This window comes from Sinomonas atrocyanea, from assembly GCF_030812675.1.
In the GTDB taxonomy this organism is placed as follows: domain Bacteria; phylum Actinomycetota; class Actinomycetes; order Actinomycetales; family Micrococcaceae; genus Sinomonas; species Sinomonas atrocyanea_B.
In genome coordinates this window covers 57,224-170,887 of record NZ_JAUSTE010000005.1, presented here as the reverse complement: position 1 = coordinate 170,887, position 113,664 = coordinate 57,224, and the positions used below count along the sequence as shown (strand labels likewise).

General features: G+C 72.8%; 100 protein-coding genes, 7 tRNA genes and 1 riboswitch (2 of these 108 only partly in view). Of the genes, 69 read left to right on the top strand and 38 right to left on the bottom strand.

Going from position 1 to position 113,664, the window contains the following annotated elements; all coding sequences use genetic code 11:
* Positions 1-494: the end of a cytochrome d ubiquinol oxidase subunit II gene (cydB, locus tag J2W20_RS09545; protein ID WP_307006304.1), read on the top strand. 559 nt of this gene lie to the left of the window's left edge; 494 of the gene's 1,053 nt are visible here — the last part of the coding sequence; the start codon falls outside the window, past its left edge; the stop codon is at positions 492-494.
* 15 nt (positions 495-509) lie between these two features.
* Positions 510-3,920 (top strand): thiol reductant ABC exporter subunit CydD, encoded by a 3,411-nt coding sequence (gene cydD / locus J2W20_RS09540; RefSeq protein WP_307006302.1) that lies wholly within the window; start codon positions 510-512, stop codon positions 3,918-3,920.
* Between the two features lie 92 nt (positions 3,921-4,012).
* On the opposite strand, the gene J2W20_RS09535 is transcribed toward cydD, so the two are convergent.
* The 3 genes from J2W20_RS09535 to J2W20_RS09525 all read right to left on the bottom strand — a co-directional run bounded on the left by J2W20_RS09535 (position 4,013) and on the right by J2W20_RS09525 (position 7,723).
* Positions 4,013-4,528 (bottom strand): DinB family protein, encoded by a 516-nt coding sequence (locus tag J2W20_RS09535; protein ID WP_307006381.1) that lies wholly within the window; start codon positions 4,526-4,528, stop codon positions 4,013-4,015.
* Between the two features lie 13 nt (positions 4,529-4,541).
* The gene (locus tag J2W20_RS09530) at positions 4,542-5,060 is read right to left on the bottom strand and encodes a DinB family protein (RefSeq protein WP_307006301.1); all 519 of its coding nucleotides are present in this window, start codon (positions 5,058-5,060) and stop codon (positions 4,542-4,544) included.
* Between the two features lie 137 nt (positions 5,061-5,197).
* Positions 5,198-7,723 (bottom strand): DNA gyrase/topoisomerase IV subunit A, encoded by a 2,526-nt coding sequence (locus J2W20_RS09525; RefSeq protein ID WP_307006300.1) that lies wholly within the window; start codon positions 7,721-7,723, stop codon positions 5,198-5,200.
* Between the two features lie 52 nt (positions 7,724-7,775).
* Here J2W20_RS09525 and J2W20_RS09520 point away from each other — a divergent pair, with 52 nt between their 5' ends.
* Genes J2W20_RS09520 through J2W20_RS09505 form a run of 4 tightly spaced genes read left to right on the top strand, consistent with a single transcriptional unit; the run spans position 7,776 to position 13,163 of the window.
* The gene (locus J2W20_RS09520; protein WP_307006299.1) at positions 7,776-10,517 is read left to right on the top strand and encodes a bifunctional acetate--CoA ligase family protein/GNAT family N-acetyltransferase; all 2,742 of its coding nucleotides are present in this window, start codon (positions 7,776-7,778) and stop codon (positions 10,515-10,517) included.
* Positions 10,518-10,570: 53 nt separating this feature from the next.
* The gene (locus J2W20_RS09515) at positions 10,571-11,260 is read left to right on the top strand and encodes a DUF5998 family protein (RefSeq protein ID WP_307006298.1); all 690 of its coding nucleotides are present in this window, start codon (positions 10,571-10,573) and stop codon (positions 11,258-11,260) included.
* Positions 11,261-12,499 carry an alkaline phosphatase family protein gene (locus tag J2W20_RS09510; protein ID WP_307006296.1) on the top strand — a complete coding sequence of 413 codons (1,239 nt, stop codon included), beginning with the start codon at positions 11,261-11,263 and terminating at the stop codon, positions 12,497-12,499. It begins immediately after the preceding gene.
* Complete coding sequence (locus J2W20_RS09505) at positions 12,492-13,163, top strand: thymidine kinase (protein ID WP_307006295.1); 672 nt, start codon at positions 12,492-12,494, stop codon at positions 13,161-13,163. Before J2W20_RS09510 ends, J2W20_RS09505 begins: the two co-directional genes overlap by 8 nt.
* A 21-nt stretch (positions 13,164-13,184) precedes the next feature.
* Here J2W20_RS09505 and sepH read toward each other — a convergent pair whose 3' ends face one another.
* On the bottom strand, positions 13,185-14,708 hold the full coding sequence (gene sepH / locus J2W20_RS09500; RefSeq protein WP_307006294.1) for a septation protein SepH: 1,524 nt from the start codon (positions 14,706-14,708) through the stop codon (positions 13,185-13,187).
* A 295-nt stretch (positions 14,709-15,003) separates the two neighbouring features.
* Between sepH and J2W20_RS09495 the strand changes: the two genes are divergently transcribed.
* Positions 15,004-15,303, top strand: a complete 300-nt coding sequence (locus J2W20_RS09495; RefSeq protein WP_066497506.1) for a DUF4193 domain-containing protein — start codon at positions 15,004-15,006, stop codon at positions 15,301-15,303.
* 67 nt (positions 15,304-15,370) lie between these two features.
* On the opposite strand, the gene J2W20_RS09490 is transcribed toward J2W20_RS09495, so the two are convergent.
* On the bottom strand, positions 15,371-15,859 hold the full coding sequence (locus tag J2W20_RS09490; protein ID WP_307006292.1) for a DUF3093 domain-containing protein: 489 nt from the start codon (positions 15,857-15,859) through the stop codon (positions 15,371-15,373).
* Between the two features lie 93 nt (positions 15,860-15,952).
* On the opposite strand from J2W20_RS09490, the gene dut reads away from it, so the two are divergent.
* The 5 genes from dut to J2W20_RS09465 all read left to right on the top strand — a co-directional run bounded on the left by dut (position 15,953) and on the right by J2W20_RS09465 (position 19,677).
* Positions 15,953-16,462 (top strand): dUTP diphosphatase, encoded by a 510-nt coding sequence (gene dut / locus J2W20_RS09485; protein ID WP_307006291.1) that lies wholly within the window; start codon positions 15,953-15,955, stop codon positions 16,460-16,462.
* Between the two features lie 68 nt (positions 16,463-16,530).
* Positions 16,531-17,256, top strand: coding sequence for a DUF3710 domain-containing protein (locus J2W20_RS09480; protein ID WP_307006290.1), 726 nt, complete (start codon positions 16,531-16,533; stop codon positions 17,254-17,256).
* The gene (locus tag J2W20_RS09475) at positions 17,249-17,566 is read left to right on the top strand and encodes a hypothetical protein (RefSeq protein ID WP_307006289.1); all 318 of its coding nucleotides are present in this window, start codon (positions 17,249-17,251) and stop codon (positions 17,564-17,566) included. The genes J2W20_RS09480 and J2W20_RS09475 overlap by 8 nt, the downstream gene beginning before the upstream one ends.
* Before the next feature lies 1 nt (position 17,567).
* The gene (locus J2W20_RS09470; RefSeq protein WP_307006287.1) at positions 17,568-18,308 is read left to right on the top strand and encodes a DUF3159 domain-containing protein; all 741 of its coding nucleotides are present in this window, start codon (positions 17,568-17,570) and stop codon (positions 18,306-18,308) included.
* Positions 18,309-18,360: 52 nt separating this feature from the next.
* Positions 18,361-19,677 (top strand): hypothetical protein, encoded by a 1,317-nt coding sequence (locus J2W20_RS09465; protein WP_307006286.1) that lies wholly within the window; start codon positions 18,361-18,363, stop codon positions 19,675-19,677.
* A 9-nt stretch (positions 19,678-19,686) separates the two neighbouring features.
* Here J2W20_RS09465 and J2W20_RS09460 read toward each other — a convergent pair whose 3' ends face one another.
* Together J2W20_RS09460 and J2W20_RS09455 are read right to left on the bottom strand one after the other, a co-directional pair.
* Positions 19,687-20,418, bottom strand: a complete 732-nt coding sequence (locus J2W20_RS09460) for a potassium channel family protein (RefSeq protein WP_307006285.1) — start codon at positions 20,416-20,418, stop codon at positions 19,687-19,689.
* A complete protein-coding gene (locus J2W20_RS09455; protein WP_307006284.1) occupies positions 20,415-21,089 on the bottom strand; it encodes a potassium channel family protein in 675 nt (224 codons plus the stop codon). Before J2W20_RS09455 ends, J2W20_RS09460 begins: the two co-directional genes overlap by 4 nt.
* Before the next feature lie 56 nt (positions 21,090-21,145).
* Here J2W20_RS09455 and J2W20_RS09450 point away from each other — a divergent pair, with 56 nt between their 5' ends.
* From J2W20_RS09450 to J2W20_RS09395, 12 genes are all read left to right on the top strand, one after another.
* Positions 21,146-23,119, top strand: a complete 1,974-nt coding sequence (locus J2W20_RS09450; protein ID WP_307006283.1) for an APC family permease — start codon at positions 21,146-21,148, stop codon at positions 23,117-23,119.
* Positions 23,116-24,486 carry a class I SAM-dependent RNA methyltransferase gene (locus J2W20_RS09445; RefSeq protein ID WP_307006282.1) on the top strand — a complete coding sequence of 457 codons (1,371 nt, stop codon included), beginning with the start codon at positions 23,116-23,118 and terminating at the stop codon, positions 24,484-24,486. Before J2W20_RS09450 ends, J2W20_RS09445 begins: the two co-directional genes overlap by 4 nt.
* Positions 24,487-24,651: 165 nt before the next feature.
* The gene (locus J2W20_RS09440) at positions 24,652-27,477 is read left to right on the top strand and encodes an aconitate hydratase (protein ID WP_307006281.1); all 2,826 of its coding nucleotides are present in this window, start codon (positions 24,652-24,654) and stop codon (positions 27,475-27,477) included.
* Between the two features lie 178 nt (positions 27,478-27,655).
* Positions 27,656-29,644: a 1-deoxy-D-xylulose-5-phosphate synthase gene (gene dxs, locus J2W20_RS09435; protein WP_307006280.1), complete on the top strand. Its 1,989-nt coding sequence runs from the start codon at positions 27,656-27,658 to the stop codon at positions 29,642-29,644.
* Positions 29,641-30,267 carry a DUF402 domain-containing protein gene (locus tag J2W20_RS09430; RefSeq protein WP_373457993.1) on the top strand — a complete coding sequence of 209 codons (627 nt, stop codon included), beginning with the start codon at positions 29,641-29,643 and terminating at the stop codon, positions 30,265-30,267. The genes dxs and J2W20_RS09430 overlap by 4 nt, the downstream gene beginning before the upstream one ends.
* Positions 30,264-30,821, top strand: coding sequence for a hypothetical protein (locus J2W20_RS09425; protein ID WP_307006279.1), 558 nt, complete (start codon positions 30,264-30,266; stop codon positions 30,819-30,821). The genes J2W20_RS09430 and J2W20_RS09425 overlap by 4 nt, the downstream gene beginning before the upstream one ends.
* Positions 30,822-30,919: 98 nt before the next feature.
* Positions 30,920-31,897 (top strand): aldo/keto reductase, encoded by a 978-nt coding sequence (locus J2W20_RS09420; RefSeq protein WP_307006278.1) that lies wholly within the window; start codon positions 30,920-30,922, stop codon positions 31,895-31,897.
* A 14-nt stretch (positions 31,898-31,911) separates the two neighbouring features.
* Positions 31,912-32,982, top strand: coding sequence for a nucleoside hydrolase (locus tag J2W20_RS09415; RefSeq protein ID WP_307006277.1), 1,071 nt, complete (start codon positions 31,912-31,914; stop codon positions 32,980-32,982).
* Between the two features lie 104 nt (positions 32,983-33,086).
* A complete protein-coding gene (locus J2W20_RS09410) occupies positions 33,087-33,905 on the top strand; it encodes an ECF transporter S component (RefSeq protein WP_307006276.1) in 819 nt (272 codons plus the stop codon).
* A complete protein-coding gene (locus J2W20_RS09405) occupies positions 33,898-34,698 on the top strand; it encodes an energy-coupling factor transporter transmembrane component T (RefSeq protein ID WP_307006379.1) in 801 nt (266 codons plus the stop codon). The genes J2W20_RS09410 and J2W20_RS09405 overlap by 8 nt, the downstream gene beginning before the upstream one ends.
* Entirely contained in the window at positions 34,695-36,296 is a 1,602-nt protein-coding gene (locus J2W20_RS09400) for an ABC transporter ATP-binding protein (RefSeq protein WP_307006275.1), read from the top strand. Before J2W20_RS09405 ends, J2W20_RS09400 begins: the two co-directional genes overlap by 4 nt.
* A gap of 73 nt (positions 36,297-36,369) precedes the next feature.
* Positions 36,370-36,984 carry a hypothetical protein gene (locus J2W20_RS09395; RefSeq protein ID WP_307006274.1) on the top strand — a complete coding sequence of 205 codons (615 nt, stop codon included), beginning with the start codon at positions 36,370-36,372 and terminating at the stop codon, positions 36,982-36,984.
* A gap of 127 nt (positions 36,985-37,111) precedes the next feature.
* Here J2W20_RS09395 and J2W20_RS09390 read toward each other — a convergent pair whose 3' ends face one another.
* The 10 genes from J2W20_RS09390 to J2W20_RS09345 form a co-directional block, all read right to left on the bottom strand.
* Entirely contained in the window at positions 37,112-39,259 is a 2,148-nt protein-coding gene (locus J2W20_RS09390) for a 3-hydroxyacyl-CoA dehydrogenase NAD-binding domain-containing protein (protein WP_307006273.1), read from the bottom strand.
* 8 nt (positions 39,260-39,267) lie between these two features.
* Entirely contained in the window at positions 39,268-40,482 is a 1,215-nt protein-coding gene (locus J2W20_RS09385; RefSeq protein ID WP_307006271.1) for a thiolase family protein, read from the bottom strand.
* A 108-nt stretch (positions 40,483-40,590) separates the two neighbouring features.
* Entirely contained in the window at positions 40,591-41,976 is a 1,386-nt protein-coding gene (locus J2W20_RS09380) for a ribonuclease D (RefSeq protein WP_307006269.1), read from the bottom strand.
* Positions 41,977-42,031: 55 nt separating this feature from the next.
* Positions 42,032-42,622: a DUF3000 domain-containing protein gene (locus tag J2W20_RS09375; protein WP_307006268.1), complete on the bottom strand. Its 591-nt coding sequence runs from the start codon at positions 42,620-42,622 to the stop codon at positions 42,032-42,034.
* 64 nt (positions 42,623-42,686) lie between these two features.
* The gene (locus J2W20_RS09370) at positions 42,687-43,901 is read right to left on the bottom strand and encodes a zinc-dependent alcohol dehydrogenase (RefSeq protein WP_307006266.1); all 1,215 of its coding nucleotides are present in this window, start codon (positions 43,899-43,901) and stop codon (positions 42,687-42,689) included.
* 66 nt (positions 43,902-43,967) lie between these two features.
* On the bottom strand, positions 43,968-45,068 hold the full coding sequence (locus J2W20_RS09365) for a threonine aldolase family protein (protein ID WP_373457992.1): 1,101 nt from the start codon (positions 45,066-45,068) through the stop codon (positions 43,968-43,970).
* Positions 45,069-45,120: 52 nt separating this feature from the next.
* Positions 45,121-45,888 (bottom strand): SDR family NAD(P)-dependent oxidoreductase, encoded by a 768-nt coding sequence (locus J2W20_RS09360; protein WP_307006264.1) that lies wholly within the window; start codon positions 45,886-45,888, stop codon positions 45,121-45,123.
* Positions 45,885-47,291, bottom strand: a complete 1,407-nt coding sequence (locus tag J2W20_RS09355) for a DUF6421 family protein (protein ID WP_307006263.1) — start codon at positions 47,289-47,291, stop codon at positions 45,885-45,887. Before J2W20_RS09355 ends, J2W20_RS09360 begins: the two co-directional genes overlap by 4 nt.
* A gap of 184 nt (positions 47,292-47,475) precedes the next feature.
* Positions 47,476-47,916 (bottom strand): peptide-methionine (R)-S-oxide reductase MsrB, encoded by a 441-nt coding sequence (gene msrB / locus J2W20_RS09350; RefSeq protein WP_307006262.1) that lies wholly within the window; start codon positions 47,914-47,916, stop codon positions 47,476-47,478.
* Positions 47,917-47,930: 14 nt separating this feature from the next.
* Positions 47,931-48,422, bottom strand: coding sequence for a hypothetical protein (locus J2W20_RS09345; RefSeq protein ID WP_307006261.1), 492 nt, complete (start codon positions 48,420-48,422; stop codon positions 47,931-47,933).
* A 139-nt stretch (positions 48,423-48,561) separates the two neighbouring features.
* On the opposite strand from J2W20_RS09345, the gene J2W20_RS09340 reads away from it, so the two are divergent.
* Positions 48,562-49,800, top strand: a complete 1,239-nt coding sequence (locus tag J2W20_RS09340) for an alpha/beta hydrolase family protein (protein WP_307006260.1) — start codon at positions 48,562-48,564, stop codon at positions 49,798-49,800.
* Between the two features lie 85 nt (positions 49,801-49,885).
* Here J2W20_RS09340 and ybaK read toward each other — a convergent pair whose 3' ends face one another.
* The 3 genes from ybaK to J2W20_RS09325 all read right to left on the bottom strand — a co-directional run bounded on the left by ybaK (position 49,886) and on the right by J2W20_RS09325 (position 51,889).
* Positions 49,886-50,401 (bottom strand): Cys-tRNA(Pro) deacylase, encoded by a 516-nt coding sequence (gene ybaK, locus J2W20_RS09335; RefSeq protein WP_307006259.1) that lies wholly within the window; start codon positions 50,399-50,401, stop codon positions 49,886-49,888.
* 1 nt (position 50,402) lies between these two features.
* Positions 50,403-50,876, bottom strand: coding sequence for a SufE family protein (locus J2W20_RS09330; RefSeq protein WP_307006258.1), 474 nt, complete (start codon positions 50,874-50,876; stop codon positions 50,403-50,405).
* 98 nt (positions 50,877-50,974) lie between these two features.
* Positions 50,975-51,889 carry a sulfurtransferase gene (locus J2W20_RS09325; protein ID WP_307006257.1) on the bottom strand — a complete coding sequence of 305 codons (915 nt, stop codon included), beginning with the start codon at positions 51,887-51,889 and terminating at the stop codon, positions 50,975-50,977.
* A 273-nt stretch (positions 51,890-52,162) separates the two neighbouring features.
* Here J2W20_RS09325 and zapE point away from each other — a divergent pair, with 273 nt between their 5' ends.
* Entirely contained in the window at positions 52,163-53,197 is a 1,035-nt protein-coding gene (gene zapE / locus J2W20_RS09320; RefSeq protein ID WP_307006255.1) for a cell division protein ZapE, read from the top strand.
* 172 nt (positions 53,198-53,369) lie between these two features.
* Here zapE and J2W20_RS09315 read toward each other — a convergent pair whose 3' ends face one another.
* The 6 genes from J2W20_RS09315 to J2W20_RS09290 all read right to left on the bottom strand — a co-directional run bounded on the left by J2W20_RS09315 (position 53,370) and on the right by J2W20_RS09290 (position 54,133).
* Entirely contained in the window at positions 53,370-53,525 is a 156-nt protein-coding gene (locus J2W20_RS09315) for a hypothetical protein (RefSeq protein WP_307006253.1), read from the bottom strand.
* A 116-nt stretch (positions 53,526-53,641) separates the two neighbouring features.
* Positions 53,642-53,716, bottom strand: a tRNA-Val gene (locus tag J2W20_RS09310).
* A gap of 34 nt (positions 53,717-53,750) precedes the next feature.
* A tRNA-Gly gene (locus J2W20_RS09305) sits at positions 53,751-53,823 on the bottom strand.
* Between the two features lie 23 nt (positions 53,824-53,846).
* Positions 53,847-53,918: transfer RNA gene (locus J2W20_RS09300), tRNA-Val, on the bottom strand.
* Between the two features lie 33 nt (positions 53,919-53,951).
* Positions 53,952-54,022 (bottom strand) — tRNA-Cys (locus J2W20_RS09295).
* 38 nt (positions 54,023-54,060) lie between these two features.
* Positions 54,061-54,133: transfer RNA gene (locus tag J2W20_RS09290), tRNA-Gly, on the bottom strand.
* Positions 54,134-54,373: 240 nt separating this feature from the next.
* Here J2W20_RS09290 and J2W20_RS09285 point away from each other — a divergent pair.
* The 15 genes from J2W20_RS09285 to hisF all read left to right on the top strand — a co-directional run bounded on the left by J2W20_RS09285 (position 54,374) and on the right by hisF (position 66,199).
* Positions 54,374-54,448 (top strand) — tRNA-Val (locus J2W20_RS09285).
* A 103-nt stretch (positions 54,449-54,551) separates the two neighbouring features.
* On the top strand, positions 54,552-55,538 hold the full coding sequence (locus J2W20_RS09280; protein WP_307006252.1) for a cytochrome: 987 nt from the start codon (positions 54,552-54,554) through the stop codon (positions 55,536-55,538).
* Positions 55,539-55,612: 74 nt separating this feature from the next.
* Positions 55,613-56,209, top strand: coding sequence for a peptide deformylase (gene def, locus J2W20_RS09275; RefSeq protein ID WP_307006251.1), 597 nt, complete (start codon positions 55,613-55,615; stop codon positions 56,207-56,209).
* On the top strand, positions 56,206-57,126 hold the full coding sequence (gene fmt / locus J2W20_RS09270) for a methionyl-tRNA formyltransferase (protein WP_307006249.1): 921 nt from the start codon (positions 56,206-56,208) through the stop codon (positions 57,124-57,126). Before def ends, fmt begins: the two co-directional genes overlap by 4 nt.
* On the top strand, positions 57,123-58,748 hold the full coding sequence (locus tag J2W20_RS09265) for an RsmB/NOP family class I SAM-dependent RNA methyltransferase (RefSeq protein WP_307006247.1): 1,626 nt from the start codon (positions 57,123-57,125) through the stop codon (positions 58,746-58,748). Before fmt ends, J2W20_RS09265 begins: the two co-directional genes overlap by 4 nt.
* Positions 58,749-59,414: a ribulose-phosphate 3-epimerase gene (gene rpe, locus J2W20_RS09260; RefSeq protein WP_307006246.1), complete on the top strand. Its 666-nt coding sequence runs from the start codon at positions 58,749-58,751 to the stop codon at positions 59,412-59,414.
* A gap of 145 nt (positions 59,415-59,559) precedes the next feature.
* Positions 59,560-59,702, top strand: a riboswitch (FMN riboswitch).
* Between the two features lie 74 nt (positions 59,703-59,776).
* The gene (locus J2W20_RS09255) at positions 59,777-60,502 is read left to right on the top strand and encodes a nicotinamide mononucleotide transporter family protein (protein ID WP_307006245.1); all 726 of its coding nucleotides are present in this window, start codon (positions 59,777-59,779) and stop codon (positions 60,500-60,502) included.
* 47 nt (positions 60,503-60,549) lie between these two features.
* On the top strand, positions 60,550-61,587 hold the full coding sequence (ribD, locus tag J2W20_RS09250) for a bifunctional diaminohydroxyphosphoribosylaminopyrimidine deaminase/5-amino-6-(5-phosphoribosylamino)uracil reductase RibD (protein ID WP_307006378.1): 1,038 nt from the start codon (positions 60,550-60,552) through the stop codon (positions 61,585-61,587).
* The gene (locus J2W20_RS09245) at positions 61,587-62,240 is read left to right on the top strand and encodes a riboflavin synthase (RefSeq protein ID WP_307006243.1); all 654 of its coding nucleotides are present in this window, start codon (positions 61,587-61,589) and stop codon (positions 62,238-62,240) included. Before ribD ends, J2W20_RS09245 begins: the two co-directional genes overlap by 1 nt.
* Complete coding sequence (ribB, locus tag J2W20_RS09240) at positions 62,237-62,890, top strand: 3,4-dihydroxy-2-butanone-4-phosphate synthase (RefSeq protein WP_307006240.1); 654 nt, start codon at positions 62,237-62,239, stop codon at positions 62,888-62,890. Before J2W20_RS09245 ends, ribB begins: the two co-directional genes overlap by 4 nt.
* Positions 62,887-63,573, top strand: coding sequence for a GTP cyclohydrolase II (ribA, locus tag J2W20_RS09235; protein ID WP_307006239.1), 687 nt, complete (start codon positions 62,887-62,889; stop codon positions 63,571-63,573). Before ribB ends, ribA begins: the two co-directional genes overlap by 4 nt.
* Positions 63,574-63,649: 76 nt before the next feature.
* Entirely contained in the window at positions 63,650-64,123 is a 474-nt protein-coding gene (gene ribH / locus J2W20_RS09230) for a 6,7-dimethyl-8-ribityllumazine synthase (RefSeq protein ID WP_307006237.1), read from the top strand.
* A gap of 99 nt (positions 64,124-64,222) precedes the next feature.
* Positions 64,223-64,486 carry a phosphoribosyl-ATP diphosphatase gene (locus J2W20_RS09225; protein WP_307006235.1) on the top strand — a complete coding sequence of 88 codons (264 nt, stop codon included), beginning with the start codon at positions 64,223-64,225 and terminating at the stop codon, positions 64,484-64,486.
* An 80-nt stretch (positions 64,487-64,566) separates the two neighbouring features.
* Positions 64,567-65,412, top strand: a complete 846-nt coding sequence (hisG, locus tag J2W20_RS09220; RefSeq protein ID WP_307006234.1) for an ATP phosphoribosyltransferase — start codon at positions 64,567-64,569, stop codon at positions 65,410-65,412.
* Positions 65,413-65,425: 13 nt separating this feature from the next.
* A complete protein-coding gene (gene hisF / locus J2W20_RS09215) occupies positions 65,426-66,199 on the top strand; it encodes an imidazole glycerol phosphate synthase subunit HisF (protein WP_307006232.1) in 774 nt (257 codons plus the stop codon).
* On the opposite strand, the gene J2W20_RS09210 is transcribed toward hisF, so the two are convergent.
* Positions 66,196-66,657 carry a hypothetical protein gene (locus J2W20_RS09210; RefSeq protein ID WP_307006231.1) on the bottom strand — a complete coding sequence of 154 codons (462 nt, stop codon included), beginning with the start codon at positions 66,655-66,657 and terminating at the stop codon, positions 66,196-66,198. The two genes, hisF and J2W20_RS09210, sit on opposite strands and share 4 nt — an antisense overlap.
* Before the next feature lie 46 nt (positions 66,658-66,703).
* Entirely contained in the window at positions 66,704-67,348 is a 645-nt protein-coding gene (locus tag J2W20_RS09205; RefSeq protein WP_307006230.1) for a TIGR03085 family metal-binding protein, read from the bottom strand.
* A 101-nt stretch (positions 67,349-67,449) separates the two neighbouring features.
* On the opposite strand from J2W20_RS09205, the gene hisI reads away from it, so the two are divergent.
* The 10 genes from hisI (at position 67,450) to pyk (ending at position 81,780) form a co-directional block, all read left to right on the top strand.
* Positions 67,450-67,842 (top strand): phosphoribosyl-AMP cyclohydrolase, encoded by a 393-nt coding sequence (gene hisI / locus J2W20_RS09200; RefSeq protein ID WP_307006229.1) that lies wholly within the window; start codon positions 67,450-67,452, stop codon positions 67,840-67,842.
* 88 nt (positions 67,843-67,930) lie between these two features.
* Positions 67,931-69,505, top strand: a complete 1,575-nt coding sequence (locus J2W20_RS09195) for an anthranilate synthase component I (protein WP_307006228.1) — start codon at positions 67,931-67,933, stop codon at positions 69,503-69,505.
* Positions 69,498-70,127: a Trp biosynthesis-associated membrane protein gene (locus J2W20_RS09190; protein ID WP_307006227.1), complete on the top strand. Its 630-nt coding sequence runs from the start codon at positions 69,498-69,500 to the stop codon at positions 70,125-70,127. Before J2W20_RS09195 ends, J2W20_RS09190 begins: the two co-directional genes overlap by 8 nt.
* Positions 70,128-70,197: 70 nt before the next feature.
* Positions 70,198-70,461: an HGxxPAAW family protein gene (locus J2W20_RS09185; RefSeq protein ID WP_307006226.1), complete on the top strand. Its 264-nt coding sequence runs from the start codon at positions 70,198-70,200 to the stop codon at positions 70,459-70,461.
* Positions 70,461-71,303, top strand: a complete 843-nt coding sequence (gene trpC, locus J2W20_RS09180; protein WP_307006225.1) for an indole-3-glycerol phosphate synthase TrpC — start codon at positions 70,461-70,463, stop codon at positions 71,301-71,303. The genes J2W20_RS09185 and trpC overlap by 1 nt, the downstream gene beginning before the upstream one ends.
* Before the next feature lie 82 nt (positions 71,304-71,385).
* On the top strand, positions 71,386-72,801 hold the full coding sequence (trpB, locus tag J2W20_RS09175) for a tryptophan synthase subunit beta (protein ID WP_307006377.1): 1,416 nt from the start codon (positions 71,386-71,388) through the stop codon (positions 72,799-72,801).
* Positions 72,798-73,604: a tryptophan synthase subunit alpha gene (gene trpA / locus J2W20_RS09170; RefSeq protein WP_307006224.1), complete on the top strand. Its 807-nt coding sequence runs from the start codon at positions 72,798-72,800 to the stop codon at positions 73,602-73,604. Before trpB ends, trpA begins: the two co-directional genes overlap by 4 nt.
* 495 nt (positions 73,605-74,099) lie before the next feature.
* Positions 74,100-78,719: a glutamate synthase large subunit gene (gene gltB / locus J2W20_RS09165; protein ID WP_307006223.1), complete on the top strand. Its 4,620-nt coding sequence runs from the start codon at positions 74,100-74,102 to the stop codon at positions 78,717-78,719.
* Positions 78,712-80,172: a glutamate synthase subunit beta gene (locus tag J2W20_RS09160; RefSeq protein WP_307006222.1), complete on the top strand. Its 1,461-nt coding sequence runs from the start codon at positions 78,712-78,714 to the stop codon at positions 80,170-80,172. Before gltB ends, J2W20_RS09160 begins: the two co-directional genes overlap by 8 nt.
* A 99-nt stretch (positions 80,173-80,271) precedes the next feature.
* Positions 80,272-81,780: a pyruvate kinase gene (pyk, locus tag J2W20_RS09155; protein WP_307006221.1), complete on the top strand. Its 1,509-nt coding sequence runs from the start codon at positions 80,272-80,274 to the stop codon at positions 81,778-81,780.
* Between the two features lie 95 nt (positions 81,781-81,875).
* Here pyk and J2W20_RS09150 read toward each other — a convergent pair whose 3' ends face one another.
* On the bottom strand, positions 81,876-82,502 hold the full coding sequence (locus J2W20_RS09150) for an ANTAR domain-containing response regulator (RefSeq protein WP_307006220.1): 627 nt from the start codon (positions 82,500-82,502) through the stop codon (positions 81,876-81,878).
* Positions 82,503-82,584: 82 nt separating this feature from the next.
* On the opposite strand from J2W20_RS09150, the gene J2W20_RS09145 reads away from it, so the two are divergent.
* The 3 genes from J2W20_RS09145 to J2W20_RS09135 all read left to right on the top strand — a co-directional run bounded on the left by J2W20_RS09145 (position 82,585) and on the right by J2W20_RS09135 (position 84,242).
* A tRNA-Leu gene (locus J2W20_RS09145) sits at positions 82,585-82,666 on the top strand.
* A 161-nt stretch (positions 82,667-82,827) separates the two neighbouring features.
* Complete coding sequence (locus J2W20_RS09140; protein WP_307006219.1) at positions 82,828-84,021, top strand: inorganic phosphate transporter; 1,194 nt, start codon at positions 82,828-82,830, stop codon at positions 84,019-84,021.
* Entirely contained in the window at positions 84,018-84,242 is a 225-nt protein-coding gene (locus J2W20_RS09135) for a hypothetical protein (protein ID WP_307006217.1), read from the top strand. The genes J2W20_RS09140 and J2W20_RS09135 overlap by 4 nt, the downstream gene beginning before the upstream one ends.
* Positions 84,243-84,303: 61 nt before the next feature.
* Here J2W20_RS09135 and J2W20_RS09130 read toward each other — a convergent pair whose 3' ends face one another.
* Complete coding sequence (locus J2W20_RS09130) at positions 84,304-84,666, bottom strand: hypothetical protein (RefSeq protein ID WP_307006215.1); 363 nt, start codon at positions 84,664-84,666, stop codon at positions 84,304-84,306.
* Positions 84,667-84,755: 89 nt separating this feature from the next.
* Between J2W20_RS09130 and J2W20_RS09125 the strand changes: the two genes are divergently transcribed.
* On the top strand, positions 84,756-85,295 hold the full coding sequence (locus J2W20_RS09125; RefSeq protein ID WP_307006213.1) for a dihydrofolate reductase family protein: 540 nt from the start codon (positions 84,756-84,758) through the stop codon (positions 85,293-85,295).
* On the opposite strand, the gene J2W20_RS09120 is transcribed toward J2W20_RS09125, so the two are convergent.
* On the bottom strand, positions 85,280-85,840 hold the full coding sequence (locus tag J2W20_RS09120) for a hotdog fold thioesterase (protein ID WP_307006211.1): 561 nt from the start codon (positions 85,838-85,840) through the stop codon (positions 85,280-85,282). The two genes, J2W20_RS09125 and J2W20_RS09120, sit on opposite strands and share 16 nt — an antisense overlap.
* A gap of 133 nt (positions 85,841-85,973) precedes the next feature.
* Between J2W20_RS09120 and polA the strand changes: the two genes are divergently transcribed.
* The 4 genes from polA to rpsA all read left to right on the top strand — a co-directional run bounded on the left by polA (position 85,974) and on the right by rpsA (position 92,764).
* Positions 85,974-88,622, top strand: coding sequence for a DNA polymerase I (gene polA, locus J2W20_RS09115; RefSeq protein ID WP_307006375.1), 2,649 nt, complete (start codon positions 85,974-85,976; stop codon positions 88,620-88,622).
* Between the two features lie 101 nt (positions 88,623-88,723).
* Complete coding sequence (locus J2W20_RS09110) at positions 88,724-90,040, top strand: GNAT family N-acetyltransferase (RefSeq protein ID WP_307006209.1); 1,317 nt, start codon at positions 88,724-88,726, stop codon at positions 90,038-90,040.
* 163 nt (positions 90,041-90,203) lie between these two features.
* Positions 90,204-91,100, top strand: coding sequence for a polysaccharide deacetylase family protein (locus tag J2W20_RS09105; protein WP_307006208.1), 897 nt, complete (start codon positions 90,204-90,206; stop codon positions 91,098-91,100).
* Positions 91,101-91,300: 200 nt separating this feature from the next.
* Positions 91,301-92,764: a 30S ribosomal protein S1 gene (rpsA, locus tag J2W20_RS09100; protein ID WP_307006207.1), complete on the top strand. Its 1,464-nt coding sequence runs from the start codon at positions 91,301-91,303 to the stop codon at positions 92,762-92,764.
* A gap of 227 nt (positions 92,765-92,991) precedes the next feature.
* On the opposite strand, the gene J2W20_RS09095 is transcribed toward rpsA, so the two are convergent.
* The gene (locus tag J2W20_RS09095) at positions 92,992-93,669 is read right to left on the bottom strand and encodes an IMPACT family protein (protein ID WP_307006206.1); all 678 of its coding nucleotides are present in this window, start codon (positions 93,667-93,669) and stop codon (positions 92,992-92,994) included.
* 60 nt (positions 93,670-93,729) lie between these two features.
* Here J2W20_RS09095 and coaE point away from each other — a divergent pair, with 60 nt between their 5' ends.
* The 3 genes from coaE (at position 93,730) to J2W20_RS09080 (ending at position 97,946) form a co-directional block, all read left to right on the top strand.
* Positions 93,730-94,347 carry a dephospho-CoA kinase gene (gene coaE, locus J2W20_RS09090; protein ID WP_307006205.1) on the top strand — a complete coding sequence of 206 codons (618 nt, stop codon included), beginning with the start codon at positions 93,730-93,732 and terminating at the stop codon, positions 94,345-94,347.
* A 91-nt stretch (positions 94,348-94,438) separates the two neighbouring features.
* Positions 94,439-96,547, top strand: a complete 2,109-nt coding sequence (gene uvrB / locus J2W20_RS09085; protein WP_307006204.1) for an excinuclease ABC subunit UvrB — start codon at positions 94,439-94,441, stop codon at positions 96,545-96,547.
* Positions 96,540-97,946 carry an MFS transporter gene (locus tag J2W20_RS09080; RefSeq protein WP_307006203.1) on the top strand — a complete coding sequence of 469 codons (1,407 nt, stop codon included), beginning with the start codon at positions 96,540-96,542 and terminating at the stop codon, positions 97,944-97,946. Before uvrB ends, J2W20_RS09080 begins: the two co-directional genes overlap by 8 nt.
* 14 nt (positions 97,947-97,960) lie before the next feature.
* Here J2W20_RS09080 and J2W20_RS19210 read toward each other — a convergent pair whose 3' ends face one another.
* The 4 genes from J2W20_RS19210 to J2W20_RS09065 form a co-directional block, all read right to left on the bottom strand.
* Positions 97,961-98,380 carry an HNH endonuclease signature motif containing protein gene (locus J2W20_RS19210; protein ID WP_373457991.1) on the bottom strand — a complete coding sequence of 140 codons (420 nt, stop codon included), beginning with the start codon at positions 98,378-98,380 and terminating at the stop codon, positions 97,961-97,963.
* A gap of 1,011 nt (positions 98,381-99,391) precedes the next feature.
* Positions 99,392-100,666 carry an alpha/beta fold hydrolase gene (locus J2W20_RS09075; RefSeq protein WP_307006374.1) on the bottom strand — a complete coding sequence of 425 codons (1,275 nt, stop codon included), beginning with the start codon at positions 100,664-100,666 and terminating at the stop codon, positions 99,392-99,394.
* Between the two features lie 86 nt (positions 100,667-100,752).
* The gene (locus tag J2W20_RS09070; protein WP_307006202.1) at positions 100,753-101,277 is read right to left on the bottom strand and encodes a GNAT family N-acetyltransferase; all 525 of its coding nucleotides are present in this window, start codon (positions 101,275-101,277) and stop codon (positions 100,753-100,755) included.
* A 10-nt stretch (positions 101,278-101,287) separates the two neighbouring features.
* Complete coding sequence (locus tag J2W20_RS09065; RefSeq protein WP_307006201.1) at positions 101,288-103,849, bottom strand: DEAD/DEAH box helicase; 2,562 nt, start codon at positions 103,847-103,849, stop codon at positions 101,288-101,290.
* A gap of 34 nt (positions 103,850-103,883) precedes the next feature.
* Between J2W20_RS09065 and J2W20_RS09060 the strand changes: the two genes are divergently transcribed.
* On the top strand, positions 103,884-104,690 hold the full coding sequence (locus J2W20_RS09060) for a trans-aconitate 2-methyltransferase (protein WP_307006200.1): 807 nt from the start codon (positions 103,884-103,886) through the stop codon (positions 104,688-104,690).
* Here the strand turns inward: J2W20_RS09060 and J2W20_RS09055 are convergent.
* Entirely contained in the window at positions 104,629-105,594 is a 966-nt protein-coding gene (locus J2W20_RS09055; protein WP_307006199.1) for an amidohydrolase family protein, read from the bottom strand. The genes J2W20_RS09060 and J2W20_RS09055 overlap by 62 nt on opposite strands.
* Before the next feature lie 5 nt (positions 105,595-105,599).
* Positions 105,600-106,250: an MBL fold metallo-hydrolase gene (locus J2W20_RS09050; protein WP_307006198.1), complete on the bottom strand. Its 651-nt coding sequence runs from the start codon at positions 106,248-106,250 to the stop codon at positions 105,600-105,602.
* A gap of 36 nt (positions 106,251-106,286) precedes the next feature.
* Between J2W20_RS09050 and J2W20_RS09045 the strand changes: the two genes are divergently transcribed.
* The 6 genes from J2W20_RS09045 to rapZ form a co-directional block, all read left to right on the top strand.
* Positions 106,287-106,682: a GntR family transcriptional regulator gene (locus J2W20_RS09045; protein WP_307006197.1), complete on the top strand. Its 396-nt coding sequence runs from the start codon at positions 106,287-106,289 to the stop codon at positions 106,680-106,682.
* Between the two features lie 148 nt (positions 106,683-106,830).
* The gene (gene uvrA / locus J2W20_RS09040) at positions 106,831-109,710 is read left to right on the top strand and encodes an excinuclease ABC subunit UvrA (RefSeq protein ID WP_307006373.1); all 2,880 of its coding nucleotides are present in this window, start codon (positions 106,831-106,833) and stop codon (positions 109,708-109,710) included.
* A 115-nt stretch (positions 109,711-109,825) separates the two neighbouring features.
* Positions 109,826-110,524: an HAD hydrolase-like protein gene (locus J2W20_RS09035; RefSeq protein WP_307006196.1), complete on the top strand. Its 699-nt coding sequence runs from the start codon at positions 109,826-109,828 to the stop codon at positions 110,522-110,524.
* A gap of 8 nt (positions 110,525-110,532) precedes the next feature.
* Entirely contained in the window at positions 110,533-111,183 is a 651-nt protein-coding gene (locus tag J2W20_RS09030) for a lysophospholipid acyltransferase family protein (RefSeq protein WP_307006372.1), read from the top strand.
* Positions 111,184-111,263: 80 nt separating this feature from the next.
* Positions 111,264-113,192 carry an excinuclease ABC subunit UvrC gene (gene uvrC / locus J2W20_RS09025; protein ID WP_307006195.1) on the top strand — a complete coding sequence of 643 codons (1,929 nt, stop codon included), beginning with the start codon at positions 111,264-111,266 and terminating at the stop codon, positions 113,190-113,192.
* 13 nt (positions 113,193-113,205) lie between these two features.
* Positions 113,206-113,664 carry the 5' end (the start) of an RNase adapter RapZ gene (gene rapZ / locus J2W20_RS09020; protein ID WP_307006194.1) on the top strand. It continues 465 nt past the right edge of the window, so the window shows 459 of its 924 coding nt (coding positions 1-459); the start codon lies at positions 113,206-113,208; its stop codon lies beyond the right edge, outside the window.

The window sequence follows — 113,664 nt, the reverse complement described above, 5'->3', positions numbered from 1 at the left end:
GCGGCATCCGCTCCCGCGCCCACGGTGCCTTCGTCCGCTGGCTCCCGCTCGCGATCCTCCCGCTCGTGGCGTGGGTCGTCGCGGTCCAGCTGCGGACGGGCGCCTGGTGGAGCTGGCTCCTCACGCTCGCCGCCGCCGCGGCCGCGCTCGCGGCCTGGACGCTGGCCCGCCGCGGCTCCGAGGGCCGGGCCTTCATCGGCCTCGCCCTGACGCTCGCCGCGGGTGCCGCCGCCATCTTCTCCGCCGTCTACCCCGTAGTGCTGCCTTCGACGCTCGACCCGGCCAACAGCCTGACGGTGTCCAGCGCGTCGTCGTCCGACTACACGCTCGGGCTCATGAGCGTCGTCGCGCTCATCGGTCTCCCGCTCGTCCTCGCCTACCAGACCTGGACGTACTGGGTCTTCCGCCGCCGCCTGAGCGTGGACAGCATCCCCACCGCGCATTCCGTGGTGCCCGCGATCGTGGTCCGCCTGGTCGGCGGCAAGCAGGCCTAGGGAAGGGGCGCCAGCATGAGGCCGGACATCCCGCTGGGACCGACCAGCCGCCGCGCGCTCGTCCTCCTGGGCGTGCTCGCCGCGGCGAAGGCCGTGGGCCTTGCCCTTCTCGCCCAGGGGGTCGCCTCCGGCCTCGCGGCGCTCGCCGCCGGGGCCCCGCAGCCCGGGACGCTCTCCGCGTCCACGCTCGCCGCGGCCGCCGGCGTCCTGATCCGGGCCGCCGCGGAGTGGGGCACCTCGGCGGTGGGGCGCTGGGCGGCCGTGGGGGTCAAGGAGGAGCTGCGCTCGCAGCTGCTCGAAGCGGGCCTCGGAGGCGGCCCGGCCTCCGTCTCCCCGGGGGATCCCGCGGACGACGGCGCGGCCCGGGTCGCGTCCTCGCCCGCGGCGACCGCCGTGCTCGCCGGCCGGGGGCTCGACGGCCTCGACGCGCTCTACACGCAGTACCTCCCCGCCCTCGTCCAGACCGCGGTCCTGCCCCTCCTCGTCGGCGCCCGCATCCTCGGGGCAGACTGGGTCAGCGCGCTCATCCTCGTGCTCACCCTCCCGCTCGTTCCGGTGTTCATGGTCCTCATCGGACGCCACACGCTCGAGGCCGTTGCCGAGGCCCAGCAGTCCCTCCTGCGGCTCGGCGCGCACCTCGTCGAACTCGCCCAGGGGCTGCCCGTGCTCGTCGGCCTCGGCCGCGCCGCCGAGCAGCGACGCGCGCTGGGCGAGCTCTCCCGCGCCTACAGGTCCCGGACGATGGCCACCCTCAGGGTCGCCTTCCTCTCGGCCCTCGCGCTCGAGCTCATCTCGACCATCTCGGTGGCGGTCGTCGCCGTCTTCATCGGCATCCGCCTCGTCCACGGGGACATGACGCTCGAGGCGGGGCTCCTCGCGCTCATCCTCGCCCCCGAGTGCTTCCAGCCCCTGCGCGACCTGGGGACCGCCCACCACGCGAGCGAGGACGGGGCGGAGGCCCTGCGGCGCGCCCGCGCCCGCATCGGCGCCCCACGGGGCGCCGCGCTCCTGTCCACGGGGCGCCGCGACGGCGACGATGCGCCGGGGACACCCGAGGCGGCCGGCCCGTCCGAGGTCCGCGTCACCGCGCTCGCCGTGCAGTACGACGGCGCGGCCGGGGCCGTCGGACCGGTGGACTTCACCGCTCCGGCCGGTCGCGTGACCGTGCTCGCTGGGCCGAGCGGCTCGGGGAAGACCACCGTCCTGGCCGCCATCGCCGGCCTCGTCCGGGACGGCGCCGGGGCTGCGGTGCACGGCTCGGTGCACGGGCCCGACCCACGCCGGGTGGCCTGGGTGCCGCAGCACCCGCAGTTCACCGAGCGCACCGTGGCCGCGGAGCTCCTGCTCTATGCGGGGGCGGCGGGGGAGGACGCCGCGCCCGGGGAGCACGGCCCGCTCGTCGGGGAACTCCTCGCGCGGCTCGGCCTCGGGGGGCTCGGCGCCGCGGACCCGGCGGAGCTGAGCCCCGGCCAGCAGCGGCGCGTCGCCGTCGCCCGCGGGCTCGCCCGCGTCGCCGACGGGGCCGACCTTCTCCTGCTCGACGAGCCGACGGCGCACCTCGACGACGCGTCCGCGGCCCTCGTCGAGCGCGCCGTCTCCGCGCTCGCCGGACGGGTCACGGTCCTGCTCGTCTCGCACGAGCCCCGCACGGCGGCCCTCGCGGACCGCACCGTCGAGCTCGCCCCGTCGTCCTCCGCGGCCTCGGCCCGCTTCCGCGCCGAGGTGCCGGATGCGCCCGCCCGCCGCGTGCCCCCGGCCCCGGCGGCGGTCCGGCCCGGGGCCTGGCTGCGCACCCTGGCCTCGCTGCTGCGCCCTGACGCGGGCACCTACGCCCGGGCGGCGCTCGCCGGGCTGGGCGCGGCCGCCGCCGCCGTCGCCCTCTCCACCCTCTCCGGGTGGCTGATCGTGCGGGCAAGCGAGCAGCCGCCCATCCTCTACCTGCTCACCGCAATCACCGGCGTGCGGTTCTTCGGGATCGCCCGGGCCGTGCTGCGCTACCGCGAGCGGCTCGCGCTCCACTCGGCCGTCCTGTCGACGCTCACCGTGCTGCGCGAGCGGCTGTGGACCCTCCTGTCGGCACGGGGGCTCTCCGCGCGCAGGCTCCTCGTGCCCGGGGCAGCCCTGGAGGCGCTCGTCGGAGACGCCGAGGCGGTGCGCGACCAGCTGCCCCGCGTGCTGGCGCCGATCACCACGGCCGTCCTGGTCGCGGCCGGGGCACTGGCGGCCGTCGGGATCCTCCTGCCCGCCCAGACGCCCGTCCTGGCTGCCGCGGTGGCCGTCGCGCTGCTCGTTGCGCCCGCGGTCGCGAGGGCCGCCGACCGGCGGGCGGCCGCCCGGGTCCAGACCGGTCGGGCAGGCCTGCTCGCGCGGATGGGCCAGGCGCTCGCCGCCGGGGCAGACCTGAGGGCGAACGCCCGCGACGGGGCGGTGCTGCGGTCGATCCGCTCCGCGGACGCCGCGCTCACCCGCCTCGAGCGGCGGGGCGCGGCGGCGGAGGGGCTCGCGCGGGCGGTCGTCGTGGCCGCGACGGGTACCGCCGCCGCCCTGACCCTGGGGGCCGCGCAGGGCGCCGGCGCCCCCGCCGCCACCGCCGCGGCAGTCCTCCTGCTCCAGCTCGCCCTCGGAGAGCCGCTCGCTGCCGCCAGCACGGCGGTCCAGCAGCTCCCGGCCCTCCGTGCCGCCCTCGTCCGCGTTGCGGCCGAGGAGCGGGCCGTGCAGGACGCCGTCGAGCGACGTGCCGCATCCTCCGGGACCCCCGAGCCGGGCGCCCCTGCACGGGGCGCGGGCCTCGGCCTCCGCGGCGTCACCGCGGGCTGGGGCGGCGGCCCCGACGTCCTCACACACCTGGACCTCACGGCGCGGCCGGGGGACTGGGTCGTCGTCGCCGGGCCCTCGGGGAGCGGCAAGTCGACTCTGCTCGCACTGCTCACCGGGTTCCTCGCCCCGCGGGAGGGCACGGCCGAGGTCGCCGGTCCCGTCGCGTGGTGCCCGCAGGAGTCACACCTGTTCGACTCGACCGTACGCGGGAACCTCGCCGTCGCCCGCGACCGGGACCACGCGCCGTCGGACGCCGAGCTCGAAGCGGTCCTCGCCAAGGTCGGGCTCCTCGAGCACGTGCGCTCGCTCCCGGGGGGCCTCGACGCGCGGATCGGCAGCCGCGGGGCGTTCCTCTCCGGGGGACAGCGACAGCGTCTCGCAGTCGCGCGGACGCTCCTCGCCGGCGCGGAGGTGGTGCTCCTCGACGAGCCGACCGCGCACCTGGACCCCGAATCCGGCCTCGCGCTCGTGGCCGCCCTGCACGAGGCGCTCGTGGACAGGACCGTCGTCATGGTCACCCACCACGCCACGGAGCTGATGCCCGGGGACGTCCTCGTGCGGCTCGCCGCCCCGCAGGCCGCGGTGCGCGCCGCCGTGCCGGTGGGCTGATCCCGCCGGTGGGCTGGTTCGGCGTGTTTGCGCTGATCCGGCGCACGCGGGCTGGACCGGCGGGTGTGCGCTGATCCAGTCGAGCGGCCGATTCAGCGGCTGGGCGGACCCGGGGCGGCGGGGCTGCCGGGGCGGGCGGCAAGGACCTGCTCGCGCAGGATGTCCGCGTGCCCGCAGTGCTGGGCGAGCTCGCGCAGCATGTGGAGGTACACCCAGCGCAGGGGCAGCGGTCCGCGGCGGTTCCCGGAGACGACGTCGTCGAGTCCGAGCGGCGCAGTGGCCCGCCGCGCGTCCCGGCACGCCGCACGGTACTCCGCGCGGACGGTGTCGATCGTGTCCGACGGGGCGAGGACGAAGGATTCGTCCGGGGTGGCCGGGATGCCGATCTCGGCGCGCGTCCGGCCGGTGACGGCCTCGTCGAACCAGACCCGCTCGACGAACGCCCCGTGCTTGACGAGGCCCAGGAGCGTGGTGCGCGAGGGCACGAGGGCCGCCCGTGCCTCGGCCTCCGTCAGCCCGTCGAGGCTCGCGGCGAGGCCGGCACGGTGTTCGTCGAGGAAGGCCTCGAACTGGGACTTCAGCGGCGCGGCGAACAGGGCCGGCTCCATCGTCTCCACGCGGTCAGCCCGCCACGTCGTGGAGGTGGTGCTCGACATCGTGCAGGAAGTAGCGGGACAGGGTCACCACGGTGAACGCGCTGCCGTTGCTGCGCAGGCCCCGCCGGCCGAACGCCTCCGCGGGAACAGCGGCGAACGCGTCGCGGGCCCGGGCGCCCTGCTCCGCGAGCTGGGGCCGCACCACCTCGGGGTCCGCGCGCGCGTAGTCCTTCTCAAGCGCCGTGGCGTTCTGGTCCCAGTCGTCGAAGCGCGCCCCGTCCTCGGCGAGCATGAGGCCCAGCCTGGCGCGGAAGAGTTCGAACACGTCCCGCACGTGGCAGGCGTACTCGAGCGGGGACCACGTGGACTCGTCCGGACGCGCACGCACGTCGGCGCGGCCGAGCACGGCGTCCCAGCGCGGCAGCGCCGCGTCGATCCGCGCCGCAACCTCGTGCGGCGTGAGGTCGTCCGCGTCGAACCCGCATTCGGGGCAGGGCCGTTCGAGGACCCAGGTCCAGTCCTTCAGGTCGGGGGTGATCGCCATGGCCGCAGTCTAGCGGCGCACCCCGACCCCCGGCGTGTACCCGGAAGGCCACGAGGGCGACGAGATGCGTACCCGGAACCGCGAAGAGGCGACGAGATGCGTACCCGAAACGGGGAGGGGGCGGGGAGGGGCGACAGCTAGGCGAAGCTGGGGCCGACCTCGTCCACCGACTGGGCGAGCGTGACCCCCGAGCCGTCCCGGCGGCCGAACTCCGAGGGCAGCGAGCGGGCCACCCCGGCCGAGGACGAGGCGCGCGCCGGGCCGCGGCCTACCCAGGCGAGCATGAGCCGGTCCTCGCCCCTGAGGAAGCGGTGGGCGCGGACGCCGGCCGTCGCCCGGCCCTTGGCTGGGTACTCGGCGAACGGGGTCACCTTGGCGCTGCCCGCCGAGGTGCCGGGGAGCGCATCGGAGCCGGCCGCGATCGTCACGACTACGGCCTTCTCCTCGGCGTCGTCGGCGGCGACCACGCCGAAGAACACGGCCGCGTCGCCCGCCGCGAGCTTGATCCCGGCCATGCCGCCCGCGGTGCGGCCCTGCGGGCGCACGGTGGACGCGTCGTAGCGCAGGAGCTGGGCCTGGCCGGTCACGAAGACCAGCACGTCGCCGTCGGCCGCCGGCGCCGCCCCGATGACCGCGTCGCCGGGCTTGAGCGCAATCGCGTCCCAGTCCTCGCGATTGAGCGGGTAGTCCGGGGAGACCCGCTTGACCACGCCCTGGGCGGTGCCCATCGCGACCACCGCGTCCAGCGGCACGAGGGCCACGAGCGCCTCGCCCTTGGCGAGCGTGAGGAAGTCCTTCGCGGCCACACCGCCGGCCATGTTGGGCAGGCCGGACGCGGGCGGGAGCTGGGGGAGGTCCACGACCTGCAGGCGCAGCATCCGCCCGGCCGAGGTCAGGGCACCGACCTCGCCGCGCGCCGTCGTGCGCACCACAGAGCGGAAGACGTCGTGCCGCACCCGCGGGCCCCCCTCGGTGAGCGGCTCGGCGTGCACGGTCCGGGCCACGAGGCCGGTCGCGGAGAGGAGGGCCCAGCAGGGCTCGTCGGCGATCTCGAGCTGGAGCGGGGCGGCCTTGCCCTTCGCCGCGCCCGACGCGCCGGCGACCGCGGCGGAGGCCTTGCTCCCGAGGGCGGGCGCGTCGTCGCGCTCCAGGAGCACCGTGCGGCGCGGAGTGCCGTACTTCTTGGCCACCTCGGCGAGCTCGCCCGAGACGAGCTGGCGCAGGAGCGAGTCCGAGCCGAGGATGGCCTCGAGCTCGGCGATCTCGCGGCGCAGCTCGTCCTGCTCCTTCTCGAGCTCGAGCCTGGAGTACTTGGTGAGCTGGCGCAGGCGCAGCTCGAGGATGTAGTTCGCCTGGATCTCGGTCAGGTCGTAGATCGACATGAGCCGCTCGCGCGCCGCGGCGGCCTCGTCCGAGGTCCGGATGATCTGGATGACCTCGTCGATGTCCATGATCGCGACCAGGAGCCCCTCGACGAGGTGCAGCCGGTCCTTTCGCTTGCCGAGCCGGAACGCGGTGCGGCGGCGCACCACGTCGATCCGGTGGCCCACGTAGACGCGCAGGAGCTCGAGCAGCCCGAGGGTCTGCGGCTGCCCGTCCACGAGCGTGACGTTGTTGATGCCGAAGGAGTCCTCGAGCGGTGTGTACCGGTAGAGCTGGGCGAGGACGGCCTGCGGGTTGAAGCCGTTCTTGACCTCGACCACGAGCCGCAGCCCGTGTTGGCGGTCGGTGAGGTCGGTGACGTCGGAGATGCCCGCGAGCTTCTTCGCGTTGACTGCATCCTTGATCTTCTCGATGACCTTCTCCGGGCCCACCATGTAGGGCAGCTCGGTCACCACGATGCCCGTCCGCCGCGCGGAGATCTGCTCGATGGAGACCTTCGCGCGGGTCTTGAAGGAGCCGCGCCCCGTGCGGTACGCGTCGCGGATCCCCTCGAGTCCCACGATCCGGCCGCCCGAGGGCAGGTCCGGGCCCGGCACGAGCTCCATGACCTCCTCGAGCGTGGCCTCGGGGTTGGCGATCACCAGCTGGGCCGCCGCGATGACCTCCACGAGGTTGTGCGGGGCCATGTTGGTGGCCATGCCCACCGCGATGCCGGTGGTGCCGTTGACCAGCAGGTTGGGGAACGCGGCCGGGAGCACCTCGGGCTGGGTGAGCTGGCCGTCGTAGTTGGGGATGAAGTCGACGACGTCCTCGTCCAGGTCGCCGGTGAGCGCGAGGGAGGCCGCCGCCATGCGGGCCTCCGTGTACCGGGCGGCGGCCGGCCCGTCGTCGAGCGAGCCGAAGTTGCCGTGCCCGTCGATGAGCGGCAGGCGCAGCGCGAAGCCCTGGGCCATGCGCACCATCGCGTCGTAGATGGCGGCGTCGCCGTGCGGGTGCAGCTTGCCCATGACCTCGCCCACCACACGGGCGCTCTTGACGTGGGCGCGCTCCGGCCGCAGCCCCATGTCGCTCATCATGTACAGGATGCGGCGCTGGACTGGCTTGAGGCCGTCGCGGGCGTCCGGGAGCGCGCGCGAGTAGATGACCGAGTAGGCGTACTCGAGGAAGGAGGTCTCCATCTCCTCGGCCACGTCGATGTCGGTGATGTTCTCCGCGAAGTCGTCGGTGCCCGGGAGGATGTCCGCCCCCGAGGAGGAGCGCGGGTTCTGTCGACGTGCCAAGAGAGCGTGGGTCCTTCGTGTGGTGGTGCGGGGGCTGAACTAGGCTAACCCTATGGTGGAATCGGCCTCGGACGGCGCACCCTCGACCCGCGCATCCACCACTGGCGCGTCCTACCCGCACGGCTGGGAGGCCGACGTGGTCCTGCGCGACGGCGGCACCGCCCACCTGCGCCCGATCCGCCCCGAGGACGCCCAGGCGCTGCAGGACTTCCACACCCACCAGTCCGAGGGGTCCATCTACCTGCGCTTCTTCAGCTACAAGGCGCGCCTCACGCCCGGCGAGCTCAAGCGGTTCACCGAGGTGGACCACCACGACCGGGTCGCGCTCGTCATCACCATCGGCGACGAGATCATCGGCGTGGGCCGCTACGACCGCCTCACGGACCCGGCCGAGGCGGAGGTCGCCTTCAACATCGCCGACAGGCACCAGGGCCGCGGGATCGGCTCGATCCTGCTCGAGCACCTCGCCGCCGCCGCCCGCGAAAACCACATCCGCCGGTTCACGGCGGAGGTCCTGCCCGAGAACCGCAAGATGCTCACGGTCTTCGCCGAGGCCGGCTACGCCGTCACGCGTCACTTCGACGACGGAGTCGTCTCCGTCGCCTTCGAGATCGACCCGACGGAGAAGTCGCGCGCCGTCATGGAGTCACGCGAGCACCGCGCCGAGGCGCGCAGCATCATGGGGCTCCTGGCCCCCTCCTCGGTCGCCGTCGTCGGCGCCAGCCGCACCTGGGGGACCCTCGGCTACCAGCTGCTCGAGCACATCGTCGAAGGCGGCTTCGCGGGCAGCGTCTACGCCGTGAACCCCGAGGCGCTCGAGCTCGGCGGCATGATGGCCTACGGGCGGATCGGGGAGGTCCCGGAGCCTGTCGACCTCGCCGTGGTGGCCGTGCCGTACGCCGAGGTCCAGGGCGTCGTCGCCGAGTGTGCGGCGGCGGGCGTGAAGGGCGTGGTCATCGCCTCCGGCGGCTTCGCCGAACGCGGCGAGGAGGGCCTCGCGCTCCAGCGGCAGATCGTCCGCCACGCCCGGGCCCACGGCATGCGGGTAGTCGGGCCCGAGTCCCTCGGCATCGCCAACACGGACCCGGACATCCGGCTCAACGCCTCCCTCGCCCCCGGCCTGCCACGGCAGGGCAGCCTCGGCCTGTTCAGCCAGTCCGCCTCCATCGGGGTGGCGCTCTATGCCGCCGCCGAGCGGCGCTACCTCGGCTTCTCCTCCGTGCTGTCGGCGGGCAACCGGGCCGACGTCTCCGGCAACGACCTCATGCAGTATTGGGAGGACGATGTCGCCACGAGCGCCGTGGGCCTGTACTTCGAGTCGTTCGGGAACCCGCGCAAGTTCTCCCGCATCGCCCGCCGCCTCGCCCGCAGCAAGCCGGTCATCGTCGCCAAGAGCGAGGTCACCGGGCTGCGGCTCCCGCCGGGCCACTCCGTGCGCACGACCCAGGCCCCCCAGGGGGCGCTCGACGCCGTGCTGCGCCAGTCCGGGGTCATCCGGGTCGGGACGGTCGAGCAGCTCGTCGACGTCGCCCAGATCGCCGTCGGGACCCTGCCGGCCGGCCCGAGGGTCGCCGTCCTGAGCAACTCCCTCGCCCTGGCCCGCGTCGTGGCGGACAGCGCGGAAGGGGAGGGGCTGACCGTGACCGCCGCCGAAGGTGACCTCGACCTCGCCCTGGGGCAGTCGCTGGCGCTCCCCGAGCTGGCCCGGCGCCTGCGCGAGGCCGCAGCCCGCGACGACGTGGATGCCGTCGTCGTCGCCCTCCTGCCCTCGGCAGGCGTGCGGGTGCCGGCGCTCGCCCGGACCCTCGCCGAGACCGCGGAGCCGCTCGGGAAGGCCGTCATCGCGGCGTTCCCGGGGGTGCTGGACCGGCAGACGGACACCGAGGGACTCCTTCCCGCCCCCCGCGCCGGCGACCGGCCGGAGGAGTGGCCGGCGGCCGTGCCGTGCTACACGAGCGCGGGCGACGCCGTGGCGGCGCTCGCCGCCGTCACCCGCTACAGCGAGTGGCTCGCCCGGGACCAGGGCGCCCTGTTCGAGGCCGACGCGGACGACGGCGCCGCCGCGGCCCTGATCGGCGCCCGGCTCGCCGGCGTGCAGGGCACGGAGCTCGTGCAGCTCTCGGGCGACGACGCCGCGCGGCTGCTGGACTGCTACGGCATCCCGGTCCTCGCGTCCCGGCCGGTCGGGACCGCCGACGAGGCCGTCGCGGCCGCGGATGCCCTCGGGTGGCCGGTGGCGATCAAGTCCGCCGCGGACAACCTCCGCTCCCGCCTCGACCTCGGCGCCGTCCGCCTGGACATCCGGGACGCCGCCGACCTTCGCGCCGAGTTCGAGCAGATGGGGCGCGCGCTCGCCCCCTACGGCGGCGGCCACTTCGAGGTGCAGCGCATGGCCCCGCTCGGGCAGGCGTGCGTGGTGAGGGCGATCGAGGACCCCCTGCTCGGACCCGTCCTCTCCTTCGGGCTCGCGGGCGACGCCGTCTCCCTCCTCGACGACTGGGCGCACCGGATCACCCCGCTCACCACGGGCGACGTGCACGACATCGTCCGCTCGCCGCGCACCTCCGTGAAGCTGTTCGGGCACGAGGGCCTGCCTGCCCTCGATGTGCCCGCGCTCGAGGACCTCATCGGGCGGGTCTCGCTGCTGAAGGACCGCCACCCCGAGGTGTCGCTGCTCGAGCTCAAGCCCGTGGTGGTGAGCTCCACGGGCCTGACCGTGCTCTCGGCGCAGGTCTGGATCGGCAACGCCGCCCAGCGCATGGACAGCGCCCGGCGCGCCCTCATCGCCCAGTGAGCGCGGCCTCCCGGTTTTGGGACGCCGGGTGCCGGTCTGGGAGAATGGCGCCCATGAGCCACAACGCGTCCGGGGCACCTGCAGGCGAGCACCGGGTCCCAGGCCCGGGGGAATCGCTGACCGCGGCGCTCCAGCGGACGGGGTTCTACCCGCTGCTCGTCGGCGACGTGGTGGCCGATGCCCTCGACGGCCGGACCGCGATCGCGCACCTGACGCACCTGGAGACCCACTTCGAGCGGGCCGAGGTCCGCCGGCACGTGACCGTGCTCGTCCTGACCGAGGACATGCTCGTGATCACGCACGTGGACGAGGCCCCGCTCGACGACAGCGGCAGCCAGATGGGGGCCCAGGTGTCCACCGAGTCCGTGCCCGTCGACCAGATCGCCACGGTCGTGCTCTCCTACGTCTACGCCCAGCCCGCGGACTACGCCCCGGGCGACCCCGTCCGGGAGGTCACCCTCGCCATCTCGTGGAGCGGCGGCCAGCGGCTGGACATCGTGCCGGCCGGGTGCGGCGACCCCCAGTGCGAGGCCGACCACGGCTACACCGGCACGATGGCGCAGGAGGACATCGTGCTCAGGATCAGCGCCGACGCCGACGGCCCCCGCGCGGTCGACGCCGCCAAGCAGTTCGCGCGGCTCCTGCGCGCGGTGAACACCGGATCGCGCCCCTTCCAGGCGGCCCAGCGGCCCCGGCTCTCGGCCTTCTCGTCGCGGACGCTGCGCGGCCACGGCAGCCGCTAGATGACGGCCGCCCCCGGCGCCGCGGCCGGCGCTCCGCCCCTTCCGCCCCCGCCCGCGTTCGGCTCGCGCTCCGTGGCGGACGTGCTGCCCTCCTGCGCCGCGGCCCTCGGGGCCGAGGGGTTCGAGAACACCCTCGGGCTCCCCGAGGCCGTGCGCATCTGCCTCGTCATGGTGGACGGCCTGGGCCGCACCCTCCTGTCCAAGCGCACCGCGCACACGCCCTTCCTGCGCGAGAAGCTCGCCCAGGGCCAGGGGGCAGTCCCGGGAATGCTCGACGCCGCGTTCCCCAGCACCACCGCCGCCTCGCTCGCGAGCCTCGGCACCGGCGTGCCGCCGGGGCAGCACGGCATGGTCGGCTACGACGTCTATGCCCCGCACCTCGACCGGGTGGTCAACCAGCTCAACGGCTGGGACCCCGATGTCGACCCGCAGCGGTGGCAGCCCTGCCCGACCGTCTTCGAGCGCCTCCATCCCGCGATCCCGGTGGCCACCGTGAGCCTTCCCCAGTTCGAGGGCTCCGCGATGACGCGCGCCGCGCTCCGGGGCGGAGAGTTCATCGGCGCCGTGAGCCTGCACGCGCGCACCACAGCCGCCGCCGAGGCCATGGCCACGCACCCGCGCATGCTCGCCTACTTCTACCTCAACGAGCTCGACAAGGCCGGCCACCAGTTCGGCGTCGCCTCCGCCGCATGGGAGGAGGCGCTCGAGGAGGTCGACGCGTGCCTGCGCCGCCTCGACGGCCAGCTCCCACCGGGGACGCTCGTCCTCGTCGTCGGGGACCACGGGATGGTCGACGTCGCCGCGGCCCGCCGCATCGACATCTCGGCGGATCCCCAGCTGACGGAGGGGGTGCGGCACACCGCCGGCGAGCCGCGCATGGTGCACCTCCACCTCGAGGGCACCGACGGCGAAGGGGCCCCGGACGCGTCCGCGGTGGCGGCCGTCGCCGCGCGATGGCGCGAGCGCTTCGGCAGCCAGGCCTGGATCCTCACGCGGGCCGAGGCCGTGGGGCACGGCCTGTTCGGCCCGGTCGTCTCCGAGAGGGTGCATCCCCGGATCGGCGACCTCATCGTCGCGGTCCACGGCGACCTGGCCCTCTACGACGGGCGCCGGGCCCGGCCGCAGGCGTTCGAGATGGTGGGCCAGCACGGCTCGTGGACCAAGGCCGAGCGGCAGGTCCCGCTCGTGGCCTTCACCGCGCGCGGACGCGTCCGCGGGAAGCGGCAGCGGCGTGGCTGAGCTCGTCTTCTTCACCGGCACCATGGACAGTGGCAAGTCCACGCTCGCGCTGCAGATGGACTACAACCACCGCGCTGGCGGCCGTAAGGGGCTCCTCTTCACGAGCCACGACAGGTCCGGGCGCGCCGTCATCACGAGCCGCCTGGGCCTGAGCACCCCGGCGATCGAGGTCACGGCGGAGTCGAGCTTCTGGAACGAGGTCGTGTCCCGGCGGACCCGTGCCGAGGAGGTCGACTACCTCATCTGCGACGAGGCCCAGTTCTACCGCCACGAGCAGGTGGACGAGCTCGCCAGGGTCGTCGACGAGCTCGAGGTCGACGTGTACGCGTTCGGGATCGGCACGGACTTCCGCGCACGCCTCTTCGAGGGCTCGCGCCGCCTCGTGGAGCTCGCCGACCGGATCGAGACGCTCCAGGTCCCGACGCTGTGCTGGTGCGGGCGCCGCGCGACGCACAACGCCCGCACCGTGGGCGGCGAGATGGTCCTGACAGGGGAGCAGGTGGTCGTGGCGGACGTCTCCGGCCGTGGTACGCCCGACGACGAGGGCCCCTGGACCGAGGTGGAGTACGAGACCCTGTGCAGGCGCCACTACATGGCCGGGAAGACGGCCGCGTCCGTGCCCGTGATGGGGGAGGGGGAGCAGCTGCTCCCGTTCGGCGACTAGGGCCCGCCCGCGGGAGCCCGGTCAGTCGCCCTTCGTGCCGAAGACGATCTCGTCCCAGCTGGGGACCGAGGACCGCTTGGGCCGCGAGGACCTGCGCGCGGGCTCGCCCTGGCCCGCGGTCTCCGCACGCGGCGGCTCCCGGTCCTCGGGCGAGGCCTGCCGGGCCGGGGTTCCCGCTCCGTGCAGGCCTTCCGGCCGGTGCGGGCGTTCCTCTCCGTGCTGGCGTTCCACGTCCTGCCGGCTGTCCGGTGCGTGCGGCCCTTCCGCCTCCTGCGGGGCCTCGGGCTGGCCCGGGCCCTCCTCCTGCCGGGGCGTGTCCCGCTGCTGGGGGCCGGTGTGCGCCGTGCCGCCGTCCGGGCCGTCCTGGCGCCGCGCCGTGCCGTCGGCGGGACCATCGTGCGAACCGTCGCCCGAGGGCCGCGCCGCTGGGACGACCGTCATCTCCGTAGTGGCAGTGCTCACGCCGGGCCGCAGGTCGAGCCGCGAATCGGCCTCCGGGACCGTGCGGACGTTGAGGCGGGAGAGCAGCGAGGTGATGCCGCCGCGCGGAGCCGGGTCGCCGTCGTCGTCCTCGGTCTCCTCGTCCCGTTCCGCGGGCCGCCACGCACCGCGTTCCCACTCGCCGGCCCTGCGGTGCTCGGCCGGGGCGGCCTCGGGCTCCGGCTCCTCGGCCTCGGGCGACCGCGGATGCGCCGCGGGGATGCCGTGCGTGAGGAGCAGCGCGAGGGCGTCGTCGCCGTCCTCGTCCACACCCAGCCGCTGGCCGCGGCGCGCGCGCAGCATGTCCAGCAGTTCCCCCTCGCGGTCCAGCTCGCCGCCGGAGTGCTCCTCGGCGGCCTCGACGTCGAACGGGCGGTCCGAGACGGCTGCGAGCCGGCGGCGGGGAGCGGGCCCGTCGAGCGGCTCGAGCTCGCTGAGCTGCTGCGCCCACCGGTTGGCATTGGCCACCGTCCGGTGGCCGGGATGGAAGGTCCACACGGCAGGCGGCTCCTCGCCGATGGACGACGGCGCGCCCTCCGGGAGGGCGAACCGCGCCACCACGGTCCACTGGCCGTCGGGCCGGCGCCAGGAGTCCCATTCGACGGCCCCCGCCGGAACGCCGTGGAGCGAGAGCCGGTAGGCGGCCATCTCGCCGAGCGTCACCGCGCGGTCGGCCGCGGGTCCGCGCAGCGCCTCCTGGGTGGGCAGCCGCCCGGGGACCTCCACCGCCTGCGCGCGGCGCGCCATGTGCTCGCGCTCGGCCAGGACGGGACCCTCGAAGCGCTGCACCCGGGCCAGCGGGACGCCGGAGGACGCCGCGACCTCCTCCGCGGTTGCGCCCGCGCGGATCTCGGCCTGGATCTGGCGCGGGGTCATGCCGGCGCCGTCGGCGCCGGAGGGCGCAGGACGCTGGGGCGCCGGGCGGGCCACGGCGCGGCGCAGCGCCTCGTCGAGGGGCAGCCGGAACATGTCCCCGTTCGCGGCGCTCACGATGAGGTGTGCACCGTCCTCGTGGACCCCGACGAGGCGCAGCTCTTCCGCCTGATCGTGCGCTCGCTCCCGCATGGACGCCCTCCAGCTTGCTCTAGGTCTGAGTAGAACTGTGCCATCCGCGGGCGCAGAAGGCCTGCAGGCTCCCGGTGTGCCGCGAAAAAGGGCGCCCGGGCGCGGCGCGGGCCGCGGGCCGGGGTGCGGGGGTAGCGGCACATGTCGGGAATGTTCCGGGACCGAATGGCGTTTTGCCTGCTCATCGGGAACAATCTCCCCGTCACTGGGCACAAAATGGGGGCCGAGTGCGTTGGAGTGGACTACGTGGGATGCCACGTGACATGGCTAGCTACCGGAGCGTGAACGAAGAATTATGGCGACCGATTACGATGCGCCGCGCAAGAACGAGGAAGAGCTCAACGAGGACTCGATCGAGGAGCTGAAGTCCCGCCGTACCGACAAGCAGTCTGCTGCGGTGGACGAGGACGAGGCGGAGGCGGCGGACAGCTACGAGCTCCCCGGAGCCGACCTCTCCGGCGAGGAGCTCCTGGTGCGGGTGCTCCCCGCGCAGGCCGACGAATTCACGTGCGCCTCGTGCTTCCTCGTCCGTCACCGCTCCCAGATCGCCCGGGAGAAGAACGGCCTGCTCTACTGCAAGGAGTGCGAAGGCTGACGCCTCCGGCTCCAGGCGGCCACGCTCGAGGCGGCCCCGACGCGACGGCGTCGGGGCCGCCTCCGTTTCAGCGGCGGGGCACTTCGGTGAGCGCGGCGACCAGGCGGTCCGGGTGTCGGCTCGAGACGAGCCAGTACGGCGTGCGGTCCTCCGGATCGGTGAGCTCGACGCGGACCACTGGGCGGATCCAGCCCCGGATGCACAGGTAGGCCAGCCCGTTCAGGCGCGGGCCCCGCTCAGCGGTGGCCTCGTCGCCGTCGAACGCCTCCACAGTGCCCGTGAAGGTCCGCGGGAGGACGGCCCGGCCTGCGCGGAAGGAGGTCCGCGTGACCACGACGGCGGGCGTGGAGGCCACGAGGATTCCGGCGAGGATGACGAGCAGCACGGCCGCGCCCGTGTATCCGGCCGCCATGCTGATCGGGGCGAAGACCAGGATGCCCGCGCCCGAGACGCCCAGGACCACGATCCACACCCACCAGGCCGGCCAGAGCTTCTCGGAGTAGACGATGGGGTCGGCGGTGCTCGGCCCGGAGGCGGGCGTCGTGGCGTCAGGCATGGGTCAAGCTTTCCACCCCGGCGCCCGCGAGGACAAAAGCGCCGGCCGTCCGCGGGCGCCGGGGAGCCGCCGCAGGCCCGCTAGAGTTGACGGGTGAGCGCGCAGCAGACAGCCCCCGACCACGCGGCCCCGGACCAGTCCACGGCCTGGGCACCGACCCTCGACGTCCAGCTCAAGATGCTCGACGACGGCCTCGAGCCGCCCGCGTACGCCCACCCCGGCGACGCCGGAGCCGACCTGCGGGCGCGCGTGGACGTGACGCTCCGCCCGGGCGAGCGCGCGCTCGTGCCCACGGGCGTGAGCATCGCGCTCCCGTTCGGCTACGTCGCCCTCATCCATCCGCGCTCGGGCCTCGCCACGCGGCACGGCCTCACGGTCGTCAACGCCCCGGGCACGGTGGACGCCGGCTACCGCGGCGAGATCGCGGTGACCCTGCTCAACACGGACGCGTCCGAACCGATCGCCCTCCGCCGCGGCGATAGAATCGCTCAGATGGTGATCCAGCGCGTCGAACATGCGCGCTTCGTGCCCGTCGCGGACCTGTCCGACTCCGTGCGCGGCTCGGGGGGCTTCGGCTCGACGGGCGGATTCACCGCCCCCTAGCGCCCCGCCCGACCGGGCGTTCGGCGGAAGCGGGCTGCCGGGACAGCCGGCAAGACAAAGGAGTGTGTGTGGCACTGTTCGGACGCGGCAAGAACGCCAAGCTGACCTCCGAGGACCCCTCCGTCCTCGGGCAGTCGACGAAGAAGCGTCCCGAGCCCGACAAGAGCGGCTACGGGCGCGCCCAGAAGGGGCCGTTCGATGCGAGCGAGGCGAGCACCGAGAGCGGCTACGTGGACCTCGGCTCGATCCTCGTGCGGCCCACCGAGGGCCTCCAGCTGCGCCTCGAGCTCGAGGAGGCCACCCAGCGCGTCGTCGCCGTGACGATGGACCTCGCCGGCTCCAGCCTGCAGCTCCAGGCCTTCGCCGCGCCCCGCTCGGAGGGCCTCTGGGGCGAGATCCGCGCCCAGATCGCCCAGTCGGTCGCGAGCCAGGGCGGCACGGTGGAGGAGGTCGAGGGCAGCTTCGGCCCGGAGCTGCTCGCGCGGCTTCCTGCCGATGCCTCCGGCGAGCGCCGCAGCTACCGCGCGGCCCGGTTCATGGGCGTGGACGGTCCGCGGTGGTTCCTGCGCGGAGTGATCGGCGGCCAGGCCGCGGAGAGCCACGAGGCCTCTGCCGCCCTCGAGGACCTCTTCCGCCACGTCGTCGTGGACCGCGGCGAGTCCCCGCTGCCCCCGCGCGAGCTCCTCCCGCTGCGCATCCCCATCGAGGCCGCGCCGCACGAGAACGGCGCAGGCCACGGACAGCACGCCCCGCACACGCCGGAACGTGGACCGGAGACCACCCATCTTGGCTGAGGCCACCGCGCCCGTGAGGCTCGAGGGCTTCGGCGGGCTCCCCGAACGCGGCCTCGTCTCCGGCGAAGGCCTCGTACGGTCCCTCACGTTCGTCCCCGTCGACGAGGCGCCCCGGCTCACCGCGGTCATCGAGGACGAACGCGAACGGCCCGGCAGCGGGCCGGCCCTGTGCCTCGTGTGGCTCGGGCGCCGGCGGATCAGCGGGGTCAACGCCGGGACGCGCCTGCGCTTCTCCGGCATGCTGGCCCACTTCCACGGCGTCCCCACCATCTACAACCCGCGCTACGAGATCCTGGCCCAGGAGGACTGACGTGAACTCCGCACCCGGCCCCGCCGCACCCCGCGACGACGAGGGCCCCGGCCCGCGTCCCGGCCGCCTGCCCACCGGCGCCGACCTCGCGGGCGCCTACGCCGCGAGGGCCGGCCTCCACCGCCACGAGGACGGCCGCATCGACGTGCTCCGCAGCGCCGGCGGCGTCCGCGGGCTCCTCGAGAGCATCCTGCCGGGGCTGGTCTTCCTCGTCTGCTTCACCCTCGTCCAGGACCTCATCCTCGCCGCCGTGCTCTCCCTCGCGGTGGCAGCCGTCTTCGTCGTGGTCCGCCTCGTGGGGCGCACGCCGCCCACACAGGCCTTCGCGGGGATCATCGGGGTGGCCGTCTCGGCCGCGCTCGCGGTGTTCTCCGGCCGCGCCGAGAACTTCTACCTCTCCGGCTTCCTCACCAACGCCGGCTACATCGTGGCGCTCGTGGCCTCGATCCTCGTGAAGTGGCCGCTCATGGGCGTCATCTTCGGCTTCCTCCGCAACGAGGGCGTGCACTGGCGCAAGGAGCCCGTGCGGGCGCGGCAGTACCGGCTCGGCACGTGGATCATGGTCGCCGTCCTGGGGCTGCGGCTGCTCGTCCAGGTTCCCCTCTACCTGATGGGCGACGGCGGCCTCGTCGCCCTCGGGGCCACACGCCTCATCATGGGCGTCCCGCTGTACGCCCTCGGCCTGTGGGTCGCGTGGCTCATCACGCGCCCGGTGGCCGCCGAGCCGGCCGCCTCGGACTGAGGCGGGACACAAGCCCCTAGGGCAGGTCCCGCTGCCGGCGTAACGTCGGAGCGTGGAGAACAAGGCGCTGCGCATCGTCTTCCCCGTCTTCCTGGGCGTGCTGCTGGCACTCCTCTTGGGGTTCGGCCTCCAGGCCGCCTACCCGCAGCCCGAGTCGCCCTCCGCGGGCTACGAGGCCCCGTACGAGGCGTACATCGCCTCGCTCCAGGCCTACGAGCGGGTCGCGGCCGCGATCCTGTCCGTCCTCGCAGCCGTCCTGCTCGCGGCCGGCTCGCTCCTCCCTGCGCGCGCCGCGGCACTGGCAGACGGCCTCCTGCTGGGCGGGGTCTTCACGCTCCTCTATGCCGCAGCGCGGGGCTCGGGGGCCGGGCCCGGCCTGGCCTCCGCGCCCGCCTTCGCGGCGGTGGGCGCCGGCCTGGTCCTCGCGCTCGCGGCCCTGGCCCTGCGCCAGTCCGGCCTGCTGCCCGTCCGCCGCGCGGGGGAGTACCGCGAGGGGGCCGCGGACGAGCCCGCGCTCGCGGTCGTGTTCCCGCTCGCGGCCGCCCCCCTTGCGGCCTCGGTGGTCTCGCTCGGCCTGCAGGCCTTCTACCCGCCGCCGCTGGTGCCCGGCTACACCGGTCCGGGCTACCCGGACGTGCTGGCCGCCTATGGGCGGGACTCGGGGCTCATCGCCACGGCAGCGGCGGCGGCGCTGGTCGCCTGCGGCTTCGCGCTGCTGCGCCGGGCGTCCATCCCGGCCGACGCCCTGATCCTCGGCGGGATCGTCACCTCGGTCGTGGCCTCGGCGGGTGCGATCAGCCCGAAGACCTCGATGGCCTCGGTCGCGGCCGGCGTCCTCGGCTTCCTCGGCGCCCTCGCGGCGGGCCACGTCCGGCTCGCCGGCAGGCGGCCGTCCCCGGCAGCCGTCCCAGCGGGCGGCTCGCGGGCGGGGTCGAAGGTGTTCGCGGTGCTGCATCCGGTCGCCGTCGGCGCGCTCAGCGTCGTGGTCTTCTTCGTCGGCTTCTTCGCGTTCTACCCCGCCCCCGAGAACGCCGGGCCGTCCGCAGACTGGCTCCGTACGGTGAGCCTGAGCGCCACGGTCGTCGCCGTCGTGCTCCTCCTGGCGAGCCTCGTGCTCGAGCGCCGCACGCCCGCGGTGGGCAACGCCCTCCTCGTCAGCGGCCTCCTCACCCTCGTCGCCGGGGTGGCGCCGGCCGCGGTCGCGGGGGAGCAGGGGGTCGTGTTCGTCGCGCTCGCCGTGGCGGTCGCCGTCGTGCTCTTCGTGGGGTACCGGCGCTTCGTCCGCGGGGGGCCCAGGGCGCCCAGGGGCACCCGGCCGCCGAGGACTCCGCCCGCGGTCCCGCCCGTGCCGCCGGCGCCCGCCGGGTAGCTGCGCGACTCAGCCGTCGAACGCGTCGTCCTCGTCCTCGCCCGTTTCGGCCGGGCGCATCTGGCCCTCGCCGGCCGACTCCGTCTGCGGGGCGAGCAGGCGGCGCAGCTCGTCTTCCGCGGCGATCGTGGAGATGAAGAACAGCTCGTCGCGGTGGTCTACGACGTCGTCGCGGCTCGGGGCCAGCGGCTTCTGGTCGCGCAGGATCGCCACGAGCGTGCAGTCCTCGGGCCAGTCGATCTGCCCCACGGTCCGGCCCACCACATGGGAGTCCGCGGGAACGGTGAACTCGACGAGGGAGGAGACGCCGGTCTGCAGTGTCAGCAGGCGCACCACGTCGCCGATCTCCACGGCCTCCTCCACGAGGGCCGTCATGAGGCGCGGGGTGTTGACCGCGACGTCGACCCCCCAGGAGCCGTCGAACATCCAGTCGTTCTTCGGGTTGTTGACCCGCCCCACGGTGCGGCCCACACCGAACTCGGTCTTGGCGAGCAGCGAGACCACGAGGTTGACCTTGTCATCGCCTGTGGCGGAGACCACGACGTCGGCCTCGTCGACCCGGGCCTCCTTGAGCGTCGAGAGCTCGCACGCGTCGCCGATGAGCCACTTCGCCCCCCGCAGGCCGCTGCGGCCGATCACCTCGGGCTTGGGGTCGACGAGGAGGACCTCGTGGCGGTGCGCCAGCAGTTCGCGGGCGATCGAGCTGCCCACGCTCCCGGCCCCTGCGATGATGACCTTCACTCGGACTCCTTCGCGGGCGGAGCGGACAGGATGCGGGAGACCTCGGCGGCGTCGGAGATGTCCATCATGGCGTGCACGGTGTCGCCCTCCTGGAACGCCGTCGCCGGCGTGGGCAGCACGCCCTCGCCGAAGCGCGTGATGTAGGCCACCCGCACCCCCGCCGCGCGCTCGATCGAGGCCAGCGGGCGCCCGAGCCACGAGGGGTCCAGGGTGACTTCCGAGAGGACAAGCCGGCCCGAGGGTTCGCGGAAGTCGCCGGCCACGCCCGACTCGGGCAGGATCCGGCGCAGCACCTGGTCCGCGCTCCAGCGGACGGCGGCGACGGTCGGGATGCCCAGGCGCTGGTAGATCTCGGCGCGGCCCGGGTCGTAGATGCGGGCCACGACGTGCTGGACGTGGAACGTCTCCCTGGCGACGCGGGTGGCGAGGATGTTCGAGTTGTCCCCGCTCGAGACGGCGGCGAAGGCGTAGGCCTCCTCGATGCCGGCCTGCCTCATCGTGTCCCGGTCGAAGCCGATGCCCGTGACCTTGCGTCCGGAGAACGTCCGGCGGAGGCGCCGGAAGGCGCGGTCGTCCTGGTCGATGATCGCGACCGAGTGGCCGGAGTCCTCGAGGGTGTGGGCCAGTGTCACGCCGACACGCCCGCAGCCCATGATCACGTAGTGCGCCATGGCCCCCAATCTACCGCGCGATGACACCGCCCGCGGTTGTCGCATAACGTGTCAGGGTGCTGACGATTCTCAATGCGGTCAAGCGCGTGATTGTGGGCCGCGCTCTGCGCAACGATCGGCTCACGCACACGCTGCTGCCCAAGCGCATCGCGCTTCCGATCTTCGCCTCGGACGCGCTCTCGTCCGTCGCCTACGCGCCGGACGAGATCCTCCTGACCCTCGCGCTCGCCGGAGTCTCGGCCGTGTCCTTCTCGCCCTGGGTCGGGATCGCCGTCATGCTCGTGCTCGTGACGGTGGTGGCCTCCTACCGGCAGAACGTGCACGCGTACCCGTCGGGCGGCGGCGACTACGAGATCGCCACGGAGAACCTCGGCCGCTTCGCGGGCCTCACCGTCGCCAGCGCACTCCTCGTGGACTACGTCCTCACCGTCGCGGTGTCCATCTCCTCCGCCGCGTCCTACCTGACCACCGCCGTGCCCTCGCTCCACGGGACGCAGGCGGTCATCGCGGTCGCCGCCGTCGTGGTCCTCGCCCTCGTGAACCTGAGGGGCATCCGGGAGGCCGGGACGGTCTTCGCTGTGCCGACCTACCTGTTCATGCTCTCCATCCTCGGGATGACGGCGGTCGGCTTCGTGCAGTGGCTCACGGGCACGCTGCGCCCCTCCCAGAGCGCCGACTTCACCATCGTGGCCTCGCCGGAGTTCGACCAGGGGCTCGTGGGGATCGCGGGCGCCTTCCTGCTCCTGCGGGCCTTCTCCTCCGGCGCCGCCGCCCTCACCGGCGTCGAGGCGATCAGCAACGGCGTGCCGAACTTCCGCCCGCCCAAGAGCAGGAACGCCGCCACGACTCTCCTGCTGCTCGGGGCCGTCGCCGCGTCGATGCTCGCAGGCATCATCTTCCTCGCCAACGCGACCCACGTGCATCTCGTGCAGGATCCCGCGAGCGAGCTCCTCCTCGACGGCAGGCCGCTCTCCGGCAGCTACATCCAGACGCCGGTCATCGGGCAGATTGCCGACTCGGTCTTCGGCGGCGGCAGCATCCCCTTCTATATCGTCGTGGCGGCCACCGGCGTGATCCTCGTCTTCGCGTCCAACACCGCCTTCAACGGCTTCCCCGTGCTCGGCTCGATCCTGGCCCAGGATGGCTACCTGCCGCGCCAGCTGCGCACCCGCGGCGACCGGCTCGCGTTCAGCAACGGCGTCCTCGCCCTCGCCGCGGGCGCGATCGTCCTCATCGTCGCGTTCGACGCCGACGTCACCCGGCTCATCCAGCTGTACATCGTCGGGGTGTTCGTCTCGTTCACCCTCAGCCAGCTGGGCATGATCCGGCACTGGACGCGCGAGCTCAAGCGGGTCAAGGACCGCGGCGTGCGCGTGCGCATGCAGCGCTCCCGCATCATCAACGGCATCGGTTTCGCCATGACGGCCACCGTGCTCGTCATCGTCCTCATCACCAAGTTCGAACACGGCGCCTGGATCGCGCTGCTGGCGATGTTCGTGATCTTCCTCATCATGTGGAGCATCCACGCCCACTACACGAACGTCGCGCGCGAGCTCGCAGTGGGCGACGATGCCTCGGCCCGCGCGCTGCCCAGCCGGGTCCACGCCGTCCTGCTCGTCTCCCACATCCGCAAGCCCGTGCTGCGGGCGCTCGCGTACGCCCGCGCCTCGAGGCCGTCGAGGCTCGACGCCGTGACGGTGGACATCAGCCCGGAGGAGACCGCCCAGACCGTCGCGGACTGGGAGAAGCTCGAGATCCCCGTGCCCCTCACCGTGCTCGCGAGCCCCTACCGTGAGACGATCACCCCGCTCATGGACTACATCCACGGCATGCGCCGGGACTCCCCGCGCGACCTGATCGTCGTGTACATCCCGGAGTACGTGGTGGGCAAGTGGTGGGAACAGCTCGTGCACAACCAGACCGCCCTGCGGATCAAGGCCCGGCTCCACTTCGAGCCGGGCGTCATGGTGGCGTCAGTCCCGTGGCAGCTGAAGTCGAGTGAAGAGGCCAGGAGGCTGCAGGAGCTGTGACCACGTCCCCCGGAACCGCGCAGGAGAACGCCGCCGGCCGCACCCTCGAGCTGCGCCTCGGGCCGGTGGCGCACGGCGGCCACATGGTGGCCCGGCACGAGGGCCGGGTCGTGTTCGTCCGCCACGGCCTGCCAGGCGAACTCGTGCGCGCCGAACTGACCGACGCCGCACCCGAGGCGACCTTCTGGCGCGCCGACGTCGTCGACGTCCTCGAACCCTCGCCGCACCGGCGCGAGCATGTGTGGGACCTCGCCGACTCGCTCCTGGCCCACCGCGCCGGGCGCCCCCCGGTCGGCGGCGCCGAGTTCGGCCACATCGCCCTCGACGAGCAGCGGCGGCTCAAGGCCGCGGTCATCCGGGAGCAGCTCCAACGGCTCGCCGGCCTCGAGCTGGACGTCGAGGTCGAGCCGGTCCCGCTCCGCGAGGGCTCGGACGACGACGGCGGCGGCCTCGCGTGGCGCACGCGCTGCAGCTTCTCGGTCACCGCCGAAGGCCGGCTCGCGATGCACGCCCACCGCTCCGAGACGCTCGTCCCCGTCGGCCCCATGCCGCTCGCGACCGAGGAGATCAACCGGCTGCGCCTGTGGGAGCTCGACCTCGACGGCGTCGAGCGGCTCGAGATCGCGGCCCCCGCCTGCGGCTCCGCGCCGCTGGCCGTCTTCACCCTCGCCGACGGGGTGGCCCCCTCGCGGCTCACCGACGTCCTCGCCCGCCTGGCGCCCGAGGTCTCGGCCAGCGCGGTGGGGCAGGACGCCGGCAAGGCGCCCCTCACCGTGAGGGGCCGCGGCGCCGTCTCCGAGCGCGTCCTCGGCCGCCACTACACCGTGACGGGGGAGGGGTTCTGGCAGATCCACCGCTACGCCCCGGAGACCCTCGTCACCGCGGCGGTCGAGGCGCTGGACGGCGCGCTCGCCCCGGGCGGGCAGGCCGCCGACCTCTACGCGGGGGCAGGCCTCTTCACCGCGCCCCTCGCGGACGCCGTCGGGCCCTCGGGGCACGTCCTCTCGGTCGAGGGCGCCCCCGGCACGAGCCGCGACGCGCGCCGCACCTTCAAGCGCCGGCCCGAGGTCGTCGTCGTGCAGGGGCGGGTGGAGCGGGTGCTGCGCCGGCACGGCGGCGCGGGGGCGTTCGACGCCGTCGTCCTCGACCCGCCGAGGGCCGGCGCGGGGCGGGAGGCGGTGCAGCAGCTCGTCGAGGCGGCGCCCCGGGCCATCGCCTACGTGGCCTGCGACCCGGCGTCGTTCGCGCGCGACCTCGGCTGGTTCCGGAAGGCGGGGTGGCAGCTCGAGGGCCTCCGGGCGTTCGACCTCTACCCGATGACGCACCACGTCGAGACCGTCGCCCGGCTCACGCCTCCACGCGCCTAGGGCCGCGGCATCGCTCCGCGGGCAACCGTCGCCCGCCGGGCCTGCGCGAACTAGGATGGGCGGCGATGGCCCCGGTGTGCGGAGGGCCCTGCGGTTAGGCATGCCTAACTAGCACCGCCCGCGAGGCCGGGACAAAGATGGCAGTGTTGCGAGAGGAGTCCTGCATTGAGCACTGTGGACAGCTTCGGAGCCAAAGGCGTCCTGAACGTCGGCGGAACCGAGTACGAAATTTTCCGGCTGAATTCTGTGGAAGGCGCCGAAAGCCTCCCGTTCAGCCTCAAGGTCCTCCTGGAGAACCTTCTCCGCACCGAAGACGGTGCGAACATCACGGCGGACCACATCCGCGCCCTGGCTGGCTGGGACGAGAACGCCCAGCCGAGCACCGAGATCCAGTTCACCCCCGCCCGCGTCATCATGCAGGACTTCACGGGCGTGCCCTGCGTCGTCGACCTCGCCACGATGCGCGAGGCTGTCAAGGAGCTCGGCGGCGACCCGACGCGGGTCAACCCGCTGGCCCCGGCCGAGCTCGTGATCGACCACTCGGTCCAGATCGACGTGTTCGGCAACGCCGGCGCGATCGAGCGCAACATGGAGATCGAGTACCAGCGCAACGGCGAGCGGTACCAGTTCCTGCGCTGGGGCCAGAGCGCCTTCGAGGACTTCAAGGTCGTCCCCCCGGGCATGGGCATCGTGCACCAGGTCAACATCGAGTACCTGGCCCGCACCGTCATGACCCGCGAGGTCGAGGGCAAGCTGCGCGCCTACCCCGACACCCTCGTCGGCACCGACTCCCACACCACGATGGTCAACGGCCTCGGCGTGCTCGGCTGGGGCGTCGGCGGCATCGAGGCCGAGGCCGCGATGCTCGGCCAGCCGGTCTCCATGCTCATCCCGCGCGTGGTCGGCTTCAAGCTCTCCGGCGAGATCCCCGCCGGGGCGACCGCGACCGACGTCGTGCTCACGATCACCGAGATGCTGCGCAAGCACGGCGTGGTGGGCAAGTTCGTCGAGTTCTACGGCGAGGGCGTCGCGGCCGTGCCGCTCGCCAACCGCGCGACGATCGGCAACATGAGCCCCGAGTTCGGCTCCACGGCGGCGATCTTCCCGATCGACGGCGTCACGCTCGACTACCTCCGCCTGACCGGCCGCTCCGAGGAGAACGTCGCCCTCGTCGAGGCCTACGCCAAGGAGCAGGGCCTCTGGCACGACGCGTCCCGCGAGCCGCGCTTCTCCGAGTACCTCGAGCTCGACCTCTCCACCGTGGTCCCCTCGATCTCCGGCCCGAAGCGCCCGCAGGACCGCATCGTGCTCAGCGAGGCGAAGGACGAGTTCCGCCACGACCTGCTGAACTACGTCGCCCACGAGGCCGACGCCGGTTCCCTCGACGAGTCGCTCGAGGAGACCTTCCCGGCGTCCGACGCGCCCTCCTTCACCACGGGCGCCTCGCACGTGACGGACTCGGACCGCGAGCCGCCGGTGTACTCCGCGGCCCATGGTGCGGCCGGCCGGACGTCCAAGCCGGTCTCCGTGTCGATGGAGGACGGCCGCAGGTTCGACCTCGACCACGGTGCTGTCACGATCGCTTCGATCACCTCGTGCACCAACACGTCGAACCCCTCGGTCATGCTCGCGGCCGCCGTGCTCGCCCGCAACGCCGTGGACAAGGGCCTCGCGTCGAAGCCGTGGGTCAAGACCTCCGTCGCCCCGGGCTCGAAGGTCGTCACGGACTACTACGAGAAGTCGGGCCTGGTGCCGTACCTCGAGAAGCTCGGCTTCTACACGGTCGGCTACGGGTGCACCACGTGCATCGGCAACTCCGGCCCGCTCGAGGCCGAGATCTCCGAGGCGATCCAGTCCAACGACCTCGCCGTGACCGCGGTGCTCTCGGGCAACCGCAACTTCGAGGGCCGGATCAACCCGGACGTGAAGATGAACTACCTCGCGTCCCCGCCGCTCGTGATCGCCTACGCCCTGGCCGGGAGCATGGACTTCGACTTCGAATCCGACCCGCTCGGGAAGGACCAGGACGGCAACGACGTCTTCCTCAAGGACATCTGGCCGAACCCGGCCGAGGTCCAGGAGGTCATGGACGCCTCGATCGACCAGGACATGTTCACCAAGTCCTACGCGACGATCTTCGACGGCGACGAGCGCTGGCAGTCCCTGCCCACGCCCACCGGCGACACCTTCGAGTGGGCGGAGGACTCCACCTACGTCCGCAAGCCCCCGTACTTCGAGGGCATGAAGGCGCAGCCGGAGCCCGTCACGGACATCGACGGCGCCCGGGTGCTGCTCAAGCTCGGCGACTCGGTCACGACCGACCACATCTCCCCGGCCGGCTCCTTCAAGTCGGACACCCCGGCGGGCCAGTACCTCCTGGCCCACGGCGTGGAGCGCAAGGACTTCAACTCCTACGGCTCGCGCCGCGGAAACCACGAGGTCATGATCCGCGGGACCTTCGCGAACATCCGCATCAAGAACCAGCTCCTCGACGGCGTCGAGGGCGGCTTCACGAAGGACTTCACGCAGGACGGCGCCCCGCAGGCCTACGTCTACGACGCTGCCATGAACTACCAGAAGGCCGGCACGCCGCTCGTGGTCATCGCTGGCAAGGAGTACGGCTCCGGCTCCTCGCGTGACTGGGCCGCGAAGGGCACCGCCCTGCTGGGCGTCAAGGCCGTCATCGCCGAGAGCTACGAGCGCATCCACCGCTCGAACCTCATCGGCATGGGCGTCCTGCCGCTGCAGTTCCCCGAGGGCGAGTCCGCCGCGACCGTTGGCCTGACCGGCAACGAGGTGTTCTCGATCCAGGGCATCACGGCCCTCAACGACGGCACGACCCCGTCCACGGTGAAGGTGACCGCCACGGCGGAGGACGGTTCCGAGAAGTCGTTCGACGCCGTCGTGCGCATCGACACCCCCGGCGAGGCGGACTACTACCGCAACGGCGGCATCCTGCAGTACGTGCTGCGCCAGATCTCGGCGCGCTGACGCCCCACGGCGACAGCACCGGCGCAGGCCGGCAGCAAGGAGGGCCCCACCATCCGGTGGGGCCCTCCGCCGTGTCCGGCCCTGCACCCCTCCGGCCTACGCGCGGGTAGGGAGGGAAACACTCCCGTGCCCGGAGGCGTTACAGTGGTTCGTGCACGTTTCGAGCAAGGAGTCGCCCTTGGGCATCTTGGATTCCATCGAGGGGCCGAAGGACCTCGCCCGCCTCGGCCCCGCCGAGCTCGAGGACCTCGCCGGGGAGATCCGGCAGTTCCTGATCCGCAATGTCGCCCAGACCGGCGGGCACCTCGGGCCGAACCTCGGCGTGGTCGAGCTCACGCTCGCGATCCACCGCACCTTCCGGTCCCCGTACGACAGCGTCATCTTCGACACCGGGCACCAGTCCTACGTCCACAAGCTGCTGACCGGCCGCAAGGACTTCTCCACCCTCCGGCAGGAGGGCGGCCTGTCCGGCTACCCCTCCCGCGCCGAGAGCGAGCACGACATCGTCGAGTCCTCGCACGCCTCCTCCTCCCTGTCCTGGGCGGACGGCATCTCCCGCGCCCGCAGGCTCACGGGCGAGGGCGACCGCTACACCGTGGTCGTGGTCGGCGACGGAGCCCTCACCGGCGGCATGGCCTGGGAAGCACTGAACAACATCGCCTCCGACAAGGACCGCCGCGTGGTGATCGTGGTCAACGACAACGGCCGCTCGTACGCCCCGACGGTGGGCGGCCTCGCGGACTACCTCGCGTCCCTGCGCACGGCGATCGACAAGGTCCGCACCGCGCCGGCCTACGAGGGCATGCTCGAGGTCGCCAAGAAGCGGCTGCAGAACGGCGGTCCCGTCGGCCAGTTCGTGTACAAGGGCCTGCACGCCACCAAGAAGGGCATCAAGGACTGGTGGGCCCCCCAGGGCATGTTCGAGGACCTCGGGCTCAAGTATGTCGGCCCGGTGGACGGCCATGACCAGCGCGCGCTCGAGGAGGCGCTCGCCACGGCCAGGAACTTCGCAGGCCCCGTGATCGTCCACGCGATCACCGAGAAGGGCCACGGCTACGCCCCGGCCCGCAACCACGAGGCCGACCAGTTCCATGCCGTCGGCGTGATCGACCCCGAGACGGGACAGCCCACCGGACCCGGCTCCGGGCCCTCGTGGACCTCGGTCTTCGCCGAGGAGATTGCGGCGATCGCCGACGAGCGCGAGGACGTCGTCGGCATCACCGGTGCCATGCTCATCCCGGTCGGCCTGGCCACGTTCGCCCAGCGGCATCCGGACCGCGTGATCGACGTCGGCATCGCCGAGCAGCACGCCGTCACGAGCGCCGCCGGCCTCGCGTTCGGCGGGCTCCACCCCGTCGTGGCGCTGTACGCGACCTTCCTCAACCGGGCCTACGACCAGCTCCTGATGGACGTGGCGCTGCACAAGGCCGGCGTCACCCTCGTGCTCGACCGCGCCGGGGTCACGGGCCCCGACGGCGCGAGCCACCACGGCCAGTGGGACATGGCCCTCGTCCAGAGCGTCCCCGGGCTGCACCTGGCCGCGCCGCGGGACGCGACGCGCCTGCGCGAGGAACTCCGCGAGGCGATCGCGGTGGACGACGCCCCGACGGTCGTGCGCTTCTCCAAGGGGACCGTCGGGGCCGAGACAGAGGCGCTCGAGCGCCTCGACGACGGCGTCGACGTCCTCGCCCGCACGGGCCACGACGCCGAGGCCGACGGCGAGGCCGGGCCGGACGTCCTGCTCGTGGCCGTCGGCGCCATGAGCGACCTCGCGCTCGAGGTCGCCCAGCGGCTGGACCACCAGGGGATCAGCTCCACCGTCGTGGACCCCCGCTGGGTGCTGCCCGTGCCGCGGAGCATCATCCGCCTCGCGGCCCGCCACCGCATCGTCGTGTGCCTCGAGGACGGGGTCCGTGCGGGCGGCGTCGGCTCGAGGATCCGGCAGGAGATGCGCGCCGTCGGCGTGGACACGGCGCTGAACGAGGTCGGGCTCCCGGTGGAGTTCCTCGACCACGGTTCGCGGTCGCAGGTGCTCGCGCGGGTCGGCCTGACGGCCCAGCAGGTGGCGCATGACATCGTGGCCCAGGTCCTCGGGACCAAGGTCCCGTTCGCGCGGCCGCTGCCCGGCCAGGCTGCCCCCACCACGGGCACGCTCCCCCAGCTGTGAGCGGTCCGGCACCCGGAGCGGCCCGCGGAGCGTGGCCGATCCAGCCGCCCGCGCCGGCCGGCGCGCCGCGCCCGGGCGAGCTCGTCGCCGCCAGGAACCGCAAATGGGACGGCACCGCCCACTGGGTCGTCCCCGGCTTCGCGCTGGGCGAGGACGAGCACGGCTGGTGGGTGTACCAGGGGCGCGGCGAGTTCATCTCCCGCCCCGGGGCCGCGCTCCACACCCGCTCGGACGCGGTCCTGCTCATCCCGCGCGCGGGAGGCTACGCCGCGACCTTCTACGACGACACCAACCCCGGCGGCTTCCGCGTTTACGTGGACCTCGCGTGGGACCTCGCCTGGCAGCGCATCGGCGCCCCGGCGGGGGAGGGGCACCCCGGCGTCGTCGAGTTCCACATGGTCGACATGGACCTGGACGTGATCCGCACGGCCCACCACGGGGTCTTCGTCGACGACGAGGACGAGTTCGCGGACCACTCGGCCACGATGGCCTACCCGGACGGGCTGGTCGCCGCCGTCCGGTCCGAATGCGCGCGGCTGCACCGGGCCGTGCTCGAGGGCACCGGCCCCTTTGACGGCATCGCCGACGCCTGGATGGCGTTGGGACGGAAGGAGAACCCATGAGCTACGCGCGCGTCTACCGGCGCAGGGACGACGGCACGCTCGAGTTCCGGGAGGCGTGGCACGACGAGGAGGGCGGCCAGTTCGTGGTGAACCACGGCGTGGTGGGCCACCAGTCCGCGACGGAGGCCACGCACGACGTCGACGCTGCCGCCGCCGAGGGCCTCATGGCCGCCTTCGCTGCCCAGTGCGGGCAGGACGGCTACGCCCCGATCGGCGACGATGACCTGTGGCGGGTCGTGGCGCAGTTCGCGCTCAAGACGGCCGACGGCACCGACCGGGACCGGGCCCTCGAGCGGCAGGCCGTGCAGGCCCTCTCGGCCCACCTGGCCTGGCGCGGGCTCGGGACGGTCGAGGGCAGCGCCATCGGCAACGGCCGGCTCAACGTCTTCGCGACGTGCGTCGACCCGGCGAAGGCCGTTGCGGCGGTGAAGACGTGCCTGCGCGAGGCCACGAGCGACTACACGAAGCTCTCGGTCGCCGTCGCCCCTCTGGGCGATCCGGATGCCTTCAAGCTCAAGCACGCCCCCGCCGGCGTCCGCGGCTTCTCCCTCTGAGGCCGCCCTCGCCCGCCATCCCCGGGCACCCTTCCCTGGGCGCCCATCTCCGGTCGCTCTTCCCGGGGCGGCGCCCGCGGCACGGGTAGTCTGGCCCCATGACTGACTACCGCCGCCTCGGCCACTCCGGCCTGACCGTCTCGACCGTCGGCCTCGGGTGCAACAACCTCGGCCGCGCCAACACCCCGACCGAGACGCAGGAGGGCACCGACGCCGTCGTCCACGCCGCGATCGATGCCGGCATCACCCTCTTCGACGTCGCCGACGTCTACGGCCGCACGCCCGGCCTGAGCGAGGAGATGCTCGGGAAGGCGCTCAAGGGCCGCCGCGACGACGTCGTCGTCGCCACCAAGTTCGGCATGGACATGCACGGCGCGAACGGCAGGGACTTCGGCGCACGCGGCTCGCGGCGCTACATCCGCACCGCGGTCGAGGCCTCCCTCCGCCGCTTGGGGACCGACTGGATCGACCTGTACCAGTACCACACCCCGGACGTCGAGACCCCGATCGAGGAGACCCTCTCGGCGCTCGACGACCTCGTGCGCGAGGGCAAGGTGCGCTACATCGGGCACTCGAACCGCACCGGCTGGCAGATCGCGGAGGCGGAGTTCACGGCGCGCATGGGCGGGTTCACCCCGTTCATCTCGAGCCAGAACCACTACAACCTCCTCGACCGGCGCGCGGAGCTGGAGGTCACGGAGGCCGCCGAGGCGTACGGCCTCGGCGTGCTGCCGTACTTTCCGCTCGCGAACGGCCTCCTCACCGGCAAGTACTCCCGCGGCAGCGCCCCCGAGGGCTCGCGGCTGTCCCACACCCGCACCAACCTCGTCCACGACGCCGACTGGGACCAGCTCGAGAAGTTCTCCGCGTTCGCCGAGGAGCGCGGGCTGACGGAACTGGAGGTCGCGTTCTCGTGGCTCGCCGCGCAGCCCTCGGTCGCGAGCGTCATCGCGGGCGCCACCAGGCCCGAGCAGATCCGCCAGAACGCCGAGGCGGCCTCGTGGGAGCCGAGCGCCGAGGACCTCGCCGAGCTCGACGAGATCTTCCCCAAGACGCCGCGCGTCGCGCTGTTCTAGGGTCACCGCAGCCCGTGCACGAGAACTCCCGCCCGGTGGCCCACGAGCCGGGCCGTCCGCACCGGGCGGTCCTGCTCGACTGCGACACCGGGATCGACGACGCGCTCGCCCTGCTCTACCTGTGCAGCCAGCCCCAGGTGGAGCTCGTCGCCGTCACGAGCACCCCGGGCAACGTCGACGCCGACCAGGTCGCGGCGAACAACCTCGCCCTCCTCGAGCTGTGCGGGCGGCCGGACGTGCCGGTGGCGATCGGGGCGCGCAGGCCCCTCGAGGTCCCGCTCGTCACGACCCCGGAGACGCACGGCCCGCAGGGGATCGGCTACGCCGAGCTGCCCGCGGCGCACCGGGCCCCTGAGGCCCGGGACGCGGTCGACCTCTGGGTCGAGGCGGCCCGCGCGCGCCCGGGCGAGCTGACGGCGCTCATCACGGCCCCGCTGACCAACTTCGCCCTCGCCCTGCGGGCCGAGCCCCGCCTTCCCGAGCTGCTCGCGGGCGTGGTGATCATGGGCGGCGCCTACTACTACCAGGGCAACACGACGCCCACCGCCGAGTGGAACACGCACGTGGACCCGCACGCGGCCGCCGAGGTGTTCGCGGCGTTCTCCGGCCAGCCCGAGGACCGGCTGCCCACCGTGTGCGCGCTCGAGACCACCGAACGGATCGAGATGCACCCGCGCCACTTGGCTGCCCTGGCCGAGGCCGCCGGCTGCAGCGAGCCCGAGCTCGTGCTTCCCGACCAGCCCCAGGGGCAGCGCTCCACCGCCTCGAACCGGCTCGTGCGGCACGTGAGCGACATGCTGCGCTTCTACTTCGAGTTCCACCGGCTCTACGACCAGGGCTACGTGGCGCACATCCACGACTACTTCGCCGCCAGCGTGGCCGCCGGGACGGCCCGCTACGCCGCGCGGGCGGCCGCCGTGCACGTGGAGACCCGGGCGCCGCGCCTGCTGGGCACCACGGTCGCCGACTACCGGGGCCTGTGGGAGGAGCCCCCCTCGGCGCGCATCGTGAGCGCCAACCACCCCGAGGAGGCGTTCGCGGAGCTCATCGCCTCGCTCGGCGCCCTCGCGCGCCGGGTGGGCTAGAATTTCTGTGCCCCGGCCCGCCCGGGGGCGACCGCCGAGGTGACATAGGCGGGAGGCAATCCACTTTCCGCAACCGCTGCATCCGTGAAGGACGTGCCCTGGCCATGTCGCACCCCCTGACAGAAGACGCCCCGCGCCGCTCCCCGCTCAGGACGGTCCTCATCGTCCTTGGGGCCGCGGCCATCCTCGCGACGTTCATCTACCTCGTGGCCACCTCTCCCGCGGAGCCCGTGGACACGCCCTCGGCGTCGGCAGCCCTCGTGGCGCTCACGGGCTACGGCATCGCGACCGTCCTCCTCTTCGCTGGCATCCTGCCCACCCTGCCCACCACGACCCTCGCGCTCATCCCCGTGGCCCTCGTGCTGAACATCGTGCTCGGCCAGTTCGTCGGGACCACGCTCGTGCCGATCTACCTCGACTCGATCGGCACGGTGCTCGTCGGCTTCCTCGCCGGGTCGGCCGCCGGGGCGGCCACGGGGCTGCTGAGCACCATCGTGTGGTCCTTCTTCAACCCGACCCTCATCCCGTTCGCCGCCGGTGCCGCGGTCATCGGCGCCCTCGCCGGCCTCGCCGCCCGCATCGGCGCCGTCCGGCGGTTCTGGTGGGTCCCCGTCGCCGGACTCGTCACCGGAGCCGTCGCCGCGGTCATCGGCTCGACGGTGGCCGTCGCAGTGTTCGGCGGGACCTCCACCGGCGCGACCGGGGCCGTCATCGCCGTCTTCCGGGCCGCCGGGGACAGCCTCGTCGACTCGGTCGTGAAGGGCTCGATCGCCTCCGACCTGACGGACAAGCTCGTCACGTTCGTCCTCGCGGCGGCCCTGGCCTACGCGCTCCCGCGGCGGGCGACGGCCCGATTCGAGTTCGTCCGGGCGCACCGCGTGCTCGCGCGGCGCGGCCTCCCCGAGGCGGCCCGCGCTGCCTGAGCATCCCGCGGCGCCCGCCGCCGGGCGCCGCCTCAATCCGCTCACGGGGCTCGCACTGGCCGCGACGGGGGCGCTCGCGTGCCTCGCGGCCACCCACTGGGCGGTGTGGGCCGGAGCGCTCGTCGTGGCGGCCGCCCTGTCCGCCCGTGCGGGCACGCTGCGGCGCGTCGCCGCCGCGGCCGCCGTCGTGGTCGCGCCGTTCGCACTCTGGGCGTTCCTGATCCACGGGCTCTTCTTCCCCGAGGGCGCCACGGTGCTCGCCGCCTGGGGCCCGGCCCGGGTCACGGTCGAGGGGCTCGTCTACGCCGCCGGGTTCGTGCTGAGGACCGCGGCCCTCGTCGGCACGATGCTCGCCTTCTCGGTCTGGGCCGACGTGGCGGTGCTCCGGGCGGCCCTCGTCCGGCGGAGGGTCCCGGCGCAGCTCGGCTACGTCCTCGCCTCCGCCCTCGGCCTCGCGGCCACGGTCTCCGACCGAATGCGCCGAATCCGCCAGGCGCAGGAGGCCCGCGGCCTCGTGGTCCGGCCCGGGCCCGGCGGCCGTGTCCTCGCAGCCCGGTTGCAGGCCGTCCCGCTGGTGCTCGCCCTCGTGGACGAGGCGGGGGAGCGCGCGCTGGCCCTCGACGCGCGGGGCCAGGCGCTTCCCGGCCCCCGCACCGCGTACGTGGACGAGCCCGACTCGGCCGCCCAGCGCGCCCTGCGGTGGGCCCTCGTCGCCGTCTCGGCCGCCCTCGTGGTCGCGGCCCTCGTCCCCGGGGCAGCCCGGGCGGCCGCCGCGGCGGGCGGCGGGGGATGAGCGCGGCCGCCACGCCGGTGCTCTCGGCGCTCGTGGAGCGCTTCGCGTACGACGACGGGCCGCCCGTGCTGCGGGACGTCCGGCTCGCGCTCGGGCCGGGCACCCTCACGGCAGTGCTGGGCGCCTCCGGCAGCGGGACGTCGACGCTCGCCAGGGTCCTCGCCGGCTGGGGCGTCGCCGGCGGCCAGAATTTGTTCGCCGGCTACCTCGAGCTCGGCCAGGGTGCGGCGCGGCAGCCGGCCGGGGGCTCGGCGGTGCCCCCGGGCCCGCGAGGCGGGCGCGGAGGTCCCGCACGGCTGGTGTTCCGCGGACGCCCCGACGACCCGCGGCTGCGCCTCGGAGCGTGGGGGCAGCACGTCGCCTACGTGCCGCAGCGGCCCGGGGACCTGCTGACGGGCGCGTCCGCCACGGTCGGCGAGGAGATCGCGTTCGCCCTCGAGCAGCGTGCCGTACCGCGCGGGCCCCTGCGCGAGCGCACCGCGCGCGCGGCCGAGGCGGTGGGCCTCGGACACCTGCTCGGCAGGGATCCGGCCGGGCTGTCCGGGGGCGAGCAGCGCCGCCTCGCCCTCGCCTGCGCGATCATCGCCGAACCCGCGGTCCTCATCCTCGATGACCCCACGGCCTCCCTCGACGCGGCGGGCAGCGCTGCCCTCTGGCGGCTCATCGCGGCCGAGCGGGCCAGGGGCGCCGCCGTGGTGCTCGCGGGGGCCTGTGCCGACCCGATCGCGCGGCGCGCCGACCACTGGGTCCTCCTCCGCGCCGGGACCGCCGCGGCCGAAGGGACCCCTGCCGAGGTCCTCGCATCCGCCGCCTTCGCCGCCTCGGGCGTGCTCGCCCGCGATCCGGGGGAGGAGGAGGCCGCCGGGCCGGGACCGGTGGCCCGGGCCGCGGACTGCGGCGCGGCCCCCCGCCCGGGAGCGGCGGGGCCGCTCGCGGCTCTCGAGCAGGTCGCCTTCGCCTACCCGGGCACGGGGCGGCGCGTCCTCGACGGGGCCGACCTGGCCGTGGCCCCCGGCGAGGTCGTCGCCCTCACCGGGCCCAACGGCGCGGGAAAGTCCACCGCGCTGCGGCACCTCGCCGGACTGCTGCGCCCGCAGGCCGGCCGGGTCCGCGTCGCGGGTGCAGACATCGCGGGGAGCCCCGCCGGCCGCGTCGCGGACCAGGTGGGGACCCTGTTCCAGGAACCCCGCGACCAGCTCTTCGAGCGCACGGCCCTGCGCGAGGTGTCCTTCGGGCTGCGTCTGCGGGCGCCCGGGCGCCGCCGCCTGGATCCGGAGGCCGCCCGCTCCCGTGCGCTCGGCGCGCTCGAGGAGGTGGGCCTCGCCGCCGACGCCGGGGCGCACCCGTACGACCTGCCCGCCTCCGCCCAGCGCCTGCTCGCGCTCGCGACGGTCCTCGCGCGTCGGCCGCGCGTGCTCCTGCTCGACGAGCCTACGGTGTGGCTGGACGGGCCCGCTCTCGCCCGCCTCGAAGCGGTCGTGGCGCGGGCCGCGGAGGCGGGGGCCGGCGTCGTGCTCTCGACCCATGCCCTCGCCTGGGCGACGCGCCGCGCGCACCGCGTGCTCTCCCTCGAGGAGGGGCGCTTCGTGCCCGCCTGAGGTGAGACCGGGTTCCGGTAGGGTCGATCTCGGGCCGCGCGGCAGCGGCGGCCCGGAAGCAGGAGGAGGACGCGTGGGCGCAGCGTGGGAGCGCTGGGAGGGGTTCTGGGTGGCCGGCGTGCACCGGGGCGCCGTGTGCCGGACGTTCGACGGCGAGCTGCTCACCACCCGCATCGCGTTCGAGGACGGCGCGGGGACCCTCTTCGCATCCGAGTCCCTCCTGCGGCTGGCCCCGTCCGGGGAGACCTGGCACGCCTTCCGGTACCGGCAGGAGCCGGGCGGCCTCGAGGAGGGCGCGCGCCGCGAGGAGGCCGACCTCGGTGCCGACACGCTCCCGGCGAGCGGGGAGTACCTGCTCGTTGCGCAGCTGGCCGCGTCCGCCCGCGAGGGCGCCGTGTACCGGCGGGTGGAGGAGGCGGCGCCGGACGGGCTGCCCGCGCCCGCCGAGGTCCGCCGGTCGCCGGCCGAGCCGGTCGACCTCCCCGAGGGGCGCTCCGTGGCGGCAGAGCGCTTCGACGTGACGGCCGGCGGCCAGCGCGTGGCGTCGTACTGGACCCATGGCGGCGCCGTGGTCCGCAGTGCCTGGGCGGGCGCCCTGTGCTTCGCGGCCGCGTCCGGCGAAGACGCGCTCGTCGGCACCGACAGGCGCCTGGGCGCCTTCCTGGCCGAGGGCTTCCCACCCGCCTGAACCCCGCAACGGACGGCCAGAGACCCCGCAACGGACGGCCAGAGACCCCGCAGCGGAAGGCCAGAGACCCCGCAACCGTGGGGGCGGTTGAGGGGTCTCTGGCGCAGCCTTGCGGGGTCCCTGGCGCTCAGGACTCCCGGTGGAATGGGGTCCCGTTGACCCGCTCGGAGGCACCGACCCGGTCCAGGTAGGGCGTGATGCCGCCGAGGTGCATCGGCCAGCCGGCACCGAGGATCATGCACAGGTCCACGTCCTCCGCCCCGGCGACGACCCCCTCGGCGAGGATGAGCCCGATCTCCTCCGCGAGGGCGTCCTGGCAGCGGGCGAGGACCTGCTCGGACGTGGACGGGGACTGCCCGAAGGAGAGCACCTCGAGGGCCTCGGCACGGAGCTCGCGCCGGCCGTCCGGCCCGGTCGTCCACAGGCCCTTGACCCCGGCGTCGATGAGCGCCTGCTGGTTTGCCGAGACGTGGAACCTGTCGCCGAAGGCTGCATGGAGGGACTCCGCGACGTGCTGGGCGACCGGCAGGCCCACCATCTCGGCGAGCACGAACGGCGTCATCGGCAGGCCCATGGGGGCCAGGGCGTTGTCGGCGACCTCGGCAGGCGTTCCCTCGTCGAACGCCGCCGTGACCTCGCCCATGAGCCGCAGGAGCACGCGGTTCACCACGAAGGCCGCGGCGTCCTTGACCAGCACCGCCGTCTTCTTCAGGCCCCTGGCGAGGACGAAGGCCGTGGCGAGCACGGCATCGTCCGTCGCGGGGGCGCGGACGATCTCGATGAGCGGCATGAGGGCCACGGGGTTGAAGAAGTGGAACCCGACCACGCGTTCGGGGTGGGCGAGGTCCTCCGCCATGGCGGTCACGGACAGCGAGGAGGTGTTGGTCGCGAGGATGCACTCGGGCTTCACCACGGCCTCCACCTCGGCGAGGACCTGCTTCTTGACGGAGAGCTCCTCGAACACGGCCTCGATGACGAAGTCCGCGTCCGCGAACTCGGCCTTCGAGACGGAGCCGGTCACGAGGGCCTTGGTGCGGTTCGCGGCATCGCGGGAGATCCTGCCCTTGGCCAGGAGCCGGTCCACCTCGCCGTGCACGTGGCCGACGCCCCTGTCCACCCGGGCCTGGTCCACGTCGGTCATGACCACCGGGACCTTGAGCTGGCGGGCGAAGACGAGCGCGAGCTGGCCCGCCATGAGTCCGGCGCCGACCACGCCCACCTTCGTGACGGGGCGGCCGAGCTTGGCGTCCGGCGCTCCGGCGGGCCGCTTGGCGCGCTTCTGGACGAGGTCGAGGAACGCGTACACGGTGTCGCGGAACTGCGGGGTCTGCATCAGCCCGGTGAGGGCGGCGACCTCGAGCTCCGCCGACTCCTTCTGCGTCGCCGCGGCGCCGGCCTCGAACACGTCGAGGACCTTGCCGGGGGCAGGGGCGGCGTCGGAGGTCCTGGCGGCGACGAACTCCCTGCCGGCGGCTGCGGCGGCGGCCCAGCGCTCGGCGGCGGCAGGGTCGGTGCGGGGCTCGACCGCGTTCGGCCGCTCGACGGCGGTCCCGCCGGAGAGGACGGACGCGGCCCAGGCGAGCGAGCGCTCGAGGAAGTCTGCCGGCTCGAAGAGCGCGTCCGCGACACCGAGCCGGAACGCCTCCTGGCCGCCGATCGTGCGGTTGTTGCTCAGGGGGTTCTCGATCATGACCTTCAGGGCGGCCTCGGGCCCTGTGAGCCGGGGGAGGCGCCAGACGCCGCCCCATCCGGGGACGAGGCCGATGAAGGCCTCGGGCAGGCCGATGCCCTGCGCACCGGACGAGACGGTGCGGTACGTGCAGGCGAGGGCGATCTCGAGGCCGCCGCCGAGCGCCACGCCGTTGATGAAGGCGAACGTGGGGACGCCCAGGTCAGCCAGCAGGTCGTACGCGGCGTGGCCGAGACGGGCCATCTGCTCGCCCGCGGCCGGATCGCGCAGCGTCTTGACGGTGGTCAGGTCCGCGCCGGCCACGAGGAAGTAGGGCTTGCCCGTGACGGCGGCGGCGTGGATCTCCCCGGCGGCGGCACGGTCGCGGAGGCCCTCGAGCGTGCGGCCGAGCTCGATGAGCGTCCGGGGGCCGAGGGTGGTCGGCTTCGCGTGGTCCAGGCCGTTGTCGAGGGTGATGAGGGCGATGCGGAAGGACCTGCCGCCCGCGCTGACCTCGACCTCGTTGACGAGCGAGTGGGTGACGATCTCGTCGGGCACCTGGGCGGCGAGCGTGGAGAACGCGTCGAAGGTGGACTGGGCAGTCATGGCGGTGTTCACTCGCCCTTTCCGTAGTCGGCGTGGTGGGGGTTCTCCCAGATGACCGTGCCCCCCATGCCGAGGCCGATGCACATGGTGGTGATGCCGTAGCGGACGCCGGGGTCCTCGGCGAACTGGCGCGCGAGCTGGGTCATGAGGCGCACGCCCGACGAGGCGAGGGGGTGCCCGACGGCGATCGCGCCGCCGTAGCGGTTGACGCGGGGATCGTCGTCGGCGATGCCGAAGTGGTCGAGGAAGCTGAGGACCTGGACGGCGAACGCCTCGTTGACCTCGAACAGGCCGATGTCCCCGATGGTGAGGCCGGCCTTGGCGAGGGCCTTCTCGGTGGACGGCACCGGCCCGATGCCCATGATCTCCGGCTCGACGCCGGCGAACGCATAGGAGACCAGGCGCATCTTCGGGGCGAGGCCCAGCTCCTCGGCGGTCTCGGCGGAGGTCAGGAGGCAGGCGGTGGCCCCGTCGTTGAGCCCTGCGGCGTTGCCGGCAGTGACGCGCCCGTGCGGCCGGAACGGGGTGCGCAGGGCCGCGAGGTCCTCGATGGTCGTTCCGGGGCGAGGGGGCTCGTCGGTGGTTGCGAGGCCGAACCCTTCGCCGGGCCGGTGGGTGGCGACGGGCACGAGGTCGGGCTGGATCCTGCCGTCGGCGTAGGCGGCAGCGAGCTTGGCCTGGGAGGCCGCCGCGTACGTGTCGGCGCGCTCCTTGGTGATGGCGGGGAAGCGGTCGTGCAGGTTCTCCGCCGTGTTGCCCATGTTCAGGGCCGCCGGGTCGACGAGGCGCTCCGACATGAAGCGCGGGTTGGGGTCGGCGCCCTGCCCCATGGGGTGATTGCCCATGTGCTCGACGCCGCCGGCGATGACGACGTCGTACGCGCCGACGCCGATCCCGCTCGCCGTGGCGGTCACGGCGGTCATGGCGCCGGCGCACATGCGGTCCACCGCGAAGCCCGGCACCGAGCGGGGCAGGCCCGCGAGGAGCGCGGCCGTGCGCCCGATGGTGAGGCCTTGGTCGCCGGTCTGGGTGGTCGCGGCGATGGAGACCTCGTCCACGCGCTCGGCCGGGAGGGACGGGTTGCGGCGCAGCAGCTCGCGGATGGTCTTCACGACGAGGTCGTCGGCGCGCGTGCCGTGGTAGATCCCCTTCTCTCCGGCCTTGCCGAACGGGGTGCGGACGCCGTCAACGAAGACGACGTCCCGGATGTGCCTGCTGGACATGGGCAGCTCCTTGGGTCTCTGGCGGGCGGTGACCGCCCTCACAGTCATGTTACTGAGCAGTAACTTGGTCTGCAAAGGCGGCACCCCGGTCGGCCCGGGAGCCGGCCCTCAGTCGCGCCCGGAGGCTGCTGTCCTGGCCCCGGCGGCCGCCTTGGGCGGACGGGGGTGCGTGAATGCCTCCAGCAGGAGCGGCACGGTCTCGGCGATCTGCCACGGCCGGGCACCCAGGCTCCGCAGGGCGTCGGCGAGCGTGTCCGGCGAGAGGGGCTCCGGCGGGCGCCACGCGACGCGGCGCAGGTGGTCCGGCGTGAGGAGGTTCTCGGTGGGCATGCCGAGCTCCTCGGCGCGGGCGGCGATCCGCGGCCGGGCCGTCTTGAGCCGCGCGGCGGCCTCGGGGTCGCGGTCGTCCCACACACGGGGCGGGGGCGGGCCGGAGCTCGGCAGGTGCAGGGGCGGCAGCTCGCCCGCGTCGAGGCGGCGGGCGGCGGCGACGGCACGGAGCCAGCGCGGCGCCTCGCGCTGGGCGGCGCGCCCGTGGAAGCCCTTGGTGGCGAGGAGCTGGGGCACGGTCGCGGGCATCTCCCGGGCCACGGCGACGAGGGCCGAGTCCGGGATGAGCTTGCCGGGAGCGATGTCCCGCTTCTCCGCGAGCGCGTCGCGCTCGAGCCAGAGTTCGCGCACGGCGGCGAGCTGGCGGCGGTCGCGGATCTGGTGCAGCCCGGACGTGCGCCGCCACGGATCGGCCTTGGGCTCGGCCACGCCGGCGGCGAGAATCGCCGCGAACTCCTCGGCCGCGTACTCCAGCTTTCCCTGGGACTCGAGCAGGTCGGCGAGCTCGTCCCGCAGCTCCACGAGGACCTCGACGTCGAGGGCCGCATAGCGCAGCCACGGCTCGGGGAGGGGCCGCGTCGACCAGTCCGCCGCGGAGTGCTCCTTGGCGAGGCTGAAGCCGAGGAGCTGTTCGACGACGGCGGCCAGCCCCACGCGGGGTAGGCCCGCGAGCCGGGCAGCGAGCTCGGTGTCGAAGAGGCGGTCCGGCCACATGCCGAGCTCCGAGAGGCAGGGGAGGTCCTGCGTGGAGGCATGGATGATCCACTCGACCCCCGCGAGGGCGTCGTTCAGGATGGCGAGGTCCTCGAAGGGCTCCGGGTCGATGAGCCAGGTCCCGGACCCCTCACGGCGGATCTGGACGAGGAAGGCGCGCTGGCCGTAGCGGAATCCGGAGGCGCGCTCGGCGTCCACTCCGGCGGGCCCGGTGCCCCGGGCGAGGGAGGCGGCGGCCCGTTGCAGGCCCTCCTGGGTCGAGATCACGAGGGGAACGCCGTCGCGGGGCTCGTCGAGCTGGATGACCGCGGGGACCGGGACCCCGAAGCCTTCCACCAGGATGTTCTCCGGCGTCGTCGTGGCGGGCGGGGGGACCTGGGTCGCTTCCGGGCCCTGGTCGGGTCCGCTGCCCGATCCCGTCCCGGTGGCGTCGTGGGGCTGTGCGGTCATGATGTCGCCAGTCTATCGCCGCCGCCCGCGGCGCCCCGCCTCGAGGGACGCCGGCTCAGCGGGGATCGTCCCTGCGCCGGCGCCGCGGCAGCACAGCCACACCCTCCGGCAGCGGCGGGATCCCGGCGAAGGTGGAGACCATGTCGCACCAGGCCTCGAGGTGGTCACGGAGGTCCGGGCCGTCCGGGGTCCAGGAGGCGCGCAGCTCGATGTCGATCGTGTCGTGCCGGTCGGCGAGCGTCCCGTAGCTCTCCGAGAGGACCCGCGTGGCAGTCCCGCCGGCGGCGGTGTAGCGGGCGTGGTGCTTCTCGAGGGCCTCGACGAGCCAGGTCCAGGCCACGGAGCCGAGGAGGGCATCGTTGCCCATCTCAGGCTCGAGCTGGGCCCTGATGTAGGTCACGACGCGGAAGGTCCCGTCCCAGACGGCCGGGGGCTCCGGGTCGTGGAGGAGGATGAAGCGGCCGGTGGCGAGCTCCTCGTCCCCGTCACGGACGTCGGCCTCGAGGGCGACGGCGTAGGGAGCGAGCCTCGCGGGTGCCGGGATCTCCTCGAGGCGGAAGTCTCCCTGGCGGAGCATGCCCGTGGCGCTCCGCATGGAGCGGAGGGCTGTCAAGAAGTCCGCAGGCAGGTGTGCTAGTGCGGTCACGGTCCCAGAGTACGCTGGCGCCCATTTCCCGGGCAGGAACGGCACGCCGGGGCGGCCGCCCCGCTCACCCCTGCGTGGCGGCCAGCTCGACCTTGATCCAGCCCGGCTCGCGCAGGTCGAACGCCTCGTACGCGCCGATGGCCGAGCCCAGCTGCTCGTGCTCGGTGATGAGCGCGGTCGGGTCGAACTGACCGGCGGCCACCATGTCGATCAGGGGCGGGGTGACCGAGTGGTGGTCGCAGTTGCCCATCCGGATCGTCAGGTTCTTGTTCATCGCCTGCCCGATCGGATACTGCCCGACCTGCGGCGGGTACACGCCGATGATGCCGATCCGCCCGCACTTCGCGACCGCCTCGACCGCCCATCGTGCCGCCTGGGACGGACCGTCGCCGGGCTTGAAGTGCTCGCCCCGCGGCGCGGCGTCCGGGGCAATCTGCCGCACCTCCGCGTCGAACGCCTCCGCCTGCTCTTGCGGCGGCGCCGCGGGTCCGCGCTTGGGACGCTCCGCGTCGACTCCGACGGCGTCGATCACCGCGTCGGCGCCGATCCCGTTCGTCAGCTCCCGGATCGCCTCGACGGGGTCCTCGGCATTGAAGTCCACGATCTCGCAGTGCTGGGCGAGGGCGGCGGCGAGGCGCGTCTCCTCTCCGTCCACCACGATCACCCGCGCTGCGCCCTGCTTGAACGCGGACGCGGCAGCGAACTGCCCGACGATCCCCGCCCCGAAGACGGCCACGACGTCGCCCCGGCGCACGCCGGCGAGCTCGGCGCCGAACCACCCCGTCGGGAAGATGTCGGAGAGCAGGATCGCCTGCTCGTCGGAAACGGTGTCGGGCAGCGGATGCAGGGTGTTCTGCGCCCACGGGATGCGCGCGTACTCGGCCTGCAGGCCGTCCACCGGCCCCGTCATCTCGGGGCCGCCGAAGAAGCTCGTCCCCGCCTGGGGGCCGTTCGGGTTCGCGACGTCGCACTGGGCGGTGTGCCCCATGCGGCAGTACCGGCACGCCCCGCAGGAGATTGTCGAGTTGACCAGCACCCGGTCGCCGGGGCTGAAGCCGCGCACCGCGTCGCCCACCTCGGTGACGACTCCCACCGCCTCGTGGCCGAGGACCGTGCCCTCCCGCATCCCGGACATCGTGCCGCGCACCATGTGCAGGTCGGTGCCGCAGATCGCCGAGCGGGTGATCCGCACGATGGCGTCGTGGGGGTCCCTGAGGGTGGGCTCGGGAACGTCGTCGAGTCGGATATCGCCAATGCCATGCCAGACCACTGCCTTCATGGTCCGGGTACTACCCGCGGCCGGGCCGGTCCCAAACGGATCGGGGCCCGGCGGCAGGCCAGCAGGCTAGCGCGCGAGTTCCTCCCTGAGGGCCTCGGCGAAGCGGTCAACGTCGTCCTCCGTGGTGTCGAAGGAGCACATCCAGCGCACCTCGCGGCGCGCCGCGTCCCAGTCGTAGAAGCGGAACCGCTCGCGCAGCCTGTCCGCGACGCCCTCGGGCAGGATCGCGAAGACCCCGTTCGACTCGGTGGCCTGGGTGAGCTCGACGCCGTCGAGTCCCTCCACCGCCGCGCGGAGGCGTGCGGCCATCGCGTTCGCGTGGGCGGCCGAGCGCAGCCACAGGCCGTCCTCGAGCAGGGCCAGGAACTGGGCGGAGACGAAGCGCATCTTCGAGGCGAGCTGCATGTCCATCTTGCGCAAGTAGGTCAGTCCGTGGGCCGCCTCGGCGTCCAATGCCACGACGCACTCGCCGAAGAGCATGCCGTTCTTGGTCCCGCCGAAGGAGAGGATGTCGATCCCGGCGTCGGAGGTGAACTCCCGCACCGGGACGCCGAGGCCGGCGGCGGCGTTCGCGAGCCGTGCCCCGTCCATGTGGACCTTCATCCCGCGGGCGTGGGCGTGCTCCGTGATGGCGCGCAGTTCGCCGACCGAGTACCGCGTCCCCAGCTCGGTCGTCTGCGTGAGGGAGACGGCCAGCGGCTGGGCGCGGTGCTCGTCGCCCCAGCCCCAGGCCTCCCGGTCGATCAGCTCGGGCGTGAGCTTGCCGTCCGGGGTCGGGACACCGAGGAGCTTAAGGCCGCCGACCCGTTCCGGGGCGCCGTTCTCGTCCACGTTGATGTGGGCTGTCGTCGCGCACACCACCGCGCCCCAGCGCGGCACGAGCGACTGCAGCGAGACGACGTTCGCCCCCGTGCCGTTGAACACGGGGTACGCCTCGACGCCCTCGCCGAACAGCGCCTCCATCTCTGCCTGGAGCCGCGCGGTGTACTCGTCCTGCCCGTACGAGACCTGGTGGCCGCCGTTGGCGGCGGCCAGGGCCGCGAGGACCTCCGGGTGGGCGCCGGAGTAGTTGTCGGAGGCGAAGCCCCGCACCGCGGCGTCGTGGAGCGGCCAGCCCGCGGGCGCGGCAGGGGACTGCACGGAGGAAGAAGGGGAAGTCACAGTCACAGTATGGCGCACTCGTTTCAGGTCTCGGGGTGCCCGGCCGTCCAGGCCGGGCTCAGGCGGTGAGGTCGAGGCGGGCGCCGTTGAGCTCGGCGGCGTCCTCGGAGAAGAGGGCCACGGCGCGCGCGGCCAGGGCGTCCACGTGGGTGTAGCCGGGGAACTTCCGCTCCGGTGCCGCGGCGCGCATCGCGTCGTCGAGGAGGGCCTTCACGGCGAGCACGACGGCGGCGCTCGTCTGGGGCGCGGGGTCCTCCTTGCGCTGGGACTGGCCCAGGGCGAGGCCCTGGGCCATGGAACGGATCCAGGCCTCGGCGGCGGCCTTGGCGGCCTGGTAATTGGCGTTGGCCGCGCTCGGGCGGGCGAGCGTCGTCGTGGAGACCATCGCGAACCGGCCCCGCGGGGACGCGGCGATGTCGTCGAAGAACGCCCGGGACGTGTTCCGCAGCGTGGTGATCGCCCCCCGGGCCAGGAAGTCCCAGTCGGCATCGCTCTGCGCGGTGAACGGGCTGCCGCCGCGCCAGCCCCCCACGAGGTGGATCACGCCGTCCACGCGTCCGAACCGGTCCCGCACCTCGTCCGCGAGCCGCTCGGTGGCGGCGAAGTCGGCGAGGTCGCACACGTGCTGGGGGACCGCGCCGCCCGCGCCGGCATCCGTGGCCGGTGCGCCGAAGGCGTCGGCGAGGCGGCCGGCGTCGGACCCCACGGCGATGGCAGTGGCACCTGCGGCGCGCAGGGCGCGGACGGCGGCCCGTCCGGAGGCCGAGGTGGCCCCCGCGACGAGCACGGCCGCGCCCTGCGCGCCGGATTCCGGCGGGAGCGTCACGCGGCGGCCTCCGGCCCGGCCGGGAGGGCGGTCTCGCCCGTGATGCCGGCCGTAGAGGCGATGACAGGGCGCATCTTCTTCTCCAGTGCCTCGTAGAACATGGACAGCGGGAACTCGTCGTCGAGGACCTGGTCGGTGATCTCGCGCGGCGTCCCGGTCAGGGGCAGGGCGTCGGGGCCCTTGGCCCACACCGAGGCCGGGTGCGGCGTGACGGTCCCGGCGACGAGCTCGTACGCTGCGAGCCAGTGTGCCACCTTGGGCCGGTCGATGGAACGCCAGTACAGCTCGTCGATGGCGTCCCCGAGGGCGCTGACCACCTCGGGCACCCGGTCCCAGTCGATCGCGAGCTTGGTGTCCGTCCAGTGGAGGACGTGGTGCTGGTGCATCCAGGCGAAGAGGAGCTGGCCCCCGAGCCCGTCGTAGTTGCGCACGCGTGAGCCGGTGATCGCGAACCGGAAGATCCGGTCGAAGATCACGGCGTACTGGACGAGCTTTGCGTGCCGCCGCGCCTCGGGCGCCGCCTTCTGGTCCCGCTCGATCTTCACCGACTCGCGGAAGGCGGTGAGGTCGCAGCGGAGCTCTTCGAGGGAGTAGAGGAAGAACGGCATGCGCTGCTTGATCATGAAGGGGTCGAAGGGCAGATCGCCGCGCATGTGGGTGCGGTCGTGGATGAGGTCCCACATCACGAACGTCTCCTGGGCGAGCTTCTGGTCCGTGACGAGCTCGGCGGCGTCCGCGGGCAGCTCGAGGTCGGTGACCTTGGCGGCGGCGTTGAGCACACGGCGGAAGCGGGCCGCCTCGCGGTCGGCGAAGATGGCGCCCCACGTGAAGGTGGGGACCTCGCGCATGGCGACGGTCTCGGGGAAGAGCACCGCCGAATTGGTCGCGTAGCCGGGCGTGAAGTCGAGGAAGCGGATCGGCACGAAGAGCCGGTTGCTGTACTCGCCGGCCTCGAGCTCGGCGACGAACTCGGGCCACACCACCTCGACGAGGAGGGCCTCGACATGCCGGTTGCGGCTCCCGTTCTGCGTGTACATGGGGAAGACCACGAGGTGCGTCAGCCCGTCGACGCGGTGCTGCTGCGGCTGGAAGGCGTTCAGTGAGTCCAGGAAGTCGGGCACGCCGAACCCTGCCGTGGCCCAGGCGCGGAAGTCGGCGCCGAGCAGGCGGAGGTACTCGGCGTCGTGCGGGAAGCGCGGGGCCAGCGCCTCCACGGCTGCGGTGATGGTCTCGACGAGGGCAGCGGCGCGACCATGGTCCGCCGCGTCCGGCACGGAGCCGTCCTGAGCCTGCAGCCCCTGGAACTCGACGGCCGCGGCCCTGAGGGCGTGCCACGCCGGATCATCCTGGACGGGCAGGTTCGGGGTGGACGCGACGGCGGTCGCGGCGGCGGTGGCGGACATGTCACTCTCGCTCTCTCTGAGGGGCCGGGGTGTGATCCGAGCGTAGCGAGAGAAAGCGTGGCCAAGGTCTGGAAGCAACGATGCATCAGAAACTCTTTTGCTCACGCCCCTGCTGACGCGAACGAGGAGGGCCGGCCGCTGGCCCTCGCCAGCAGCCGGCCCGGCGCGAGCGGTCCCGGAAGGCTCAGTCGCCGTCGGGCACGAGGGTCAGCGAGATCGAGTTGATGCAGAAGCGCTGGTCGGTAGGCGTCCCGTAGCCCTCGCCCTCGAACACATGGCCGAGGTGCGAGTTGCAGGAGGCACACCGCACCTCGATACGGTCCATGCCCAGCGTTCGGTCGTGCAGGTACACGACCGCGCCCTCGGCCAGTGGCGCCCAGAACGAGGGCCAGCCGCAGTGCGAGTCGAACTTCGTCCTGCTCGTGAAGAGCTCGGCGCCGCAGGCCCGGCAGCGGTAGGACCCCTGGGTGTGGGTGTCCCAGTACTCGCCCGTGTAGGCACGCTCGGTGCCGGCCTGCCTCAGGACGCGGTACTCCTCGGGGGAGAGGCGGGCGCGCCACTCGTCCTCGGTGAGGGTGGCCGGCGCCCGGCCCGGATCAGGTGTGGGGGTGGGGGAGGTGTCCATGTCCACTCCAACGCTCAGGAGTCCCCGATGAATCCCGTCCCCGCGTACAGGTGCAGCACGGGGATGCCGAGCTTGCGCTGGGCGAGGTTGGCCCAGTCGGTGTGGAACGTGTCCTCGATCGCGTGCGGCAGGGTCACCACGACGGCCTGCTCCGCGCCGGAGGCCGCCGCCCGTTCGGCCAGGGCCTGCACGGGGTCTCCCTCGATGATGGTCCCGGCGAGCTCCGCGCCGAGCCCTTCGAGCGCGGCGAGCGAGGCGTCCAGGGCGGCCTGCGCGGCGGTCCGCTGCGCCGCGGGGTCGGCGGGCTGCTCGGAGAGCCCCTCGACGGCCTTGCTGAACTCGAGCATGGACAGGTGGTCGAGGAAGTCGACCACGAGGCGGCGCTTGCGGCCCGCGGGGACCAGGACGTCGATCTTCGCGGCCTCACCGCTCAGGAGGCCCTCGACGGCCTTGCGCTCGCTGGGGCCCAGTGCGACTTCGGTCAGGATGAGGATCGGCGCGCTCATGGACCCAGACTAGGGCAGTGCTCGCCGGGAGCGGGAGAGGCACCCCGCGTCGGCGTCGGGCCCGCGGTGCCGCCCCGCGGCCACCGGATCCGGGCCCCGCCTCACAGGTTCTCCCAGAGCCCTTTGCCACAATGGGGACATGCCCGCCCGAGCAGCCCACGCGCCGTCGTCCGAGTCAGAGCCGCTGCCCCGTGCGGTGTGGGCCCTGGCCGGAGCCGGGGCCGCCCTGGGGCTCGCCTCCGCCGCCGCAGCCTCGAGCTCGGCGCTCGCAGCGTACTTTGCCCGCCGCATCGTCACCCCGGAACGGATCAAGGCCGAGGACCAGGAGGTCCTGGCGGTCCAGGGCGAGGGCCCGTCCCGCAGGGTGATCCTGAGGGCGACCCCCGAGACGAGGGCGGAGGGGGAGTACAGCCTCTTCTTCGACGGCGGTGCCGGACACGTGCGCCTCGGCGCACCCGTCGAGTATGCGCCCGAGGAATCGACGGTGACGCGGCCTGTCCTGGTCGAGTACTCCGGGGACCTCACCAGGGCGGTCCGGGCCCGCTGGAGCGGGTACGTCTACAGCTCTCCAGCGGACCTCGGCCTCGCGTACGAGGAGGTCGTGCTGCCGCTCGACGTCGGCCCCGGGCCCGCCTGGTACGTCCCGGCCCCCGGAGCCACGTGGGCCATCATGGTGCACGGCCGGGGGGCGACCCGCGGCGAAGGGCTGCGCGCGCTCCCCGCCGCGCAGGCCCTCGGGATGCCCTCGCTCCTGGTCTCCTACCGCAACGACGGCGAGGCGCCGGCCACCCCGGACGGGCGCTACGGGCTCGGCATGACCGAATGGCGCGACGTCGAGATCGCCATCCAGTACGCCCTCGACGCCGGGGCCCGCGACGTGGTGCTCTTCGGCTGGTCGATGGGCGGGGCGATCAGCCTGCTCGCAGCCGACTCGTCCCTCCTGCGCGAGCACGTGCGCGCGCTCGTGCTCGACGCGCCCGTGGTCGACTGGGTCGACGTGCTCGCCTACCAGGCCCGGCTCAACCGCATCCCGTCCCGGGTGGGCCGGCTGGGCCAGCTGCTCCTCGGACGCCCGTGGGGACGGCGCCTGACCGGCCTCGCCGCGCCGCTGGACTTCAAGGCGATGGACTGGGTCACCCGGGCCGTCGAGCTGCGCACGCCGACACTGGTCCTGCACAGCGTCGACGACGACTTCGTCCCGGTCGGGCCCTCGCTCGAACTCGCGAAGCGCAATCCCGAGATGGTGACGCTCGAGACCTTCCGGCACGCCCGCCACACCAAGGAATGGAACGTCGACCCCGAGCGGTGGGAGTCCGTGGTGCGCTCGTGGCTCGCCGACGTGCTCGCGCCGCGCAGGGCACCGGGCGGGGCCGTCTGACACCGCGACGAGGCGGCCTGCCCTCGGGCGCCCTGGCGGCGCCCCGCGGCCGCGCAGCCCGGTGCCGCCCCTTCCCCGGAGCGGGTCAGTGCCCGGAGCGGAGGCGCGTGACCACCGCGCCGGTGAGGCGCACGAGGTCCGCGGGGGAGAGCTCGATGTCGAAGCCCCGCCGGCCGCCGGAAACGAGGACGGTCGGGTGGTCGAGGGCGGAGGAGTCCACGGCCGTGGGGGAGGGCTGGCGCTGCCCGAGGGGCGAGATGCCCCCGCGGACGTAGCCGGTCCGCCGCTCCGCTGCGGCGGGATCCGCCATCGCCGCCTTCTTCGCGCCGAACGCCGCGGCGGCGGCCTTGAGGTCGAGGCTCCCCGTCACGGGGACGACGGCCACACACAGGGTGTTCCCGCCCGCCGTCGCGACGTCCACCATCAGGGTCTTGAACACGCGCCCGGGATCGACGCCGAGCGCCTCGGCGGCCTCGGCCCCGTAGCTCGAGACGGCAGGGTCGTGGCTGTAGGCGCGCGCCGTGTACGCCACCCCAGCGGCCTCGAGGGCCTTCGTGGCGGGGGTGCCGGGGCCCTGGGAGTCCTTCGCCCTCTTCGCCACGTCAGGCGCCCAGAGGGCACTCCCCGCGCACCTTGCGCTTGATGCGGCCGAGCATCGCAGCCATGCCGCGCATCCGCAGCGGGCTCACCAGACGGGTCAGGCCGAGCTCCTCGGGCATGTCGTCCGGGACGGCGAGGATCTCGGCGGCGGTCAGGCCGTCCAGCCCCTCATGGAGCACGGAGGCGAAGCCGCGCGTGGTGGGAGCCTCGGCCGGAGCCGAGAAGAACAGCCGGACCACCGGGCCTGCCGCGGGGGATGTGCCCTCCGGAGCCTGCTCGGTCTCGATGGAGATGAACAGCGGCGACTGGCACTCGACGACCTGCTCCAGCATCTCGGGGTGGTCGTGGTAGCGCTCCGGAAGGTCGGGCAGCGACTGCGAGAACTCCAGCAGCAGCTGGAGCCGCTCACGCTCCTCGATGGCCTGGAAGTCTTCGACGATCTCCGCCAGCGCGGCGGGCAAGGTGTTCGTGCTCATCTCCTCCAGCCTAAGCCCACGGCCCCGCCGGACGGCACGCGTTCGCCGTCAGCGGGGCCCCGTGTGACACCGGGTTGCGTCAACCCGGGTGACGCGCGTCAGCTCAGCGGCCAGGTGCCGCGGTCCTCGCCCTTCGCGATCGGCACCCGCACCGCGTTGCCCCACTCGGTCCAGGACCCGTCGTAGTTGCGCACGCTGTCGAAGCCCAGCAGGTACTTCAGGGCGAACCAGGTGTGGCTCGAGCGCTCCCCGATGCGGCAGTACGCCACGACCTCGTCGCCCGCCGCGAGCCCCGCCTCCCCGAGGTACAGCGCCTCGAGCTCCTGCCGGGACCGGTACGTGCCGTCCTCGGCGGCCGCCCGGGCCCAAGGGATGGACGCCGCGGTCGGGATGTGGCCCCCGCGCAGCGCGCCCTCCTCCGGGTAGGACGGCATGTGGGTGCGCTTGCCCGAGTACTCCTCGGGCGAGCGGACGTCGATGAGGGGCTTGCCGAGGTGGGCGAGCACGTCCTCCTTGAAGGCGCGGATCGGCGCGTCGTTGCGCTCGACGACGGGGTACTCGGCCCGCGCGGGAGCCGGCGCCTCCGTGGTCAGCTCGCGGCCCTCGGCGATCCACTTGTCGCGGCCGCCGTCGAGCAGACGCACGTCCTCGTGCCCGAACAGCGTGAAGACCCAGAGTGCGTAGGCGGCCCACCAGTTCGACTTGTCGCCGTAGATGACCACGGTCGTGTCGCGGGAGATCCCCTTCGCTCCGAGGAGCTCGGCGAACCCGGCGCCGTCCACGTAGTCCCGGGTGACCTCGTCGTTCAGATCGGTGTGCCAGTCGATCTTCACGGCGCCGGGGATGTGCCCGGTCTCGTAGAGGAGCACGTCCTCGTCGGACTCGACGACGGCGAGCCTGCCGGTCCCTACCGCACCGGCGGCGAGCTGCTCGGCCAGCCATTCGGTGGACACGAGGCGCTCTGGGTGGGCGTATGCGGCGAACTTCTCGCTGCTGTCGGCGGGGTAGCTCATGGTGTGCCTTTCGCTCGGCTGAGCCAGGGCGCGCGGGCGGATGAGAGGCCGTGACGGCGGCCGCCGCGCTCCTGAGTGGTCATCACCAGCGTAGCCACGCCCGCGGGGGAGCGGGCACGACCCGTGGCGGTCCAGGACACGGGGAGCAATATGCGCAACGATGGGACGGGGCGCGCACCCGCCTGTGCGGTTGGGCACACCGTGGCCCGCTGCGCGGCCGGCGGCGGTAAGCTGGCCGGTGGCCCACCGACCCCTTGACCACGGACGGATTCCTTGGCGACTGTCGAACACCTCACCACCCGCACGCCCAGAGTGTCCGTCGAGGAACTCCTGACCGGCCTGCGGCCGTCCGCCCGGTTCGGGGAGGTGTCCTTCTCGAGCTACCGCCCGGACCCGGCGCAGCCCACCCAGGCCGCTGCCGTGAAGGAGCTCGAGGCATTCGGCGACGGGATCGGCGCGTCAGCCGGCGGCCTGCTCTCGCGGCTCTTCGGCTCCAAGCCGGCCACCCGCGCCGGCATCTACCTCGACGGCGGCTTCGGCGTCGGCAAGACCCACCTGCTCGCCTCGCTCTGGCACGCCGCTCCCGGTCCGAAGGCCTTCGGCACGTTCGTCGAGTACACCAACCTTGTCGGGGCGCTGTCGTTCCGCAAGACCGTCGACGCCCTCAGCTCGTACAAGCTCGTGTGCATCGACGAGTTCGAGCTCGATGACCCCGGGGACACCGTGCTCATGTCGAGGCTCATGCGCGAGCTCGCCGACGCCGGCGTGAAGCTCGCGGCCACCTCGAACACGCTGCCGGGCTCGCTCGGCGAGGGCCGGTTTGCCGCGGTCGACTTCCAGCGGGAGATCCAGGTGCTGGCCGACCAGTTCGACGTGGTGCGGATCGACGGGGAGGACTACCGCCACCGGGGGCTCCCCGCAGCCCCCGCACCCCTGGAGAACCATGAGCTCGACGCCCGGTTGAATGCGGAGTTCGACGGCGGTCTGGTCGCCGTCGACGATTTCGGAGCCCTCCTGAAGCATCTCGCCGGGGTCCACCCGAGCCGCTACCGCCAGCTCATCGACGGCATCGACGGGGTGGTGTGGAAGGACGTCCACACGATCGAGTCGCAGGCCACCGCGCTGCGCTTCGTGGTCCTTGCCGACCGCCTCTACGACAGGGACGTCCCGATCCTCGCCTCCGGTGTGCCGTTCGACCGGCTCTTCACCGAGGAGATGATGGCGGGCGGCTACATGAAGAAGTACTTCCGGGCCGTGTCGCGGCTGACGGCCCTTGCCCGCGAGGGCCAGGCGCACGAGCCGTCCTGACCCCACAGACGCCGAGTGCCGGTCCCGCCTCGCGGCGGTACCGGCACCCAGTGACGATGATCAGGCTGATCAGGCTGAAGCCCTCAGCCGTAGGCCGATTGCTCGACCGATGGAGCAGCTCCGGCGCGGGACCGTGTCCCGGTGTCCAGGCCGTTCACAGGATCGAGGCGGCCTACTGGACTCCCACGACGTTCTCGGCGGCTCTGCCGGCGGTCCTGTCAATGGTGGGGTCCTCAGCCTTGCCCTTCATGTCGTCGAGAAGGAACACGGCCACCTCCTTTCCTGACTCCGGGGCCAGATCGCCCCTGCTGTGCTCGATCGTAGCCACGGACCGAGGGCTTTCCAACCGGTTTCCCGCGAATGGGGTTGCGCTCTGAGCGGACGCCAGCTGATCGGCGGGTGGAAGGCGGGCAGACACGAAAGGCGCCCCACGAGGGGCGCCGATGGTGGGCGATACTGGGATCGAACCAGTGACCTCTTCCGTGTCAGGGAAGCGCGCTACCGCTGCGCCAATCGCCCGGGATGTTCACTTGTATTCCCCTGGAGGATAGAGAGCGGACGACGAGACTCGAACTCGCGACATCCACCTTGGCAAGGTGGTGCTCTACCAACTGAGCTACGTCCGCGCGGGGGAGCTGCTGCTCCTCCGTGGGCGATACTGGGATCGAACCAGTGACCTCTTCCGTGTCAGGGAAGCGCGCTACCGCTGCGCCAATCGCCCTCACTCCCATGCGGGAGCAGGTTGTGTCCACCGAGGTGGGGACGGGATTCGAACCCGCGTATACGGCTTTGCAGGCCGCTGCCTCGCCTCTCGGCCACCCCACCGTGTAGGCATCTGCACGATGCTTCGACAGTGTCCTGCGAGCGGACGACGAGACTCGAACTCGCGACATCCACCTTGGCAAGGTGGTGCTCTACCAACTGAGCTACGTCCGCGGGGGTTTTCCGCGAAACCCGTGCCCGGCAATGCCTTCCTAGCGGAGTGCAGTGCGCCGGCCTCAGGCCCGCTTCAACGAGTAACGACTCTATAGGACCGTGAGCTCATTGCACAAATCCGGCGGCCACCGTCTGCCGTCAGGTGCCGCCCCCGTGGATCCGGCACGGATTTGGCACGGGGGGTACGTCTGGGCTAGAGTCGTAAAGCGCTCGGGCCGGGAAACCGGACGGGCAGGGAACGGGCGATTGGCGCAGTGGTAGCGCGCTTCGTTCACACCGAAGAGGTCACTGGTTCGAACCCAGTATCGCCCACCATGAGGACCCCCGGACTGTGTCCGGGGGTCCTTTGCTCTGTGCACGGGCCGCCTGTCCCGCTCCGCGCACCGTGACTGTCGGACCCCCGTGAAAGGCTTTCAGCATGACAGCCCCTGAACTCGCATCAGCCTCTCCTGACGGGTTCGGACGCATGTACCGGCGTTCGTTCCAGGAACCGCCGACGGTGCCCTCGATCACCACCGTCATCGCCCAGCAGCCGGTCGAGCTGGACGGGTGGCGCAGCTACATGGCCGCCAAGCACATTGCCGACCACCCGGAGCTCCGGGACGTGGCCTCGGACCCCTCCCGGATGCGGCGGCTCGTGCGGACCGCCGTCGACGCCTCCGAGACCTACGCGCGGTCGGCGGCCGAGCGCGGCGACCGGGTCCACAGCTACGCCGAGCAGCTGGCGCTGCAGGCGCTGGGCCGGCCGCACCGCCTCGAGGAGACGCTCCAGGCCCTGCGGGAGCACGGTGAAGAGGGCTTTGCCCGCAGCGTGGACCACTGGTGGCAGGCCTTCGGGGTCGAACCCGTTGCCGCCGAGCTCACCGTCTGGAACCACTCGCTCGGGTACGCGGGCACTCTGGACCTCGTGGCGAAGATCAACGGGCGGATCTGCCTCGTCGACTACAAGACGAAGGGCACGTCGAGGGACGGCCGGGTGAAGGCGCTCGACAACAAGGTGGCCATGCAGCTCGTGGCCGGGATGAAGGCCGAGGAGAGCCTGGTCGACGCCGAAGCGGGTGCGTGGGAGCCCTGGGCCCACGGAGAGGACCCGCTGCTCATCGCCGTGGCGGTGGGGGAGACCGAGCACGCGGCCGTCCGCGTCAATCCCGAGGTGCGCCGGCACCACTGGTCCACGTTCTGCCAGCTGCGCCGCGTGTGGGGTGCCCGCGTGGAGGCGGCCTCCGCAGGCCGCACCCTGCTGCCCCTGGCCCCGCCGCCCGTCCCTGCCGCGGCGTCCCGGCCGGCTGCCGGCGGCCCCGTCCCCGATTTTCCGGTTGACGGCGTTCCGGTGCCTGGCCCTCCGGGGCCCGAGCTTCCGGTGCCAGACCTCCCGCTATCCGGACACGCCACCCCGGGCCACTAGACTTGAGGCGCTCCGGGAGCGCCCTTCCCACGGCACCGGCTCGGCACCCCACTCCGACCAGAAAGGCACCGACCATGGCTGTCCTGCCCATCAGGATCATCGGCGACCCAGTGCTCCGCACCGTCGCCGAACCGGTGACGGACTTCGGTCCTGGCCTCAGGCGGCTGGTGGCGGACATGCTCGAGACGATGGAGGACGTCGACGGTGCCGGCCTCGCCGCGCCGCAGGTCGGAGTCAGCCAGCGCGTCTTCACCTACCAGATGGACGGGGTGCGGGGACACGTCGTCAATCCGGTGCTCGAGCTCTCGGACGAGTTCCAGGAGGACATGGTCGAGGGCTGCCTGAGCATCCCGGGGGTCGCCTTCCCCGTCCGCCGGCGTGCCCGCGCGGTGGTGCGGGGGTCTGACGCGGACGGCGCTCCGGTCGAGTTCGAGGCCGCGGGCCTCCTCGCGCGGATCGCCCAGCATGAGACCGACCACCTCGACGGCGTGCTGTTCCCCGACCGGCTCGAGGGCGATGACCGCAGGGCCGCGCTCCGGGCCATCCGCTCGATCGACTACAGCTCCCAGGTCGACAAGACCGTGGGCAAGCGGGCAGCCCGCATCGGTTCCGCGTTCGGGGCCGGCAAGGCAGCACCGGGGTCGGCCTTCGGCGCCGGACCGCGCCGATGAGAGTGCTCTTCGCGGGCACCCCGCAGGTCGCGGTCCCCTCCCTGGACCGGATCGTCCACGCCGGCTTCGAGGTCGTCGGAGTCCTCACCCGCCCGGACGCACCCCTCGGCCGCAAGCGCGTCCTCACGCCCTCCCCGGTCGCCGCCCGTGCCGAGGAACTCGGGCTCCCGGTCATCAGGGCGGCCCGCATCACCGATGAGGTCGTCGCCCAGCTGGCCGCGTGGTCGCCCCAGGTGGCCGCCATCGTCGCCTACGGCGGCATCGTGCCGCCGTCGGCCCTCTCCGTTCCGGCCCACGGCTGGGTCAACCTGCACTTCTCCCTCCTGCCCGCCTGGCGCGGCGCGGCGCCGCTGCAGTACTCGGTCATCCACGGGGACGAGGTGGTCGGCGCCTCGACCTTCCGGCTCGAGGAGGGCCTCGACACAGGACCCGTGTACGGGACGCTCGCGCTGACACCGGAGCCCGAGGCAACGAGCGGGGACCTGTTCGCGGAGCTCGCCGTCAGCGGTGCCGAGCTGCTGTGCCAGACGCTCTCCGGCATCGATGCCGGCCGGCTCGAGCCACGTCCGCAGGCCGGCGAGCCGACCTTCGCCCCGAAGCTCACACTGGAGGACGGGAGGATCGACTGGACCCAGCCGGCACTGGCCGTGCACCGCAGGGCGCGCGGCGTCACCCCCGAGCCGGGCGCCTGGACGCTCCTGGAGGGCCAGCGGATCAAGCTCGAGCCGCCCCGGATGCGGCCGGACGTTGAGGGCCTGGAGCCGGGACACCTCGCGTGGGCCGGCAAGGTCCCCGTGGTCGGCACGGGCACCCATGCCCTCGAACTGACGAGGGTCCAGCCGGCGGGGAAGAAGATGATGGCAGCTGCAGACTGGGCCCGCGGGGCCGGCAACATCGAAGGGACGGTGCTCGGATGAGCGACCGCCGAGGACCGGGCGGAACCGGTCGCCGCGGAGAATCCGAGCGCGAGCCCGGCGGACGCGGCGGGCGCCCGGCGGGAGCGGGTTCGGGGCCGCGGCGCGACACCCACGGGCGCGAGCGCAATCGGGGCGGAGGCGGCCCCCGGCAGTTCAGTTCCCAGGCGCCGAGCCAGCGATCCCGCGCGGCAGATCCCGCCCGGCTCGTGGCGTTCGAGGTCCTGCGCGCCGTCTCGCGGGACGACGCGTACGCGAACCTCGTCATGCCCCAGAGCATCCGCAAGCACCGGCTGGACCGCCGCGACGCGGCCTTCGCCACCGAGCTCGCCTACGGTGCGCTGCGGGGCCAGGGCACCTACGACGCGATCCTGGCCCTGAACGTCGACCGCCCCCTGTCCCAGCTCGATCCCGCGGTCCTCGACGTCCTCCGCCTCGGCACCCACCAGCTGCTCGCCATGCGCGTCCCGCCGCACGCGGCCCTCAACCAGACGGTCGCCCTGACCCGCGCCGTGGTCGGCGCCGGACCGTCCTCGCTCGTGAACGCCGTGCTCCGCCGCGTGAGCGCGAAGACCTCCGACGAGTGGCTCGCGGAGCTCACCGCCTCCCAGCCGGACGCGACCGAGCGGGACGCACTGGCCCACGCGCACCCGGCCTGGATCGTCCGGGCCCTGCGGCAGTCGCTCGCGGCGCACGGGCGGCCCGTCGAGGAGATCACCGAGCTCCTCGACGCAGACAACGCCGCGCCCGTGGTCAACCTGGTCGCGCTCCCGGGCCTCGGCCACCTCGAGGAGGCGCTCGACGCGGGCGCCCAGCCAGGCGAGCTCGTCGAGGATTCCGCGCTCTCGGGAGGCGGGGACCTCGGGCGCCTGCCCGGCGTCCGCGAGGGCACCCTGCGGGTCCAGGACGTCGGCTCGCAGCTCGTGGCCCGGGCTGTGGCCGCGGCCCCCGTCGAGGGCAGCGGCCGGACGGGGCCTGGGGAGGCCTCCGGCGACCGCGCGCGCCCGGAGCGGTGGCTCGACCTCTGCGCCGGCCCGGGAGGCAAGGCCGCGCTGCTGGGCGCCCTCGCGGCACAGCAGGGTGCAACCGTCCTCGCCAACGAGGTCGCACCCCACCGTGCCGAGCTCGTGCGCAAGGCACTGGCCCCGGTGCCCGGAGCCGTCTGGGAGGTGCGCACCGGCGACGGACGCGACCTCGGCCGCGAGTGCCCCGGCCTGTTCGACCGTGTGATCGTCGACGCGCCCTGCACCGGCCTCGGGGCGCTCCGTCGGCGTCCGGAGTCCCGGTGGCGGCGTTCGCCCGGCGATCTGGCAGAGCTGGGCCCCCTGCAGCGCGCCCTCCTCGACTCGGCCATCGACGCGGCGGCGCCGGGCGGCGTCGTCGGCTACATCACCTGTTCGCCGCATCCGGCCGAGACGACCGTGGTCGTGGCCGATGCCCTGAAGCGGCGCCGGGACATCGAACTGCTCGACGCCGGCGCCGCGCTCGACGCGGTCGCGCTGCGCCCCCTCGGGGCCGGGCACGCAGGCACCGCGCAGCTCTGGCCGCACGTCCACGGGACGGACGCCATGTTCCTCGCCCTGTTCCGCAAGCTGCCGGGCGCCACACCGCCGAAGGAGACCTGAGTGACCTGCCGCATCCACCCGAGCATCCTGTCCGCCGACTTCGTGAACCTCGAGGCGGAGCTGGGCCGGATCGCCGGGGCCGACGCCGTCCACGTCGACGTCATGGACAACCACTTCGTGCCGAACCTGACACTGGGGCTCCCGGTGGTCGAGCGGATCCAGGCCGTCAGCCCCATCCCGCTCGACGCCCATCTCATGATCTCCGACGCCGACCGCTGGGCGCCCCTGTATGCGGACCTGGGCCTCGCGTCCGTCACCTTCCACGCCGAGGCCGCGATCGCCCCCATCAAGCTCGCCCGCGAGCTGAGGGCCCGAGGCTCCAAAGCCGGCATGGCCCTGCGCCCGGCGACGCCGGTGGAGCCGTACCTCGACCTGCTCGCGGAGCTGGACATGCTGCTGATCATGACCGTCGAGCCCGGCTTCGGCGGCCAGGCCTTCCTCGACGTGACGCTCCCCAAGATCCGGCGCGCCCGCGAGGCGGTGGACGGTGCCGGGACGGGCCTCGCGATCCAGGTCGACGGCGGCATCTCCCTCTCCACGATCGAGCGCGCGGCCGAGGCCGGGGCGAATGTCTTCGTGGCAGGCTCCGCGGTCTACGGCGCGGACGACGCCGGCGCGGCCGTCGAGAGGCTGAGGTCCCTCGCCGACGGCGCGGCGGGCGCCTGATCCCACCCGGCCGCAGCCCCGTGTGACGCGCGCCGCGCCGTCGGCCGCGGCGTTGTGGCAGAATGGGCACTGGCCGTTTGGTTGAACTGTCATCAATGACGCAAGTCGTCGCTGGGACAGCACCGCCTGCGGCCGAAACCAACGAAAACGTGCTCCGGGGTCGGTGAAAGTCCGAACCGGCGGTGATAGTCCGCGACCCGGCGGCCCGCTTGTATCCAAGCGGGACGCCGGTTGAGCCGGTGGAATTCCGGCACCGACAGTCAAAGTCTGGATGGGAGAAGCACGTACAGTCTGCGGTGCGCTGCGCGCACCGCTTCTGTCGCAACCCCGGAGCCGCTGCGGTGAAGGGAAGGATGGTTGCGATGGACTTCATCCAGTGGCTCTTGTCGGCGCAGATCCCGGTGGCGGGATCCGCGCTCCTCCTCCGCGAGGTGGTCGGCAATGCGTTCGGCCTCGCGAGCGCCCTCGGCGGGATGGCCCGCCGCGTGTGGGCGTGGCCCGTGGGAATCGCGGGCAATCTGATACTCCTGACGGTCTTCGCCGGGGCGGCCGTGGGGCTCGCCCCCGAGTCCGGCGTCGGGTCCGTGGCCCTGTTCGGCCAGGCCGGACGCCAGGTGATGTTCCTGGCCGTCTCGTCGTACGGGTGGGTGCAGTGGCACCGCGGCCGCAGCGCATCCCAGGGTGCGGCGGGCGACCACCCGGCGTCTTCCGGCGCCATCGCGCCGCGCTGGGCCGGGAGGCGCAGCCGGTTCGGTCTCGCGCTGGCCATGGTCGCCGGCACGGCCGCGCTCACCCCGCTGTTCTCCGCTCTGGGCTCGTACCCGCCGGTGTGGGCGGACGCGTGGACGTTCATGGGCTCGCTCCTGGCGACCTACGGGATGGCCCGCGGCTGGACCGAGTTCTGGCTCATCTGGGTCGCGGTCGACCTCGTCGGGGTCCCGCTCCTCTTCAGCGCGGGCTACGTGGCCAGCGCCGTCATGTACGGGTTCTACGGCGCGTTCACCCTCATCGGCTTCTTCGTCTGGGCTCGGGCCCACCGGCAGACCCTGCGCCGGGCCGCCGGCGAGCCGGCGGCGGTGGCCGCGTGAGCGCCGGGCACGGGGCTCCCGCGGTCCGGCCGGCCGATGCGGACGTCATGGACGAGGCCCTCGCCCTGGCTGCCCGCGGCGTGCGCGGGGCGAACCCGCTCGTGGGGGCGGTCGCCGTCGGGCCCGACGGCGAGGTCCTCGCCAGAGGCTGGCACCGCGGCGCAGGAACCGCCCACGCGGAAGGGGACGCGATCGCCCAGGCCGCCCAGCGGGGCATCGACCTGACAGGCTCGACGATGTACGTCACCCTCGAGCCCTGCAACCACACGGGCCGCACCGGGCCGTGCACGCAGGCGCTCATCGCGGCCGGCGTCGCCCGCGTCGTGTACGCGATCGACGACCCCCACGACGTGGCGAGCGGGGGAGCCGCCACCCTCCGCGCCGCAGGCATCGACGTCGCATCCGGGGTGCGGGCAGCCCAGGCAGCGGAGCTCAACCGCCGGTGGCTGGCCGCGGTCTCGGCCCGGCGGCCCTTCGTGACGCTCCACATGGCCCAGACGCTGGACTCCCGCATCGCGGCCGAGGACGGCACCAGCCAGTGGATCACGTGCGACGAGTCCCTCGCGGACAACCACGCCCTCCGCGCGCGGATCGACGCGATCCTCGTCGGGAGCCAGACCGTCGCCGTCGACAACCCGCGCCTCACCGCCCGCGCGGAGGACGGAGCCCTCCTGGCGCACCAGCCCCTCCGCGCGGTCATGGGGCTGAGCGCCGTGCCCGAGGACGCCGCGGTCCGCGGCACCGACGGCCGCTTCGTGCACCTGCCCACGCAGGATCCCGCAGAGGCGCTCTCGGGCCTGTTCACCCGCGGCGTCCGCCACCTGATGGTCGAGGGCGGCGCGCGGATCATCGCGGCGTTCCTCGCCGCCGGCCTCGTCGACGAGCTCATCGTCTACCAGGCACCGACCATCCTCGGCTCGGGGAAGAACGCAGTCGCGGACCTCGGCATCCGCACCCTCGCCGACGCCCAGCACTGGGACTGGGACGAGTCCAACGGCGGCGCTGTCCGCCGCCTGGGCGCCGACGTCAGGCTGCACCTCGTCCCCGCCGCCACCGCCACCGCATCCGAGAAGGAGACCCACTGATGTTCACCGGAATCATCGCCGAACGCGGCACCGTCGAGGAGGTCCGACGCTCGGGCGACAGCGCCGTCCTGACCCTCACCGCGCCCACCCTCGCCCTGGACCTGCCCCTCGGCGGCTCGATCGCCGTCGACGGCTGCTGCCTCACGGCCGTCACGAACGACGGCACGCGCTTCGCGGTCGACGTGATGGGGGAGTCCCTCGCCCGCACCACGATCGGGGCCCTCGCCGCCGGGGACAGGGTGAACCTCGAACGCTGCGTCCCCGCCGGCGGCCGGCTCGACGGCCACGTCGTGCAGGGCCACGTCGACGGCGTCGGCACGCTCCTCGAGCGCGAGCCGCTCGAGAACTGGAACCGGCTCCGGTTCGCCGTGCCCGCGGACCTCGCCCGGTACATCGCGGAGAAGGGCTCGATCGCCGTCGACGGCGTCTCCCTCACCGTGACGGCGGTGAGCGGTCCCGCGGAGCCGGAGCCCTGGTTCGAGGTCGGGCTCATCCCGGCGACCCTCGCCGAGACTGGCCTCGGCGACAAGGCCGTCGGGGCGCCCGTGAACCTCGAGGTCGACGTCCTCGCCAAGTACACCGCGCGCCTCCTGTCCTTCGGCCAGACCGCCGCGGAGCAGCCCCGCGCGACCGCAGAGGAGGCCCGCCCGTGACCCGCACCGCCGAGGACATCAGGCTCGAGCCCGTCCAGGCCGCCGTCGACGCGCTCCGCGCCGGCCGGCCCGTGCTGGTGGTCGACGACGAGGATCGGGAGAACGAGGGCGACATCGTCTTCGCGGCCCAGCACGCCACCCCGGCGCTCATGGGCTGGACCATCCGCCACTCGTCCGGCGTCATCTGCGTCCCGCTGTCCGCAGAGACGGCCGACCGCCTCGCCCTCCCGCCCATGGTCGAGGACAACCAGGACGCCAAGGGCACTGCGTACACCGTCTCGTGCGACGCGAGGGCCGGCATCTCGACCGGAATCAGCGCCACCGACCGGGCCCGCACCGTCGTCGCCCTCGCCGACCCGGGGTCGGACCCGGGGGACTTCGCCCGGCCGGGGCATATATTCCCGCTGCGTGCAGTTGACGGTGGTGTACTGGTCCGTCAGGGCCACACCGAGGCGGCCGTCGACCTGTGCCGCCTCGCCGGCCTCGCCCCGGTGGGGGTGATCGCCGAAGTGGTCCACGATGACGGCGAGATGATGCGGCTCCCCGCCCTGCGGGCCTTCGCCGACGAGCACGGGTGCCCGCTCATCTCGATCGAGGACCTTGCAGCGCACGTGGCAGCCCTCCGGGGCGGTCGAGGAGGAGACGGATGACCACGAACACCCCGCACCGCCCCGCGCAGCAGGACGGCACCCCTCAAGCCACGGTCTCCGGCGGACCGGTCGTGAAGCTGCCCACGGCGTTCGGCGAGTTCATCGCCCAGGCCTGGGTGGACGAGACGACGGGCGCCGAGCACCTCGCCGTGAGCTCGCCCGAGCCGCCGGCCGACGGGTCCGCCCCGCTGGTGCGCCTCCACTCGGAGTGCCTGACCGGGGACGTCTTCGGCTCCTACCGCTGCGACTGCGGCGAGCAGCTCGCGTACGCCCTCGGCCTCATCAGGGCCCAGGGCGGCACGCTGCTCTACCTCCGCGGGCACGAGGGCCGGGGCATCGGCCTGGCCAACAAGATCAAGGCCTACGCGCTGCAGGAGGACGGCTTCGACACGGTCGAGGCCAACGAGCAGCTCGGGCTGCCCGTGGACGCACGCTCCTACACCGCGGCGGCGCTCATCCTGGCCGAGATGGGCCTGACGAGCATCCGGCTCCTGAGCAACAACCCCGACAAGAGGCACCGCCTCGCCAAGGCCGGGGTGCACGTGGTGGAGATGGTGCCCACCGAGGTGCCCTCCCGCGCCGAGAACCTGCGCTACCTCAGGACCAAGAAGGAGCGCATGGACCACCTCCTCAGGCTCGACCTCGAGCACACCGGCCTCCGGGCCATCGGCGAACCCGACTGACCCCCGACCCCGCGCCCCCGCGGGCCCATCCAGCGCTCCGGCCACCGGAGCACCACCGACGAAGGAAGACCATCGCATGAGCGGCCACGGCGCCCCCACACTGTCCCTCGACAACCCCGACCTCGCCGGCCTCCGGCTCGCGGTCGTCGCTGCCAGCTGGCACACCCAGATCATGGACGGGCTCGTCGACGGCGCGCTGCGCGCCGCGGCCGAGGCCGGCATCGCCGACCCCACCCTTGTGCGCGTGCCCGGCAGCTTCGAGCTCCCGGTCGCCGCCGCGCGGCTCGCCGGGACGCACGACGCCGTCGTGGCCCTCGGCGTCGTGATCCGCGGGGGCACCCCGCACTTCGAGTACGTGTGCGAGGCGGCCACGGTCGGGCTGACCGACGTGAGCGTCCGCACCGGCGTCCCGGTCGGGTTCGGCGTCCTCACGTGCGATACCGAGGAGCAGGGCATCGACCGCGCCGGACTGCCCGGCTCGAGCGAGGACAAGGGCCACGAGGCGACGACGGCGGCGCTGCTGACCGCCGCCACGCTCCGCGCGCTGTAGGCGCCCGCCCGCGCGCGGCTGTCGGATCCGTCACAGGACGGCGGTCACAGACCCGGTGCCGGTGCGGGTGGCGTCCCGCTCTCCAGTAGGCTTGAGGCCGTGAAGGATTTCGAGACACTGTTCGCCGAGCTCAGCGAGAAGGCCGAGAAGCGCCCGGCCGGATCGCGCACCGTCGCCGAACTGGAGTCCGGAGTGCACGGCATCGGCAAGAAGATCGTCGAAGAGGCCGCCGAGGTGTGGATGGCCGCCGAGTACGAGTCGGACGAGGAAGCAGCCGAGGAGATCTCCCAGCTGCTGTACCACCTCCAGGTGCTCATGCTGGCCAAGGGCCTCTCGCTGCAGGACGTCTACCGCCATCTGTAGCCGCGGCACCTGCCCGGCCACGGCAGGCCACCGCGGCACGGCCGCCTCAGCCTGAAGCCCCACACCCAGAAAGCCCCCCCATGCTCCGTGTAGCCGTCCCGAACAAGGGATCACTGTCCGAAGCCGCCTCGTCGATGCTCGCCGAGGCCGGCTACCGCCAGCGCCGTGAAGGGCGCGAACTCGTCATGGTCGACCCCGACAATGACATCGAGTTCTTCTTCCTGCGCCCGCGCGACATCGCGGTCTACGTGGGCCACGGCACGCTCGACGTCGGCATCACCGGCCGTGACCTGCTGCTCGACGCCGAGGTGGACGCCGACGAGCTGCTCGCCCTCGGCTTCGCTGCCTCGACGTTCCGGTTCGCCGGCCCCGTCGGGACGTTCTCGAGCCTCGCGGACCTCGAGGGCAAGCGCATCGCGACGAGCTACGACGGCCTCGTGCGCCGCTACCTCGGCGAGCGCGGCATCGCCGCCTCCCACGTGGTCCGCCTCGACGGCGCCGTCGAGTCCTCGGTGCGCCTGGGGGTCGCCGACGCGATCGCCGACGTCGTGGAGACCGGCAACACGCTCAAGGCCGCCGGGATGGAGGTCTTCGGGGAGCCCCTGCTGCAGTCGGAGGCGGTCCTGATCGGCCGCCCCGGGCACACCCTGCCGGCGATCGACGTGCTCATCCGCCGCCTCCAGGGCGTGCTCGTGGCGCGCCAGTACGTGCTCATGGACTACGACATCCGCAAGGACCTCGTCGAGAAGGCCGCCGCACTCACGCCGGGCCTCGAGTCGCCGACCGTGTCGCCGCTGCGCGACTCCGAGTGGGTCGCCGTGCGCTCGATGGTCCCCAAGCGCGAGACCAACCGCATCATGGACGAGCTGTACGACCTGGGCGCCCGCGCCATCCTGGTCAGCAGCATCCACGCCTGCCGCATCTAGGGGAGGGGCCGCCATGAGTGTTGCCGTCCGCGTCATCCCGTGCCTCGACGTCGACGCCGGCCGCGTCGTCAAGGGCGTGAACTTCCTGAACCTGCGCGATGCCGGCGACCCCGTCGAGCTCGCCCACCGCTACGACACCGCCGGCGCCGACGAGCTCACGTTCCTCGATGTCACGGCCTCCTCCGCCGACCGCCAGACGACGTTCGACGTGGTGCGGCGCACCGCCGAGGAAGTCTTCATCCCGCTCACCGTCGGGGGCGGCGTCCGGGGAGTGGCCGACGTCGACCGCCTCCTCCGTGAGGGGGCGGACAAGGCGTCGATCAACACCGCGGCGATCGCCCGCCCCGAGGTGATCGACGAGATCACCCGCCACTTCGGCTCCCAGGTCCTCGTGCTCTCCGTCGACGCCCGGCGCGTCCAGGGCGGCGTCGCCACCGCCTCCGGCTTCGAGGTCACCACTCACGGCGGCCGGCGCGGCACAGGCCTCGACGCCGTCGCCTGGGCCAAGGAGGCCGCCGACCGGGGCGTGGGGGAGATCCTGCTCAACTCGATCGACGCCGACGGCACCAAGGAGGGCTTCGACCTCGAGCTCATCCGCCTCATCCGTGCGGCCGTCAAGGTGCCGATCATCGCCTCCGGCGGGGCCGGCGCCCCCGAGCACTTCCCCCCGGCGATCGCAGCGGGCGCGGACGCGGTCCTGGCCGCGTCGATGTTCCACTTCGGCCCCGCGGACATGATCGGCCAGGTCAAGGCCGCGATCCGCGAGGCCGGCTACCCGGTCCGCTAGGAGGCGCTGACCTTCGCGGCCTCGCGCCAGCCCTCGGCGAGGTACGCGGGGACCTCGGCCGGATCCCCGGAGACCAGGGTGACGAGCCACTCGGCGCCCTCGAGGAAGGCCTCCTCGGCGAGGGCCGAGACCACAGCCGCGCCGAGCCGCCCGTCGGCGTCGTCCGCGGCGAACTCGAACCCGCCGACCGCTGCCACGCCGTCGCCGAAGGCGATCAGGCCCTTCGCGGCCGGGCGGCCCCAGACGGTGAGCTCCACGGCGTCGTACTCGCCGAGCGGCGCCTCCGAGAGCCCGCCGCCCTCGGGCAGCTTCGGCGGCTGGGCCACGTCCCCGGTCGCGATGGCCAGCACGGTGGCGTCGGCGGGCCCGGTGCCGGCGTGCGGCGCGAGCGCCCGGTCGTCGCCGAGCGCGGCGAAGAGCGGTGCGACGGTGTCCCAGCTGAGCTCGAAGTCAGTCATGGCTCCATCCTGCCACCAGACTGCTGCGCGCCGCCGCGCAGGGGACTCAGTGTCCGATGTCGGCGCTGTCCAGGAGCGCGATCGCGTCCGGCTGGCCCTCGAACGTCACGAGGGCCTGGGCGCGGCGCCCGAAGGCGTGCAGGAGCAGCTCGCCCGGATCCCCGACGATCGCCACGGAGACGGGGGCGCGCTTGGCCACGTGCCGCGGGCCGAGGGTACTCACGAGCACCACCCCGAGGTCGACCCCGCGGTAGAGGAAGGCGGCCCGCCGCACCACCTCGTCCCAGAGGGCGTCCGCGTACGCGCCGTCGAGCGCGCGGGGCGCCCAGCGGTCGCCGGCACGGCGCACGTCCTCGGTGTGCACGAAGAACTCCGCCAGATTGGCGGCCTCGTCGAGTGGCCCGAGGCGCAGCGGGGACAGTGCCGGGGGACCGGCCCGGAAGTCCTCGACGAGCTGCGAGTAGCGGGCCTCCGAGGACAGGGTGGCCGCGAGCCTGTCCGTGACCTGGTCGGAGGTCCTGGCCCGCGAGGTCATCAGCAGTCCCAGGGCCACGCGGGGGCTGTGCTCCCGCAGGAACAGGTGGGCCGCGAGGTGGCGGGTCCTCCAGCCCTCGCAGAGCGTGGGCGCGTCGGGGCCGGCCGCGAGCAGCGTCTCGGCCAGGACTTCACGCGACGGTTCTACGAAGTGCATCACTGGCGAAACTAGCACGCGCGGGCGCGATGCGCCCGGCCGCCCTCGCGAGCGCGCCGCCCCGGCGCGGGGCCCCGGCGCGGACGACTAGACTTGGGGGGATGTCTGAAGAGAAGCCCCTGCCCGCCGACGCCCCTGCCAGCGCGCTTCCCGCGGCCGTGGCAGCCCGCCTGAAGAGGGACGACGCCGGCCTGGTCGCCGCCGTCATCCAGCAGCACGACACGCACGAGGTGCTCATGGTCGGGTGGATGGACGACGAGGCCCTCCGCCGCACCCTGACCTCCGGCAGGGTGACCTTCTGGTCCCGGTCCCGGCAGGAGTACTGGCGCAAGGGGGACACGTCCGGGCACGTCCAGTGGGTGAAGTCGGTCGACCTCGACTGCGACGGCGACGCGCTCCTCGTCCGTGTCGACCAGGTCGGCGCGGCCTGCCACACCGGCACCCGGACCTGCTTCGACGGCCGCCGGCTCGACGCGGTCGTCGGCCCCGCCTGACCCGCTCCCACAGCTGGCCGCGCGCGGCGCCTGGCCGCCCGCCCCGGAACCCACCGACCCCACGTCCCGAAAGCGAAGCACGCACCCCATGAACGACCTCGGAGTGATCAGCCCCACGCTCGAAGAGTTCCGCGCCGTGGCGGCCCACCGCAGGGTGGTCCCCGTGCACCTGCGCGTCCTCGCGGACGCCGAGACGCCCATCAGCCTCTACCGCAAGCTCGCCGCGGGCCGGCCGGGGACGTTCCTGCTCGAGTCCGCGTCGGTGGGCGGCTCCTGGTCGCGCTACTCCTTCATCGGCGCCGCGTCCCGGGCCACCCTGACGAGCCGGGGCGGACAGGCGCACTGGATCGGGGGGCCCCCGGTCGGCGTCCCGACCACGGGGAACCCGCTCGAGGCCCTGCGCGACACGGTCGCCGCGCTGCAGACGGAGCGCTTCGAGGGCCTGCCGCCGCTGACCTCCGGCATGGTCGGCTTCGTCGGCTGGGAGGCGGTGCGCCGCTGGGAGCGGCTCGTCTCCCCGCCCGAGGACGACCTCGACCTGCCCGAGCTCGCGATGAACCTGGTCACCGACCTCGTGGCCCACGACAACGTGGACGGGACGCTCACGATCGTGGCCAACGCGATCAACTTCGACAACAGCGACGAGCGCGTCGACGAGGCGTGGCACGACGCCACCGCGAGGCTGCGGCGGATGCTCGCCGCCCTTGCCGAGCCGGCAGCTCCGGCCCTGAGCATCCTCGGCCCGAACGGCGACTACCAGGACAAGGTCGTCCACCAATGGGCCGAACAGGGCTATCTGGACGCGATCGAGCGGGGCAAGCAGGCCATCTACGACGGCGAAGTCTTCCAGGTCGTCATCTCGCGCCGCTTCGAGCTCGAGTGCGATGCCGATCCCCTCGACGTCTACCGCGTGCTCCGCGCCACGAACCCGAGCCCGTACATGTACCTGCTCAGCCTCGAGGATGCGGAGGGCCGCGAGTACTCGATCGTCGGCTCCTCCCCGGAGGCGCTCGTGACGGTCACGGGGGAGCAGGTCGTGACCCACCCGATCGCAGGATCGCGCCCCCGCGGGGCCACCGTGGAGGCCGACAAGGCCCTCGCGGAGGAGCTGCTCGCCGACGAGAAGGAGCGGGCCGAGCACCTCATGCTCGTGGACCTGGCCCGCAACGACCTCTCGAAGGTCTGCCGCCCGGGCACGGTCGAGGTGAGCGAGTTCATGGAGGTCGAGCGGTTCAGCCACATCATGCACCTCGTCTCGACCGTGGACGGCAAGCTCCGGCCCGACGCCAGCGCGTACGACGTGCTGGCCGCGACCTTCCCCGCCGGCACCCTCTCCGGCGCGCCCAAGCCGCGCGCCCTGCGGCTCCTCGACGAGGTCGAGCCGGTGCGCCGGGGCGTCTACGGAGGAGTGGTCGGATACTTCGACTTCGCGGGCGACCTGGACATGGCGATCGCGATCCGCACGGCGCTCCTGCGCGCCGGCAGGGCCTACGTGCAGTCCGGGGGAGGGATCGTCGCCGACTCCGACCCCGCCGCCGAGGCGCAGGAATCCGTGAATAAGGCCGCGGCCCCGCTGCGGGCCGTCCACACCGCCTCCGCCCTGCGCCCCGCGCAGACCGCGGCCGCCGCGCACGCCGCAGAGGCGGGTGCCGTCCGTGGCTGAGACGTCGGTGCGGTCGCCCAGGCCCGTGCCCCGGTGGGCGAGGAAGCCGATCGTGGTCGTCGTGGCGCTCGCCTTCGCGCTCCTCGCCTTCGGCGCGACCACCCAGGTCTGGGTCGACGCCGAGGTGCAGGGCTCCGCGGTGCGTACGGCGCACCTGAGCGTGCAGGGCAGCAAGGCGGCGACGTCGGTCTCGGCGCTCGCCCTCGTGGGACTTGCGGGCACACTCGCGGCCGCCGTCGCGGGACGGGTCGGCCGCGCGGTGGCGAGCGCCGTCGTCGTCCTCGCCGGCGCCGGGGTCGCCGCCGCCTGCGCCGCAGTCCTGGCGGATCCGCGGGGCGCCGCCGAGGGGTCGATCGCCCAGGCCACCGGCCTGGCCGGGTCCCAGGCCTCCGTGGCGCTCACCCCGTACCCGGCCCTCGCCGCCGCCGCCGGGGCGCTGCTGGCCCTCTCCGGGATCCTCCTCCTCGTCGCCGCCCGCCGCTGGCCGCTGCGCACGCGGTACGACGCCGGCCGTGCCTCTGCCGCCCGCGGCGCCGCCGGCACGGACGCGGACCGTGCCGGGGCCGTCGACGGCATCGACGGATGGGACAGCCTCTCGCGCGGCGAGGACCCGACCGACTGAGCCGCCACATGGCGTCTGCACGACGCCGGAGATGGCAGAATGGCCGTAGTACCGCAATGGAGGAGAAGAGATGAGCAACACGCACAGTTCGCAGGCCGGCGCCAACGAGGTCACGTCGAGCGAGGACCTCGGGCACGGCAACAGCCCCGCGGCCTGGACGTGCGTCTTCGTCATGATGATCGGCGCGATCGTCTCGTGCATCGGCTTCGTCATTGCGTCCAACCCCGTCTTCTGGGGCGGCGTCGTGGTCATCGCGATCGGCCTGATCGTCGGCTGGGCCATGCGCAAGGCGGGCTACGGGGTCGGCGGCAGCAAGCTCAAGAACCAGCACTGATGCCCACGGTCCTCGACGACATCATCGACGGCGTCCGCGAGGACCTCGCGGAGCGGGTCCGGCAGGTCCCGGGCGCCGAGGTCGAGGCCGCGGCGGCCGCTCGCCCCGCAGCCCTGGACGCGTGGGCGGCGCTCGGCGGCGGGATGCCGGCGGGGGAGCTGCGCGTCATCGCCGAGGTGAAGCGCAAGAGCCCGTCCAAGGGGGCCCTCGCGGCCATCGCCGACCCCGCGGCCCTGGCGGCCCAGTACGAGCAGGGCGGCGCCTCGGTGATCAGCGTCCTGACGGAGCAGCGCCGCTTCAACGGCAGTCTGGCCGACCTCGACGCCGTCCGCGCCGCCGTCACGATCCCGGTGCTCCGCAAGGACTTCACCGTCGACGAGTACCAGGTCCACGAGGCGCGGGCCCACGGGGCCGACCTCGTGCTCCTCATCGTCGCGGCGCTCGACGACGCGCGGCTGCGGGGTCTGCTCGACCTCACCCACGCCTTGGGGATGAACGCGCTCGTCGAGACCCACACCGACGAGGAGATCGACCGGGCGGCCGCCGCGGGCGCCCGCATCGTCGGCGTCAACGTCCGCAACCTCAAGACCCTCGACGTCGACCGGGCCGTCTTCGGACGGCTCGCGGGCCGGCTCCCCGAGGGTGCGGTCGCGGTCGCCGAATCGGGGGTGCAGGGCCCCGAGGACATCGCCTACTACGCCGGCCTCGGCGCCGGGGCCGTCCTCGTGGGCGAGGCGCTCGTGACGCACGGCGACCCGCTGGCGCGGATCCGGGACTTCAAGCGCGCGGGCGCGGCGGCCATCGCCGGACGACTCGCGGCGCAGCAGGAGACAGCGCACTAGCAGCAGGAGACAGCGCACTAGGAGACACGGCGCAGCCACCACGGCGGGCGCCGGAAGGAAGGTAGGACTGGTGGGCGAGACCATGCCAGCAGGCAGCCCCGGCAGCGGGGACGACACGACGAGGACCGGGGCCGAGGCCGCCGTGGCGGAGGAGTTCCTCTCCGGCAGCCTGCGGCATGCGCCGGGCCCGTACTTCGGATCCTATGGCGGCCGATGGATGCCCGAATCGCTCATCGCCGCCCTCGACGAGCTGGACGACACGTTCGAGAAGGCGAAGGCCGACCCCGAGTTCCTCGCCCAGATCGCCGACCTGAACCGCAACTACTCCGGCCGCCCGTCACTCCTGACGGAGGCCAAGCGGTTCTCCGAGCACGCCGGGGGCGTCCGGATCTTCCTCAAGCGCGAGGACCTGAACCACACCGGCTCACACAAGATCAACAACGTCCTCGGGCAGGCGCTCCTGGCCAAGCGCATGGGCAAGACGCGCCTCATCGCCGAGACGGGCGCCGGCCAGCACGGCGTCGCCAGCGCCACGGCGGCGGCGCTGATGGGCATGGAGTGCGTCGTCTACATGGGCGCCGAGGACTGCCGTCGCCAGGCCCTCAATGTGGCCCGGATGCAGCTGCTGGGCGCCGAGGTAGTGCCGGTCACGAATGGCTCGCAGACGCTCAAGGACGCGATCAACGACGCCCTGCGCGACTGGGTGGCCAACGTCCAGACCACCCACTACCTCCTCGGCACCGCGGCGGGCGCCCACCCGTTCCCCGCGATGGTCCGCTTCTTCCACGAGGTGATCGGCGAGGAGGCCCGCGAGCAGATCCTCGCCCAGACCGGGCGCCTGCCGGACGCCGTGTGCGCGTGCGTGGGCGGGGGCTCGAACGCGATCGGCATCTTCCACGGGTTCCTCGACGACCCGTCCGTCAGGCTGTACGGCCTCGAGGCCGGCGGCCGCGGTGTCCAGACCGGCCACCACGCCGCGACGATCACGCTCGGCCGCCCGGGCGTGCTGCACGGGGCCCGCACGTACCTCATGCAGGACGAGGACGGCCAGACGGTGGAGTCCGAGTCGATCTCGGCAGGTCTGGACTACCCGGGCGTCGGCCCCGAGCACTCCTACCTGCACGACATCGGCCGGGTCACCTACGAGCCGATCACCGATGCCGAGGCCATGGACGCCTTCAGGCTCCTGTGCCGCACGGAGGGGATCATCCCCGCCATCGAGTCCTCGCACGCGCTGGCCGGGGCCATCAAGGTCGGCCAGCGTCTCGCCGAGGAGGGCGGCGACCCGCACGAGCGGATCGTGATCGTGAACCTCTCGGGCCGCGGCGACAAGGACGTGCAGACGGCGGCCGAGTGGTTCGGCATGCTCGACGAGAACGGGCAGGTCAAGGGCACCACCCTGTCCACCCGCCGCCCCAAGGGGACCGTTGCACATGCCGGAGAGGACGCCGTCGGCGAGACCGACGATCAGGACGACACCGAGGAGGGCATCGCGTGAGCAAGGTCGCCGACGTCATCGACAGGGCCAGGGCGGAGGGCCGCGCCGCCCTCGTCGGGTACCTCCCCGCCGGCTACCCGAGCGTGCAGGAGAGCATCGACGCCGCGATCGCCCTCGCCCGCAACGGCGCCGACATCATCGAGATCGGCATCCCCTACTCCGATCCGGTCATGGACGGCAGCGTCATCCAAGCGGCCACCACCGAGGCACTGGCCAAGGGCTTCCATGTGGCCAGCGTGTTCGAGGTCGTCAAGGCCGTCACGGAGGCCACCGCGGACCTGGGGACCGCCGTGCTCGTGATGACCTACTGGAACCCGGTCATGCGGATGGGCGTCGCCGACTTCGCCCGACGGCTCGCGGAGGCCGGGGGATCGGGCCTCATCACGCCCGACCTGGTCCCTGACGAGGCCCAGGAGTGGTTCGAGGCCTCCGACCAGTACGGCCTCGACCGCGTCTTCCTCGTCGCGCCGTCCACGAGCCCCGAGCGCATGGCCAAGACCGTCGCGGCGACCCGCGGATTCACCTACGCCGTCTCCCTCATGGGGGTCACGGGCGCCCGCACCGCCGTCGACTCCGCGGCGAGAGCTGTCGTCGACGCGGCCCGGGCGGCCGGTGCGCCCCGCGTGTGCGTCGGGCTCGGCGTCTCGAACGCCGAGCAGGTCCGCGAGATCGGCGCCTACGCCGACGGCGTGATCGTCGGCACCGCGCTCGTGGCCGCGCTGCGGGACGGCGGCCCGGACGCGGTGGGCACCCTCGCGGCCGAGCTGAGCGCCGGCCTCGCGCGCACCGCCGCCCAGGCCTGAGCGGGCCGGCGCGGCCGCCCCATGAGGGGCCTGGCCGCGCCGGTTTCCCCGGGAGAGCGGCGGCCCCTCCACCCACTGAGACGACCGCACGTCATCTTCAGTCCGGCATCCGGACACTTCCGTCTCGACATGCGGCAGCGTGGTAGTCTTGCGGCTAGTCGAGACGGCTCCAACGCTCGGCGGCCCGCACCTGAGGCCGCCCGCGAGTCCTGCGGCAGCCGACCGGCCGACTGGCAGGGGGAGCCGCGGCCGCTCCATACCGGGCCACCGCCCGGGCGGCTCGTCCCCCCACAACGACGTGGGCCAACCGGTCCTCCCGCACAGCGCAGGGAGGACGCCAGCGTATTGCCGTGCTGCCGGCGGGCCGTTTCGCCCCGTACGGGCCGGCCATACAATTCCAGTAATCAGCGCCTTGCTGTGCCCTCACCGCGGCCAGCATTGCGGGGCCAACGTTGTCCCCTGTCGCGAATCGACCAGGAGGAAGGACGTTACGTCATGACTCACCCGACCCACGGCGCCGCAGCGCAGGAGCCCGAGACGGTGATCTCGCCCTTCGAACGCTTCGCCGCACTGCCTCCCTCCTCGGGGCTCTACAACGCTGACGCCGAGAAGGATGCCTGCGGTCTCGCGATCGTCGCGACCCTGCGCGGCGAGGCCGGCCATGACATCGTCGACGCCGCGCTGCACGCCCTGCGCGCGCTCGAGCACCGCGGTGCCGTCGGCGCCGACGAGGGCACGGGCGACGGCGCGGGCCTCCTGAGCCAGATCCCGGACGAGTTCTTCCGCGCCGTCGTCGACTTCGAGCTCCCGGCCCCGGGCCAGTACGCCGTCGGCATCGCCTTCCTCCCCACCGAGGACCGCGAGGCGGCCACCGCCCGCGCCGGCATCGAGTCGCTCGCGGAGGCCGAGGGCCTGGCGGTCCTCGGCTGGCGCAGCGTCCCCGTGGTCGGCGAGCTGGTCGGCGCGATGGCACGCGCCTGCATGCCGCGCTTCGAGCAGCCGTTCCTGGCCTCCGCCACGGGCGAAGAGCTCGGCCGCAACGACCTGGACGCCCGCGCGTGGCGCATCCGCAAGCGCGCCCAGAACAAGTACGGGGTCTACTTCCCGTCGCTGTCCTCGCGCACCATCGTGTACAAGGGCATGCTCACCACCGCCCAGCTCGAGCCGTTCTACCCCGACCTGTCCGACCAGCGCTTCGCGACGAAGCTCGCGATCGTGCACTCGCGGTTCTCCACGAACACCTTCCCGTCCTGGCCGCTCGCCCAGCCCTTCCGCACGATCGCGCACAACGGCGAGATCAACACGGTCAAGGGCAACCGCAACTGGATGCGCGCGCGCCAGTCGCAGCTGAGCAGCCCCCTCCTCGGCGACGTGCCCGAGGAGCTGTTCCCGATCTGCACCCCGGGAGCCTCCGACTCGGCCTCGTTCGACGAGGTCGCGGAGCTGCTGTGGCTCTCGGGCCGCCCGATCACGCACTCGATCATGATGATGATCCCCGAGGCGTGGGAGAACCACGTCTCGATGGATCCCGCGCGCCGCGCATTCTACGAGTACCACTCGCTCCTCATGGAGCCGTGGGACGGCCCGGCCGCCGTCTCCTTCACAGATGGCACCCTCGTGGGCGCCACCCTGGACCGCAACGGACTGCGACCCTGCCGCTACTGGGTGACCGAGGACGGCCTCGTCGTCTTCGCCTCGGAAGTCGGCGTGGTCGACGTCGAGCCGGCCAACGTGGTCAAGAAGGGCCGCGTCTCGCCGGGCAAGATGTTCGTGGTCGACACGGAGGCCGGCCGCATCATCGACGACGAGGAGGTCAAGGCCGAGATTGCCGGGACCAACCCCTGGGCCGAGTGGCTCAAGGGCAACGTCATCCGCCTCGACGAGCTCCCCGAGCGCGAGCATGTGGTCCACACCCCGCAGTCGGTCAACGTGCGCCAGCGCACCTTCGGGTACACCCAGGAGGAGCTGCGCATCCTCGTGGGGCCGATGGCCCGCACCGGCGCCGAGCCGATCGGCGCCATGGGCACCGACACCCCGGTCGCCGTCCTGTCGAAGCGCCCCCGACTCCTCTTCGACTACTTCGTGCAGTCGTTCGCCCAGGTGACCAACCCGCCGCTGGACGCCATCCGCGAGGAGCTCGTGACGAGCCTCAACGGCGCGATCGGGCCCAACGGCAACCTCCTGGGGACCGGCCGCGTCAAGGAGCGGCAGGTCGTCCTGCCGTTCCCCGTGATCAACAACGACCAGCTCGCGAAGATCGCCAACATGGTCTCCGAGACCGGCGAGAACGCGGGAGACCGCATCGCGATCAAGATCCGCGGGCTCTACCGGCCCGACGGCGGCGAGGCAGCCCTGCGCGCCCGCCTCACCGAGATCTGCGAGCAGGTCTCGGGCGCGATCAACCGCGGCGTGCAGTACGTGGTCCTCTCGGACCGCGACTCGAACGCGCAGTGGGCCCCGATCCCGTCGCTCCTGCTCCTCTCCGCGGTCCACCACCACCTCCTCCGCAGCGCCAACCGCACCAAGACCGCCCTCGTGGTCGAGGCCGGCGACGTCCGCGAGGTCCACCACGTCGCGGTCCTCCTCGGCTACGGCGCCTCCGCGGTCAACCCCTACCTCGCCATGGAGAGCGTCGAGGAGCTGATCCGCTGCGGCGAGCTGCCGGGCGTGAGCGCCGAGGACGGCGTCTACAACCTCATCAAGGGCCTGGGCAAGGGCGTCCTGAAGATCATGTCCAAGATGGGCATCTCGACGGTGGCCTCCTACTGCGGCGCGCAGACGTTCGAGGCCCTCGGCCTGTCGCAGGACCTCGTCGACGAGTTCTTCGCCGGCACCCACAGCCAGCTGGGCGGCGTCGGCCTCGACGTGATCGCGGCCGAGGTCGCGGCGCGCCACGAGATGGCCTACCCGCCCTCCGGCATCGAGCAGCCGCACCGGCCCCTCCTCGGCGGCGGCGAGTACCAGTGGCGCCGCGACGGCGAGCCCCACCTGTTCAATCCGGAGACCGTGTTCCGGCTCCAGCACTCGACCCGTGAGCGCCGCTACGACGTCTTCAAGGCGTACACCGAGGGGATCGACGACCAGTCCCGCAACCTCATGACCCTACGCGGCCTCATGCGGTTCAAGGAGGGCCTGCGCCCGTGCGTCCCCATCGAGGAGGTCGAGCCGGTCTCGTCGATCGTCAAGCGCTTCTCCACCGGGGCGATGAGCTACGGCTCGATCTCCAAGGAGGCCCACGAGACGCTCGCGATCGCGATGAACCGGCTCGGCGGCAAGTCGAACACGGGCGAGGGCGGCGAGGACGTCGACAGGCTGCTCGACCCCGAGCGCCGGTCGGCCATCAAGCAGGTCGCGTCGGGCCGGTTCGGCGTGACGAGCCTCTACCTGACCAACGCGGACGACATCCAGATCAAGATGGCCCAGGGCGCCAAGCCCGGCGAGGGCGGCCAGCTCATGGCCCAGAAGGTCTACCCGTGGGTGGCGCGCACGCGCCACTCGACGCCGGGCGTGGCCCTCATCTCGCCCCCGCCGCACCACGACATCTACTCGATCGAGGACCTCGCCCAGCTCATCTACGACTGCAAGCGCGCCAACCCGAGCGCCCGCGTGCACGTCAAGCTCGTCTCCGAGGTGGGCATCGGCACCGTTGCCGCCGGCGTGACGAAGGCGAAGGCCGACGTCGTGCTCGTCTCCGGGCACGACGGCGGGACCGGCGCCTCGCCGCTGAACTCGCTCAAGCACGCGGGCGTGCCCTGGGAGCTCGGCCTCGCCGAGACCCAGCAGACGCTCATGCTCAACGGGCTGAGGGACCGCGTCGTCGTCCAGGTCGACGGGCAGCTCAAGACCGGCCGCGACGTCGTCATCGCCGCCCTCCTGGGCGCCGAGGAGTTCGGCTTCGCCACCACCGCCCTCGTGGTCTCCGGCTGCATCATGATGCGCGTCTGCCACCTGGACACGTGCCCGGTGGGCGTCGCGACGCAGAACCCCGAGCTGCGCGCCCGCTTCACCGGCAAGCCGGAGTTCGTGGTCAACTTCTTCGAGTTCATCGCCGAGGAGATCCGCGAGATCCTCGCCCGTCTGGGCTTCCGCTCGATCGAGGAGGCCATCGGCCATTCCGAGGTCCTCGAGGCCAAGGACGCGATCGACCACTGGAAGGCCGAGGGCCTGGACCTCACGCCGATCCTCGCCGGCCTCGACTTCGACGAGGACGCGCCCCTGCGGAACACGACCGGCCAGAACCACGAGCTCGAGAAGCACTTCGACGTGAGGCTCATCGAGCTCGCCGCCGAGGCGCTCTCGGACCGCACCCCGGTCAAGATCAGCCTGCCCGTGGTCAACACGGACCGGTCCGTCGGCACCATGCTCGGCCACCGCGTCACCAAGACGTTCGGCATCGAGACCCTCGGCACCGACACGATCGACATCACGCTCACCGGCACCGCGGGCCAGTCCCTCGGTGCGTTCCTCCCGACCGGCATCACGCTGCGCCTGTTCGGCGATTCCAACGACTACGTCGGCAAGGGCCTCTCCGGCGGCCGGATCATCGTCCGGCCCGACCGCACCAACGTGTTCCCCGCGGAGCACAACGTGATCGCGGGCAACGTGATCGGCTACGGCGCCACCGGCGGCGAGCTGTTCCTCCGCGGACAGGTCGGCGAGCGGTTCCTCGTGCGCAACTCCGGCGCGACCGCCGTCGTCGAGGGCATCGGCGACCACGGCTGCGAGTACATGACCGGCGGCCAGGCGCTCGTCCTCGGACGCACCGGGCGGAACTTCGGCGCCGGCATGTCCGGCGGCACCGCCTTCGTGCTCGACCTCAAGCCGAGCCGCGTGAACAAGCAGGCCCTCGACTCCGGGGACCTGCAGCTGATCGAGCTCGACGACGAGGACCGCGACATCGTCCGGAACCTGCTCGTCAAGCACATCGAGGAGACCGACTCCGCCCACGCCCAGCGGCTCCTCGACAATTTCGACGACACCGCGGCCAGGATCACCAAGGTCCTCCCGCGCGACTATGCAGCGGTGCTGCAGACCCGTCTGACGGCCCTCGAGGAGGGCCTGGACCCGGACGGCGAAGAAGTTTGGTCTCGCATCCTGGAGGTGACCGGTGGCTGACCCACGCGGATTCATGAAAGTGCGCCAGCGTGAAACGCAGCAGCGGCGCCCCGTCCCGGTCCGCATCATGGACTGGAAGGAAGTGTACGAGGCCCGGCAGGAGGGCACCGTCCTCCGCCGGCAGGCCTCCCGCTGCATGGACTGCGGCGTGCCGTTCTGCCACCACGGGTGCCCGCTCGGGAACCTCATTCCCGAATGGAACGACCTCACCCGGCGCGGCGAGGGCCAGGACGCCTCGGAACGGCTGCACGCGACCAACAACTTCCCCGAGTTCACCGGACGGCTGTGCCCGGCCCCCTGCGAGAGCGCCTGCGTGCTGGGCATCAACCAGCCGGCCGTGACCATCAAGCAGATCGAGGTCTCGATCGCCGAGGAGGCGTTCGACGCCGGCTGGGTCGAGCCGCTCCCGCCGGCTCGCCTCACAGGCAAGACCGTCGCGGTCGTCGGCTCCGGCCCGGCCGGACTGGCCGCCGCCCAGCAGCTCACCCGGATCGGCCACACCGTCGCGGTCTACGAGCGGGACGACCGCATCGGCGGACTGCTGCGGTACGGCATCCCGGACTTCAAGATGGAGAAGGACGTCATCGACCGCCGCCTGGCCCAGATGCAGGCGGAGGGGACCCGATTCCGCACGGGAGTCGAGGTGGGCAAGGACGTCAGCTGGGACCAGCTGCGCAGGCGCTACGACGCCGTCGTCATCGCCACCGGTGCCACCGTGCCGCGCGACCTGCCGATCCCCGGCCGCCACCTCGACGGGGTCCACTACGCGATGGACTACCTCGTGCAGTCCAACCGGGCGGTCGCGGGGGACACCGTGCCCGGCCAGATCGACGCCCGCGGGAAGCACGTGGTCATCCTCGGCGGCGGCGACACGGGCGCCGACTGCATCGGCACCGCCCACCGCCAGCAGGCCGCCTCGGTGACGACCCTCGCCATCGGCAAGCAGCCCCCGGCCGAGCGGCCCGCGCACCAGCCCTGGCCGATGTTCCCGACCCTCTTCGAGGTCGCCACGGCCCACGAGGAGGGCGGCGAGCGGACCTACCTCGCCTCGACCGTCGAGTTCGTGGGAGAGAACGGCCGGCTCGCCGGCATCAAGGTCGCCGAGACCGAGTACGTCGACGGCCGCCGCCTGCCCAAGGCCGGCACCGAGCGGATCATCCCCGCGGACCTCGTGCTCCTCGCGCTCGGCTTCACCGGCGCCGAGCCTGCCGGCATCGCCGAGCAGGTCCAGGCCGGCTTCGACGACCGCGGGAACGTCGCCCGCGACGCCGACTACATGACGGAGGTGCCCGGCATCTTCGTAGCGGGCGACGCCGGCCGCGGCCAGTCGCTCATCGTCTGGGCCATCGCGGAGGGCCGCGCCGCTGCGGCAGCCGTGGACCGCCACCTCATGGGCTCGACCATCCTGCCGGCGCCCGTCGCGCCGTCCGATCGGGCCATCACGGTCCTGTGAGGCGCGGGGCTCCCGGCCCCGCGCCGGGAGCCGCGCAGCTCCCCAGCTGTTCACATCCCCAGCAACCGCTGTCCACCGGACAAGACCTAGGGTAGGTATATGAGACGCGCGAAGATCGTGGCCACGTTCGGACCGGCCATCTCCAGCTACGAGAACACCGTCGCCGTGATCAAGGCGGGGGTGGACGTGGCCCGCATGAACATGAGCCACGGCGACCACTCGGTGCACGACAAGACCTACGAGACGGTGCGCAAGGCTGCGGCGGACCTCGGCAAGGCCGTGGGCATCATGGCCGACCTCCAGGGCCCGAAGATCCGCCTCGGGCGCTTCGTCGACGGCCCGCACGAGCTCGCCGTCGGCGACGTCTTCACGATCACGACGGAGGACGTGCCCGGCACCAAGGACATCTGCTCGACGACGCTGAAGAGCCTGACCGAGGACGTGAAGGTCGGCGACGCCCTCCTGATCGACGACGGCAAGGTCGCCCTGCGCGCCACGGCGGTCGACGATGTCAAGGTCGTCACCGAGGTGACAGTCGGGGGGACGGTGTCCAACAACAAGGGCATCAACCTCCCCGGCGTGGCCGTGAACGTGCCGGCGCTGAGCGAGAAGGACGAGACCGACCTGCGCTGGGCGCTCAAGCGGGGCGTGGACTTCGTCGCGCTCTCGTTCGTGCGCGACGCCCGCGACGTCGAGCGCGTGCACGCGATCATGGACGAGGAGGGCCGCAGGGTCCCGGTCATCGCCAAGATCGAGAAGCCCCAGGCCGTCGAGCAGCTGCACGAGATCATCGACGCGTTCGACGCGATCATGGTGGCCCGCGGCGACTTGGGTGTCGAGCTGCCGCTCGAGCAGGTCCCGCTCGTGCAGAAGCGCGCGATCGAGCTGGCCCGCCGTTGGGCCAAGCCCGTCATCGTCGCGACCCAGGTCCTCGAGTCCATGATCGAGAACCCGCGCCCGACCCGGGCCGAGGCCTCGGACTGCGCCAACGCCGTCCTCGACGGTGCCGACGCGGTCATGCTCTCGGGCGAGACCAGCGTGGGCGCCTACCCGGTCGAGACCGTCCAGACGATGGCGAAGATCATCGAATCGACCGAGGAGCACGGCCTCGAGCGGGTTCCGCCGCTGGGCTCGCAGCCCAAGACCCGCGGCGGTGCGATCACGCGGGCCGCGGTGGCGATCGCGGACCAGCTGGACGCGAGGTACATCTGCACCTTCACCCAGACCGGCGACTCCGCCCGACGCCTCAGCCGCCTGCGCCCGCAGAAGCCCGTCTTCGCGTTCACGCCGCTGACCTCGACGCTGAACACCCTCAGCCTGTGCTGGGGCATCCAGCCCCGCATGGTCGACTTCGCCGCGCACACGGACCAGATGATCGCCCAGGTCGACGAGTACCTCCTCCGGGCGGACCTCGCCGAGCTCAACGACATCGTGGTGGTCGCAGCCGGCTCCCCGCCCGGGGTCGCCGGCTCGACCAATATGCTCCGGGTGCACAAGGTGGGCGACGTCGCCGACGCCGGGCAGGCCTTCGACGGCGCCCCGGCGCCGGTACGCGAGCAGGTCGGCCCCTGGCCGCTGCCCACCGAGCCCCGCCGCGAGAAGCTCTAGGGGGCCGCGCCGCCCGCCCGGCGGGCGGCGCTCCCACAGCACGAGGGCGGCACCCGGGATCCCGGGTGCCGCCCTCGTGGCGTGTCGGCCGCCGGTCAGGTGACCTGGTTGATGATGGTCTCCGAGACCTCGCGCATGCTCAGGCGGCGGTCCATCGAGGTCTTCTGGATCCACCGGAAGGCCTCGGGCTCGGTCAGGCCCATCTTGGTGATGAGGAGGCTCTTGGCCCGCTCCACGAGCTTGCGCGTGGCGAACTGCTCCTTGAGGTCCGTGACCTCGGACTCGAGCGCCTTGATCTCCTCGTGGCGCGAGAGCGCAATCTCGAGGGCAGGGACGAGGTCATTGGGCGTGAACGGCTTGACGACGTAGGCCATCGCGCCGGCGTCCCGCGCGCGCTCCACGAGCTCCTTCTGGCTGAAGGCCGTGAGGAGCACCACGGGGGCGATCCGGGCCTTCACGATCTTCTCGGCCGCCGTGATGCCGTCCATGACGGGCATCTTCACGTCCATCAGGACGAGATCGGGCCTGAGCTCCTCGGCAAGCTCCACCGCGCGCTCCCCGTTGTCGGCCTCGGCGACCACGTCGTAGCCCTCCCCGCGGAGGATCTCGATGATGTCGAGGCGGATGAGGGTCTCGTCCTCCGCCACGACGACACGGCGGGCGGGGGCTGCGGCGGTCGCCTTCTCGGCGGCCGGCGCCGTCTGGGGGGTCTTGTCTGACACGCTGGCTCCTTGGGGCAGACGGATGTTCCTGCCTCAGATCCTACCGGGTACAGTGGACGGGCAGGCCATGGGGAGGCCCTGGGCCCGAGTGGCGGAATTGGCAGACGCGCCGCCCTCAAAATGCGGTATCGGAAGGTGTGTGGGTTCGAGTCCCACCTCGGGCACCCGGGCGCCGGGCGCCCCGGCACGGCCGGGGCGCCCGGCGCTGTATAGGATGGTCCGGAGCGATTCCCGCCGCCCGCCAACAGATCTGCGCCGAACATCGGATGAACAGATGGTGGCCGGGGTCGCGCATCAGCCTCACCACAACCTGAGGGGACGACGGGTGGACATCACCACCATGATCGTGCTGGTCATCGTACTGGCGCTCTTCTTCGACTTCACGAACGGCTTCCACGACACCGCCAACGCGATGGCCACCCCCATCGCCACCGGGGCGATCACCCCGCGCAAGGCGGTCGCCCTCGCGGCAGTGCTGAACCTCGTGGGGGCCTTCCTGTCCACCGAGGTCGCCAAGACCATCTCGGGCGGCCTCATCCGCGAGGGTGCCGACGGCGTGCACATCACCCCGCAGATCATCTTCGCCGGCCTGATCGGCGCCGTGCTGTGGAACATGTTCACCTGGCTGCGCGGACTGCCCTCGAGCTCGTCGCACGCGCTCTTCGGCGGCCTGATCGGCGCCGCCGTCGTCGGCATCGGGCTGTACTCCGTGAACTTCGGCACCGTGTTCGCCAAGGTGATCCTCCCGGCCGTCGCCGCGCCGCTGATCGCCGGCGCGTCGGCGTGGCTGTGCACCCGCATCGCCTACGCCGTGACGGCCCGGCGGGACAGCGAGACGGGGGAGAAGCTCAGGCAGGGCCGGGGCGGCTTCCGCATCGGGCAGGTGTTCACCTCGAGCCTCGTCGCCCTCTCGCACGGCACCAACGACGCCCAGAAGACGATGGGCATCCTCACGCTCGTCCTGATCTCCGGGGGCCTGCAGAAGCCGGGGACGGGTCCCCAGGCCTGGGTCATCGTCGCCTGTGCGGCCGCGATCGCCGTCGGGACCTACGCGGGGGGCTGGCGCATCATCAGGACGGTCGGGACCGGCCTGACCGAGGTGCGCCCGGCCCAGGGGTTCTCGTCCGAGTCCAGCACGGCCGCAGCCATCATGGCCTCCTCGCACCTCGGCTTCGCGCTGTCCACCACGCAGGTGACGAGCGGCGCGGTCATCGGGTCCGGGCTGGGGCGCAGGGGCACCTCCGTGAAGTGGGGCACCGCGGGCCGGATCGCCCTCGGCTGGGTCCTGACGCTCCCTGCGGCCGCCGTGGTCGGTGCCGCCGCCGCGCTGCTCATGGGGCTGGGGGCGCCCGGCGTGATCCTGGTCGTCGTGGTCGGCGTCGCCGCCATCGCCTGGATGTTCTACCTCAACAACCGCCAGCGGGTGGGCCACCACAACGTCGTCGAGGTCGAGGAGGCGGGAGACGCCGTGGAGTTCCCGCGCAAGCGCAAGCGCCGTCAGAAGGGGGAAGCCCGGTGATCGACTGGGGAGCCTTCGTCGTGGTTGCGATCGCGACCATCCTCGGTGCGGGCAGCATCGTGCTGTTCTTCTCCCTCGCCATCCGGCTCGGGAGCGAGGCGCGGGACCCCGCGCAGCAGCGCCGGCGGGCCCTGCTCCGCACCGGATCGGGCGTGAGCTACGCGCTCGCCGGAGCCGCTGTGCTGTACGGCGTCTACCTCGTCATCCCGTACTTCCACTAGGCCATCCCGCCTCTCCGCCGGGCCCGGGGCGGCGCGCCCGCCCCGGGCCCGGCGGCCGGAGTCAGGCGTGCTCGCCGCCCTCGGGCAGGCCCGAGCCGTCCTCGTCCGACTCCGAGGAGAACGACTCCCGGTGCCCGTGGTCCTCGGTATTGCCCTCGTCGAGGTCGGCGTCCGTGGAGGGGGCCTCTTCCGGCTCGGCCAGGTCCGCCTGCGGCTGCTCGCGGGACTCGGAGCCGCCCTGATCCTGGGCGTCCCGGACTGCGGTGTCCTGCTCCTGCTCGTTCGTGGCCGACCCCTGCGGGGCGGCGCCCCCGGCGGGGGCTCCCTGGGGCACCTCCTCCTCGGGGGCCGGGCTGCCGTAGCCGCCCTCCTGCGGGGCGCGGTCGGCGGACGGGCTGCTGGCGTTCGGGTTCTCGGCATCCATGGTCCCGACGCTAGCGCCGCCCGCCGGCCACGTCCACGCGCCGCGGCGGGTTCTGGGAAAGCCGCCGGGCCGTGGCTAGGCTGGGCGGCATGTCTGACTTCGTCTACTTCGTGGGAAGCAGCCTCGACGGCTACATCGCCCAGGACAACGGCGGGCTCGACTGGCTCGAGAGGTTCAACGACGTCGAGGGCCTGGGGGACTCGTACCGGGCGTTCGAGTCCGGCGTGGGCTGCGTCGTCATGGGCGGCGAGACGTACGAGTGGATCAGGGCGCACCAGCCCGGCGCCTGGCCGTACGCCGTGCCCTGCTGGGTGTTCACCCACCACGAGCTCGGCACGGACGACGGCGCCGACGTGGTCCTCGTGCGCGGGGAGGTCGGCACCTTCGCGGACGAGCTCCGCCGGGATGCCGGGGAGAAGGACGTCTACGTCGTCGGCGGGGGCTCCCTCGCCGGCGAGTTCCTCGCGGCGGGGCTCATCGACCGGATCGTCCTCACGATCGTCCCCGTGGCCCTCGGCGGGGGAGTGCCCCTCTTCGGCGGCACGCCCCTCGGCATCCCCGCGGGCTTCCGGCTCGAGGGCATCGCCGAACGGGCCGGGACCGTGGAACTGCGCTACGCGCGCGCCTGACCCGGCGCCTCCGGCCCCGTGGGATCGTCCCGGAGCAGATTCGTGATGCGGGCCGTGCACAGGCGGCGGCCGTCGTCGTCGGTGATGACGATCTCGTGCGTCGCGAGGGTGCGGCCGAGGTGGAGCGCGGTGCACGTGCCCCGGACCCGGCCGCGCGCCGCCGCGCGGTGGTGGGTGGCGTTCAGGTCGACCCCGACGGCGTGACGGCCCTCGCCCGCGTGGAGCGAGGCCGCGAACGACCCCAGGGTCTCGGCCAGCACTGCGTGGGCCCCGCCGTGCAGGATCCCGGCGATCTGGGTGTTGCCCTCGACCGGCATCGTCGCGACCGCGCGCTCCGCCGTGAGCTCCTCGAACACGATCCCCATCTTGACCACGAGCGCCCCGACACCGCGGGCGGCGAGCCACGGGCGCAGCCGCTCGGGGATGCCGGCGGCCTCGAGCTCGGCAGCGGCGTCGGGCGCGGCTGTGCCGTCGCATCCGGCCCCTGCGCGGGGGTCGCCCTCGGCCGCCCGGGCCCGTTCCATCGCGGTGAAATTGTCCTGCATGCCCACTAGGCTGGCACCCGTGACTGAAACCAGCAAAACCCTCGCCCCTCCTGCACCCACGGCCGCCCCGACGTCAGCAGCCGGGGCCCCCGCGGGACGGCAGGGGCGGCTGCTGGTCCTGGACGGCCACTCCATGGCCTTCCGCGCCTTCTTCGCGCTGCCCGCGGACAGCTTCGTCAACGCCGCAGGCCAGCACACGAACGCCGTGCACGGCTTCACGTCGATGCTCATCAACCTCGTGCGGGACCAGGAGCCCACGCACGTCGCGGTCGCGTTCGACGTCAGCGACGAGACCACGCAGCGCAAGGCCGTCTACAGCGAGTACAAGGGCGGGCGGAACGCGACGCCGCCGGAGTTCGCCGGCCAGATCGAGTACATCAAGAAGGTCATGGGGGCCCTCGGCGTCCGCACGATGGAGCTGCCCGGCCACGAGGCCGACGACATCCTCGCCACCCTTGCCGCGCAGGGCACGGCCGCCGGCTTCGAGGTCCTGCTCGTCTCCGGCGACCGCGACACTTTCCAGCTCGTCGACGATCACGTGGCCGTCCTCTACCCGCGCAAGGGCGTGAGCGACATCCCGCGCATGGACGCGGCCGCGATCGAGGAGAAGTACTTCGTCCCGCCCGCCCGCTACCCCGACCTCGCCGCGCTCGTGGGCGAGTCCGCGGACAACCTGCCCGGCGTCCCCGGCGTGGGCCCCAAGACCGCCGCGAAGTGGATCACCCAGTACGGGGGGCTCGACGGCGTGCTCGAGCACGCCGACGAGATCAAGGGCAAGGCGGGGGAGAGCCTCCGCGCGAACATCGACGCCGTGCGGCGCAACCGCCAGCTCAACCGGCTCCTGACCGACCTCGAGCTGCCGCTCGCCCTCGAGGACCTCGCCGACCCGCGTCCCGAGCGCGCGGCCGTGGAGGCGCTCTTCGACGAGCTCGAGTTCAAGGCGCTGCGCGCCCGCGTCTACGACGTCTTCGGCACGGAGGGCCCGGAGGAGACCGCGGACGCCTTCCACGTGCCGGCCCACACCGTGCCAGCGGACGACGGCGAACTGGCCGCGGCGCTCGCAGGCCTCGCCGAGGGCGCGGCGGGACACCCCGTGGCGGTCGCGGTCCGCACCGACGGCGCCGGGCCCCGGCCGCGCGCCGAGGCCGTCGCGCTCGCGACGGCGGCCGCCGCCGTCGTGGTCCCGCTCGCCGGCGACGCGACCACGGTCCCGGCCCCGCTCACCGCCTGGCTCGCGGACGACTCGGTGCCGAAGGCGACCGCCGAGTTCAAGGAGACGGCGAAGGCCCTGCGCGGGCTCGGGGCCGAACTCGCTGGGGTCGTGGACGACGTCTCGATCTCCGGCTACCTCGCCGAGCCCGACCGTCGCTCCTACGCGCTCGGGGACCTGGCCCAGCACCACCTCGGCATCGAGCTCGCCGCCGGGGCGCCCGCGAGCGGACAGCTCGCGCTCGACCTCGAGGGAGCCGAGGCGGCCGCGGCGGCGCTCGCCCGGAAGGCCACCGTCGTCCACGCCCTCCACGAGGCCCTCGCCCCCAAGCTCGAGGAGGTCGGGGCGAGCGGGCTGCTGCAGGACATGGAGCTGCCGCTCTCGCGCGTGCTGCTCGACATGGAGTGGGCCGGCATCACCGTGGACCAGCGCCAGATCGACGCCCTGCTCGAGGAGCTCGGGACGGCGAGCGAGCAGGCGGCCGCGGCGGCCTACGAGGCGATCGGCCACCAGGTCAACCTCGGCTCGCCCAAGCAGCTGCAGACCGTGCTCTTCGAGGAGCTCGAGCTGCCCAAGACCAAGAAGATCAAGACCGGCTACACGACGGATGCGGCCTCGCTCAAGGAACTCCTCGACAAGACCGGGCACCCCTTCCTCGAGGCGCTCATGGCCCACCGCGAGTCGAGCAAGCTGCGCCAGATGGTCGAGACGCTCAAGAAGGCGGTCACGGCCGACGGCCGCATCCACACGACCTACGCCCAGACAATCGCCGCGACCGGCCGCCTGTCCTCGAACAACCCGAACCTGCAGAACATCCCCATCCGCTCCGAGGAAGGCCGGCGGGTCCGCGACGTGTTCGTCGCCGGGGAGGGCTACGAGTCGCTGCTGTCCGCGGACTACTCGCAGATCGAGATGCGCATCATGGCCCACCTCTCGGGTGACGAGGGCCTCATCGACGCGTACCGGCAGGGGGAGGACCTGCACCGCTTCGTCGGCTCGCGGATCTTCCACGTGGCCCCCGCGGACGTCACGAGCGAGATGCGCTCAAAGGTCAAGGCCATGAGCTATGGACTCGCCTACGGCCTGTCCTCCTTCGGGCTGTCCAAGCAGCTCGAGATCTCTGTGGACGAGGCCCGGACCCTCATGAAGGACTACTTCGATCGCTTCGGCGCCGTGCGCGACTACCTCCGGGGCGTGGTGGAGCAGGCCAGGCAGGACGGGTACACGCAGACGATCTTCGGCCGGCGGCGCTACCTCCCCGACCTCACGAGCACCAACCGGGTGCACCGCGAGCTCGCCGAGCGGATCGCGTTGAACTCGCCCATCCAGGGCTCGGCGGCGGACATCATCAAGCGCGCCATGATCGGCGTGGAGGGGCAGCTGCGGGAGAGCGGCCTCGGTTCCCGGCTCCTCCTGCAGATCCACGACGAGCTCGTGGTCGAGGTCGCCCCGGGCGAGGAGGAGGCCGTGCGCGGCATCGTCGAGCAGGAGATGGGCTCGGCTGCCGAGCTCAGCGTCCCGCTCGACGTCCAGATCGGCGTGGGACGCACCTGGAACGACGCCGGCCACTGACTCCGGCGCCGCACTGACCCCGGCGCCGCACTGACACGAGGCTGCACCGACACGAGGCTGCACCGACACGAGGCTGCACCGACACGAGGGGGAATCCGGCCATGGGCTCCGAGACAGGGACGATGCGCGGCGGCGACTACGAGATCCGGCGGTTCAGGCCGCAGCCGGCGTCGTCGTCGGACTACGCGGGGACCGAGCAGTGGATCGAGGCCGTGCACTACGGCTTCTACCAGAAGCCCGGGCGGGACGAGCTCACGGCACGGATCGCCGAGTCGTCGGTGGCCGACGGCCGCGAGCTCACCGGGGCCTACGAGACGACGCCCGCCCCGGCCCCGGCACTGGACGCGGGCCGGCCCGTCGCGACCTTCGCCACCTTCCGCAAGACCCTCAACGTGGGCCACGGGGTGCTCGTCCCCGCGCACATGGTCACCGCGGTCACGGTCCGGACCGACCACCGCCGCCGCGGACTCCTCCGCCGCCTCATGTCCGAGGATCTCGCCCGGGCGAAGGCCGACGGCGTGCCGGTCGCCGCGCTGACGGCGTCCGAGGCCTCCATCTACCGGCGCTTCGGCTACGGCGTCGCGACCCACGAGCGCAGCGTGAGCGTGGAGACGGGACCGCGGTTCCGGCTGGCAGCGCCCGTGCGCGGCCGCGTCGTCGCCGCCGAGCCGTCGGCCATGCTCGAGCTGGCCCCGGAGATCTTCGCCCGAGCCCACCGCGCCATCCCGGGCTCGCTGGGCCGGCAGGAGCGCTACCGGCTGCGGGCGGCAGGCCAGTGGGACGACGAGACCGGGGGACCGGACCGCGCCGTCCGCGTCGCGGTGCACCTCGACGAGCAGGGCACCCCCGACGGCTACGCGGCGTACGCCTTCCGCGGCTGGGAGACGGAGCCGCCCACCATGGCGCTGCGCGACCTCGTCGCCGCGACGCCGGAGGCGTACCTCGGGCTGTGGGACTTCCTCGGCTCGCTCGATCTGATCGAGCGGATCGACTGGGAGGACGCGCCCGTGGACGACCCCCTCGTATGGGCACTCGAGGACCCGCGGGTGGTGCGGACCGGCTCGGTGCGGGACATGCTCTGGCTGAGGATCCTCGACGTCGAGGCAGCGCTGTCCGCCCGCAGGCTCGCGCACGGCGGCGACCTCGTCCTGCGCATCCACGACCCGCTCGGGTTCACGGACGGCAGGTACCGCCTGGGCACAGCCCGGGTGGCACGCCTCGGCGACGACGACCCCGCGCAGGACGACCTCGTCATGGACATCGCCGAGCTCTCCTCGGTCTACGTGGGCGGAGTGAGCCCGGTGACGCTCGCGGAGGCCGGCCGCATCCAGGTCGGGGCCCATCGGCCGGGAGCCGCTGCGGAGCTCGCCGGAATGCTCGCCGTCGAGCGCCCGGCCCACTGCCTCACGCACTTCTAGCCGAGGGGTTCCGGCGGCCGGCGGGGGGTGCACCGCACGCCCGACGCCGGGCGGCAGCCGCGCGTTCACCCGGGCGCCGCCCTGCGGGGGTATCCTCCCCTCGGGACGTCGTCGGGCCATCCGGGGCGAGCCCGCCCCTTGTTCCTCCTCCCCTGGAGCGTCCATGCTCGCGCGCCGCAGTGTGCTCACCGCCCTCCCCGCCCTGGCACTGGCGGCCTGCGCCGCGCCGACGTCGACTCTTCCCGCGGGCGCGAGGGCTGCGGGCGCGGCCATCGCCGCCGGCCCCGGGGCAGTGCCGGCCCACGGGGCGCCGGAAGCCCCGGCACCCACCGGCCCAGCGCGGCCGCCGCGCCCCGGCCTCGAGCAGGTCGAGCACGAGTTCGCCGGCCGCCTGCCGTCCGCGTGGGGACTCCAGGTTCCCGGCGTCGTGACCCGCGTCGCCGTGGGATCGGTGGCCCTCACCTTCGACGCCTGCGGGGGCCCGGGCGGCGCGGGGTACGACGGCCGGCTCATCGGGACCCTGAGGAAGCACGGGGTCCCCGCGACCCTGTTCCTCAACGCCCGGTGGATCGCCGCGAACCCGGGGGCGGCCGCCGAACTGGCCGCCGATCCCCTGTTCGAGCTCGCGGACCACGGCACGGCCCATCGGCCGCTCTCGGTCACGGGCCGGGCCGCCTACGGCATCCCGGGCACCGCGTCCGTCGCCGCCGTCTACCAGGAGATCCTGTCCAACAGGGCGCACCTCGAGGGACTCGCCCACGCGCCCGGGCCCTGGTACCGCCCGGGCACCGCCTACTACGACGACGTGGCGGCAGATGTGGTCCGCGCCGTCGGCCTCGTCCCCGTGAACTTCTCCCTCAACGGCGACGGCGGGGCCACCTTCTCGCCCGCGCAGGTCGCCACGGAGGTCGCCCGGGCGCGCGCCGGCGACATCGTGATCAGCCATATGAACCACCCGGGTAGGGGGACCGCCCCGGGCTACGAGGCGGCCCTGCCGCGCCTGATCGGGATGGGGATCACCTTCACCACGCTGTCGCGTGCCGGCCTGCCATGGGAATAGCGCCGGCTCCGCGGGTAGAATCGGGGGCGGCCGCGCGCGGACCCGCTGAGAGCGGACGCCGTTTTGACCCGTGTTGAGGCCGCCAACTAAACTGGTGGGGCGCGTAGTGCGCAGCACCACCACCAACACTTCAGCCGGAGTCCGTGCGGCCGCACGTGTCTGGCTGACCGACCAACTATCCACATCGGAGCCCCTACTACATGACCATCACCTCCACGACCTCCTCCACGCCGCAGGTCGCCATCAACGACATCGGCACGCCCGAGGAGTTCCTCGCCGCCGTCGACGCCACCATCAAGTACTTCAACGACGGCGACCTTGTCGAGGGCACCGTTGTCAAGGTCGACCGCGACGAGGTCCTCCTTGACATCGGGTACAAGACGGAGGGTGTCATCCCCTCCCGCGAGCTCTCCATCAAGCACGACGTCGACCCGTCCGAGGTCGTCGCCGTCGGCGATCAGGTCGAGGCCCTCGTTCTCACCAAGGAGGACAAGGAAGGCCGCCTGATCCTGTCCAAGAAGCGCGCACAGTACGAGCGCGCCTGGGGCGACATCGAGAAGATCAAGGAGGAGGACGGCGTCGTCACCGGCACCGTCATCGAGGTGGTCAAGGGTGGTCTCATCCTCGACATCGGCCTCCGTGGCTTCCTCCCGGCCTCGCTGGTCGAGATGCGCCGCGTCCGCGACCTGGCGCCCTACATCGGCCAGAAGCTCGAGGCGAAGATCATCGAGCTCGACAAGAACCGCAACAACGTGGTCCTGTCCCGCCGTGCGTGGCTCGAGCAGACCCAGTCCGAGGTCCGCTCCTCCTTCCTCAACAAGCTCGAGAAGGGCCAGGTCCGCACGGGCGTCGTCTCCTCGATCGTCAACTTCGGTGCGTTCGTGGACCTCGGCGGCGTCGACGGCCTCGTGCACGTCTCGGAGCTGTCCTGGAAGCACATCGACCACCCGTCCGAGGTTGTCGAGGTCGGCCAGGAGGTCACGGTCGAGGTCCTCGAGGTGGATCTGGACCGCGAGCGCGTCTCCCTGTCGCTCAAGGCGACCCAGGAGGATCCGTGGCAGACCTTCGCCCGCACGCATGCGCTGGGCCAGGTCGTCCCGGGCAAGGTCACGAAGCTCGTCCCGTTCGGCGCGTTCGTCCGCGTCGAGGACGGCATCGAGGGCCTCGTGCACATCTCCGAGCTGGCGGTCCGCCACGTGGACCTCGCCGAGCAGGTTGTCTCCGTGGGCGACGAGCTCTTCGTCAAGGTCATCGACATCGACCTCGAGCGTCGCCGCATCTCCCTGTCGCTCAAGCAGGCCAACGAGGGCGTGGACCCGGACTCCACCGAGTTCGACCCGGCGCTCTACGGCATGGCTGCCGAGTACGACGAGGAGGGCAACTACAAGTACCCGGAGGGCTTCGACCCGGAGTCCAACGAGTGGCTCGAGGGCTACGAGACGCAGCGCGCCGCGTGGGAGCAGCAGTACGCCGACGCCCAGGCCCGCTGGGAGGCGCACAAGAAGCAGGTCTCGCAGCACCTTGCCGACGACGCGGCCGCCGCGTCCGGTGGCCACGAGGCGGCGCCGACCACCTACTCCTCCGAGGCCCCGGCGTCCGAGCACGGCACGCTCGCCTCGGACGAGGCACTCGCCGCGCTCCGCGAGAAGCTGACCGGCAACTGATCGTGACCGCGGCCGCCTAGGCCGTCGGTACCGAAACCGCTGGCGAGGGCGGGTCCTGCTCAGGCAGGGCCCGCCCTCGCCGCGTCCCCGGGCCTTTTTCCCCTGACGGCGCTGCGGGCCTGGTCCCTACGGTGGCCGAGGGGGCGGGTTCATCCCCAGCACCCGCCCCCGCCTCAGTGTCCCGGGGGCGCCAGCGTCAGTGCGCCTCCGCCTCTGTGCCAGCTGCTTCAGCGCACATCCACCCAGGAGGTCCCGAGGCCCACGGCCTCGGCAGTCCCGGCCGTCAGGCCGGCGAGCCGCGCCGTGAACTCCGCGGCGTGGGCGTCGGTGTCCGTCAGCGCCACCCGCAGCCTCGCCCCCGCGGCGCCGTAGTCGGTGCCGACCACCAGCACGCCCGCGGCGCGGAGCTCGTTCTCGAGGCGCGGCGCCGCGGCATGCGGCACGTCGATCCCGATGAGCCGGAGCCTCCGGCGGCTCAGGAGCGGGGCGGCGTCCAGCGCCGCCGAGACCGACTCCGAGTACGCCCGCACCAGGCCGCCGGCGCCCAGGAGGATCCCGCCGAAGTACCTCACGACCACGGCAGCGACGTCGCTGAGGTCGGCGACGCCGTCGTGCGTCTGGCGCCGCAGGAGCGCCTCCAGCATCGGGATTCCCGCCGTGCCCGAGGGTTCGCCGTCGTCGCTGCTGCGCTGGGTTGTGCGGTCCGGGCCGAGGACGAACGCGCTGCAGTGGTGGCGCGCATCGTGGTACTCGCGCCGCAGATCGGCGACCAGGGCGCGGGCCTCGTCCTCGGCCGCCACCCGCCGCAGCACGGTGATGAAGCGCGACCGCTTGACCTCGAGCTCGTGCCGGTGCTCCCCGTCGACGGTCGTGTAGGTCGTGGCATGGCTCGGCGTATCGGTCACCGGGCCCAGTCTAGGAGGCGTGGGCCGCGAGGGCGTGCCCGGCTCCACTAGGCTGGTGCCGTGCTGAGAGTGGGCCTGACAGGCGGGATCGCCGCGGGGAAGTCGGAGGTGTCGCGCCGGCTTTCCGAGCGCGGGGCCGTGATCGTGGACGCGGACGTCCTGGCGCGCGAGGCCGTGGCGCCCGGCAGCGACGGGCTCGCCGAGGTCGTCGAGGCGTTCGGGGAGGGGATCCTCGCCCCCGACGGCACGCTCGACCGCGCCGCGCTGGGCGCCGTCGTGTTCGCCGACCCGTCCCGCCGGGAGATGCTCAACGCGATCATCCACCCGCGCGTGCGGGCGCGCGCCGCGCAGCTCGCGGGCGAAGCCGCCGCCGCCGACCCGCACGCCGTCGTGGTCCAGGACATCCCCCTGCTGGTGGAGACCGGGCAGGCGGGCGCGTTCGACGTCGTCGTGGTCGTCGATGCCCCCGACGACGTCCGCCTGGCCAGGCTGCTCGCCCGCAACGGGATGGACGAGGCCGAGGCGAGGTCCCGCATGGCCGCCCAGGCCACGCGCGAGCAGCGCCTCGCCGCCGCGGACCACGTGGTGGCCAACACCGGTTCCCTCCCCGCCCTGCGCGCGGCCGTCGACCGGCTCTGGGACGAGGTGCTCGCGCCCGCGGCCGCCCGGGAGGGCTGAGCACCGGCCCCCGCAGGCCCCGGTGTCAGCCCACGGCGATCGCGCCGCCCTGCGGACACCAGCTGTCCGCTGCCCGGCGTAGATTGGGACCATGAGCCTTGCCCAGGAGATCAACCGCGTCGTCGCGCCCTTCGAGGTGATCAGCGAGTACCAGCCGGCAGGGGACCAGCCGACCGCGATCGCCGAGATCGCCGAGCGCATCCAGAACGGCGAGAAGGACGTGGTGCTCCTCGGCGCGACCGGCACCGGCAAGAGCGCCACGACAGCCTGGGTGATCGAGAAGCTCCAGCGCCCGACCCTCGTCATGGTGCAGAACAAGACCCTCGCGGCGCAGCTGGCCAACGAGTTCCGCGAGCTCCTGCCCAACAACGCCGTCGAGTACTTCGTCTCCTACTACGACTACTACCAGCCCGAGGCCTACGTGCCGCAGTCGGACACCTACATCGAGAAGGACTCCTCGGTCAACGAGGAGGTCGAGCGGCTGCGCCACTCGGCGACGAACGCCCTGCTCACCCGCCGTGACGTGGTCGTGGTCGCGACCGTCTCGTGCATCTACGGCCTGGGCACGCCCGAGGAGTACGTCGCCGGGATGGTCACCCTGCGGCGCGGGATGGAGATGGACCGGGACGCGCTCCTGCGCCGGTTCGTCGCCATGCAGTACGTCCGCAACGACATGGACTTCCACCGCGGCACCTTCCGCGTCCGGGGCGACACGGTCGAGATCATCCCCATGTACGAGGAGCAGGCGCTGCGGATCGAGTTCTTCGGCGACGAGATCGAGTCGATCCATACCCTGCACCCCCTGACGGGCGAGGTGATCCGCGAGGAGACGGAGATGTACGTCTTCCCCGCGAGCCACTACGTCGCCGGACCCGAGCGGATGGCCAAGGCGATCCAGGGCATCGAGGACGAGCTCGCCGAGCGGCTGCAGCTGCTCGAGTCGCAGAACAAGCTCGTCGAGGCCCAGCGGCTGCGCATGCGCACCACCTACGACCTCGAGATGATGCAGCAGATGGGATTCTGCAACGGCATCGAGAACTACTCCCGGCACATCGACGGCCGCGGCCCGGGTACCGCCCCGCACTGCCTCCTGGACTACTTCCCGGACGACTTCCTGCTCGTCATCGACGAGTCCCATGTGACCGTCCCGCAGATCGGGGCCATGTACGAGGGGGACATGTCGCGCAAGCGCACCCTCGTCGAGCACGGCTTCCGGCTGCCCTCAGCGATGGACAACCGCCCCCTGAAGTGGGACGAGTTCCTCGAGCGGATCGGCCAGACCATCTACCTCTCCGCCACCCCCGGCAAGTACGAGCTCGGCAAGGCCGACGGCGTGGTGCAGCAGATCATCCGGCCCACCGGCCTCGTGGACCCCGAGGTGGTGGTCAAGCCGACGAAGGGGCAGATCGACGACCTCCTCGGCGAGATCCGCGACCGGGTCGAGCGGGATGAGCGCGTGCTCGTCACGACCCTCACCAAGCGGATGGCCGAGGACCTCACCGAGTACCTGCTCGGCCACGGCGTCAAGGTCCAGTACCTCCATTCCGACGTCGACACCCTCCGCCGCGTCGAGCTCCTGCGCGAGCTGCGGCTCGGCACGTTCGACGTCCTGGTGGGCATCAACCTCCTCCGCGAAGGCCTGGACCTCCCCGAGGTCTCGCTCGTGAGCATCCTCGATGCCGACAAGGAGGGCTTCCTGCGCTCGGCGACGTCGCTCATCCAGACGATCGGCCGCGCGGCGCGCAACGTCTCCGGACAGGTCCACATGTACGCGGACAAGATCACCGACTCCATGGCCCAGGCCATCGACGAGACGAATCGCCGCCGCGAGATCCAGATGGCGTTCAACAAGGAGCGGGGGATCGATCCCCAGCCCCTGCGCAAGCGGATCGCCGACATCACCGACCAGCTCGCACGCGAGGACCAGGACACCGAGAAGCTGATCAAGCAGTTCGACTACGGCAAGGGCAAGCGCGGGTACTCCGCGGCCCGGGCCGTCGCGGCCGGGCAGGAGACCGTCCGCAAGGACGGGGTCGCGGCCGCCCCGGCCGAGGACCTCATCGGGCTCATCGCGCAGCTGACCGAGCAGATGCACGGCGCCGCCGCAGAGCTCCAGTTCGAGCTCGCAGCCCGCCTGAGGGACGAGGTCTCCGACCTGAAGAAGGAGCTCCGCCAGATGCAGGCGGCCGGACATGCCTGAGCCGGCCGCGCCGGAGCCGGGCACCGCCCGGCCGGCCGGGCCGCGGCCGGGCACTGCGGAACCGGCCGCCCCGGCGCACCGCGGGGTGCAGCGCAGGACCGTCGGCGTGCTGGCCTCCGCACAGCTGCTGAGCGGTCTCGGGAACGGTGCGACGCTCGCGATCGGCTCCCTGCTCGCGGTCCAGTACGGCGGCTCCGACGCGTGGGCCGGGTCGGTGACGACCGTGCTGACCCTCACGGCCGCGGTCGCCGCGCTGCCCCTGGCGGGCCTTGCCGCCGCGAGGGGCCGCCGCACCGCGCTCGTCTCAGGCCTCGCCCTCGCGATGGCCGGCTCGCTCGCCGTCGTGCTCTCGACCGTCGCCTCCTCCTTGGCGCTGCTCCTCGCCGGCGGGGCGCTTCTCGGGGTGGGGACAGCCGTGAACCTCCAGTCGCGCTTCGCGGCCGTCGACCTCGCCGGGGCGGCCCACCGCGGCCGCGACCTCTCGCTCGTCGTCTGGTCGATCACCGTGGGCGCGGTCGCGGGCCCCAACCTCATCCGGCCGGGCGCCGCCCTCGGCACAGCCCTCCACCTGCCCGAGACGGCCGGGCCGTTCGTCATCTCCGTCGCCGGCATGGCCCTGGCCGCCGTGATCCTCCTGTTCGGCCTGCGCCCCGACCCGCTGCTCGAGGCCCGGCGCCGCGCTGGCGTCCGGGAAGGCGTCGCAGACGGGGGCCACACCGGGTCGGGGCGCCGGGGCGGGCAGCCGTGGGCCGCCGCGTTCAGGGGCGGCGTGCGCGCCATCCGGACATCGCCGGACGCCGTCCTCGGCGTCGTCGGCGTCGTGGCCGCCCATGCGGTCATGGTCTCGGTCATGTCGATGACTCCGCTGCACCTCCAGCAGGTCACGGTCGGCGCCATGGCGGGCATGGGCCACGAGGGCCATGTGAGCACCGATTCGTTCGCCCTCATCGGCTTCACGATCTCGCTGCACATCGCCGGGATGTATGCGCTCTCACCGGTCATGGGATGGCTCTCGGACCGCTACGGCCGGCGTCGGGTGCTCGCAGGCGGCCATGGCGTGCTGGTGCTCGCCGTCGCCGTCGCGGCCGTCGGGGCGCCGAGCCCTGCGGCCGTTGCCGTGGGCCTCGTGCTGCTCGGGCTCGGATGGTCGGCGGCGACGATCGCCGGCTCCGCCCTGCTGGCCGAGAGCGTGGAACCGGTCCACCGGGTCCAGGCGCAGGGCGCGAGCGACACCGCCATGGGCCTCGCGGGCGCCGCCGGCGGCGCCCTCTCCGGGGTGGCGATGGCACTCATCGGGTTCGAGGGGCTCGCCCTCGCAGCCGGTGTCCTCAGCGTCGCCGTGCTCGCACTTGCCGTGACGCGGTCCATGGCGGGGCGCCGACGCTTCGATCCGGCCTGACGGACCGGCGGGGCTCAGAACGGGGGCGGTTGCGGAGGCCGTGGTGGTGGGGCCGGGGGCGTGCCGCGCGTGACGTGGGTGCGGCCGAGGCGCGAGGTCCAGACCGTCGTGCCCGCCGCGGCGTCATGCTCCGCTCTCCAGTGCCCGAGCGTCTTGATGCGGTGGTGCTCGGGACAGAGAAGGGCGAGGTTGTCCGGACCTGTGCTGCCGCCGCGTGACCACTCGTGGATGTGGTCTGCCTCCGTGCGGGGGTGCGGGGCATCGCACCCGTGGAAGGTGCACCCGGTGTCTCTGAGCGCGAGGTAGCGGCGCAGCGCGGCTAGGGGCGTGCAGCGGGTGCGGCCGAGCGCCAAGGGGACGCCCGGAGTCCGGGCCGACGACAGCGCCCACCCAGGTGGCCGCGTGGGCCGCCAGCGACCGCGCAGTCTCGGCATCGACGAGCCCATAGCCCTGGATCTCCGCAGGAGCTTCCGCGCGGTTCAGCCCTGCGGCAGGGGAGCCGGGTGTGGTGGAACCAGGTGTAGCGGGACCGGCGCCGGGAAGGAGGGTGCGGTACGGGATGGTCACGACGATCTCCATGCGGACGCCGCCACGTGGCTCGCCCATGCCCCCCGACCTCTCCGCCGCATCCATGGGCGCCCGGCCGCTTCCCGACACCGGCGCCAGGAGGAGGCCCGTGAACGCGTCCACGCGCTTCTGGGCCGTGGTGCGGGGGCCGTCGGCGGCCTGTGCGCGGGCGATGGCCTGCAGCCGGGTGTCGATCATGGCGCCGTCGGCGAGCGGAAGACAGGCGGTGAGGCAGCACATCCCGTCGTCGCAGGGATCGATCTCGACGCGGCGATAGTCGCGCGCCGCACGCGACCGCACGGCCAAGGTGTCGGCGGAGTATTCCTCGGCGAGCCGCCGCAGCGAGCGCCGGAGTGCTGGCACCGATGGCCCTACCCGACCCTGGACCGCCGGCTCATGGGGCGGGGATTCCGGAGCCGGGGAGTCCGAAGCGGCAATCCGGACGGCCCGCGCGGCACGCGGCGGCAGGGACAGCTCGGCGGCGACCTCGGCCGCGGTGAGCGAGAGGGCCTCAAGCCGTTCCATGGGGTCGGCCGAGCCCGCGCCCAGCAGCACGGCGATGCGCCGGACGTCCTTGGCGCGGTCGGCGTGCAGCTGGGACTCCATCGCCCGGACGACCGAGAGCCCGCCCACGAGCGAGTCGATGCGGAAGAGCCGCTCGGCAGCCCGCCGCGCGGGCTCACTCAGGGCCTCCGCGTCGGCCGGAGCGGGGTCCCATGCCTCCACCCAGCTCAGGGGAGGGTCCCCGGCCTCCTCCGCGGGGACGGCCCACGGCGCGCCGTCAGCCGACGGCGACCACTCGCCGTCGTGCGCCGAATCGAAGTGTCCCTCCGTGGACCGATCCCATCACGGGGGGCCGACATTCCTCGGCCGCCCCGTCACCCGCCCAGCGCGGGCTCGGGATCGGCCATCGACAGCAGGCGATCGAAGATGCCCTCGCCATCGTCCGAGATCCCGTCGTGGTGGAAGTCGCCGGTCTCCCAGACGTCGAGCCCGCGGACCCGGGCGGCCGTCTCGAGGGAGAGGGCACGGTCCACGAAGATGTCGTCGCGGTAGACGGCGGCGGCGACCGGCACGTCGTTCGCCCCGAGGCGGACCGGATCGTACAGCGGGCCCCAGTCGAACTTCTCGGCCAGGAGCCGCGCGGTCTCCGCGAGCGGCACGAGCGCGGGGTCCTGCTCGAAGTACCAGGGCATCACCATCTCGCCGAGCAGCAGCGGCTCCACGGCCTCCGGCCGGAATCCGGGATGCTCCTCCAGGACCCTCCACGCGGCCCAGTCGCTGGCCTCGCCCTGGGCGTAGATGGCCTCGTGGAGCACGGCGTAGAGCGGGTTCGGGGCCCGGGTCACGAGGGCGTGCACCTGGGCCAGAAACCCGTCGGAGAGGCGCGCCCCGCCCACGCCGAGGGTGAAGGCGTCCTCGAGCAGGTAGTGGAGCTGGTCCACGCGCGTGTTGCCGCCGAGCAGGCTGCCGACGAGCTGGAACCGCTCGGGCGTGAGCCGCTCGCCGGACGGGAGCCGCTCGTCGGCTGATCCCAGGTGGGACATGACCTCGCCCAGCCGTGCCCTGTCGTCCGGGTACCAGCCGAAGTACTCCGCATTGCGTTCGGCGACCCTGGCATAGGTGGCGCGGTAGACGCGCTCGGCGGGTCCGTCCAGGGGCGCGAGCCCGCCGGTGATGATCGCGCGCCGGACGCCCTGCGGGGCGAGGGAAAGATAGCTGAGGGTGCAGAACCCGCCGAAGCTCTGCCCGAACACGGTCCAGGGCCCGGAGCCGAGCTCGCGCCGGATCACCTCGCAGTCGAGGACGATCGAGTCGGCCCTGAAGTGCGCGAGGTAGGCCGCCTGCTCGGCCGGGCCGCCCCGGCGGGGGAGCGTGGTCCGGTCTGCGGGGGTCGAGAGACCGGTGCCGCGCTGGTCCAGCATGAGGATCCGGAAGTCCCGCGCCGCGGCCTTCATCCAGCCGCTCAGGCCGGTCACGCGGCCGCCCCGACCGCCGGGGCCGCCCTGGAGGAACACGAGCCACGGCAGGCGCTCCACGGAGTCGGCAGGGTGGGCCGCGGAGACGTACTCGCGGGCGAACACCTCGATCAGCTCTCCGTCGGGGCGCCCGTGGTCCAGTGGCACGGCGAATTGATGCTCCACCGTGCGCATCCCGCGGAACTCGTGCGCTCCGAGGACGCGATGGGCCGACGACGCCGCCGCCGCGCCGCCGCGGCGCCGGCCGCCCACCGTAGCGCTCACCCCGCCGACCCCGCGGCGGAGGCCCCGAACTCGGCGAGCGCCCCGCCGGTGACGCGGAACGTGTCCCACTCCTCCATCGGCACGGCCCCGAGGCTGCGGTAGAAGCCGATCGAGGGCTCGTTCCACTTCAGGACGGCCCACTCGACGCGCGCGTAGCCGCGCTCCACGGCGATGCGCGCGAGCTCGGCCAGCAGCGCCTTCCCGTAGCCCCGGCCGCGGGCGGCGGGGCGCACGTAGAGGTCCTCGAGGTAGATCCCGTGGGTGCCCTCCCACGTGGAGTAGTTGAGGAACCACAGGGCGAAGCCCATGACCTCCGGCGAGCCGGCGCCGGCACTGTCCTCGACCACATGGGCGAAGATCGCCGGGTTCTCCCCGAAGAGCTGCGAGGTGAGGGCCTCGGCGGTGTTCCTGACCGCGTCCGGCTCCTTCTCGTACACCGCGAGCTCGTGGATGAGTTCGAGGATGACGGGGACGTCGGCGGGCTCGGCAGGCCGGAGGAGGGCGGTGGTGGAAACGCTCATGCCTCCCAACTTAGCCCCCGAGTCGCCCCACGGAGGTCAGACGGATGACGGCGCTGCCCGCCGCATCGCTCGCGGCCAGGTCGACGTCGGCGGAGAAGCCCCAGTCCCGGTTCCCGGCGGGGTCGTCGAAGATCTGCCGCACGTGCCACACGCCGGGCCCCTCGTCGATGATGAGCAGTTGCGGGCCGCGCGCATCCGGTCCGGTGCCGATGTCCTCGTGCTCGTCGAAGTAGCCGTCCAGGGCGCTCTCCCATTCCGCGACGCCGAAGCCCGCCTCGCCGTCCAGCGCGGCGAGCGCGTCGGAGTCCTCGTCGGCGAAGAGCTCGACCCTGCGGAAGAGCTCGTTGCGCACCATGACCCGGAAGGCCCGCACGTTGGAAGTGAGTGCCGGCGGGGGAGGCGGCGGCGCATCGTGGGCGTGCAGGTCCTTGCCGCTCGTGAGCTCCTCCCATTCGTCCAGGAGCGAGGAGTCGACCTGGCGGACCAGCTCGCCGAGCCACGCAATGAGGTCCTCGAGGTCCTCCCGCAGCGCGTCCTGCGGGACGGTCTGGCGCAGGGCCTTGAACGCGTCCGTGAGGTAGCGCAGCACGATCCCCTCGCTGCGGGCGAGCCCGTAGAACTGCACGAACTCGCCGAAGTCCATGGCCCGCTCGTACATGTCGCGGACCACGGACTTGGGCGCGAGCTCGAAGTCGCCCACCCAGGGCGCGTGCCGGCGGTACGTCTCGAACGCGGCCTCGAGCAGCTCCTTGAGCGGCTCGGGGTAGGTGACGGCGTCGAGCGCGTTCATCCGCTCCGTGTACTCCATGCCCTCGGCCTTCATCGCGGCGACCGCCTCGGTCTTGGCGCGCTTGAGCTGGGCCGAGAGGATCTGCCGCGGCTTCTCGAGCGTCGCCTCGATCACGGAGACCACGTCGAGGGCATACGACGGCGACTCCGGGTCCAGGAGGTCCAGCGCTGCCAGCGCGAAGGGGGAGAGCGGCTGGTTGAGCGCGAAGTTCTCCTGCAGGTCCACGGTCAGCCGCAGCGTGTGCCCGCTCGCGCGCTGGGCGTCGGTGAGCTCGTCCTCGGGGATCCGCTCGACCACTCCGGCGGCCAGGAGCTCGCGGAGGATGCCGAGCGCCCGGCGCATGAGGCGCAGCTGCACGGGCCGGGGCTCGTGGTTCTCGGTGAGCAGCCGGTGCGCGGCGGTGAAGGGATTGCCGGGCCGCGCCATGAGGTTCAGGAGCATCGCGTGGGTCACGGTGAAGCTCGAGCTCAGCGGCTCGGGGGCGGCCTCGACGAGCTTCTCGAACGTGGGGCGCCCCCACGAGACGAACCCCTCCGGCGGCTTCTTCTTCACGACCTGGCGGAGCTTGCGCGCATCGTCGCCGAACTTCGCCCGGGCCTTGTCCATGGCCCGGTTGTTCTCCACGACGTGCTCCGGGGCCTGCACGACGACGGTCCCGGCCGTGTCGTACCCGGCGCGCCCCGCGCGCCCGGCGATCTGGTGGAATTCCCGGGCGTTGAGGTGGCGGGTGCGGGTGCCGTCGAACTTGCTCAGCGCGGTGAGCAGGACGGTGCGGATGGGCACGTTGATGCCGACGCCGAGGGTGTCCGTGCCGCAGATGACCTTGAGCAGGCCGGCCTGGGCGAGCTGCTCGACGAGGCGGCGGTACTTGGGCAGCATGCCGGCGTGGTGGACGCCGATGCCGTGCCGCACCAGACGGTTGAGGGTCTTGCCGAATCCTGCCGCGAACCGGAATCCGGCGATCAGCTCGGCGATCCGGTCCTTCTCCTCCCGGGTGCACATGTTCACGCTCATGAGCTGCTGGGCCCGCTCGATCGCCTCGAGCTGGCTGAAGTGCACCACATAGACGGGGACCTGCTTCGTCGCGAGCAGCTCCTCGAGCGTCTCGTGGACGGGCTTCTCCTCGTAGTAGTAGTGCAGCGGGATGGGCCGTTCCGCGTGGGCGACCACCGTCGTCGTCCGCCCGGTGCGCTCGGTGAGCTCGCGCTCGAAGCGGGCCACGTCCCCGAGGGTCGCGCTCATGAGGAGGAACTGGGCCTGGGGGAGTTCGAGGAGGGGCACCTGCCAGGCCCAGCCGCGCTGCGGGTCCGAGTAGAAGTGGAACTCGTCCATGACCACCGGCCCGAGGTCGGCGGCGTCGCCGAGGCGGAGGGCATGGTTGGCGAGGATCTCGGCGGTGCAGCAGATGATCGGGGCATCCGGGTTCACCGAGGAGTCGCCCGTGACCATGCCGACGTTCTCGGCGCCGAAGATCTCGCACAGCGCGAAGAACTTCTCCGACACGAGCGCCTTGATCGGCGCGGTGTAGTAGCTGCGCTGGCCCGTCGCGAGGCCGTGGAAGTGCGCCGCGACGGCCACGAGGGACTTGCCGGACCCCGTCGGCGTCGCGAGGATCACGTTCGAGCCCGAGACGATCTCGAGCACCGCCTCCTCCTGCGCGGGATAGAGGGAGAGCCCGCGGCCCTCCGTCCAGCCCACGAACGCGTCGTAGACCTCGTCCGGCAGGGACTGTCCGGAGTCGGGGCGGGAGGACGGCGAGGGGATCAGGGTGTCGAGTCGCATGGCGCCCCCAGACTATCCGGATTAGCGTGGTCCCATGAGTTCGCCCACGTGGGACCCGGCCCTCTACACCGCCTTCGGGGACCACCGCTCGAGGCCCTTCTACGACCTCACCGGACGCATCGCTGCCGAGGCGCCCCGCCGCGTCGTCGACCTCGGCTGCGGCCCGGGCGAGCTCACCGCGACCCTCGCCGAGCGCTGGCCGGACGCGCTCGTGGAGGGGCTGGACAGCTCGCAGGAGATGCTCGACGCCGCCCGCTCGCGCTTCGCGGGACACGACCGGCTCTCGTTCCGTCAGGGCGACATCCTGCACTGGGAGCCGGAGGACGACGTCGACGTGGTCGTCTCGAACGCCGCCCTCCACTGGGTGCCCGGCCACCAGGGCCTCATGGGCCGCTGGCTCGAGCAACTGGGGCCCGGCGCGTGGCTGGCGGTCCAGGTGCCGGGCAACTTCACCGCCCCCTCCCACGCCCTCATGCGCGAGCTGGCCGAGTCCTCGCAGTGGGACCACCGCCTGCGCGGAGTGCTCCGCCACACCGACCCCGTGTCCGAGCCGCGCGCCTACCTCGGGCTCATGCTCGACGCAGGGTGGGAGGCGGACGTGTGGGAGACGACGTACTGCCAGGTGCTGACCGGGGAGGACGCCGTCCTGAACTGGGTGCGCGGGACGGGCCTGCGCCCGGTGCTCGATGCGCTCTCTCCCGAAGAGGCCGCCCAGTTCGAGGAGCAGTACAACCAGCTCCTCTACGACGCGTACCCCTCGTCCGAGCGGGACGGGGTCCTCACGACCGTCTACCCCTTCCGGCGGATCTTCTGCGTGGGGCGCCGGCCCGGGCGGCCCTAGGCCCCGGCCTGCCCCCCAGGCCCAGGAGCCGCGCGCCGTTCTCCCACAGGACCTTGCGCATCCACTCGTCGCCGAGGCCCAGACGCGCGAGCGCGTCGAGCTGGTGGGCGTAGGGATACGGGATGTTCGGGAAGTCGGAGCCCAGGACCACCCGGTCCGCCAGCTCGGCGAGCCGGTCGGGGAACCCGTCCGGGAGCGGCGCGAACCGCTCGGTGAAGTCCGTGGCGGACATCGTCGTGTCGAGGTGCACGTTGGGGTAGGCGGCCGCGAGGTCGGCGAACTCCCAGTACTCCGGCATGCCCAGGTGCGCGACCACGAGGGTGAGCCGGGGGTGCCGGTCCAGGAGGACCCGGACCCGCTGCGGCCCGGTGAACTCCCCGGGGAGCGGCCTGGACCCCGCGTGCATGACCACAGGCACCCCGGCCTCCTCAAGCTGGGACCAGGCCGACTCGAGCAGCGGATCGTCCGGTCCGAAGCCGCCCACCTGCAGGTGGACCTTGAACAGGCGGGCCCCCGCCGCGAGGGCGCGGCCGACGTAGTCGCCCGCCTCGGGCTCCGGATACAGCGTGCCGCAGCGGACCGCGTCGGGGACACGCCGGGCGAAGTCGGCGCACCAGTCGTTGAGCCAGGCGGCCATGCCCGGCTTGTGCGCGTACGTGAGCGCTGGGATCGCTGCCAGTCCGAGGCTGCGCGCGATCCGCAGGCGCTCCTCCTCGTCGGCCCGGTAGGCGATCGGCCATGCCCATCCGTACCGGTCCTCCGCCGCATCGAAGTAGGCCCAGACCTTCTCCAGCATGGTCGGGGGGAGGAAGTGCACGTGGACGTCGGCGAGCGCCGGGATGCCGAGGCGTTCCAGGTAGGCGGGGATCTCGGCGTCCGTGGCCGGACCGGGAGTGGCGCGCATGCGGGCTACCAGCCCCGCTCCTTCCACTCGGCCAGGTGCGGCCGCTCGGCGCCCAGCGTGGTGGGCTTCCCGTGCCCGGGGTGGACCTCGGACTCGTCCGGGTAGGCGCCGAAGAGGCGCTCGACGACGTCGCCGTAGAGGAGCGCGAAGCGGTCCGGGTCCTTCTGAGTGTTCCCCACGCCGCCGGGGAAGAGCGAGTCGCCGGAGAAGATGAGGGGCGCGGAGCCGGGCTCGGACAGCACATAGGCGATCGATCCCGGCGTGTGCCCGCGCAGGTGGACGGCGGTGAGCTCGAACCCGTCGAAGGTGCCCACGTCGCCGTGATCGAGGACCACGCCCACCGGGGCAGGGATCCCGGCCACGTCCTGCCGGCCGGCGGCGACCGGGGCGCCCGTCTCCTCGACGAGCCCCTCGAGCGCGCGGACGTGGTCCCAGTGCTGGTGCGTCGTCGCGATCAGGGCGAGCTTCGCGGGGGCGTCCGCGTCCGCCGCGCCCTCCGCGAGCAGGGTGCGGATGGCCGGAAGGTCGTCGGCCGCGTCGATGAGGACCTGGGCCCCGGAGGCCTTCGCCGTGATGAGGTAGACGTTGTTGTCCATGTCGCTGACGGAGATCCGGCGCACCGTGACGCGCCCGAGGTCTTTCACGAGGGTGCTCATGGACGCCACCCTAGGCGGCTTCGCTACGCTGGGCCAATGGCAGTGGGTGATTTCCCGGGGCGGTGGCGCCCCAACGCGGAGCTGGCCGTGCCGCTCTTCGAGCAGCTCCGCCGGCACATCCTGGCGCTCGTGGACGAGGGCGGCCTGGGGGTCGGCGCGAAGCTCCCGTCGGTGCGCGCGCTCGCGGGAGAGCTGGGGGTCGCGCCGCACACCGTGGCGCGCGCCTACCGGGAACTCGAGGAGGCCGGCGTCCTCGCGACGGCAGGGCGGGCAGGCACCACGGTGGCCCCCCGCGGCCAGCGGGACGAGGAGCTCGCGGCGGCCGCGGCGGCCTTCGCGGGCACCGCGGCAGCGCGGGGCTGCTCGCTCGCCGACGCGGTCGCCCTGGTCACCGCGGCGTATGCCGCCAGGGACCGCCCGCAGGCCGGGTGAGCCCAAGGTCACATCGAAGACATTTTCGAATTTCGATCCAGTCCACTAGCATAGTCAGGTGCAGAGTCTGCCCACACTCAACGAGTCCACGTCCGAGCAGGAGACCGTCCTGGATGGCGAGCGGACGGGGCCTTCCACCGCCGCAGCCGTGCTCCAGGACAGCCTGACGCCGCACGACCAGTCCCGCCTCGTCGTCAAGGGCGCCCGCGAGCACAACCTCCGCAACGTCAGCCTGGACCTGCCGCGCGACGCGATGATCGTCTTCACCGGGCTCTCGGGTTCGGGGAAGTCCTCGCTCGCCTTCGACACGATCTTCGCCGAGGGCCAGCGCCGGTACGTCGAGTCCCTCTCCGCCTACGCCCGCCAGTTCCTCGGCCAGGTGGACAAGCCCGATGTCGACTTCATCGAGGGCCTCTCGCCGGCCGTGTCGATCGACCAGAAGTCCACGAGCAAGAACCCCCGCTCGACGGTGGGCACGATCACCGAGATCTACGACTACATGCGCCTCCTCTGGGCGCGCGTCGGGCGCCCGCACTGCCCGATCTGCCACGAGCCGGTGACCCGCCAGACCCCGCAGCAGATCGTCGACCAGCTCCTCGAGATGCCGGAGGGCACCCGCTTCCAGCTGCTCGCCCCCGTGGTGCGCGGCCGCAAGGGCGAGTTCGTGGACCTGTTCAAGGAGCTGGCCGCCAAGGGCTACTCCCGGGCCCGGGTCGACGGCTCGCTCGTGCAGCTCTCCGACCCGCCCAAGCTCGGCAAGCAGTTCAAGCACACCATCGAGGTCGTCATCGACCGGCTCGTGGTCAAGGAGGGCATCCGCCAGCGCCTCGCCGATTCGGTGGAGACGGCGCTCGGCCTCGCCGAGGGGCGCGTCCTCGCCGACTTCGTGGACCTCGACGAGGACGACGACGTGCGGCTGCGGGCGTTCTCGGAGCACCTCGCGTGCCCCAACGAGCATCCCCTCGCGATCGACGAGATCGAGCCGCGCTCCTTCTCCTTCAACAACCCGTTCGGCGCCTGCCCGGCGTGCACCGGCATCGGCACCAAGCTCGAGGTCGATGTCGACCTCGTCGTGCCCGACGCGCAGCTGAGCCTCTCCGAGGGCGCGATCGCCCCCTGGTCGCTGGGCACGGCAACCCAGGAGTACTGGACGAGGCTCCTCGCGGGCCTCGCCGACGAGCTCGGCTTCTCCATGACCACCCCGTGGCACAGCCTGCCGGAGTACGCCCGCGACGCGGTGCTGTTCGGCAAGGACCACAAGGTCGTCGTCCAGTACCGCAACCGGTTCGGCCGGGAGCGCAAGTACAGCACCGGGTTCGAGGGCGCCGTCTCCTACATCCAGCGCAAGCACCTCGAGACCGAGTCGGACTCCGCCCGCGACCGGTACGAGGAGTACATGCGGGAGATCCCGTGCCCCGAGTGCGGCGGCGCGCGGCTGAATCCCGCCTCGCTCTCGGTCCTGGTCGGCGGCCGGTCCATCGCCGACGTCAGCAGGCTGCCGCTCCAGGAGGCGAGGACCTTCCTCGCCACCCTCGACCTCACGCGGCGCGAGGAGCAGATCGCCGCCCAGGTCCTCAAGGAGATCGACGCGCGCCTGCGCTTCCTCCTCGACGTGGGGCTCGAGTACCTCAACCTCGAGCGCGCGGCCGGAACGCTCTCCGGCGGCGAGGCGCAGCGCATCAGGCTCGCGACCCAGATCGGCTCCGGCCTTGTCGGAGTCCTGTACGTCCTGGACGAGCCCAGCATCGGCCTGCACCAGCGCGACAACCGCCGGCTCATCGAGACCCTCACCCGGCTCCGCGACCTCGGGAACACGCTCATCGTCGTCGAGCACGACGAGGACACGATCCACGAGGCCGACTGGATCGTCGACATCGGTCCGGGCGCGGGCGAGCACGGGGGAGAGGTCGTCCACTCCGGCACGCTTGAGGACCTCAAGGCCAACACGGCCTCCCTCACCGGGGACTACCTCTCCGGGCGGCGCTCCATCGAGATCCCGGCCAAGCGCCGCAAGGTGGACCGCAAGCGCCAGCTCAAGGTCGTGGGCGCGCGCGAGCACAACCTGCAGGGCGTCGACATCGCCTTCCCCCTCGGGGTGCTCACCGCGGTCACCGGCGTGAGCGGCTCCGGGAAGTCCACGCTCGTCAACGACATCCTCTACAAGGTGCTCGCCAACCGCCTCAACGGTGCCAAGCAGGTGGCCGGCCGCCACACGCGCATCGAGGGCCTCGAGCACCTCGACAAGGTCATCCACGTCGACCAGAGCCCGATCGGGCGCACCCCGCGGTCCAACCCCGCGACCTACACGGGCGTGTTCGACCACATCCGGAAGCTGTTCGCCGAGACGAACGAGGCGAAGGTCCGCGGCTACATGCCCGGCCGCTTCTCGTTCAACGTCAAGGGCGGCCGCTGCGAGGCCTGCAGCGGCGACGGCACCATCAAGATCGAGATGAACTTCCTCCCGGACGTGTACGTGCCCTGCGAGGTGTGCCACGGGGCCCGCTACAACCGCGAGACCCTCGAGGTGCACTACAAGGGCAAGACCATCGCGGACGTGCTGAACATGCCGATCGACGAGGCCGCCGAGTTCTTCGCGGCGTTCACCCCGATCGCGCGGCACCTGAACACCCTGGTCGACGTGGGCCTCGGCTACGTCCGGCTCGGGCAGCCGGCCACGACCCTCTCCGGCGGCGAGGCCCAGCGGGTCAAGCTCGCCGCCGAGCTCCAGAAGCGCTCCAACGGGCGCAGCGCCTACGTCCTCGACGAGCCGACCACCGGCCTGCACTTCGAGGACATCCGCAAGCTGCTCCTCGTCCTGCAGTCCCTCGTCGAGAAGGGCAACACGGTGATCACGATCGAGCACAACCTCGACGTCATCAAGAGCGCCGACTGGATCATCGACCTCGGCCCCAACGGCGGCTCGGGCGGCGGCCGGATCGTGGCCACCGGCACGCCCGAGCAGGTGTCGCGGGTGGAGGGCAGCTACACCGGCACGTTCCTCGCCGAGATCCTCGGCGGCCAAGGGTAGCCACGCGGGCCCGAACATGAGCGCCGCGGCATGGACCGGATGGTCCATGCCGCGGCGTTCATGGCATGCGGGTGTTGGTTTCGGTCCGGCGGAGACGATGTGCGAGACTGTCCCGGTGACTGACAGCCCCGCGCTCGCGATCTTCGATCTGGACGGAACCCTCATCGACCCGGCGGGGAGCATCACCGGCGGCATCGCCTTCGCCCTCGGGGCCCACGGGCTGCCCGTCCCCGACGACGAGACCCTCTCGAGCATGGTGGGACCGCCTCTGCTGGAGTCCCTGCGCCGGCTCGCCGACGTGCCCGAGGAGACGCTCCCGGCGGTCGTCCACACCTACCGCCGGCGCTACATCTCGCACGGGATTGACCAGAGCCGGCCCTACCCCGGCATCCCCGAGCTGCTCGGCCGCCTGCGGGCCGAGGGCGTGCACCTCGCGGTCGCCACCCAGAAGCCGCAGAACCTCGCCGAGCGCCTCCTGCGCGCCCAGGGCCTCGATGTCCACTTCCACAGCATCCACGGCGCGCCCGACGACGAGACGCTCCCGCCCGCCACGGACGGGAAGGCCGGGATCGTCCGCGCGGCCCTCGAGACCAACCACGGCAGCGCCCGGCGCTCGGTCATGATCGGGGACCGGCGCCACGATGCGGCCGGCGCGGCCGCCAACGGCGTTCCCTGCATCGGCGTCCGCTGGGGCTTCGCCCCCGAGGGCGAACTCGCGTCCCTTGACCTGGCCGCCGCGGTCGGTGACGCCGACGAGCTCGGGCGGGCGATCGACGTCGTGCTCCACCGCGCACCGGAGGCCGCCACGTGCTGATCTACTCCATGACCCGGCAGAGCATCCGGGGCCTCATCGGCGGCCTCTGCCGCCCCACCGTCACGGGACTGGAGAACGTCCCGGAGAGCGGGCCCTTCATCGTGGCCTCCAACCACCTCTCCTTCCTCGACTCCGTCATCATCCAGGCGCTCATGCCCCGCGGCGTCGCGTTCTTCGCGAAGGCCGAGTACTTCACCGGCAAGGGCGTCAAGGGCAGGCTCATGAAGGCCTTCTTCGAGGGCGTGGGATCGATCCCCGTGGAGCGCGGCGAGCAGGCCGCGAGCGTTGCCGCGCTCAAGACCCTGCTCGACATCCTCGACCAGGGCGACGCGATCGGCATCTACCCCGAGGGCACCCGCTCCCGCGACGGACTCCTCTACCGCGGCCGGACCGGCGTGGGCTGGCTCGCGCTCACGACCGGGGCCCCCGTGGTCCCGGTCGGGCTCGTCGGCACGGAGAACCTCCAGCCCGCCGGCAAGAACGCCATCCGGCCCCAGCACTTCGAGATGCGTGTCGGCGAGCCCCTGTGGTTCGAGAAGACCGGCCCGGACCACTCGCTGCCGCTGCGCCGCGAGGCCACCGACCGGATCATGGACGCCATCGCGGCGCTCAGCGGCCAGGAGCGGGCGGCCGGCTACAACAAGCCGCCGGCGCACTAGCGGGGCCCGGCCCCGCGCCGCGCCCTCGCGCGCCCGGCCACGCGGACGGGAGGGCGCGCAGACTCTCCTAGACTGGAGCGGTGGCAGATCCAGCGAGCTACCGTCCCAGCACAGGGGACATCCCCACCGACCCTGGCGTCTACCGCTTCCGGGACCCGCATGGGCGGGTCATCTATGTCGGCAAGGCCAAGAACCTCCGCCAGCGACTGACCTCCTACTTCGCCCGGCCGGCGACGCTCCTGCCCAAGACCTATGCGATGGTCCACACGGCCGCGAGCGTGGAGTGGACGGTGGTCGGGAGCGAGCTCGAGGCCCTCCAGCTCGAGTACACCTGGATCAAGGAGTTCCGGCCCCGCTACAACCTCGCCTTCCGTGACGACAAGACGTACCCGTACCTCGCGGTCACGATGGGGGAGAAGTACCCCCGGGTCATGGTCATGCGCGGCGAGCGGCGCAAGGGCACCCGCTACTTCGGGCCCTACACGGCCGGCGCCATCCGCGAGACCATGGACACCCTCCTGCGCGTCTTCCCGGTGCGGTCGTGCAGCGCGGGCGTCTTCCGCCGTGCCGAGCAGAGCGGACGCCCGTGCCTGCTCGGCTACATCGACAAGTGCTCCGCCCCGTGCGTGGGCCGCATCAGCGAGGAGGACCACCGGGCCCTCGCCGACGACTTCTGCGCGTTCATGGGCGGCGAGGCCCGGCGCTTCATCACCGGCCTCGAACGGAAGATGGCGGACGCGGTCGCCGACCTCGACTACGAGAACGCCGCGCGGCTGCGCGACGACATCGTGGCCATGCGGAAGGTGTTCGAGCGCAATGCCGTGGTCCTCTCCGAGGAGACCGACGCGGACGTCTTCGCCGTCGAGGAGGACGAGCTCGAGGCCGCCGTGCAGGTGTTCCACGTCCGCGGCGGCCGCATCCGCGGCCAGCGCGGGTGGATCGTGGAGAAGGTCGAGGACACCACCCCCGAGGCCCTCGTGGGGCACCTGCTCCAGCAGGTCTACGGGGACGAGGAGCAGACCAACGGGAGGCTCCCGCGCGAGGTGCTCGTCCCCGTCATGCCCGAGGACGCCGACGAGCTCGGCCTCTGGCTCACGGGCCTGCGCGGCGCCCGCGTCGAGGTCCGGGTGCCGCAGCGGGGCGACAAGGCCGCCCTGCTGGGGACCGTGCACGAGAACGCGGTCCAGGCCCTGCGGCTGCACAAGAGCCGCCGCGCGGGGGACATCACGACCCGCTCCCTCGCCCTCCAGGAGCTCCAGGAGGCCCTCGAGCTGCCCGAGCCGCCGCTGCGCATCGAGTCCTTCGACATCTCCCACGTCCAGGGCACCAACGTCGTGGCCTCGATGGTCGTGGTCGAGGACGGGCTGACGAAGAAGAGCGAGTACCGCAAGTTCACGATCACGGGCGAGGCCGCCCGTGACGACACGGCGGCGATGCACGACGTCCTGACCCGCCGCTTCCGCAACTACCTCGCCGAGCGCGAGCGGCCGGTCGAGGAGAGGGACAGCGGCAAGTTCGCCTACCCGCCCAACCTGGTCGTGGTGGACGGCGGGCAGCCCCAGGTCACGGCCGCGGTCCGGGCCCTCGCCGAGCTCGGCATCGGGGACGAGGTCCGCGTGGTGGGCCTCGCCAAGCGGCTCGAGGAGGTCTGGCTCCCGGAGGGCGACTTCCCCGTCATCCTGCCCAGGGCCTCGCAGGGCCTGTACCTGCTCCAGCGCATCCGCGACGAGGCGCACCGCTTCGCCATCACGTTCCACCGGCAGCGGCGCGCGAAGTCGATGACCGCGTCGATCCTCGACGAGGTCCCCGGGCTCGGCCCCGCCCGGCAGAAGGCCGTGCTGGCCCACTTCGGCTCGCTCAAGCGCCTCCGCGCAGCGTCGGTGACCGAGATCACGGAGGTGAACGGGGTGGGCCCGTCCCTCGCGGCGGCCATCCACGCCCGCCTCCACGGCGTGGAGCAGCCGGCGCCCGCGGTCAACTACGCCACCGGCGAAATCGTGGAGTCTTAGCTAGGCTGGCACCATGACGGAGACGAGCGCGGCCGAGGCCGGCCACGAGACAGACCTGACCCCGGTCAGGCCGCCCGCGTCCGAGCTGCTCATCGTCACGGGCATGTCCGGCGCGGGCCGCAGCACCGCGGCGAACGCCCTCGAGGACCACGGATGGTACGTCGTGGAGAACCTCCCGCCGCAGCTGCTAGGCACCCTCTCCGACCTCGTGCGCCACTCGCCGGACCGGATCCCCAAGCTCGCCGTCGTCATGGACGTGCGCAGCAAGGCGCTCTTCGCCGACATCCGCGACGCCCTCGCCCAGCTCGCCTCGAGCGGCACGGAGTACCGCATGCTGTTCCTCGACGCGAGCGACGACGTGCTCATCCGCCGCTTCGAGCAGGGGCGCCGCCCCCACCCCCTCCAGGAGGGCGGGCGCATCTCGGACGGCATCGCCGAGGAGCGGACCCTCCTGCGCGAGCTCCGGGACCAC

What these genes read in the sequence shown, in the direction of transcription:
- cydD (WP_307006302.1), top strand. Translation starts at nt 510, where the DNA reads ATGAGGCCGGACATCCCGCTGGGACCGACCAGCCGCCGCGCGCTCGTC.
- J2W20_RS09535 (WP_307006381.1), bottom strand. Translation starts at nt 4,528, where the DNA reads ATGGAGCCGGCCCTGTTCGCCGCGCCGCTGAAGTCCCAGTTCGAGGCC.
- J2W20_RS09530 (WP_307006301.1), bottom strand. Translation starts at nt 5,060, where the DNA reads ATGGCGATCACCCCCGACCTGAAGGACTGGACCTGGGTCCTCGAACGG.
- J2W20_RS09520 (WP_307006299.1), top strand. Translation starts at nt 7,776, where the DNA reads ATGGTGGAATCGGCCTCGGACGGCGCACCCTCGACCCGCGCATCCACC.
- J2W20_RS09515 (WP_307006298.1), top strand. Translation starts at nt 10,571, where the DNA reads ATGAGCCACAACGCGTCCGGGGCACCTGCAGGCGAGCACCGGGTCCCA.
- J2W20_RS09510 (WP_307006296.1), top strand. Translation starts at nt 11,261, where the DNA reads ATGACGGCCGCCCCCGGCGCCGCGGCCGGCGCTCCGCCCCTTCCGCCC.
- sepH (WP_307006294.1), bottom strand. Translation starts at nt 14,708, where the DNA reads ATGCGGGAGCGAGCGCACGATCAGGCGGAAGAGCTGCGCCTCGTCGGG.
- J2W20_RS09495 (WP_066497506.1), top strand. Translation starts at nt 15,004, where the DNA reads ATGGCGACCGATTACGATGCGCCGCGCAAGAACGAGGAAGAGCTCAAC.
- J2W20_RS09490 (WP_307006292.1), bottom strand. Translation starts at nt 15,859, where the DNA reads ATGCCTGACGCCACGACGCCCGCCTCCGGGCCGAGCACCGCCGACCCC.
- J2W20_RS09455 (WP_307006284.1), bottom strand. Translation starts at nt 21,089, where the DNA reads ATGGCGCACTACGTGATCATGGGCTGCGGGCGTGTCGGCGTGACACTG.
- J2W20_RS09425 (WP_307006279.1), top strand. Translation starts at nt 30,264, where the DNA reads ATGAGCTACGCGCGCGTCTACCGGCGCAGGGACGACGGCACGCTCGAG.
- J2W20_RS09420 (WP_307006278.1), top strand. Translation starts at nt 30,920, where the DNA reads ATGACTGACTACCGCCGCCTCGGCCACTCCGGCCTGACCGTCTCGACC.
- J2W20_RS09410 (WP_307006276.1), top strand. Translation starts at nt 33,087, where the DNA reads ATGTCGCACCCCCTGACAGAAGACGCCCCGCGCCGCTCCCCGCTCAGG.
- J2W20_RS09400 (WP_307006275.1), top strand. Translation starts at nt 34,695, where the DNA reads ATGAGCGCGGCCGCCACGCCGGTGCTCTCGGCGCTCGTGGAGCGCTTC.
- J2W20_RS09390 (WP_307006273.1), bottom strand. Translation starts at nt 39,259, where the DNA reads ATGACTGCCCAGTCCACCTTCGACGCGTTCTCCACGCTCGCCGCCCAG.
- J2W20_RS09385 (WP_307006271.1), bottom strand. Translation starts at nt 40,482, where the DNA reads ATGTCCAGCAGGCACATCCGGGACGTCGTCTTCGTTGACGGCGTCCGC.
- J2W20_RS09380 (WP_307006269.1), bottom strand. Translation starts at nt 41,976, where the DNA reads ATGACCGCACAGCCCCACGACGCCACCGGGACGGGATCGGGCAGCGGA.
- J2W20_RS09370 (WP_307006266.1), bottom strand. Translation starts at nt 43,901, where the DNA reads ATGAAGGCAGTGGTCTGGCATGGCATTGGCGATATCCGACTCGACGAC.
- J2W20_RS09355 (WP_307006263.1), bottom strand. Translation starts at nt 47,291, where the DNA reads ATGTCCGCCACCGCCGCCGCGACCGCCGTCGCGTCCACCCCGAACCTG.
- msrB (WP_307006262.1), bottom strand. Translation starts at nt 47,916, where the DNA reads ATGGACACCTCCCCCACCCCCACACCTGATCCGGGCCGGGCGCCGGCC.
- J2W20_RS09345 (WP_307006261.1), bottom strand. Translation starts at nt 48,422, where the DNA reads ATGAGCGCGCCGATCCTCATCCTGACCGAAGTCGCACTGGGCCCCAGC.
- J2W20_RS09340 (WP_307006260.1), top strand. Translation starts at nt 48,562, where the DNA reads ATGCCCGCCCGAGCAGCCCACGCGCCGTCGTCCGAGTCAGAGCCGCTG.
- J2W20_RS09330 (WP_307006258.1), bottom strand. Translation starts at nt 50,876, where the DNA reads ATGAGCACGAACACCTTGCCCGCCGCGCTGGCGGAGATCGTCGAAGAC.
- J2W20_RS09325 (WP_307006257.1), bottom strand. Translation starts at nt 51,889, where the DNA reads ATGAGCTACCCCGCCGACAGCAGCGAGAAGTTCGCCGCATACGCCCAC.
- J2W20_RS09280 (WP_307006252.1), top strand. Translation starts at nt 54,552, where the DNA reads ATGACAGCCCCTGAACTCGCATCAGCCTCTCCTGACGGGTTCGGACGC.
- def (WP_307006251.1), top strand. Translation starts at nt 55,613, where the DNA reads ATGGCTGTCCTGCCCATCAGGATCATCGGCGACCCAGTGCTCCGCACC.
- fmt (WP_307006249.1), top strand. Translation starts at nt 56,206, where the DNA reads ATGAGAGTGCTCTTCGCGGGCACCCCGCAGGTCGCGGTCCCCTCCCTG.
- J2W20_RS09265 (WP_307006247.1), top strand. Translation starts at nt 57,123, where the DNA reads ATGAGCGACCGCCGAGGACCGGGCGGAACCGGTCGCCGCGGAGAATCC.
- J2W20_RS09255 (WP_307006245.1), top strand. Translation starts at nt 59,777, where the DNA reads ATGGACTTCATCCAGTGGCTCTTGTCGGCGCAGATCCCGGTGGCGGGA.
- ribD (WP_307006378.1), top strand. Translation starts at nt 60,550, where the DNA reads ATGGACGAGGCCCTCGCCCTGGCTGCCCGCGGCGTGCGCGGGGCGAAC.
- J2W20_RS09245 (WP_307006243.1), top strand. Translation starts at nt 61,587, where the DNA reads ATGTTCACCGGAATCATCGCCGAACGCGGCACCGTCGAGGAGGTCCGA.
- ribA (WP_307006239.1), top strand. Translation starts at nt 62,887, where the DNA reads ATGACCACGAACACCCCGCACCGCCCCGCGCAGCAGGACGGCACCCCT.
- ribH (WP_307006237.1), top strand. Translation starts at nt 63,650, where the DNA reads ATGAGCGGCCACGGCGCCCCCACACTGTCCCTCGACAACCCCGACCTC.
- hisG (WP_307006234.1), top strand. Translation starts at nt 64,567, where the DNA reads ATGCTCCGTGTAGCCGTCCCGAACAAGGGATCACTGTCCGAAGCCGCC.
- hisF (WP_307006232.1), top strand. Translation starts at nt 65,426, where the DNA reads ATGAGTGTTGCCGTCCGCGTCATCCCGTGCCTCGACGTCGACGCCGGC.
- J2W20_RS09210 (WP_307006231.1), bottom strand. Translation starts at nt 66,657, where the DNA reads ATGACTGACTTCGAGCTCAGCTGGGACACCGTCGCACCGCTCTTCGCC.
- J2W20_RS09205 (WP_307006230.1), bottom strand. Translation starts at nt 67,348, where the DNA reads ATGCACTTCGTAGAACCGTCGCGTGAAGTCCTGGCCGAGACGCTGCTC.
- hisI (WP_307006229.1), top strand. Translation starts at nt 67,450, where the DNA reads ATGTCTGAAGAGAAGCCCCTGCCCGCCGACGCCCCTGCCAGCGCGCTT.
- J2W20_RS09195 (WP_307006228.1), top strand. Translation starts at nt 67,931, where the DNA reads ATGAACGACCTCGGAGTGATCAGCCCCACGCTCGAAGAGTTCCGCGCC.
- J2W20_RS09185 (WP_307006226.1), top strand. Translation starts at nt 70,198, where the DNA reads ATGAGCAACACGCACAGTTCGCAGGCCGGCGCCAACGAGGTCACGTCG.
- trpC (WP_307006225.1), top strand. Translation starts at nt 70,461, where the DNA reads ATGCCCACGGTCCTCGACGACATCATCGACGGCGTCCGCGAGGACCTC.
- trpB (WP_307006377.1), top strand. Translation starts at nt 71,386, where the DNA reads ATGCCAGCAGGCAGCCCCGGCAGCGGGGACGACACGACGAGGACCGGG.
- gltB (WP_307006223.1), top strand. Translation starts at nt 74,100, where the DNA reads ATGACTCACCCGACCCACGGCGCCGCAGCGCAGGAGCCCGAGACGGTG.
- pyk (WP_307006221.1), top strand. Translation starts at nt 80,272, where the DNA reads ATGAGACGCGCGAAGATCGTGGCCACGTTCGGACCGGCCATCTCCAGC.
- J2W20_RS09130 (WP_307006215.1), bottom strand. Translation starts at nt 84,666, where the DNA reads ATGGATGCCGAGAACCCGAACGCCAGCAGCCCGTCCGCCGACCGCGCC.
- J2W20_RS09125 (WP_307006213.1), top strand. Translation starts at nt 84,756, where the DNA reads ATGTCTGACTTCGTCTACTTCGTGGGAAGCAGCCTCGACGGCTACATC.
- J2W20_RS09120 (WP_307006211.1), bottom strand. Translation starts at nt 85,840, where the DNA reads ATGCAGGACAATTTCACCGCGATGGAACGGGCCCGGGCGGCCGAGGGC.
- polA (WP_307006375.1), top strand. Translation starts at nt 85,974, where the DNA reads ATGGCCTTCCGCGCCTTCTTCGCGCTGCCCGCGGACAGCTTCGTCAAC.
- J2W20_RS09110 (WP_307006209.1), top strand. Translation starts at nt 88,724, where the DNA reads ATGGGCTCCGAGACAGGGACGATGCGCGGCGGCGACTACGAGATCCGG.
- J2W20_RS09105 (WP_307006208.1), top strand. Translation starts at nt 90,204, where the DNA reads ATGCTCGCGCGCCGCAGTGTGCTCACCGCCCTCCCCGCCCTGGCACTG.
- rpsA (WP_307006207.1), top strand. Translation starts at nt 91,301, where the DNA reads ATGACCATCACCTCCACGACCTCCTCCACGCCGCAGGTCGCCATCAAC.
- uvrB (WP_307006204.1), top strand. Translation starts at nt 94,439, where the DNA reads ATGAGCCTTGCCCAGGAGATCAACCGCGTCGTCGCGCCCTTCGAGGTG.
- J2W20_RS09080 (WP_307006203.1), top strand. Translation starts at nt 96,540, where the DNA reads ATGCCTGAGCCGGCCGCGCCGGAGCCGGGCACCGCCCGGCCGGCCGGG.
- J2W20_RS19210 (WP_373457991.1), bottom strand. Translation starts at nt 98,380, where the DNA reads ATGCCGAGACTGCGCGGTCGCTGGCGGCCCACGCGGCCACCTGGGTGG.
- J2W20_RS09075 (WP_307006374.1), bottom strand. Translation starts at nt 100,666, where the DNA reads ATGCGCACGGTGGAGCATCAATTCGCCGTGCCACTGGACCACGGGCGC.
- J2W20_RS09070 (WP_307006202.1), bottom strand. Translation starts at nt 101,277, where the DNA reads ATGAGCGTTTCCACCACCGCCCTCCTCCGGCCTGCCGAGCCCGCCGAC.
- J2W20_RS09065 (WP_307006201.1), bottom strand. Translation starts at nt 103,849, where the DNA reads ATGCGACTCGACACCCTGATCCCCTCGCCGTCCTCCCGCCCCGACTCC.
- J2W20_RS09060 (WP_307006200.1), top strand. Translation starts at nt 103,884, where the DNA reads ATGAGTTCGCCCACGTGGGACCCGGCCCTCTACACCGCCTTCGGGGAC.
- J2W20_RS09055 (WP_307006199.1), bottom strand. Translation starts at nt 105,594, where the DNA reads ATGCGCGCCACTCCCGGTCCGGCCACGGACGCCGAGATCCCCGCCTAC.
- J2W20_RS09050 (WP_307006198.1), bottom strand. Translation starts at nt 106,250, where the DNA reads ATGAGCACCCTCGTGAAAGACCTCGGGCGCGTCACGGTGCGCCGGATC.
- J2W20_RS09045 (WP_307006197.1), top strand. Translation starts at nt 106,287, where the DNA reads ATGGCAGTGGGTGATTTCCCGGGGCGGTGGCGCCCCAACGCGGAGCTG.
- J2W20_RS09030 (WP_307006372.1), top strand. Translation starts at nt 110,533, where the DNA reads ATGACCCGGCAGAGCATCCGGGGCCTCATCGGCGGCCTCTGCCGCCCC.